Raw genomic sequence first — 115343 nt, 5'->3', positions numbered from 1 at the left:
CTTCTTGTTGAACTCAGCGACCTCGAAATCGACCTGATCCTCCAGGCCAAAGAGGTCGATCTGCCCGGTCCTCGGGTCGATGATGTTGACCTCTTCGCCGGGCGTGAAAGTGATGCCGGTCTTGCTCAACGCCGTCGTGATCCGGCGCGGCGGGCGATGATCAATCAGCCAACCGTCGATCACGGCCTGGCGGTAGCCATAGTGGAACACGGGCCCGCCGAAGATTTGCCTGGTGTGCAAAGCAGGGGTCGCGGTCAACGCCACCTTGGTTGCGTCGAAGTAGTCCAGCACCCGGCGATAGGCGGACAAGTAGTCATCCAGGTTGCGGAAGCCGAGGTCTTCCTCGCGCAGTTCGGCGTCGAGCGTGTAGCCCCGGTGCGCCTCGTCAACGATGATCAGGTCATACGTGCCCGGCGTAGGCCTGCCCGCATCATCATCGTCGAACACCCGCTTGACCAGCGCCTGCACCGTGGCGACCTGCACACGGTCGGACGCTTCCGGGAATTTCTTGGCCAGGTCTGCAACACCGAACACTTCATCGAACTTCAAGAAGCCGATGGTGTCGGTGGTACTCATGGCGTCGAGCGTCTGGCGGCCCAGGGCGGTGCGATCGACCAGGAACAGGATGCGCCGGAACCGCTTGGTCTTCAGCAGTTCGTACATCAGTGCAATGGCGAGGCGGGTCTTGCCGGTGCCTGTGGCCATGGCGAGCAGGATATGATCCTGCCCCCGCGCAACGGCTTCACGGACGGCCTGGACAGCAGCCTTCTGGTATGGGCGCAGGCCGGACACGCCGAGTTCTTGCTCGGCGATCTGGTCGACGGGTTGGCCGACTGCCTGCTGTAGCTTCTCGGTCAGGTCGCGGGGGCTAAACCATTCCGACAATGCGCGGGGCGGAGTGTCGGTGCGTGCATCCCAGAACCAGATGCCCGACTTGCTCGCCAACTGCTTCACATAGGGCCGGCCATTGGTGACGAACAGGAAGGGCACGACGAATTGGTCATCGCCGTTCGTCCAGGGGCTGCCTTCTACAACCTCGTCGGCAGCGAGCCTTATGCCGCGCGCGTATCGCTTGGACTGGCCCAGGCGACCGGGCACGTCCTTGAACTGCCGCTTGGCCTCGATCACGCCGACGCACTTGCCGTCGATGAACAAGGCATAGTCAACCGGACCGCTTGCGGTCGGCCATTCGGCTATGGCCATCGCCTTGCCAGCCTTTGGACGGACGCCGGCAGCGTGGCGCATAACCGTACTGTCAACTTCCCACCCAGCTCCGCGCAGGTGTTCGTCAATCAGAACCCGCGTGGTAGCTTCATCGACCTCCGCATCGTCGGTCATGCGCGCAGCGAGCTGGGCGAGCAGATCGAGCTGCTTGGGTTCGGCCTTCTCGGCCTCGGCCTGGGTAGCGGCCAGAGTCTTTTCGGCGGAGCGCAGCGCCTTCTCGGTTTCGGCGGCGTACTGTTCCCAGAACGCCCGCTGTTCAGCTTCTGCTGCCACTTGCTCGGCCAGGCGCGCGCGGTCTTCCTCGACCTGTTGAGCGGCAAGACGGGCCTTGGCCTCGGCGTCAGTGCTTGCCTGGACCGCCTGCCGCAGTTCGGCCAGTTCGGCTTTCAGGCCCTCGGTTGCATCAACGGGCGGGCTTGGTGGAACGAACGGGCCGGGTTTGAACTTCGGCTGCCCCTCATAGGTCTGGTGATACCAGATGCCGATGGCGCGGGCGATCTTGAGTGCATGCAGCGCATCGTGGCTGGTGCCGTGGTCCTCGTGGGCGGCGCGGTTGCCGACCTGGCGCAGGTGATGGAAATAGTCAGCGGCTTGCTGCGGCAACACCGACCGTGCCTTCAGTGACCGCAGGACATCATCGAAGCTCGCAGATGACGACGGCAACAACGCATGTTGCGCGGCGATCTCTTTCGCCGTGAACTCGGCAAACTGGCGCAGCTTGATTAGCGTACCGGGCGGGTCATTCAGGAAGTACCGTTCTGCCAGCGCGCCCAGCTTGGCCAGTTGGGGGCTGCGACTCGCCAGAAAACTGAAATTGCTTGGCTGTGCCCCCATCACATCATCGTAGCAGGCGAACCGATCCACTCAAGTCACTCTGCCCAGTGCAATTGATTGCACTTCGGCCGACATCCCGCACAACAGCGCAAGCGGCAGGCTGGCGTTGTCAGCCATCGACACCCATCAGTTCTGAATGCTGATCAACCGACACGCTGCGAATGTAGCCGAGGATACCTTCAATCTGTTCAAGGCTGCCGGTTTCCAGGGCGGCTGCGAACTGGGCAAGTCGTTCGGCAACCAAGGCCATTTTCCCTGACCCAAACTCGATATTGAAGCCGACAGTCTGGGCGGCTGGTGGCCGGGTCTTCTCCTCATTGAAGCAGAACCCGGAGGCGGCTGCGGCGCTCCGCAAGTTGTCCATCCCATCAGCCAAGTGGGCGAGCGACTCGCCCGAGAGGGTTATATCGTCCACGTATACTGTGACTTCGATGCCTCTCCCCCTGAGTGCCCCAATGGCCTTGCCCAGGCGCGACTGCGCGAAGACCAGCGACGCGATCAATGGGGATTGGACGAACCCAAACGGAATGCTGTACCTGTGCTGCGGCGGCGACTTATCTACTGTGCTGTCGCAAGCTGCTGCCCAAGCATCTGGTTGGGGCAAACCAAGCCGTTTCAGGGCACGGTGAACCTTGGAGCGCGTAACCTGGTCGAAGAAGCGTCGCAGATCGAGCGACGCCACATAGGGGGCATCACGATGTCTGCGCGCAGCGGCGACATGGCCTCCGTCAAGCAGATGATAGAAGTTGCCGGGGCATTTCCAGCGGCCTTCGATGGCAGTCTTGATCTCCTTGCCGCGCACCCGCCCAGCTTCGCTTGGCACATAGATCCATGTGTCCGCCTTGAGCCGAAACTTGGTCTGATAAAGGTCGCGCACAGTAGTTGGTGACCTCATCCCAGAGTTTCACGAGCCAGTATGCCGCTTTAGACACCTTAACTGCCAAACCTAGGACGAGGCCACAGTTACGAAAAAACTTGCGCTTTTTCATATCGTGGGTTCCTCACACTACCCCCGGCTGCCTTGCGCTACGCGCCAGTCACCAACCAAGAAAGCATCATAGTCACTGTCAGCCAGTCACCGTGACGCCACGCAACAGCATAAACGAACATGGACGAACCGTGTCGCATCGCTGCGGTGAAGAACCTCATGCCGAGGGACCCTCACGCTGGGGCATAGGCGGCGAGATTTCAAGCACGAACTGCATGCAACTACAGCGTCGCGCCTGCCGCATTGTCGATGAACAGCTCGCCGTCACGCACGTACCGGGCAAGCATGGCGTCGCTGGCGTGGCCGGTCATCTGACGCACCTTCCATGACGATGCTCCTGCTTGCACCGCACTGGTGGCGAACCCTGCGCGCAAGCTGTGGCCGGAATAGTGGGCAGGGTCGATCCCGATAGCGGCCAGCCGTTCCTTCACCACCAGCGATACAGCCTCGCCTGACAGGCGGCTGGGTGCGATCCGGCCATGACGATCAACCGGGTGGAACACGGGGCCTGCGGTGATGTCGGCCAGTGCAAGCCAATCGTCGAGACTGGCGACCGGGCAGTGACGGCCCCGTGCATATGGCACACCGATCTTGCGTCCGTTGGCGGTCTGGTCGGTTTTGGAGCGCCGGATGGTGAGCACCACGCCCTGCCGCACATGCTCGATGTCGGCGAAGTCCAGCGCGACAAGCTCCGAACGCCTGAACCCGCCCGCAAAACCGATCAACAGCAGCGCACGATCACGCGCCGCTTTCATGCCGCTGCCGATTGCGTCCAGTGCCAACATCAGGTCTTCGCGCAGCAGTGGCTTGGCCTGGTCTGGCGCAGAACCGTACCTGCGTCGGATGCCACGCAGGACCGAGCGCACCAGTTCGCTACATGTCGGGTCTTGGTGCCCGGACGCACGGTGAGCTTTGGCAAGGGACGCCAGCCACCGCGCCAGTGTCGCCGCTGCGTGCGTATCGGCATGTGCGGTGAGGTACGCCGCAATGACCATGTCTGTCGCCGGGATAGTTCCGCCCCAGGCGGCGAACCGCGCCAGGTCGGACGCATATGCGCGGCGCGAGTTGTCTGCCAGACTGTCGCGCACGAGATCGGCGACGGCAGTGGGCAGGAGCGCCTCCCCGTGGCCTGTGCAATTAATGTCACTCGCGGCTGGCGGCTCCTCTAGCGCCTTGGCAGCCTCGGTTTTGAGTCGTGATAAGAGAAGGTTATCGCGAGTTAGGCCCCCCATGTCACGCTTCCCCGCCGAACAGGTCAGGCTTGCGCGGCGGGGTTGGTCGGCGTTCAAGCAATCGGCAGCGGATGTCGTCGAGGTGATCCAATTCGTCGCGCACCACGGCGGCGATGCGTTCAACCCCATCGCGGGGGCAGCCTACTTTTTCCATGTCCGTATGCACCCCCATATCCTGGAGAGGGTAAGACTGGTGCCAGTCGAGCCGACGACGGATCGGCGCACCGTCCGCATAGAAGGCGGCAACTGCGGCGACATCAACAGCTCGGAAGTCGGGGACGAACTCAGCGATGGTGCTGCTGACCCTGTCGTTCTCAAGGACCAGGCGGCGGATAGCGGCCTTGCCCGTCGCCGTGAACCTGCAACAACAGTATGTGGGCACTGACCCGCTCAAGATGACCCGTGGCGGGGTGACCTCCACCACAGATGTCGTGAGGCCAAGCTGCCGCACTGCACTGGCCAGGATGGGCAGCATCAGAATGATCGGTTCCCGCACCAGCCGGGTGGCGACAAGCACGGCCTCGATCAGGCTCGATGGCAACCCAGCGTCACTGAAGGCGTCGAGCAACACCATCAGTGGTTCGCCAAGCGAAAAGGACTGACCGTGGCCCGTTGCCACAGCGCACCACGCTGCGGTGGCACGGCGCTCCAGGGGCACGTGTACGTCAGCGGCTATGGCAGCCAGGGCTTCGACGGATTGGCCACGGCACCAATCTCGAAACTCATCAACGTCGCGACCATCGTGCGCGGTGCAGATCAGATAGTCGGCGCTGCGGTCTTTCACCGCTGCGACCATGTCGGTGACGGTCGCGAAGATCACGTCCAGGTCGGAACCCAGCGACTGCCTGTATTCGCGATCGACTGCGAGTTGCGTCACACGCTGGACCAACCCCAGGTCTGCTATGCCGATGTCTTCGTATGCGATCAGGCAAAGCCGCCGCCAGATGCCTTTCCCGCGATGGCGGTGCAGCACCTCGGCTGCCATCAAGGCATGATCGTGTTCGCCCCGGCGGATCGCCTTGTTGATCAAACTGCTTGCCAGCCACGGGTCGCGGAGAGTGGGGGTAGTGACGTTCATATGACCTCCTGTCAGGGAGGTCGGAAATCTTGAAACCCACCATAAGCGTTAGCTCAGTGCCCGGTCATGGGAAGGGGAAAGGCGAGGTGCGAGCAAGTAAATCGGCGCGCTCAAGTGTGATCGTCCTCGCCCTCGTCAGTCCCTTCCGCCGTCGCATTTGCAGTTAATTGCACCGACAAACATCAGCTTCATTGTTGCTTGAACTCGTCTGCGATCTGCTGGTCGTCTTCCACACCACTGATGTTGCAGTTGTCGTCGATCTTTCCGTACAGGCGTTGCACCACCATTCCCCCGAAGCCGTTGCGGGCACGAAACGTCACGATGAAGGTATGGTTTGGTGTGAAGTGCGTGCCGCTGATCGCCTCGAAGCTGGCGGGGTCATTGATCTGGTCACCCAGCTTTCCCTTGAGTCCGAAAGGCACGCCGTTGTCCGGACGAAAACAGGCGTCAACGCCAGTGGGTTTCGGTGGCTCATTGTAGATGGACACTACGGAACCAATAATAGCTACAGGGACCAGCCATTTATAGAGTGGTGAGTTGATCGGGCTGAAAATGGCCATGTCGTTATATCAATCCTTTGTCCAATCAGGCACCTATTACTGGCAGAACCACCAGCGGTATGGCTGCCATCCAAATCAGCACCTTTGTGGAGAGCGGCAGAGTCGGCTTGGTCTGATCAGTCATGCCTTGGTTTCCTTCCTTTGGCTTTGATTATAGCCTGAAAAAGTTAACAATGGGATTAGTATGCCGTGGACGGATAGTCACCTCTCCCGCGATCTGCGGGTATGTCCGACCCGTTCCTCGACATCCTTGGCCAGCGCATACGCGCACGGCGGCGAGAGCTTGGCTTCTCGCAGGAAGGGCTGGCGCATGAGGCTGGACTGGATCGCAGCTACGTTGGCCGGATCGAGCGCGGCGAACACAACCTGACGTTCGTGGCGTTGATCAGACTCTGCCGGGCGATGCGCTGTGACGTGGCCGCGCTGACGGTGGGGTTGCCGACAGTACCTAGAAGTTGACTTGCATGGCCACGCGCTACGTTGTCGCCAACCACTCGCCGTGCAGTGGCCTGTGGTCAGTCTGCGCTGAAGTAGCTCTTGCCGCTGATGCCGGCGCGATCGAAGAACGCCTGGTTGCGGTCCCTTGCGTCACCGAGCAACGCATCCCAGCCCACGAGCTCAATCGACCCACGAAAGCCATCACGCGGTTGGTACACGCGGCCACGTCCATCAGCTGTCCGCTGCCATGAGTATGTCCAGTCATCCAGCTTACCGACGATGTCTGCAACTATGAAGCAGTGGAACACTGTCCGGTCATCCAACTTGATCGGGCGACCCTTTACATCGGTCATCGTCCCCGACTGTAGCTGGCGAACATAGCGTTCCACCTGAAGCTGTGGGTTCTCGTCGTCGGCGTAGCTCGTCCGCCCAGGCCGCTTGAACTCGACCAAAAGCACCTTCGACGGCTCTTCCACTTGCCGAAGCCCGTGGACGTAGTCGAAGATCAGAACATCCGGTCGGTCGCTGCTTTCTGCGGCGGCGGAGAGGGTGCTGAATTCCACGTCTGAACTGAAGTATTGCGCGAATGTGAGCCGCTCATCGACGATCCAGAGATCGTGCGAACTGGCGGACGCTACCTTCTTCGTCCCGTCGGCAAGCGTGTTTACCCGCAAGGGGCAGATGAAGGAGTGCAGCACGTCCTCGCGCTGGTATGAGCTGTCGCGTGTGTCGTCGCGGACCTTTGCCAACAGAATTTCGATGAAGTCGAGGACGACCTTTCGCCGAACGATGTACTCGGCCAGGCTGCGTTGCTCGGCCTCCTCAATAGCCTTACCGGCCTCGCTGACGGCAGTTGTGAAAGAATCCAACGTCACTGCGCCGTCCTTAAGCCGCGTGAGCACGGAGCGAATCTTTTCGGCCTGCCGTTGGTCGCGCCGGAACCGCTCGCGCGACAGGTGGCCATAGATCGCGTCGTTGTTGAGCTCACCAGAGGGTAACTTGGCCTGTAGCTCATCGGTGCTGCCGAACGCCACTGACGGATACGATTCAGTGATTTCCTGGATGATGTCCCGTTGCTCATCGCTCAGCTTGGCCAGCGGCTCCGCCAGAAAGCGTTCGATCTGGCCGGTGCAAACGTCGTTGATGATGCGGTCGAGAATCACGTCCTCGAACATGAACGCAGTGCGTTCCTGGTTGACGTTCTGGTCAAGGAACTCGCCGGTCAGGATGGCGTGGAATACGCGATCCTCGCCGGTCCCGAAATACTTAAGGCCCAACTTGCCGTCGATGCTCTGCGAACAGACGGTGCGGTCGTGTGCGATGAAGTGCACAAAGTGCGACCCCTTGAGGTCGGCACTGGCCACCTTGTCGCATTCCATCAGGGTAAGCAGGAGCGTCCCATACTCTTCGGTAACAAGCTCGATCCCAGGCTCTTTCCGGTGGACAATCTTGTCAATATCGCCGGGGTAGTGCCGGGTTTCGTCCCCGACGTACACGGTGACGGCGGGGCACTTGCCGCCAATGAACGTCGGCAGGAAGTGCGAGGTCAGGTGCTGGAAGACGAAGCTGTCGCGGCCAGGGAACCGTGCAAAGTAGCCATTGTCCCGCAACCCCTCGAAACGCACATGGAATGAAGTACCCGCAGCGTCGCTCGCCTCGCTGACGACGTGGTTGGCAATCTGATCGTCGTTGGCCAGCTTGAACTCGAACGACCGGCAGGCGAGGGTGTCGCCATCCTTGAATACGCTTCGGACTTCTACACGTTGGAAGCAGTCAAGCCATAGCAGACGCCCGACCCCCTTGCCGCCAATGCTCAACTTGTTGTCTGTGTCAGTGGTGGTGAACCCATCCCAGTTGCGGTCATCCAAGCCGAGACCGTTGTCTTCAACCGTGGCCCATACGCCTTCCTTCTTGCGATTCGTGTGCACAGTGACGAAGATTCTCCCCTCGGTCATGACGGCTTCGCCGAACTTGCTCTGCACCGAGTGTATCGCGTTGCTGATGGCCTCGAACAGGGGCTGCATCGCGGCAGCCACCGAAGTCGGTTTTGGAAGCCGGTCGATACGCTTTACAAGATTTGGACGAAGGGAGGTCATGTGGCGAGAGATCGTCCGTTCTGCCCAGGGAAGTCAAGTCGATCCGGTCGCGGCGGTCGCTAATACCGACCACGGCACACCCATCACCATGATGTCCACGGCTGAAGGCGCTGCCACAAGGGAGAAGCTATCCATGCAATTAATTGCAGAGCTTGTGCCCATGCAGTGCGATCCCCAGCAGTGTCCCGCACCGGCGCATGATTGCTTGCATTTCAGCGGATCGACCATTGCGCTGGTGCCGCCTGGCTCCCGGTCATTCTTTGCTCCCCGGCAACGGATGTCTTTCGGTCACCACCTGCAAATTCTGGAATAGGCATCCAAACTCGGCTCCCCCCTCCCTAGGGCACTTTCAAAGAACTGAGAACGGTCGGTGTTTTTCGAGTCCAACCAACACGATAGGCGACGACCTGCTCGCTGTCCTGAATGTCCACGAACTAGTCCTACCCAGGACGTTTGCCCTGGATTGTTGCACACTGGCGTCCGTGCGGACAAACGGCTTCCAGTTGCAGTTAATTGCACTGGGCCGTTGGCGACGTGGGACATAGGCCGGTCTTGTTGAGCGCCACAGGAGCAGTTGAACCGCATGCTGGTGGTGCGTTTACCGAGAGGCGTGAGGGACTCCTCTCCGGGCCTGACAGCGGCGAAATGACCATGGTGCCGATGAGGCGTGCCTACGTGGGCGGACAGGCTTGCAACCGATCCCCTTTTTGATCGCCCGCTCGATCTGAGCTTGGGATGGTTGGCGGTCATGTCGAGGCCTCTTCCGCTTCCTCGGCTTCCTGAATGGCTGCCAGAGCTTGCCCCAGCACATCCAGGAGCGCGGCGGACAATGTAGCTGGCTGCGGAAGATCGGCGTGGAACCCGCTGTCGAAACGCTTATCGACTGGGATTAGTGCGATGTGCTCGCTCTCCCCAGTCGGTGCGTACGACGCATACGCTGTAAGCTGGCTTTCCCCAAGACTGAACCACCATCCGGGCAGAACAGCTTTGAAGGCGGCAATGGTCGACTCCAGCTTGGTCGCCGGCGCGCACTTCCAATCCATCGTGTGCTGCTGCTGCGCATCGAAGGAGCGCATTTGTTTTGCAATTAATTTCACAGACCAGCTCCTCTTCTTCAGGCCCAAGCCGTGGTGTCTGCGAGCTTCAGGTCGCCAAGCATGTGCTGCCAGCTGTCCCACATGACCTCGACGTTCCACCATGCCACGATATGCTGGGTGAGGTGCTTGCGTGCGACCGTGCGGGCATCCTCGGGCAGCAAGGCAAGCGCGGCAGGAAGACCTATATGTTCTGCGGAGTTCAGGAGCAGCGTCCAGACATAGGGCTTGATGCCCCCCGCAGGCGGGCCAGGGACGCGCTTGACCATGCTGAAGTCATCATAGGGGCAGGGCAGCATGTCCAAGTGCTTGAGCAAGATGCTGGTCTTTGCGAGCCTGCGCTCGATGCGCACGCCGACCTTGTCAGGTGCCATTGTACCCTTGGCCTTCCGCTTGGCCGTGCGGTCATAGATGACGGTGTGATTGCCTTTGGTCTTGCCGTGCTGGAACGTCTCCAGCTGGCCATTGCTGCGCCACACCTTGGTCGTTGCCGCCTGCTTGGGCAACAGGTGCAAATTTTTCATCGTCAACGTCGGCAGATCGACAGAGATGTCGATCCTGGTGATGTGCCCGTTGCAGACGAAGTAATCCCAGCCGTTCGGGACGATCATCGACAAGATGCTGTGAAGCTCGAACAGCCCCTGTGCGCCGATGTCGTGGGGCACGAAGTCTATCCGCAGGCTGGACGCCATGTGGTCAACATAGGTGTATGACAGGTGTGGCCAGAATTTTGAGTTGGGCACCGACTTAAGGATGATCCTCCAAGCTCGCTTATATCCGCCCGGCTTTTTACCGACGGGGACAAAGCACTGGTCCTCGTAACCCCCGGTCTTGGTCAACTCCTTGGCACCACCCTTCGCAGTAGCCTGAGTCATGGTCCAGATGTTGCTATGGATGGCAACCGCATCCTGCACGTCCGAAACCTTCACGACAACGCAGAGACGGTCTATGAAGGGTGTAGGTGTACTGACATAATCATGGATGTCAGGAGGGCTCTGGGGCGGCTGTTTCGGGGCTTGGTATCCGGAGGTATTGCTCTTGTTAGACACAGGTACAGGTAGCTTGAGGATCATAGCCATCGTGGTGCTCCAGTGAATGAGCGGCGTCCTGGGCTTGCTGCTCCGCCAGTAACGCCTCATAATGTCGGTGTTCGCGTCGGCGGGCCGGCGTCAGGGGTTGGCACGCAGTTGGCACGCAGGGGTTGCTAAACCCCAGTGTTTCCGTGCTTGCGGGTGCTAGCCACAGCTAGCCTAGCCCCATGATTTCCTTGGTTTACCTGGCCGTTGCCAAGGTTGGGGTCGAGGGTTCGAATCCCTTCGCCCGCTCCAGTTGCCGTAATGTTCGGTCGTCGACCATAGGGTTCGACCGAACCTCTTGGAGCCCTCTAAGTCTTTTGTGTGCTGCGCAGCATGCCGCTTCGCTGGGTGGTTCGAATCCCTTCCCTGCTCCAGCGGTTTCAATGACTGAAAGGTCATTGTGGAGGTGATGGGAAATTCCACCCCACCGTAGCCCATTCAATTGGTTCTTGAAGGCGATTTGTTCTGCGCATGGCTTGTCATATCATGAATTTGCGCTTGTGGCCCGATCACCGAAGGCTGTCTGGGTGGGGTGCCCGCCGGGGGCGAGGGATAGTTTCCCCACATTCATTCTGGTTTCGCAATCTACCTCTTGCACGACATAAATAATTTCAAGAATTGGTAGTCCAGATCAGATCGCGAGGAGCTGCGACTGGAACGGGGCGGTTACGCGTGAGGTTGGGTGTGCAGTGCGGGTGTCTTGATGAACCGGTTGCTGGTGCGGACGGCAAGGTCGGTCGCCACGGCGCTGGCCATGGCGAACACGCTGCCGGTCTGTTCATAGGCGATCATGCCAAGCCAGAGCTCGTCGCTCGCCAATCGTCGAAACCGTGTTATCATCACGGGCGCTCCTTCAGGCTTTCGACAGCGCTGCGGCGCGCACTGCGGGCAGCATGTCGGAGGGTTCCGGGCGGCGGGTATAGTCGGGGTTCACTTCGGCATAACGGATCATGCCGTCCTGCCCGATCACGAACCGTGCGGGCATCGGCAAAGTCCAGCTTGGATCGCCGTTGAAGACGGGAAGGTCGTTTTTGAGCATGGTGTAAAGCTCGACCAGATAGTCGGGCAGGGTGAAGCGCAGGCCAAATGCCGCGGCGATCGTGTTGTGGGTATCCGACAGGATCGGAAAATCGAGCCCGTTGGCCGCCACCGACTTGCGGCTGTTGGCGCGGGTCTGTGGCGAGATTGCGACCAGATTGGCCCCCGCAGCGCGGAACGCGGGCAGCGCCTCTTGCAGGGCCTGCAGTTCCATGTTGCAATAAGGGCACCACACCCCCCGGTAAAAGCTGAGGATCAGCGGACCCCGGGCGAGCAGGTCGCGCGATGATACCGGCGTGCCGTCGTGGGCGGACAGCGTGAAGTCCGGTGCGAAATCGCCCGCCTGGAGCGCGCGTTCCGCCGCGCCGCTGGCAATCAGATCGCGGGTTGCGCGGTCCATCGTCGCGATTACCGCCGGTGGCACGTTGTAGGGTGGCTTGCCGGCGCGGAAATCCGCCTTGAAGGCGTCGAGTTTGTCCTGGAGGGTCATGGTCACGGTTCCTGGCTTGGGTGTGGTGCCTCGCTCCGCCACTTGCGTGGCGCTGATGCCCCAATAGGCGGAACAAGGTCCGGGCGGATCAGGGCTTGGGGCGATAATCGCTATTCCGGGTTGGAATGAATTGGGTTAGGCTTCGCCGATCATCCAAGGGAGACGCGCATGGATCGCCTGGGGGCAATGGCAACGCTGGTCCGGGTGATCGATACCGGATCGTTTTCGGCAGCGGCGCGGCAGCTCAACATCGGACAGCCCGCGATCTCAAAGACGATTGCGCAACTGGAAGATCGGCTTGGCGTGCGGCTGTTGACCCGGACGACGCGGGGCCTGACGCCGACCGAGGCGGGCATGCGCTTTTACGAGCGGGCACGCCGATCGATCGAAGAAGCGGATGAAGCCGAACTGGCCGCGCGCGGCGAAGGCGCGGGCCTGACCGGCACGCTGCGGATCTCGACTGCCGCGACATTTGCCAGGCTCCACGTGGTAAAGCTGTTGCCGGCGTTCCTGGCCGATCATCCCGGTCTGAATGTCGAGCTTGTGCTCGATGACCGTTATATCGATCTGGTCGAGGAAGGCATCGACGTATCGCTGCGCATCGGGGATCTGCGCGATTCGTCGGCCACTGCGCGGCGTCTGGGATCGAGCCAGCGATCGGTGCTGGCCACGCAGGCCTACCTCGATCGCCGTGGCGAGCCGAAAACGCCGTCCGAACTCGCCGAGCATGAAAGCATCATCTATGGGCAGGGCCGGACGGACACCTGGCGTTTTCGGCGGGACGGGACCGAAGTGTCGGTGGCAGTCGCCGGTCGGCTGCGGACCACCGGCGCAGAGGGCATTCGTGCGGCGGTGCTGGCCGACATGGGCCTGACGATCGCGTCGCACTGGATGTTCGCGCCCGAACTGGCATCGGGCGCGGTGTGCGCGGTGCTGCGCGAATGGACGCTCGATCCGATCGATCTGTGGGCGGTCTATCCGGGCGGTCGGCTGGTATCGGCCAAAGCGCGCGCGTTCACCGATATCGTCGCGGCGGCGATGCGCGCGCCGACCCCTTGATCGGCAAACCGGGCTGGCCGCCCCGCCAGGGGGCGGGACGGCCGGCATCGGACGGGGATCAGGCTGCGGGGTGCAAATGGCCGGGCGCGACCCATTCGGCGCCCTTCATGAACCCGTCGAGCGGGGTCTGCGCAAGGTGGTTGGTATAGTTCGAGATCAGCTTGGTTGCGGCCAGCACCAGCACGTCGAGCACGGCGGCGTTGGTAAACCCTGCGGCCTTGAACGCGGCCACGTCATCCTGGCTGACAACGCCGCGGTTGCGGGTGACCAGCGCTGCAAAAGTGCGCAGGGCTTCGAGCCGGGGATCGGCAATCGGCAGGCCATCGCGCACCGCGGTGATCACCGCATTGTCGACTTTGGCCATGCGCGACAGGTTGGTGTGACCGGCCATGCAATACGTGCATTCGTTCTCGTAGATGATCGCCAGATAGGCCACATTGCGTTCCTGCGGTGTGAAGCCGGTCTTTTCGGCAATGCCCCACAGTGTGGCATAGGCTTCGATCGCGGCGGGGCTTTCGGCCAGAATGCGATGGAGGTTGGGCACAAAGCCCCAACCGGCCTGGACCGATTTCAGGATCTCCGCCGAAGCGGCGGGGGCGGTGTTGGCGTCGTGCAACTGAAAGCCGTTGATGGTCATGATGCAATCTCCTGTTTGGCAAAGTGTCCGCCGCGTCTGGCGTGGCCCCTGATTGGCCCAAGTCGGCCGCGGGGAGCAGATAGGCCGAAGCGATAGGTTTCATTCCCGGCAGGAATGGGCACGCAGCGCGGTTGGCCGTCAGCCAAACCTGCGCGCCGACGCCCGCTCTGGGCACCAGCGGCATGCCCTTTGGCCAACCGCCGCGCGCACCCTTCGACAGGCCCAGGGTGAGCGAATCTTTCTGATATTATTGATTTAAATTGGTGCAGGCGCCCATGTGTGAATCCCGTAGAGTGCGGCGCGGTGGCACGCACGACGGGCAATGGTCGGGCGATCAGGCCTTGCTAGGCGTTGGCGCCCCGCACCGACGAACCGGCGTTCCCGGTGGGCGAACTGTTGCCGACGACCCGGTTGCGGCCATCGCGTTTGGCCTGATAGAGGTTGCGATCGGCGTGGTGGACGATCGTGGCGATGTCCCTGCCGTCTTCGGGAATCGTGGCCAGCCCGATGCTGACTGTCGGTGGGCTGGCGAGCGAGCCTGCAAACGCCGCGGGCACGGCCGCGCGCAACCGTTCGGCCAGGCCCAGCGCGGCCTGATGGCCCAGCCCTTCGCACAACACGACAAATTCTTCGCCGCCATAGCGAAAGATATTGTCGCCGCTGCGCACGGTCTGGCGCAGCGCCTCGGCCACTTTGCGCAACACGTCGTCGCCAGCGACGTGGCCGTACTGGTCGTTGATCTGCTTGAAATGGTCGATGTCGATGATTGCCAGGCTGAGCGGCTGACCCGATGACAGCGCGCGCGTCACACTCGATCGGCCCATCGCCTCGAACCGGCCGCGATTGAGCGCACCGGTCAGTTGATCGATGCTGCTGCTTTCAAGCAATTCCTCGTACCGGCGGCGATAGGTCAGGGTGTCAAACACCCCCAGGACCGGCACATCGAATGCATTGGGCTGTTCGCATTCGATCCACCGCAAATAGGCGGCGGTCAGCGTGGCATAGACGACAGCGGCGGCCATCTTGGCAATCCAGCCTCCGAACAGGGCCGTGGCCGGCGTCGCGGCCAGAAAGTGCAACCCCCCGAAAAACAGCACCTGGTCAAATGTCAGCACGACGGCCAGCGCGATAAGCGCCCGGGGAAAGATCCGGCTGCCGATCATTCCGCGCAGCCGTTCGTACAGCAGGATAATCCCGATTGAATCGAGATAGAGCAGTAGCGTTCCCCAGACCATCAGGGCGCCCATCTGGTCGAGCAGCTTGAGGTCCGGATCGTGGCCGCCAAGTATTTCAGGTGGTGGGCTCAGCCTGAGGATGGCAACCAGCACGACCATCAGGAAATTGCCGATCAGCAGGCCATAGATCGGCTGGCGCACGGTCTCGGCATCTTCTCTGATGTACAGCAGCAGGATCATCGCCAATTTGCCGGCGAACATCACCGTCGATCCGGGCGAGATCAGTCCGAACGGCAGGCGGATGAAGAACACCGCGGCCAGATAGGTTTCGACAAAGTGCATCACGCCAAGCGCGCAGACGAACACCCCGATCCCCAGCCGACGCCGCGCGCGAAAAAGCAGGCTCATCACGACGAAATAGACAATGGCCTGCATGAGCAGGACGATGGTTCCGGTCATACACCCCTGGTCGCGGTTCGGCATCCAACTTGGCGGCGAATGATCGGATCATTAACCATCCAAGACATATTTACAATGCAGGTCAGCCATCTAGGCGATGGCGTCGTCCGCATTGTTCCGGTTCGCGTCGAAATCAATCCGCTCGCTTTGCCAGATATCCGGCGAAATCCTTAAGCTGGAATGGATTTTCGAAACTGACTCCATAATTTGGGTGATTGCGCCAGCGAACTTTGGCGTAAATCAGCGGCAAATCGGATGTTTCGATTTTTACCATTTCATCGATCAGCAGCCATTTGTCGGTTTTGAAGGCGGCGCCAAACTGCGAGATATCGTAGAACGTTATCGGGGTGGCGGTTTCGCCCAGATGCAGCCTGCCTTGCAGGGCCAGGCGCAGGCGCAGATGCTGCCGCCGCCCGGTTTCCTTGGCGTCGCCCAGAAAACGTTCGAGGTCTATTGGCTGAAGAAATTGCACGCCCACGCTGTCTTCTTCTGTCCATACGCAGCGGCAGGGATATCTATCGCCATTGGCCACTTCGATGGCGAGTTCGTCATGCCGGGGCAGCGGGGCGAACAGTTTGATCTTGAGCCCGGTCGCCGAAGCATCGCGGATGATGCAAAACTGTTCGCGATCATCGACGATCAGTTTGGCCACGCGCAAGATCAGGAACAGCCGCGATGCACCGCGCCGCTCGTGTTGCTCGGGATGGACGCTTGGGCCAGGCATGATCGGGTCGGCCGGCAGGCTCTCTTGCGGGGAATTCGCGGCCGTCTCGCGATAGAATTGGGATAGCGTCATGCGCAGGCCCTTGACGCCGGACCGCTCGATCGCGCGCTGCCAACCGAGGAATTCTTCGAGGGTCAGGTTGTATCGCTGGCAGGCCCCGTCAACGGTAATCAGGCCGCTTTCAACCGCCGCCACCACTTGCGCCTTGCGACGCGGCACCCAGCGGGTGGTATCGGGAGGAGGCAACTCTTCCAGGCTGGCCGGCGCGGCGAGGGGCCGCTGCGCGCCGTTCGGGTCTGTCTTCCTCCGTTGGTTCATTGACCCGCTCCCGCATTGGCCTGCAATGATTCGAGCCAGGGCGCACATTGCGCCCTGGCCCACAGAAAGCCCTGGCCACGACGACAGCCGATCGCGTGCAGCGCTTCGGCCTGGGCCCTGGTTTCGATGCCTTCGGCGACAACTTCGGTGCCAAGCAGGTTGGCCAGCTTGACCACGCCTTCGCCGACCAGCCGACCGCGCGCGTCGGCATCGACTGCGGCCACGAACTTGCGGTCGAGTTTCAACATGTCGAACGGATAGGTCTGCAAACAGACAAGCGCCGAATAGCCCGTGCCGAAATCGTCGAGGGCCATCCGCACGCCCATGGCCTTGAGCTGGCGGATATGCGCAATCGCGCAGGCCTCATCGCCGATTGCGGTGGTTTCGGTGATTTCCAGCACCAGTCTGCGGGGGTCGAGGCCGCTCTGTTCCAGCGCCGCGCGGGTCATCGACACGACATTGCGGTTGGCGATCCATTGCGCGGAAATGTTGACCGAGAAGTAATAATCGCCCCGGCAGGCGGCCGCTTCGGCGCAGGCGCGAACCATAACCCAGGCATCGAGCCGCGCCGACAAGCCGCAGGCTTCGGCCAGGGGTACGAAACGGTCCGGCGCGAGTATGCCCAAGTCTGGATGGCGCCAGCGGACAAGCGCCTCATAGCCCGATATCGCCCCGGTCGCGATGTCCTGGCACGATTGCCATTCGAGAAAGAGTTCATCCCGATCGATCGCGTCCGACAGTGCGATTTCGGGGCGTGAACTGTTTGCATGGGGCGGCTGGAGATTGTCGTTTCCGGCAATGCCCAGTCGTCCGCAGCCGGCCCGTTTGGCCGAACGCATCGCGCCATAGGCTGCGTGCACAAGATCGCTCTGGGTGATGGCATCGCGCGGTGCCAGCGCGCCGCCGATGGTGATACCGACCTTGATGGCATGGCCGTGGATCGCAACCGGTGCACGGCAAGTGCCCAGCAGTCTTTGCGCGACAAGCTCCAAGGCGGTCGCATCGACCGGGTGTGCCAGCAGGATCACGAATTCATCCCCGCCAAAGCGCGAGACGAGATCGCCATGGCGCACGGCACCCAGCAGGCGCCGCGCCATTTCCTCCAGCAGGCGATCGCCGATGGCATGGCCGAAATTGTCGTTGACGACCTTGAAATGGTCGAGATCGAGATAGAGCAGGCCGCAGCCTTCGCCACTGAGCGTGGGGCTGATGACGCGATCGAGTGCGGTTTCCAGACCATGGCGGTTGAGCAGCCCGGTCAGCGGGTCAAGCGAAGCGACATCGCGCTGCAATTCCAGCCGCCGATGCAGTTCGAGCAGCGACAGGGCGCTTGCTGCGAACCGCGTCAGCATGGCCCTGTCGGCAGGGCTGAACGAGCGGGGGACGCGATCGATCACGCACACCGTGCCCAGCGCCGCACCGCTCTCGGTGACGATCGGGGCACCGGCATAGAAGCAGAAATCGGGATAGGCGTTGACCAGGGGATTGTCGCGAAATCGCGGATCGGTTCTGGCATCCTCGACCACCATGACTTCGTCTGGCCGCATGATCGCATGGGCACAGAACGAATGGCTGCGCGGGGTCTGGCGCATATCAAGCCCGGCCATCGCCTTGAACCATTGGCGATCGGCATCAACCAGCGAGACCAGCGCGATGGGTACGCCAAAGTGGGCGCTGGCCATCTCCACCAGATTGTCAAATCGGCTGTCAAAATCGGTGTCGACAATTTTGTAATCGACAAGATTTGCCAGGCGATCGATCTCATTTCCGATCAGGATATTTTTCAACTTAAGACCCTTTGTGTTGAAAACACCCAAATTCATGGAAAACACTGTCGACAACATTTAATAGTTCGGTGAGGTATTGTGTTAATATTTTCTGCAATCGGGTTGACATAATTTACAACTGGATGGGCCTGATTTCAGTGTCTGACCCGAAACTTGCGTTTCGCCGAGGTGGGCACCGGCTCGCTCCCCCCCCCGCCCACCCATAGGGTACTATGGGTGGGCAGTCGGGCGGGGGAGCGGGCCGGTGCCCACCTCGAAACGCGCTCGTTTGCGCGTTTCGAGTCAACCTCTTAGGCCTGACCTCTGTGCTCTTCTTTTTTGTGGTTATATTTCAATGGCAATATTTCCTTTGGTACATAATCACAGTTAACGTTCGGCAATGCAAATGATTTCAAATATCAAATAAAATTAATAAAATTCAGCCTTTTGCATAGCGCGGATGGGGCATTCAACCTTGGTAACCAAAGCGCGGTCGGGTGCCATTCGCGCCCGGAGCGGGGCGCGGATCGTCGGCATCACAGGCGGCGAAGCCGTTCGAGCGCTGGCTTTTCCGCCAGCAGTTCGCCCAGTCTTGCCGCCAGCGTCGCAAGCGCGGGTCCCGTGGAATGGGCATCGAGTGCGGCTTGATCGGCCCATGCCTCGATGAACACGATGGTGCCAGGCGCGCTCAGGCTTTCATGGGCAACATAGGCAATGCACCCCGGTTCGGCCTGAACGTCGGGCACGATTGCCGCAACCGCTTCGGCCAGGGCGGCTTCGCTGCCGGGCTTTGGCACAAGGCGGGCGATCAGGTGGATGGTTTGGTCTGGCATGGTCGGAACTCCTGCGTCGGTGGGGCTTGCGGCCTGCGTACAGCCGACGGGCCCGCGCTGGCGAGCCCATTCGTGCGATCGGCGCAGGGCCGGGATCGCAGTCCCGGCGTTCAGACGCCCCGTATCGGGCCTGACTGGCCTGTGCGGCGCTGTCCGATCTGAAACAGGATCGCGACGAGCGCTGCCGCGAAACCCGCTGCGGCACCCAGGCCCAGTGCCCAGCGCGGGCCGAGATGGTCGGCCACCCAACCCACGATCGGTGCTCCGATCGGGGTTCCGCCCAGCGCGATGCCGATGCGCAGCGCCATCACCCGCCCGCGCATCGCGGGCTCGGTCGATAGCTGCATCAGGCTGTTGGTCGTGTTGGTGAAGATCAGCGCGGCTACGCCGGTGATCACCAGGGCGGCCGCAAACAGCCAATAAGTGGGCGCGATCGCCGCCAGCGTGCAGCCGATCCCGAAAAATCCGGCGCCCGCCAGCAGGGTGGAAAATTTCGGCTGTGCACGGCCGGCGTTGATCAGCGCCCCGCTCAGCGTGCCCACCGCCATGAACGACGACAGCAGGCCATATCCAAGCGCGTTGGCGTGGAACACGCCGACCGCCATGGTGGAAATGAAGATCGGGAAATTCAGCCCGAACGTGCCGATCAGGAACAGCATCATCAGTACCGCCAGCAGATCGGGACGCGCCCAGACATAGCGGAACCCTTGCGTAAAGCTGCCACGAGTGTGTTGCGCCCGGGGATGCGCGTGCAGATCGGCAACGCGCAACAGCATCAACGAGGCCAGCACCGCGACAAACGACGCGCCGTTGAGCAGGAATGCCCAGCCGGTACCGACTGCCGCGATCAGCAGCCCCGACAGGGCCGGGCCGACCATCCGCGCACCGTTGAACGAACTGGAATTGAGCGCGACGGCGTTGGCGAGATGCGTATCGCCCACCAGTTGCGCGACAAACACCTGCCGCACCGGTGCATCAAAGGCCGCCGCGCTGCCGAACAGGAACGCAAACACATAGACATGCCAGAGCTGGACTATGCCGCTGACCGTAAGGACGCCCAGCACCAGCGCGAGCGCGCCCATCGTCGCCTGGGTGGCGATCAGCAGCTTGCGCTGGTCAAGATGATCGGCGGCATAGCCTGTCCACGGCAGCAGGAGCGCCTGTGGTGCGAACTGGAGCGCCATGACCAGTCCGACGGCCGAGGCGCTGTGGTGCGTCAGCACAGTCAGCACCAGCCAGTCCTGCGCGGTGCGCTGCACCCATGTACCGACATTGGAAACGAATGTGCCGGCGATCCACAGCCGATAGTTGACGCTATGGAGCGACCGGAACAGGCCCCGTTCCGGTGCGTTCACGGGTGCTGCGGCGCATTGCCGCCGTTGAACCGGCCGAAGTGCCTGGCCGCAAACAGGCCGAGCGCCAACATGCCCGCGCCCAGTGCCGCCGCGGCGCGGGTGTCGCGCAGATCAAAGTCGCCGACGCGGCACACCAGCACATAGAACGCGACGAGATTGGCGAAACCCCAAAGCAGATTCACCGTCGAGGAAGAAAAGCCCTCGCCGTGTGGTTTGGCGAACGGGCTCTGGAACGGTCGGCCCATCGTGCCGCTGACAACGTGCGGGATCGCATTGGCCAGAAAGGCGCCGCCGAAGAAATAGCACAGGAGATGGGGCCAGGGCATGTCAGTCGCGCCTTTCCAGCAAAGCGATGATGTCGTCGGTGGTGCCGGTCTCACCCAGCCTGGGAAACACATGGTGGATGCTGTAATCGTGCGCCTGCGGGCGGGGATCGGTCATCGCGTCGATCGCCAGCGTCACGTTGAAGCCCAGTTCATAGGCCTGGCGCGCCGTCGCCTCGACACCGGTTCCGGTCGCGATGCCGGTGATCACGACTTGCGTGACAGCCAGCGCGTTGAGCCGCGCGTGCAGATCGGTGCCGGCAAAGGCGCCCCAGGTCCGCTTGGTGACGACGATGTCACCGGGTTGCCGGCCCAGTTCGGGCACGAATTCGGCAAAGTCGGCGGGCAATGTGCCCAGATCGCGTCGCGGCTGTTCGGTGCGGCCCGGCGCGCCGCCCACCACGTTGACCAGCACGACCGGCAGGCCAAGGGCGCGAAACGCGTCCGCCAGCATACGGCTGCGCGCGATCACGTCCGCGACGGGCGCGAGGCCGACCAGTCCCTGCTGCAGATCGACCACGATAAGTGCAGTCTGCGGATCGAGCACCGTTAACGCCATGCGATTGTCCTTTGCACAGTCAGTCTTCGACCAGGCGGCGCAGCAGCACGACCGCCGCCGCCAGTTGCTCCTGCTCCGGCGCAGACAGCCGCGATTCGATGGTGCGCGCCAGCCAGTCCTGCCGTGCCGCGCGCCCTTCGGCGATCCGTCGGCGGCATGCCTCGGTCAGCGACAGCAGCGTCTGGCGCCCGTCGCCCGGATCGGGCGCGCCGTGCACGAGACCGGCACTTTCCAGTGCGGCGATGATCGCGCCCATCGATTGCGGTCTGATCCCTTCGGCGCGGGCCAGGCTGGATGTGGTCGCCTGACCGTCCTTTTCCAGACGCAGCAACACCGCCGTCTGCGAAGGTGTCAGATCGCCGACATCCGCCTGTTCGCGCAACCGGCGCTTCAGCCGGCCGGCCAGCCCGCGAATATCCTGCGCCAGGGTTGTCGCGCGGGTGTCATGCGTCGTGTCGGGGGTGGAAGTCATGCGCGGACTATAGATATGTGAAGTTTACCTGTAAAGATAAACTTCACATATTCGATCGGCGCGGTCGCCCGCTCAGCCCAGACGCATCGACACCTCGACATCTTCGGCAAACGGCACCGAGACATAGCCGCGATCGTGCGCGCGCACCCGGGCGAGGTATTCGGGGCAATAGTCGGCGTTGTCGGCCACGATCAGCGCGCCGGGGCGCAGATGCGGTTCGACCAGTGCCAGCACATCGCCATAGAGCGCCTTGGCCCCATCGAGCAGCAGCAGATCGACCGTGTGTGGCAGGTTGCCAGCCAGTGTTTCCAGCGCATCGCCCGCGCGAATTTCGACCAGATCGGCCAGTCCGGCCTCGGCCAGATGGGCGCTGGCCCGCGCGATCTTGCCGGGTTCGAACTCGCTGGTGACCAGGTGTCCGCCGCCGTTGTCGCGCAGCGCCGCCGCCAGATGCAGCGTCGACAGGCCGAACGAGGTGCCGAATTCGACAATCGCGCGCGCGCCGGTGGACCGCGCCAGCATGTAAAGCAGGCGACCGGTCTCGCGTGAGACCGGCAGCGGCACGTCCTTCAGTGCGCCGTACAGCCTTTGCCAGTCGGTCTTGCTGTGCATCAGGCGGTCGCGTTCTTCGGGCGAGGTCTGCGCAAAAATCGGCAGGGCTTCGGGGCGGGAGGCATCGGCCTCGGCAAACAGACGATCGAGCAGCGGCGCGCACGGAGCGGTGGTAAGCGTGGTCATCGTGTCTTTCCTTGCGAACGCCGGGGTGAATTGCGTTCCGAAGGAAAATATGAGCAATTGTTCACGTTTTCTAATCGCATTGGCCGAACGCTCGATGACCTCACCCGTAACCCCGCGTCTTTCCACGCGAAAACAGCCCCGACAGCAGCGTTCTGCAGGTGTGGTGCAGGCGATTCTCCAGGCGGCGGCTCAGGTTCTGGCGGCCGAGGGCGCCGCGCGTTTTACCACCGCGCGCGTGGCCGAACGGGCCGGGGTCAGCATCGGCTCGCTCTATCAGTATTTCCCCAACAAGGCGGCCATCCTGTTTCGCCTGCAAAGCGATGAATGGCGCGACACGCGCGCGATGCTGGCCGCTTTGCTGGCCGACACCAGCCTGTCACCACCCGCACGGCTGCGCGCGGCGGTGCATGCGTTCGTGGCGTCGGAATGCGAGGAAGCGGCGATGCGCCAGGCGCTGGAAGATGCCGCGCCGCTCTACCGCGACGCGCCCGAGGCCCGCGCCGTGCAGAGCGAGGGGTTCGCGGCGGTGCTGGCATTCCTGCGCGAGGCAGCGCCGCGCGCGAACGAAGCCACGCTGGCGATCGCCGCAGACGTGATGATCGGCACGTTCAAGGCGCAAGGCAAGGCCGTGTCGCAACGCGTGAGCACGCCCGAGGCCGTCATCGCCCACAGCGAGGCGATCGCCGATATGCTGTGCGCCTATCTGGCCACGCTTGATCGCGCCTGACTGAGTGCAGTCCCGGTCAGGACGGTGGCACTTTCGAAACAGCCTCTCAGAATCGTTCGACCCATGGGCGCAATTCGATTTCCCAGGTCCAGGCGTTACGCGGTTGCGCCAGCACCGACAGATAGGTCTGCGCGATCGCATCGGGGTCCAGCGTGCTGTCGGGGTGTTCGGCGGGATCGGGGCGGACGGCGCTGCGCACGCTGCCGTCGATCACGAAATGGGCGACATGGATGCCCTGGGGGGCCAGTTCGCGCGCGGCGCTCTGCGCCAATCCGCGCAGGCCGAACTTGCCGATGGCAAACGCCGACGATCCGGCAAAGCCCTTGACGCTGGCGGTCGCGCCAGTCAGCAGGATGGCGCCTTTGCCCAGCGGGATCAACCGCCGCGCCGCCTCGCGCGTGACCAGAAACCCGCCGAATGCGGAAACCTCGATCGCGCGGCGGACCTCTTCGGGATCAAGCTCTGCAATGGCGCCGCGCGCACGGCCGCTGGCGTTGTAGACTACCACTTCGGGCACGCCGATGCGCGCCTCCACCTGGGAAAACAGCGTTTCGACCGACGCCGGGTCGGTGGCATCGACCGCAAACAGCGCGGCGCCGGTCGCTTGCGCCAGCGGTGCCAGCTTGGCGGTGTTGCGCGCCGCCGCCGCCACCTGCAATCCGGCCGCGGTGAGTGCGTGCACCAGCGATGCACTGATCCCCGGCCCGGTGCCGACAACCAGCGCGGTGTGATAGGGCAGCGGACGGCGGTCATGGACATCGATCACGGCAAGCACTCCTGTCGGCGGTCAATAGGCTGCGGTGAAGCGGGCCTTGATGTGGCGGCCCTGTTCCAGTTCGTCGACCAGCGCGATGGCATAGTCGGCAAAGCTGATCTTGCTTTCGCCGTTTTCATCGGTGACCAGTTCGTCTTTGCCGAGCCGGAAATGGCCCAGCCGGGGCCCTTCGAAAATGAACGAGGCGGGCGAGAAAAAGGTCCAGTCGATATCGTCGACACCGCGCAGATCGTCGAGGAAATCGACCCCGCCCTGCGCGGCCGCCTTCCAGGCTGCGGGAAATTCGGGCGTGTCGATCAGCCTGACGCCGGGCGCGACTTCCAGGCTGCCCGCACCGCCCACCACCAGCAACCGCGTGACGCCGACCTGACGCAGTGCCGACAGCAGGGTCTGTGCGGGAATGTCGAAGTGCAGCGCGCTGATGACGGCCTGCGCCCCGGTGATCAGGCCCGCCAATGCCGCCGGGTCTGCCGCATCGCCCGGCAGTGCTGTCACGCCGGGCAGGGTCGCGATCGCCTCTGGCTTGCGCGCGATGCCCAGCACCGTGTTGCCGCGTGCGACCAGTTCGGCCACGATTTCCTTGCCGGCGCGGCCGCTGGCGCCCAATACGACGATGGTCATGGCTGTCTGTCCTGTTTGCGGGCAAGCCCCGTATGGCCCGACGATAGCGCAGTCGCACCCGTTGCGTGCCTGAGATTTGCTTGCCGACCCTACAGTTTTTCAAACGCGCCCGTCGGACAAGTGCAACACCCGGTCGGCCAGCAAGGCCTTTTCAAGGACTTCATGACCACAGATCATATGGTCGGGCGGTTCTGGTCTTCCATCTGGTGCGACAGGTGCTGCACGAACAGCGAGGCGGGGGCCGAAATGAACCGTCCGGCCGCGGTGATCACCGACAATGTCGACAGCTCCAGCCGTTCTTCGATCAGCGGCAGGAACACCAGCGACCCGTCGGCAATTTCATTGAGCGCATCGAACGCCGACAGCCAGCCGATGCCCACGCCGCTGAGCGTGAGCGCCTTCATCATCCGCGTGCTGTTGACTTCGGCCACTCCGCGCAAGCTGGTGCCCATCCGCCGGTTCCACGCTTTTTCGAGAATCCAGCGCAGCGACAGGTTTTCGGCAGGCACGATCAGCGATTCGCCGACGCAATCGAGTAGGCTGATCTGGCCTTTGCCCGCCAACGGATGATCGGGCGGCACCACCGCGCCCAGATCATAGATTACCGTGCGCTCGATCCGCACCGCCGCGTTGTCGGGCGGATTGACCGTGATGCCCAGTTCGAAATTGCCCTTGAGCACGTGCTCCACCACGCCTTGCGCGCCATCGACGGTCACATTGAAATGGATGCCGGGATAGGCCTCGCGGAATGTCCTGATGCCGCTGGCAACGAATTCGCTGGCCCCCTCGATCAGGCCAAGCATGACTTCGCCGCGCCGCAGGCCGACCAGATTGTCGATTTCGGCGGTGATGCGTTGCATGTCGCGCCGCCAGCGGCGCACGCCATCGAGCAACAGTTCGCCCGCCGCCGTCAGGCGCATCCCGGTCGCGGTGCGTTCGAACAGGCGGGTGCCGAATTCTTCTTCCAGTTGCAGGATCTGGCGATCGACCGCCGAAGGCGCAATGCGCAGCGAATCCGCCGCACGCCGCAGGGCGCCGCGCTTGGCGACTTCCTCGAAATAGATGGCGGCCCTGGCAAAGATCATCGTGACTGTCTCCACGTCGGCGCCGCATGCGCGGCCTGATCGGGTATTAGGCCGAATTTTGCGAATGGGCAGGCGGCATTTTTGCCAGGAATGCGCGCGCCCTGCCAGAAAATGCAACCGATCGCTGGCAAGTGTCCTCATTTTGAGAACAATCATTTCGATATTCGGCTATGGATTTCGATCGCGAACCCCGGCAATCCGACCTTTGGCGGGTGGGCCAAACCGGCGCGCAGTTTCGATGTCAGGGAATCGGCGGACATGATCACACAGCATGCGCGCCACGGCATGGTTACCGCGCCTCATGCGCTGGCCAGTGCCGCCGGGCGCGCCGTGTTGCAGGACGGGGGCACCGCGGTTGAGGCCTGCGTGGCGACGGCCGCGGCGCTGGCGGTGGTCTATCCGCACATGACCGGGATCGGCGGCGACGGCTTCTGGCTGATCCGCGAGGCCGACGGCCGGATTCACGGCGTGCATGGCTGCGGCGGCGCGGCGGCAAAGGCCGATCTGGCGCTCTATGCCGGGCTTAATGCGGTGCCGTGGCGCGGGCCGCTGGCGGCCAACACCGTGGCGGGCACGATTTCCGGCTGGCAGGCGGCGCTGGCCAGCGACGGAGGCAATCTGCCGCTCGAACGCCTGTTGCGCGATGCGATCGCCCATGCCGAAACGGGTGTGCCCGTAACCGGCGGCGGGGCGCAGATTGCGCAAGGCAAAGCCACTGAATTGCGCGCCCAGCCGGGGGCCTATGCGGCGATTTTTGAGCCGCAGGGCGTACCCTTGCGCGAAGGGGACAGCTTGCGCCAGCCGGCGCTGGCGCAGACTTTGCGCCGACTGGTCGCGGATGGGCTGGACTCGTTCTATCGCGGATCGCTGGCGGCGGAGATTGCTGCCGATCTGGAACGCTTGGGCAGCCCGGTCGCATACGAGGATCTGGCCGCGCATCACGCCACGCGACCGGACCCGTTGCACGTGCCAACCGCGCAGGGCACGCTCTACAATTCGGCGCCACCGACGCAAGGCGTGGCCTCGTTGCTGATCCTGGCGCTGTTTGACCGGCTGACAGCGGACCGGGCCGACGGCTTTGACCACGTTCATGGCCTGATCGAGGCGACCAAGCAGGCGTTTGTGTGGCGCGATGTGCATTGCGGCGATCCCGCGCTGATGGAGGTCGATGCGCAAAGCCTGCTGGGCGATCCGGCGGCGCTCGATGCGATGGCGGCGGCGATCGATCCCCGTCACGCGCTGCCATGGCCGCAACCGAGCCAATGGGGCGATACCTGCTGGTTCGGCGCGGCGGATGCGCGCGGGCAGGTCGTCTCGTGCATCCAGAGCACGTATTTCGAATTCGGATCGGGGCTGGTGCTGCCCGCCACCGGGATCACCTGGCAAAACCGGGGCGCCTCGTTCCGGCTGGCCGCCAGTGGCTGGAACGCGCTGCGGCCCGGGCGCAAGCCGTTTCACACGCTCAACCCCGCGCTGGCGGTGCTGCGCGACGGGCGCGTGATGGCCTATGGCACGATGGGCGGCGAGGGGCAGCCGCAGACGCAGGCCGCGCTGTTCACCCGCTATGCCCGCTATGGCGATGATCTTCAGGCCGCGATCAGCGCGCCGCGCTGGTTGCTGGGGCGCACCTGGGGCGAGACATCGACTTCGCTCAAGATCGAGGATGGCTTTGCGCCAGACCTTTATGCGGCGCTGGCGGGTGCGGGGCACGCCGTCGAGCGGGTCGGCGGGCCGACCGCGATAATGGGGCATGCGGGCGCGCTGGTGCGCCATGCCGACGGACGCATCGAGGGCGCCAGTGATCCGCGCAGCGATGGCGAGGCGGCGGGATGGTGATCGCCAGCCCCGGCGGCGCGCGCGCGGTGGCCCGCTGCGACGCGCTGGGCCGCTTGCCTTTTTCCGACATCGCCGACGGGCTCTATCGCGGCTATCTGACCCCCGCGCACCGCGCCGCGATCGATCAGGTGGCGGCATGGATGCGCGAGGCGGGGATGGATACGCGCCTCGATCCGGCGGTGAACCTGATCGGGCGGTACGAGGGCACTGCGCCGGGCCCGCCGCTGATCATCGGCAGCCATCTCGACAGTGTGCGCGACGCGGGGTGCTATGACGGGCCGTTGGGCGTGATGCTGGGTATCGAATGCGTGGCGGCGCTCCATGCCGCCGGACGCCGCCTGCCCTTCGCGATCGAGGTGATCGCGTTTGGCGATGAGGAAGGCAGCCGCTTTCCCGCCGCCATGCTGACCAGCCGGGCGCTCGCCGGAACGCTGGACGATGTGCCTGATCTGGTCGATGCCGACGGCATCACCCTGCGCACCGCGCTGGCCGGGTTTGGCAGCGCGCCCGATCGGCTGGCTCTGGCCCGCCATCCCGGCGCGATCGCCTATCTGGAGGCGCATATCGAACAAGGCCCGGTGCTCGAAGCCGAGGGGCTGGCGCTGGGCGTTGTCACCGGGATCGCCGCGCAAGTGCGCTATGCCACGACGGTCAGGGGCACGGCGGGGCATGCCGGAACATGCGCGATGCCGCTGCGCCGCGATGCGCTGGCGGGAGCGGCGGAGATGGTCTGCGCGATCGAGGCACAGGCGCTGGCGCGGGGCGGCGATCTGGTCGCCACGGTCGGGCGGATGGAGGTGCGACCCGGCGCGGCCAACGTGATCCCCGGCGACGTGCGGTTCACCATTGATGTGCGCGCGGGCGAAGATGCGCGGCGCGATGCGGCGGCTGAAGACATCATTGATGCCATTCAAGCGATTGCCGACCGCCGCGATCTCGATTTTGATGTGCAGCGCATTCACGTCCTGCCCGCCTCGCCGTGCGATCCGTACCTGATGGATGGGCTGGAGGAGGCGCTGGTCGAGGCCGGGCATCCCGCGCGCCGGCTGGTCTCGGGCGCCGGGCACGATGCCATGGTGATGGCGGCGCTGGCGCCGACCGCGATGCTGTTCATCCGCTGTCGCGACGGGATCAGCCACAACCCCGCCGAGCACGTCGAGATCGCCGATGTCGCGGCGGCGCTGACAGTGATGCAGCGCTTTGTCGAAAAACTGGGAGAATGCCGTGCTTGACCCCTTGCTGTTTGGCGAGATCGATCCGCCCCAGCGGCTGTTGATGGGGCCGGGGCCAGTCAATGCCCACCCGCGCGTGCTGCGCGCGATGAGCGCCGATCTGCTCGGCCAGTTCGATCCCGAAATGACCGGCTATATGAACCAGGTCATGGCGCTCTATCGCCCGGTGTTCGGCACGACCAATCGATGGACGATGCTGATCGACGGCACCGCGCGCGCCGCGATCGAGGCTGGTCTGGTCAGCCTGTTGCAGCCCGGCGATACGGCGCTGGTGGTCAATTTCGGCCGCTTTGGCCTGTTGCTGCAAGAGATTCTCACCCGGATCGGCGTCAGCTATGAAACCGTCGATGCGCCCTGGGGCGAAGTCGTGCCGATCGAGGCGATCCGCGCGGCGGCCTTGCGCACCGCGCCGCGCGTGATCGCCACGGTCCATGGCGATACGTCGACCACGATGGCCCAGCCGCTCGACGGGATCGGGGCGATCGCGCGCGAAGTGGGCGCGCTGGTCTATGTCGATGCCACCGCGACGCTGGGCGGGATGGATATCGCCACCGACCGGTGGGGGGTGGATGTGGTGACCGGCGGATTGCAGAAATGCCTGGGCGGCCCTTCGGGCGTCGGCCCGATCACCGTGTCCGACCGCGCGGCAGACCATATCTTCAGCCGCCGTCATGACGAACGCGGCATCCGCGCGGCCGGCGCGGTCGACGGGCCGGGCGCGCGCATCGCATCGAACTATTTCGATCTGGCGATGATCATGGATTACTGGAGCGAAAAGCGGCTCAACCACCATACCGAGGCGACCTCGATGCTCTATGGCGCGCGCGAATGTGCGCGCATTGCCCTGGGTGAAGGGTTGCCCGCGCGCTATGCCCGCCATCGTGCGGCAGGCGCAGCGATGAGCGCGGGGCTGCGCGCGATGGGCCTGACGTTGTTTGGCGACGATGCCCATCGCATGACCAATGTCACCGGCGTCTATATCCCCGCCGGGATCGATGGCGAAAGCGTGCGCACGATGATGCGCGAGGCGTTCGAGATCGAGATCGGCACCGCGTTCGGGCCGCTGGTCGGCAAAGTCTGGCGGCTGGGCGCGATGGGCTACAACGCGATGAAGCACAAAGTGCTGCTGACTTTGGCCGCGCTCGAAGCCACGCTGAAGGCACATGGTCATGTCGTGCCGCTGGGCGAGGCGGTGCCCGCCGCGCTGGCCGCGTGGGAGGCCGCATCATGAGCCGCGATCTGGTCGGCTATGGCGGCAGCCCGCCACGCGCCGCCTGGCCGGGCAGCGCGCGCGTGGCGGTGCAATTCGTGATCAATTACGAAGAGGGCGCGGAAAACTGCGTGCTCAACGGCGATGACCTGTCCGAAGGGTTCCTGTCGGAAATGGTCGGGGCGGCGCGCCACCCGGCGCGGGCGATGGCGATGGAAAGCCTTTATGAATATGGCAGTCGCGCCGGGTTCTGGCGCCTGCACCGGCTGTTTGCCGACCGGCAGGTGCCGGTTACCGTGTTTGGCGTGGCCAGTGCACTGGCGATCAACCCGGCGGCGGTGGAGGCCATGCTGGGTGCGGACTGGGAAATCGCCAGCCACGGCCTGCGCTGGATCGATTACCAGACCGTGCCCGAAGCAGTCGAGCGCGACCATATCGCACAGGCCATCGCCTCGCACACCCGCGTGACCGGCAGTCGCCCGCTGGGCTGGTATCAGGGTCGCACCAGCCCCAACACCGCGCGGCTGGTGGTCGAAGAGGGCGGGTTCATCTACGATGCCGACAGCTATGCCGACGACGTGCCCTATTGGGACCGGCGCCATGGCAAGGCGCAGTTGATCGTGCCCTACAGCCTCGATGCCAACGACATGAAATTCGTCGCGCTCAACGGGTTTACCGAGGGCGAACAGTTCTTTGCCTATCTGCGCGACACGTTCGACCAGTTGCGCGAGGAAGGCGGGCGGATGATGTCGATCGGCCTGCACGGGCGCGTCGCCGGGCGTCCGGCGCGGGCGCGCGCGGTGGCGCGGTTTGTCGATCATGTGCTGGCCAGCGGCGATGCGTGGATCGCGCGCCGCATCGACATTGCCCGCCATTGGATGGAGATCCACCCCGCATGACCATCGATGATCCCGCGCTGCTGGCCGAAGTGACCAGGGCCTTTTACGAATATGAGCGCGCGCTGATGGCCGATGACATTCCGGCGATGGATGCGCTGTTTCACGACGCGCCCACCACCAACCGCTATGGCGTGGGCGAAGTGCTCTATGGCATCGAGGCGATCCGCGCATTCCGCAAGGGGCGGGGCGGATCGCCGCAGCGGCGGCTGGGGCGCGTGGCGATCACCGTCTATGGCGACAGCTTTGCCACCGCCGATGCCGAGTTTTTTCGCGAAGGGTCAGACCGGCGCGGGCGCCAGACGCAGGCATGGGTGCGCTTTGCCGATGGCTGGAAAGTGGTTTCCGCGCATGTCAGTCTGGAAGGGGCCACGTCTTGAGCGCCCGGCATCCGCAAGCCCTGTTCGAACACAGCCCGTGGGTCGAGGCGCGCGCCGATGCCGCGCCCTCGTCGGGCGACCGCCATGCCGACCTGATGGCGGTGGTCCATGGCGCCAGCCGCGATGAACAGCTCGCGCTGATCCGCGCGCACCCTGAACTCGCGGGCAAGGCGGCGATCGACGGCTCCCTGACCGAGGCGAGCGCCGCCGAACAGGCGAGCGCCGGGCTCGACCGGCTGACCCGGGCGGAGTTCGATCGCTTTCACACGCTCAACGCCGCCTATCGCGAACGCTTTGATTTTCCGTTCATCATCTGCGTGCGCCTGACCGACAAGGCGGGGATTCTGGCGGCCATGGAGGCGCGTCTGGCCAATCCGCCCGAGGCAGAGATTGCCGCCGCGCTTGCCGAAATCGGCAAGATCGTGAAGCTCCGGCTGGAGGATCAGGCGTGAATTTTGATCTGGCAGAATGGCTCAATCTGGCGATCCGGTGGCTGCACCTGACGGCGGGCATCGCCTGGATCGGCTCGTCGTTCTATTTCGTCTGGCTCGACAACCATCTCACGCCGCCTGCCTCGGGCGATGCGTCGGGCGAAGTGTGGTCGGTGCATGGCGGCGGGTTCTATCATGCGCAAAAGTACCCGGTTGCCCCCAAACATATGCCCGACGACCTGCACTGGTTCAAATGGGAGGCCTATTTCACCTGGCTGAGCGGGTTTTCGCTGCTGGTGCTGGTCTATTACTGGAACGCGGCGACATTCCTGATCGATCCGGCCAAGGCGGCGCTGGCGCCGTGGCAGGCAGTGGCGATCGGTCTGTCGGCGCTCGTGCTGGGCTGGCTGTTCTATGATCTGGCGTGCAAATCGCCGCTGGGGCGCAACAATCGCCTGCTGGGTGCGGTGTGGTTTGCGTTCCTGCTGGGCGCGGCCTTTGCGCTCAACGCGGTGTTCCAGGCGCGCGGGGCCTATCTGCACATCGGCGCGATGCTGGGCACGGTGATGGCGGCCAACGTGTTCTTCGTGATCATCCCCAACCAGCGCAAGGTGGTGGCCGACCTGATCTCCGGGCGCACCCCCGATCCGGCGCTGGGCAAGGCGGGCAAGCAGCGATCGCTGCACAACAATTACATGACCTTGCCGGTGCTGTTCATCATGATCAGCCCGCACTATCCGATGACCTATGGTGCCGAGCGTCCCTGGCTGGTGCTGGCGCTGCTGGGGCTGACCGGGGTGGCGGTGCGCCATGTGTTCAACTTGCGCCACCGCGCGCAACCGACCGGCGCCGCGATGGCGCTGGCCGCTGTGCTGGCGCTGATCAGCGTTACTTATGTGTCGCTGGAAAAGGCCGCGCCTGCCAAGGCAGCCACGGCCGGTCCGGTCACTTATGCCGAAGTGCAGCCGATCTTTGCGCGGCACTGCATGGCCTGCCACAGCAAACACCCGACCAATCCCGCGTTCGCCACGCCGCCGCTGGGGGTCGAACTCGACAGCTATGCCCATGCCAGCGCGGTGGCGCAGCGTATCAAGGCGGTCGCGGTCGACGCGCAGATCATGCCGCTTGGCAACACCACCGGCATCACGCTGGATGAACGCCGCAAGCTGGGCGCGTGGATCGCCGCAGGAGCGCCGCAATGATCACACTGTCCACCCATGTGCTCGACACCGCGCACGGCACACCCGCCGCCGGGATCGCGCTGGCGCTCGAAAATGCCGAGGGGGTTGTGCTGTTCAGCGCCGTGACCAACGCCGATGGCCGGTGCGCCGATCTGCCGCGCCTCGTCGCGGGGCGCTATCGGCTGGTGTTCGGCGTGGCGGCCTATTTCCGTGCGGCGGGGGTTGTGCTGGCCGATCCGCCGTTTCTCGACCGCGTGGCGATCGATTTCGGGGTGGCGGGCGATGCCGGGCATTACCATGTGCCGCTGCTGGTTTCGCCTTATGCCTATTCGACCTATCGCGGCAGTTGAGCGATGACCCAGACCCCCGCACAGCCAGTGCCCGCAGGCCTGTTTGAGCAGGCCCACGATCTTGATGATGCCGCGCTGGTCGCCGCGCTCGGCTGGCCGGTGCCGCTGCCATGCGTGCCGGGGGTGGCGTCCAATCTGCGCCTGCTGGCCGATCATATCGCCATCATGCGCGGCGCGCGGCGATGACCGCAACGGGCCTCGATGCGCTGGCGATTGCCGCTGCGGTGCGCGCCGGTCGTCTGAAGGCAGTCGATGTCGCGCGCCAGGCGATCGGCCGTATCGATGCCGCTGGCGATCTGCTGGCGATCACGCAGCGCCTCGACGATCGGGCGCTGGCCGAAGCGCGGCGGGTCGATGCCCTGGTGGCGCAAGGGCGCGATCCGGGGCCGCTCGCCGGTGTGCCTTATGCGGTCAAGGATCTGTTCGATGTGGCGGGCCTGCCCACCACGGCGGGATCGGCCAGCCTTGAACACACGGACCCGGCACCGGGCGATGCCGCCGCGATCGTGCGGTTGCAGCAGGCGGGCGCGGTGCTGGTCGGCACCTGCAACATGGACGAATTCGCCTATGGCTTCGTCACCGACAACGCGCGCTGGGGGATCACGCGCAATCCGCACGATCATGCCCGGTTTGCGGGCGGATCGTCGGGCGGATCGGCGGCGGCGGTGGCGGCGGGGCTGGTCAGCTTTGCGCTGGGGTCGGACACCAATGGGTCGATCCGCATTCCGGCGAGCTTTTGCGGGGTCTACGGGATCAAGCCGACGCACGGCTCGCTGCCGATGGAGGGGGTCTATCCGTTTGCGCATACGCTCGACGATATCGGCGTGTTTGCGCGCAGCGCGGGCGATCTGGCGCTGGTCGATGCGGTGTTGCGCGGGTCTTCGCAGGCGGCGGGGGCACCGCACCCTGCGCTGCTGGGCGGCTGGTTCGCGCGCAATCTGACGCCCGCGATGCAGGTGGCGCTGGATGACTTCAGCGCCGCGATCGGCCCTTTGCCCATCGTCGAACTGGTCGAGGTGGAGCGCGCGCGCTCCGCCGCCTTTGTGATAACCGCCTGCGAAGGGGGGCGGTTGCATGCCGCCGCGCTGCGACAGGTTGCCATGGCCTATGATCCCGCGACGCGCGACAGGCTGATCGCCGGAGGCGCACTGCCCGACGCCATTTATGCCGAGGCGCTGGCCTTGCGCGCGGTGTTCATCGAACGCGCGCGCGCCTTGTTCGATCGGCACCGCGTGCTGATCGCGCCGGTGACGATGGGGCCCGCGCCGCTGATCGCCGATCCGACGGTGCTGATCGATGGCACGGCAAAACCGGCGCGCGCCAATCTGGGCCTGTTTACCCAACCGATCAGCTATCTGGGGGTGCCGGTGGTCGCGGTGCCGCTGGCGGTGCCCGGTCTGCCGCTGGGGCTGCAACTGATCGGCGCATGGGGGGATGATGCCGCCGTCATCGCCTTTGCCGCCGATCTGGAACGCCGGGGCCTGATCGGCGCACGCCTGCTGGCCTGATTTTTCACCATCGGTGATGGGAACAACACGTCGGCCGGGCTGGTCCGGCGCGACGCCGCCTGTCTGGTCATGGCGTGGCCTGGTGCTCTAATTTTGAGAGCACACAATTGCTGATTTTGCATATATGCAGAACATAGGTGATCTGCGACTTTTACGCCCGGTCGTTTCGCGCAACACCGTGCCGGTTCCCCGTGAAATCTCCCCAAAAGCAAAAAGAACGGTCGAGAGGGCACATTTCAGGGGGTCAAGGACATGAAACATATCACCAAATTTCCGTTATTCGTCGCAGCGTCCACGTTGGCCATGCTCGCGCCGGTCGCGGCACATGCCGCCGATGCGCCGGCAGCGCCGGATTCCGCTGCGCTTGAAACCATCACCGTGACCGCGCAAAAAGTGACCACCGGCCTGCAAAAGACGCCGATCGCGATCACCGCGCTGTCGGGGGACCAGTTGGGCAAGGCGGACATCCGCGCGGTGATCGATCTCGACAAGCAAGTGCCGGGGATGACCGTGTCGGATACGGGGGCGTTTCCGACCAACATCACCATTCGCGGGGTGGGCTATGACGGGTTGCAGAACCTGTCGGCGCAACCCGGCGTCGCCTTTGTCGAAAACGGCGTCTACATCGCCAGCCCGGTGGCCGTGGTCGCCAGCTATCTGGACATCGGCCAGCTTGAAGTGCTGCGCGGGCCGCAAGGCACGGTCAACGGGCAGAACGCCGATGGCGGCGCGATCAACATCAACACCACCCTGCCCAAACTCGACGCCATGCATGAAAGCGCCGAAGTCAGCTATGGCAGCTACAACTACAACCGCGAACAGGCGATGGTGAACGTGCCGTTGACCCCGACGCTGGCGGTGCGGCTGACCGCGCAGCACGAAGGGCATGATGGCTGGTACTATGCGCCGAATTACCCCGGCACCGATCATATCGGCAATGAAGATGCCTGGAGCGCGCGGGCGACGGTGCTGTGGACGCCGACTGACCGGCTGACGATCACCGCCTGGGGTGAATTGTTCAGCAACGACATCAACGGTGTCGGCGCGAAAAACCTGATCGATCCGATCGCCGGCACGCGCACCACCAGCGACGATTACGCCACCCCCAACCAGACGCGCAGCCGCATCGCCGCAACCACGATCGCCTATGACCTGGGCGGGGCGACGCTCAAATCGATCAGCAGCTATCAATATGCCTATATCAACAACCGCAATTCGGCCGATGATCTGTCGACTGCGGAATCGATCGCCTATTACGGCGTCAAGGACAGCATTCCGGTCCATTCGTGGGAGTTGAACACCGTCAACGAGGAAGTGAACCTCGCCTCGAAACCGGGGGGCAAGATCGACTGGATTGTCGGTGCGTTTGTCCAGCACACCGCGGGCAACGAATATGTGTTTGAAGTGCAGCAGGGGGCCAGCCTGATCGGCACGCCCTATACCGTGGGCTATGCGGCGGCGGGCAATCCGGCGGTCTATGACGCGCAATCGGCGGCCTATGGTCTGGCCTTTGCCAGTGTCTCGTTTGCGCACCGCACCTCGGCGGCGGGCTATGGCCAGGCCACCTGGCACGTGACCGACGCACTGCGCCTGACCGGGGGGCTGCGCTACAGCTATGACGACTACAAGGCCTATGTCGCGGCCAATTTCAACACCGCCAACCTGATCAGCGAGTTCAAGAAAGTCACCGGCAAGGCGGTCGTCGAATATGACGTGGTGCCCGCCTCCACGCTTTATGCCAGCTTTTCGACCGGGGTGAAGCCGGGCGGCGCCAACCTCAACACCGATGCGGTGGAAATTCCCGGAACCTTTTCGCATGAATTCGTCCGCGCCTATGAAGTCGGCCTGAAGAACGAATTGTTCGATCACAAACTGCGCCTGAACCTGTCGGCATTCTACAACGATTACCGCAATCTCCAGGCGGATTCGGAAGACCCGATCCCGTTTGGCGGCGGCTTGACCAACATCCCCAAAAGCGAAGTCTATGGTCTGGAAGGCGAACTGACCTGGGTCTTGCCGGATGGCTGGCGCGTGCAGGCCAATGCCACCGGCATGGGCAGCAAAGTGCTCAGCCACGTTCACTTGCTCGATGCCTGGGTGGCACAGGGGATCAACCGCGCCGATGGCGGACCGTTCGTGGGCAATGACATCAACGACCGGTTCACCGCCTATTACGCGTCGGACGTCTATGGCAACCAGTTGGGCCGCGTGCCCAATTTCTCGACCGCCGCGACGATCAGCAAGGCGACCGAGGTTGCCGGGGGCAAGCTCGATACCGCGCTGTCGGCCAATTACCGCTCGCCCTACTGGGAACGCGTCTACAACAACCCGGTCACCGATCTGGTCGGCAGCCAGTTCCTGATTAACGCCAACATCCATTATCAGCCCGCCCAGCACCCCTGGTACATCGAATTGCAGGTGACCAACCTGACCGGCAGCAACGATATCGCCACCCGCTATGCCGAAAACTTCGGCGTGGGCGGCGTGTTCGACGTCTATGTGCCGCCACGCCAGGTGATCGGCCGGTTCGGGCTGAAGTTCTGATGGCAACGAAGGTGCTCGCCACGGGGTCCGACATGGTATCAGGCGGCATGACCAGCCAGAACGATGCCGCCGCGCCCGACAGCGGCGTTGATCATATCCCCGACGGCGGGCACCTGCTGCTGTTTGCCTTGCAGCATGTGCTGGTGATGTATGCAGGCGCGGTGACCGTGCCGCTGGTGATGGGCCGCGCGCTGCATTTGTCGCCACAGGCGCTGACCCTGCTGGTCTGCGCCGATCTGATCGCGGCGGGGGTGGCCACGCTGATCCAGACGCTGGGCATCCCGCGCTTCGGGATCATGCCGGGCGTGGGCATCCGCCTGCCGATCATGATGGGGGTGACGTTTGTTTCGGTCAGCCCGATGCTGGCGCTGGTCGGCACCGCGCCCGACACGATGGCTGCACGCGTGATGATGCTGCCCACGATCTATGGTGCGGTGATCGTCGGCGGGATTTTCGGGCTGCTGGTTGCACCCTTTGTCGGCCGGATGCAGCGATTGTTTCCGCCGACGGTGACCGGCACGGTGATCCTGGTGATCGGCCTGTCGCTGATGCGCATCGCGATCGACTGGTCGGCTGGGGGGCAGCCCGACGACGCGGTCTATGGCGATCCCACCAACCTGGCGATCGCGCTGATCACGCTGTTGACGATTTTTGTGCTGATCAAGTTCAGCCGGGGCCCCTTGCGTTATGGCGCGATCCTGTTCGGGGTAATCATCGGCACGGTGCTGGCGGCGTTGGCCGGGCATGCGGATTTTTCCGAAGTGGCGCGCGCGCCGTGGTTTGCGCTGATCCGCCCGTTCCAGTTCGGCCTGCCCCGGTTTGAAGCGCCGATCGCGCTGGCGATGTGCTTTGTCATGCTGGTTTCGATGGTCGAATCGTTCGGCATGTTCCTCAGCGTGGGGGTGATTGTCGGGCGCCCGGTCAGCGCCGACGATCTGACCCGGGGCTTGCGCGGCGATGCATTGGGCACGCTGATCGGCGGGATCTTCAACACGTTTCCCTATACCTCGTATGCGCAGAACATCGGGTTGATCAGCATGACCGGGGTGCGTTCGCGCTATGTCTGCGCGGCGGGCGGGGGCATCCTGATCGCACTCGGCCTGTGCCCCAAACTGGCCGCCGTGGTGGCCGCGGTGCCCTTGCCGGTGCTGGGCGGGGCAGGGCTGATCATGTTCGGGATGATTGCCGCCACGGGCGTTCGCATCCTGTCCGAAGTCGAACTGACCTATGAACGGCTGGCGGTGATCGCGGCGGCGGTGGCGATGGGGCTGATCCCGGTGCTGTCGCAGAAATTCTTTCAGCACATGCCGGTGGTGCTCGGCCCGATCCTGCATTCGGGGATCGTGCTGGCCTCGGTCACGGCGATATTGCTCAACTTGTTTCTGGAGCCGCGCGGTGCCCCGGCCAGTCACCCGGCGCCGTGATCGATGACCGATGGTATCGATATTCCGGTGCTGGACGGGGATCGGCTGTTTGCCGGTGACGCCGATGCGATTGCCACTTTGCGCGCAGCGGCGCGGCGGCACGGCTTTTTCTACCTGACCGGCCACGGCATCGATGCCGGGCTGATCGACGCGGTGTTCGCGCAAAGCGCGCGGTTTTTCGCGCTGGACGATGCGGCCAAGCAGGCGGTCCATTTGCGCCGCGTTCACCACGCACTGGGCTATGAACCGCTCAAGGCCCAGACGCTGGAGGCTGGGTCGCCGCCCGATCTGAAAGAGGGGTTCTATATCGGGCCCGATATCGCGCCCGACGATCCGGCGGTGCTGGCCGGGCGGTTCGGGGTCGGGCCGAACCAGTGGCCCGAGGGCCTGCCCGAATTTCGCGCGACGATGGCGGCCTATTTCGCAGCGGCGCGCGGGCTGGCGGTACAGGTGATGCGCGCGCTTGCGCTGGCGCTCGATCTGCCCGCCGATCATTTCGCCGGGTTCACCCGCGATCCCGCGTGCCGCCTGCGGCTGTTGCACTATCCGACCCAGCCCGCGCAGGGCGAACCGGGCGAAAAGGGCTGTGGCGCGCATACCGATTTCGGTTCGGTCACGCTGTTGCTGCAGGACGATGCGGGCGGGTTGCAAGTGCAGGACGTGGCGAGTGGCGCGTGGTTCGATGCGCCGCCGATCGCGGGGGCCTATGTGGTCAATCTGGGCGACCTGATCGCGCGGTGGACCAACCACCGGTTCCAGTCAAACCCGCATCGGGTGATCAACAGGTCGGGCCGCGAACGCTATTCGGTGCCGTTCTTCTTCACCGGCAACCGCGACTATGTGGTCGAATGCCTGCCCACGTGCCTCGATCCGGGCGAAGTGCCGCGATACCCGCCGATCACCACCGAGGCGCATCTGACCGAACGCTATGCCGCGACCTATGGCTGAGGCCGCGGCATGATCGGCACCATCGTGCTGATCCATGGCGCATGGCAGGGCAGTTGGGCGTTCGAGGCGTGGCGGCCCTTGCTGGCCGCGCGCGGCTGGCGCAGCGTGGCGGTGGATTTGCCCGGCAACGGCTGGAACCCGCAACCGCTGACCGGCAACGGGCTGGATTGCCAGGCCGCGCATGTGGCGCGGGTGCTGGCCGATCAGCCCGGCCCTTGCGTGGTGCTGGGCCACAGCGGCGGCGGGCTGGCCGCCAGCCAGGTGGCCGAACGGGTGCCCGACCGGGTTGCCGCGCTGGTCTATCTGGTCGGCATGATGCTGCCATCGGGCATGCGCTTTGCCGATCTGATCGCGGCGCAACCAGCGGGCGATTTCGGCGGGATCGGGCCCTATCTCGAATGGAGCCACGGCGGCGCGATGAGCGCGGTGCCCCCACAGGCCGCGCTCGACATATTTCTGCACGATTGCCCGCCCGACGCGGCGCGCCAGGCCGCCGCCCATCTGCGCCCGCAACCAGAGGCCGGGCGCGCGGTCGCCCCCCGGCTCAGTGCCGAACGCTATGGCCGCATCCCTCGTATCTATGTCGAGGCCTTGCAGGACCGCTCGATCGATATCCGGCTGCAACGCGCGATGCAGGCCTTGTCTCCGGGCGCCGCGCGCATCACGCTCGATTGCGGCCATGTCCCGCAACTGGCGATGCCCGATGTGCTGACCGACCGGCTGTGCGGTGCGCTCGACCGGTTGTTTCAGGCGAACAGTTGACGCGCCAGCGCGTGGTGCCGGGCGCGTAGCGCGGCGGTGTCGGTGGTGATCACTTCGCCGTCTTCGACCACCCAGCGCCCGGCCACCATCACCCGGTCGGCGCGCGAGGCGCCGCACAGCACCAGCGTCGCCAGCGGGTCGTGCCCGCCCGAAAAGCGCAAGTCGCGGTCGAGCCGGAACAGCGCCAGATCGGCCTGTGCGCCCACTGCCAGGCGGCCGATATCGGCACGCCCCAGGCACGCCGCCGACCCTTGCGTGCCCCAGCGCAAGGCGTCGAGATGGGTCACTTTGTCGGCGCCATAAGTCAGGCGGCCCAGCAACAGGGCATGGCGCACTTCTTCCATCATGTTGCTGGCATCGTTGGAGGCCGATCCATCGACCGCCAGCCCGACCGGGCTGCCCGCCGCCTCCAGATCGAGCGTGCGGCACTGGCCCGAACCGAGCGTCATGTTCGATGTCGGGCAATGCGCCACACCCACCCCCGCCGCGCCCAGCCGTACGATTTCCGCCGGATCGAAATGAATGCCGTGCGCCAGCCAGGTCTGCGGCCCCATCCAGCCGAGCGCTTCGAGATGGTCGAGCGGGCGGCGGCCAAAGCTGGCCAGGCAGAATGCGGTTTCGTCATGGGTTTCGGCCAGATGGGTGTGCAACCGGCAGTGATGCGCCGCCGCCATCGCGGCGGTATCGCGCATCAATTCCGGCGTGACCGAAAACGGCGAACAGGGCGCCAGCGCGATCTGCACCATCGCGCCGGGTGCGGCATCGTGATGGTGCGCCAGCAGGCGCTCGCTGTCGGCCAGGATCGCGTCATGGCTTTGCACCACTTCGCGCGGCGGCAGCCCGCCGTCATCTTGCGACAGGCTCATCGATCCGCGCGTCAGCACCACGCGCAGGCCCAGCTTGCGCGCGACATCGACCTGGGTATCGATCACCTGTTCCAGCCCTGCCGGAAAGACATAGTGATGATCGGCGGCGCATGTCACGCCCGACAACAGCAATTCGGCCATCGCCAGCTCGCTCGACAGCGCGATCGCGTCGGGCGTCAGGCGTTGCCAGATCGGATAGAGCGCCCCCAGCCAGTCGAACAACCCGCGATTGATCGCGGCGGGATGCGCGCGGGTCAGCGTCTGATAGAAATGATGGTGCGTGTTGATCAGCCCGGGCAGCACGACATGCGCCCCGGCATCGATCGTCTGATCGACCGGCGCCGACGGGCTGCGTCCCGCTGCGATCAGTTCGGCGATCACCCCGCCATCGATAACCACCCCGCCGGCGGCCTGTTCGGCCAGGATTGCCGCCGGATTGCGCAACCATATCCGCATGGATATTCGGCCCTTTCGCATGATTTGCCGCAATCTGCGAAAGACGGGCGGGCATCATGTGTCAAGCAATCCTGCATGACGGGCCGACGCTACAGCGGCAAGGCGGTCTTATAGACCACGGGGCGCAGCGCAAAACTGGTGGTGACCTGGCCCACGCCTTCGATGCGGGTGAGTTTCTGGCGCAGGAAATCCTCGAACGCGCCCAGCGAATCGACCAGAATACGCAACTGGTAATCGGCATCGCCGGTCATCAGATAGCATTCCATCACTTCGGGAAATTCGGCCACGGCGGCTTCGAACAGGGCCAGATGGCGGTCGTCCTGCTGATCGAGCCGGACGCGGATGAACGCGGTGACCGGCAGGCCGACGGTGATCGGATCGACCAGCGCGACATAGCGGAAAATTACCCCGTCGGCCTCCAGCGCGCGCAGCCGCCGCAGGCAGGGCGATGGCGACAGGCCGACTTTCTCCGACAGCTCCTGGTTGGTCATCCGCCCGTCGTGTTGCAGTTCGTCAAGAATGCTGCGGTCGATCGAATCGATGCGACGATCTGGCATGATATCTCCCATTGGCGGCAGTGATGTTCAAAATGTGCCAGAAATTGGCAGATCATGCCAGTTAAGTTCAATTTGCCAGCCGATTTCGCAAGGACATGCCCCGCCCGTCGGCGCTAATCCGGGCACATCTGACGCGATGCACCGCGCAGCGCACAAAGGGCATTGGCCGATGACGACGACGCTTTCCACCGACCGGCAGGACCTGATCGCGACGCTCGACGCGCTGGAACAGCGGCTGCTGTGGCTGTCGTCGTGGACGATCCACAATGCCAACCATCTGCGGCCAAAGCGCGATGGTTTGAAAGTGGGCGGGCATCAGGCCAGTTGCGCATCGATGACCGCGATCATGGCGGCGCTCTATTTTCACGCGCTGGGGCCGAACGACAAAGTTGCGGTCAAACCGCACGCCGGGCCGGTGCTGCATGCGATCCATTACCTGTTGGGCAACCAGACGCGCGACAAGTTGCAGGCTTTTCGCGGGCTGGGCGGGGCACAAAGCTATCCCAGCCGCACCAAGGACACCATTCCGGTCGATTTTTCGACCGGGTCGGTCGGGCTGGGCGTGGCGATCACTGCCTTTTCCAGCCTCGTGCAGGATTATCTGATCGCGCACGGGCAATTGCGGCAGGCCGATGCCGGGCGGATGATCGCGCTGATGGGCGATGCCGAGCTTGATGAAGGCAATATCTACGAATGCCTGATCGAGGGCTACAAGCACGATTTGCGCAATTGCTGGTGGGTGGTCGATTACAACCGCCAGTCGCTCGATGCCACCACCGCCGACCGCATGTTCCGCCGGTTCGATGATATTTTCGAAACCTGCGGTTGGCGAGTGATCACGCTGAAACACGGCCGGCTCCAGCGCGAGGCGTTTGCCCGCCCCGGCGGCAAGGCGCTGGAAGAGTGGATCGACAGTTGCCCCAATGCCGAATTCGCCGCGCTGACCTATCAGGGCGGGGCGGCCTGGCGCGAGCGGTTGATGACCGATCTGGGGGGACGGCGCCATGTCCGTGGCCTGCTCGACAGCTTTGATGATGCGGCGCTGGCCCGGTTGATGGGCAATCTGGGCGGCCATTGCGTTGAAACGCTGATCGATGCGTTTGACGCGGCCAATGACGAACGCCCGACGCTGTTCATTGCCTATACCGTCAAGGGCCACGGGCTGCCGCTGGCCGGGCACAAGGACAACCATTCGGGCATGATGAGCCCGACGCAGATGGACCAGTTCCGCGCGCAACTGGGCATCACGCCGGGGCACGAATGGGACAAGTGGTGCGGGTTGGGCGACAATGCCGCGCGCGCCCTGCAGACGTTTGTCGATGCCAGCCCGATCGCCCACCACCGTGCCGAGGCCGCCGCGCCGGCGATTCCGGTGCCCGCGATCCCCTTTCCCGAAGGCGATACGCAATCGACCCAGGCCGCGTTTGGCCGCGTGATGATGGATCTGGCCAAATCGGGCGCGCCGCTGGCCGACCGGCTGGTGACCACCGCGCCCGACGTGACGCAGACCACCAATCTGGGCGCGTTCGTCAACCAGCGCGGGCTGTTCCGGCGCCAGGAACTGGGTGACGTGTTCCTGCAGGCCAAAATCCCCTCGACGCAGAAATGGCTCCAGCATGCGGCGGGCCAGCATGTCGAACTGGGCATTGCCGAAAACAACTTCTTTCTGGCGCTGGCCGCGTTCGGGCTGGCCGGGCCGCATTTCGGCACGCGGTTGCTGCCGGTCGGCACGGTCTATGATCCGTTTGTCGCGCGCGGGCTCGATGCGCTGAACTATGGCTGTTACATGGACAGCCGCTTTCTGCTGGTCGGCACCCCGGCGGGGCTGACGCTGGCGGCCGAAGGCGGCGCGCACCAGTCGATCAACACCCCGCTGATCGGCATGGGCCAGCCCGGCCTTACCGCCTATGAGCCTGCCTTTGCCGACGAAGTGGCGGTGATGATGGCGCATGCCTTTGACCTGATGCAGCGCCCTGATGGCGGATCGGTCTATCTGCGCCTGTCGACCCGCGCGATCGCGCAGGAAGTGCGCGGCGACGATGCGTGGCAGGCCAATGCGCTGGCCGGTGGCTATTGGCTGCGTCGCCCCGCCGAGGGGGCAGAGGCGGCGATCGTGTTTTCCGGCGTGGTCGCGCCCGAGGCGCTGGCGGCGTGGGAACAACTGGCCGACGACATTCCGGGCCTTGGCCTGCTCAATGTCACATCGCCCGATCTGCTGCACCGGGGCTGGTCCGCGCGGCGCGCGGCGCGCTGGCAGGGCAGAGCTCCGGTTTCGTGCCACGCCGAAGCGCTGCTGGCGCCGCTGGCGCCGGGCGCCGGGCTGATCACCGTGCTCGACGGGTCGCCGGCGGCGCTGTCATGGCTGGGAGGCGTGCGCGGCCACCGCGTCAGCCCGCTGGGCACCGACCGCTTTGGCCAGACCGGCGATCTGCCCGACCTCTATCGCGCCTATCGCCTGGATAGCGAGGCGATCATCGATGCTGCGGCAGAGCTGTTTCTGCGGTGAAGGCGAACGAGGCAAAGCGCTGATCAAGTCCGTTTCCCGAAAAACGCTGCGACGACCCCGACAGCCAAACCTGATAGTATTCGATCCTCCCCAAAATGGGGAGGGGGACCAGCGAAGCAGGTGGAGGGGCTTCACGTCTTGGTAAAATATTGAAAATACGCGAATCATGCTCGAGGGCTTGGTTCATCTTCGCAGCATTGCGCAATCCGGTGGGCGCCCCTCCACCACCCTGCGCCAAAGACGCAGGTTACTCTGAGCGGCTGCGCAAGCAGCAGCCGAAGTAGGGCGGTCCCCCTCCCCGGTCCAGAGAAGATTTTGGTTGGGTCGTTTCAGAACTTGAACAGAGCGTCCTTAAATATTTCCGCGTGCCTGAACGACCTATTTTGGAGGTTATCGGACATTCCCTCAAGGCGAGAATTTCTCAACTCGCCACCAATAAGCGGTGCGCAATTCGGCGGTATGGTGCCTTGTCTCAGCTTCCATGCATGCGAGAAATGCAGGGCCCTGCCCTGTTCCTCCACCATAAAGGCTTCGCTCGGCGGAGCATGAGGCGTCGCGGTAGCGTAGCCAAAGTCTTTGGGCAGTCAAAAGGGCTGGGCGTTCTTCGACTGTCAGAACCTTAGCGATGGTTTGATACGTCTTATTCAAATCGTCGTCTGCCGATCGTTCCGCTTGATCAAGGCACTGGGTCAGGTCGGCCGTGACTACGCTATTGCGGCACGGCGCGTCCGTTGCGTTCATGTGCTGCGCAAGCCCATACTCGGGCAACCCGAAAAGCAGGCAGCAACAAACGGTGAAATGCTTGGCTAAGACATTCATACAGCGCCGATAGCTGATCAGAGAAGCGGCTGCAAATGGGCGTTTCCAGTCATTCAGCCTGACACCGGCCCGTGGTCAGGAATTGCCGACGCAACTCAATGCGCGGTCTGCCCGCCGTCAATCACGATCGTGGCGCCGTTGATGAAACTGGCTGCATCGCTGCACAGATGAAGCACGGTCGGGGCGATTTCTTCGGGCTGGGCGGCGCGGCCGGAAATGTTCTGGGCAAAGAACATGTCGGTAAAGGCGTTGCTCTGCGCCCAGTGCTGCGTCATCGGGGTGACCACAAAGCCGGGTGCGATGCAATTGGTGCGGATATTGGCGCGGGCATATTCGACCGCGGCGGCCTTGGTCAGCCCGGCGACGGCGTGCTTCATCGCGCAATAGGCGCTCATGTTGGGGTCGGCGATCAGCGCGCCGACGCTGGCGGTGTTGACGATCGCTCCGCCGCCGACTTGCAGGAAATGGCGGATTTCGGCCTGCATCGCGAAAAACACCCCCTTGAAATCGACATCGATGGCCAGGTCTAGTTCGTCGGGGGTCACCTCGTGGATCGGGCGCTGCGGGGGCAGCACCCCGGCGTTGTTGAACGCGCAATCCATCCGGCCATACGTATCGAGGCAGGCCGCCACCAGCGCGTCGAGCGCGGGCGCCTGTCGCACGTCGGTCGGGCGGAACGCCGCGCTGCCGCCCGCTGCAACAATCGCGCGCACGGTGTCTTCGGCGCGCGGATCGATATCCCCGATCATCACGGCGGCCCCGGCCTGGGCAAAGGCGATGGCCGTGGCGCGGCCAATGCCGGTGGCCGCGCCGGTGATCAGGGCCACTTTTCCGTCAAACCGCATCGGTGCTACTCCTGCCAGGCGGGTTGTTCGCCCTTGGCCACCCGCGCCGAATTGCCGAGCAGGAAATCGCCCAGAATATCGATGGCGTCGGGGAAGGCGGCGACGACTTTGGCGCGCAATTCGGTGCTGGAATGCGATGCGGCGACCAGACCGGGCCAGGCGGCGATATAGCGACGGCTGAAATCGAGCCCGCTGATGTCGTTGGGCAGGCCGGGCCGGGCATGACCGGCCACCACAACCAGCGGGTGCAACGCGGCCAATGTGTCGAGCGACCGGCCCCAGGCGGCAATATCGGCCGGCGTGTGTTCGCCCATCCAGAGGAACATCTGGTTGTGCACCAGATCGCCCGCAATCAGCGCGCGCAGTGATGGCACCCACAGCGCGGTGGCATGCACATGGTCGCCCGCCATCGGACCCAGCACTTTCAGATCCTGGCCTTCCAGACTGATGGTGTCGCCGGTCAAGGGTTGCGGGGCAGAGGGATGGCGCGGGCCATTGGCGCCCAGCAGCGGCCCCCAGCGTTTGACTTTGAAGGGCAGCGATCGCCAGATATCGGCCACCACGGTCGGGTGCGCCACGATCCGCGCGTCGGGAAAGGCATCGGCGATCACCTCCATCGCGAAATAGTGATCGGGGTGATCGTGGGTGACAAACACCGTGGTCAGGTGCTTGCCGCTGTCGAGCACCATGGCCACCACGCGATGCGCGTCGGCCAGCGTGAACGGCGCGTCGACCAGCACGGCGTCGTGTTCGCCCTCGATCAGCGTCATATTGGCATAGAGCGAACCGGCGCTGGTCCGCAGCACCTCGATCTTCAGCGGCGGGGCGTCGGCGGCATGGGCCGGAATTGTCCACAAGGTCAGCGCCAGCAGCGCGATCATCAGCCGCGCGCGCATCACGCGATCCCCGATTTGCCGGGGGCAAGGATATGGTTGGGGTCGAGCGCGTGCTTGATCGCGGCGTTTACCGTGCGATTGGTTTCGCCATATTGCTGCGCCACCAGATCCATCGCATGGACACCGGTGCGATAGCTGGCCCAGCCATGCTCGCCAAACCCGGTGACCAGATCGCGATAACAGGCATCGGCGCGACGTTCTTCATCCGGGTCGCTCTTGTCATAGAGCAGTGCGATGATGTGGTGCAGTTCGCGGCTGCCGATCGCAAAGGCCGAGGTGTAATCGAACCCGTGGCGGCCCAAAATCTGCTTGGCGAGCGCAATCTGCCCGATCGTTTCGCTGCCTTTGGCGGGCGCCACCGGGGCAAACCAGGCGAGGCCGCCGCCCGCGCCCTTCCACCGCGCCAGCCCCACTTCCTCCAGGCTGAGCCCGCCGCGCATCAGCGTGGCGTGGTGGTGGAACCACGGGTTGCCCTGCATCTGGTCGGCGGTCATCACTTCGCCATCGATCGCGGCAAAGGCGCCGCGGATGATGCGTTCGCTTTCGGCCACCATCGCCTCGGTGCCATAGAGCGCGATATAGGTGTTCCACATGCCCAGATCGTGCGCGGCGGCAAACCGCGCAAATGCCTCGTCGGGCACCGGCCCCGTGCCGCTGTAGACTTCGCCGCGCCGGTGGAACATCGCCACCTGGTATCCGGCCGACATCATCAACACGACATTGGGCACGATATTGGCGATCCGCAGCGGGCGCATGGCATCGACGATGCGCGACACGTCCTCGACCTGTTTGTGGCGGATCACCAGCGGTTTGTAGACCGGCGGCGCGGGCATCAGCCACAGCCCCATCTTGGTCACCACACCGAAATTCGACTGCGTGAAAATGCCGTCGAGATAAGGGCCATAGCCCCATTTGAACGCCTGCCAGGCCGACGGGTTGCTGGTGCTGCCCATCCCGGTCCTGAGAATGTCGCCATTGGCCAGCACCACTTCCATCCCGCACTGGACCATGAAGTGTTCGCCATAGGGCGTATAGCCGACACCGCGATCGAGCGTGTTGCCCACCGGGCCCACGATCGGGCCGACAGTGGGCACATCGATCCACAGCGGAATGTGGTGCTCGTCGAGATAATCGCGCAATTGCTGATAGGTCACGCCCGGTTCGACGAGCGCGGTGCACAGTTCGGCATCGACCGACAGGATACGGTTCATCCGTTTCAGATCGAGCACCACCTGGCCCGGCGCGGCGGTGGTGGTGCTGCCATAGCCCATGTTCTTGCCGGTGCTGACCGGCCACAGCGGTTGGCGGTACTGGTTGGCGATTTTCAGGATCGCCTGCACCTCTTCGACACTGGCGGGGCACACCGCGCCGACCGGCGCATGGCGCCCGCCCGGATCGGGCACATAGCTTTTGGTCCAGGGAACTACCGCCTCGGCATCGCCGGCCACCCATTCGGCGCCGACCACACCGCGAAACCCTGCCAGCGCGGCGGCCAGATCGGCCTTGCCCACGCCCGGTGCCAGCACTGCGCCCTGGCCCAGCGCGCTGTCGGCAATCCCCAGCGTGGCGGCGGCGGCGACGCCCGCACCCAGCAGGCCGCGCCGGTCGATGGTCGGTCCGCTCATTGGCCGTGCTCCGCCGGGTTGCGGGGTGATGCGCTGATCCAGGCGGCCAGCGCGGCAAGTTCGGCAGGGGTCACTTCGCTGGGGCGGAACGCGGGCATGCCGCCGCGTCCGGTGCGCGCCATCTTGGCGACATAGTCGGCGGGCAAATGGCGGCCCAGCAGGATCGGCCCGACATTGGTGCCATGGCAATAGCCGCACGTGGCGGCATAGACCCGCGCCGGGCCGCGTTGCGGCAAAGGCGTGCCCAGTTCCTGCACGGTCGGGGGCATTTGTGCCAGCGCGGGCGAAATTGGCGCAGGCAAGGCCAGCGCAAGCAGGCACAGCACGGCGTTCCTCATCGGGCGATCCTTCGCATCCTGGTCCCGCAATCCCGGCGTCGACCCCGCCCATTGTCAGGCAGGAACCGCGCCGATTCTGATATTTCATAACAATTGATATCGTTTTCCGATCCCCTGTCAAAGCAAACCTGCGCCCGCCCGCGCGCCCGCATGCAAGTCATTGGGCCGTTTCGGTGTTTCTTGCGCTTTACCGGGTGCGGCGTTGATCCAAGGCTGGGCGCATCCGCTGTTCGCAAGGTGTCAAACGCTGTGCCCCAAACCGTCGCGATGCTTGCCAGTGCCTTTCTCGCCTCGCTGGGGGTGGGGGCGCCGATCCATTACACCGATGGCAAATACGCCGATGTGGCCAGCGTGCTGGCCGATCTCGACTATATTGGCATCAACACCATCCGCACCGGCGCGTGGTGGCATGGCATGACCGGCGAATGGTCCTACCACCTGGCGGCAAAGGCCGGGGTGCGGTTCGACATGGTGCTCAATGCCACCGACCGGCTCGATGCCGCCGTGGCGCAGATGGCGCGCTTTGCCGCCGACCATCCGGGCAGTGTGGCGGTGATCGAGGGGCCCAACGAGATCAACAATTTCGGCGCACATTATCGCGGGCTGGCAGGCGCGGCGGCGGCGGTGGCGTTTCAGGACGATCTCTATGCGCGCGTCGCCGCCGATGCGGTGCTGCGCGGCACGCGGGTCTACAGCTACACCATGAATGCCGGGGCGACGTCGGTCACCGGCTATGACTTTGCCGCGATCCATCCTTACGCGGTCGACGGGCGCCCGCCGCGCTGGTTTCTCGACAACAACATCGCCAAAGTGCCGCCGGGCAAACGCTTTGTGGTAACCGAAACCGGCTATCCCACGCTGATCGGCGGCAAGGACGGGGTGGCCAAGGACGGGGTCGATGCCCGGGCGCAGGCGATCTACAACCTCGACATGATCTTCGATGCCACCAGCGCGGGCGCGGCGGCGGTCTATCTCTATGAATTGCGCGATGCCTATGCCGATCCGGGCGGGATCGCGGCGGGCAAGCATTTCGGCCTGTTCGACTATGCCAACCAGCCCAAGCCGATTGCGGTCGCACTGCACACCATGGCCCGGATCCTGACAGCCAACGCCGTGCATGGCGCGCCCGGCGCGCTCGATTTCACCGCGCCCGACGCTGCACGCACGCTGTTGCTGCAAAAGGCCCCTGGGGTGTTCGATCTGGTGGTGTGGGACGAGGCACCGTTGTGGGACCATCAGGCCAACCATGCGATTGCTCGCGCCGAGCGCGCGCGCACCATCCGCTTCGCCAGGGCGCCTGCCACCATCACGGTCTATGACCCCTTGCGCGGCACCGCGCCCGTGGCGGCGTGGCACCGTGTCGGCGCGGCCACACTGTCGCTGGGCAGCGATCCGCTGGTGGTCGAAGTGACCATGTGAAGCGCTGTACTTGCAAAGCCCCTCCCCTTCAGGGGGAGATTTTAAGTAATTTTTCGTAGGCGAAGAGCTATATAACGTTCATAATTTATTTTTTTACTGTCAATCGTACTTGATATAAAATGACATTTACCAGTCATATAGAATTATTAAAAACTGTTGTGACCGATCATGGCGGTCATGACCAGGACCACCGCCACCACCGTCGCCATCAGCACCAAAAGCTTTGTCGCCTCGATCGGGGTCAATGCCGCGATCGATTACACCGACGGCAAATATGCCAATATGCAGACCGTGCTGGCGGATCTGAGCTATATCGGCGTCAGTCTGATCCGCACGGCCAGCTATTTCAGCACGATGTCGGGGCGGGCCGCCTATAATCTGGCCGCCAGCGACGGCATCCGGTTCGACATGCTGCTCTACACCTCGAACGCGTTGCCCGCGACGATGACGCAGCTTTCCACGTTTGAATCTGCGCACCCCGGTTCGATCGTCGCGATCGAGGGGCCGAACGAAATCAACAATTTCGGCGCAAGCTACGATGGCCTGACCGGGGCGCCGGCGGCGATCGCCTATCAGAATGCGCTCTATGCCGATGTTGCCGCCAACCCGGTGCTCGCGGGCACGACGATCTACAGCTACACCATGAATGCCGGGGCAGTGTCGTCCACCGGCTATGACTATGCCTCGATCCATCCCTATGCGATCAACGGCAATCCACCCCTGTGGTATCTCGACAACAACATCGCCTCGTTTCCTGTGGGCAAGCCGTTCGTGGTGACCGAGACGGGCTATTCGACGCTCGGCAGCCAGTCGGGCGGGGTCGATGCCCATGTCCAGGCGATCTATGATCTCGACATGGTGTTCGACGCCAAGTCGGCGGGTGCGGCGACGGTGTTTCTCTATGAATTGCTCGATGCCTATCCCGATCCTTCGAACGATCTGGTGGGCAATCACTATGGCCTGTTCGACTATACCAACACGGCCAAGCCGATCGCGGTCGCGCTGCACGATCTGACGCAGATCCTGGGCGGTGGACCCGCCAGTTTCAGCCCCGGCACCCTGGCCTATTCGATCGCAGGGGCGGACAGCACGACCCATTCGATCCTGCTGCAAAAGGCCACCAGCACCTTTGACCTGATCATCTGGGACGAACAGACGGTCTGGAACAACACCACCCACAGCGAAATCGCGCCGACCGTGCACACCGACACGATCGACTTTACGCGGATGTTGGCCACTGTCGATGTCTATGATCCGATGCTCGGAACCGCGCCGATCGCGGTCTATCACGATGTCACCTCGGTCACGCTGGCGGTGGGCGACGATCCGCTGGTGGTGCAGGAAACGGCCGTTCCGGTCGGGACGGTGGTGCTCGATTGTGCGCGCAAGTCGGGTTCGACCATCGCCGCGACGGCGTCGGACGCGCTGGTGATCGGTGCAGCGGGCGACACCATCAATGTCACCGGCACGGGCGACACCTTCGTGTTTCACAAAGGGTTCGGCAACGAAACGATCAACGGCTATTCCCCGGGAGCCGCCGCGCATGAAGTGATCCAGTTCGACACCGGCCTGTTCGCCAATTTTGCCGCGCTTGAAGGCGCGATGCACCAGTCGGGCAACAACGTGGTGATCACCTATGACACGCACGATCAACTGGTGCTCGACAATGTCAGCGTGGGGCAGCTCACCTCGGCCAATTTCCTGTTCGTGTAGACAGGCGCCACATCGTTCCATAGCCTGCGCTGATCAGCGTCTGGCCCAACACTGCCGTGTCGGGAAGTCGGCACCGGCCCGCTCCCCCACCCGACCACCCATAGGATACCTATGGTAGGGTGGTCGGGTGGGGGAGCGGGCCGGTACCGACTTCGAAACGCGCCCTTTCGCGCGTTTCGACCCAGACTTTTACGCAGGGGGACGGGTGTGGCAGGAGTTGTGGAACCGCTCGGCGGCGAAGAAGCCGATGCGGACGTGCCGGCGGTGCCGTTGCGCTGGCTGGCGCTGGCGGTGGCTGCGCTGGCCATCATGGCGACCTATTACGAAACCGACGTGATTGGCGAAATCGCCGATCTGCTGATCCGCCAGCGTGGTTTTGCGCAAAGCCAGATCGGCAGCCTGAACGCCGCGATCTATTGGCCCAGTGTGGTGCTGGCGCTGATCGGCGGGGTGCTGATCGATCGCTATGGCGCGGCGCGCATGGCGCTGTGGACGGCGGCGATCGGCCTGGTCGGCGCGTGCCTGACCGCGCTCGGCACGCCATACTGGGTGATGTGGCTGGGGCGACTGATCTTTGGCGTGGCCGAAGGGGCGATCTTCATGGCGCTGATCGCGGGACTGGCGCTGTGGTTCCCCCGGCGCGGCGTGGCGCTGGCGACCGCGCTGTGGCTATCGATGGCGCGGGTCGGTTCTGCCTTGTGCAACAGTTCGTCGACCTGGGCCAGGCCGCTCTATGATACCGGGTGGCAGGCGCCGCTGTGGCTGGGGGCGGGGATCACCGCGCTGGGCCTGGTCGCGGCCGCGGTGTTCTGGATGCTCGATTCGCGCCGACCGCAAGGCCCGGCGGCGCGTGATCGGGCCGGGCCGCATCGGGCGCCGCATGGCTGGGGCCGGTTGCGCTTTGATGCTGCCTATTGGTACATTCTGGCGCTGCACGTGCTCTATGCCTCGGTGTTCTTTCCCTTTCGCCAGACATATGCGGTGGAATACCTGCAACACGCCAAGCACATGACCCTGCAGGCGGCCTCGCTCAGCAATTCGGGGGTGTTCATGGCGGCGATCTTTGCCACGCCGGTGTTCGGGGTGATTGCCGACCAGTTCGGGCACCGCGCGCTGATGCTGGTGTTCGGCACGGTGCTGTTGCCGGTCACGCTGGCGATGCTGGGCCTGACCCATTGGTCGCCGTGGCTGTCGACGGTGCTGATGGGGATAAGCTGGTCGCTGGTGCCGGCGGTGATCTGGCCCGCGACGACCATGATCGTGCCGCGCGATCAACTGGGCACCGGGTTGGGGCTGATCACGTTGATCCAGGCGCTGGGTATCGGCGCGTCGAACCTGGGCGCGGGGTTCTTTGCCGATCGCGCGGGCGCCGGACCGACCAACCCGGCGGGCTATGACGCAGTGCTGCTGTTCTTTGGCGCGGTCAGCCTGTGCGCCCTGGCCTCGGTCGTGCTGCTGTGGCGCCACGAAACCGGGCCGCACGGGCATGGTCTGGAAAGCGCGGGCCAGGGTGCCTGACGGCGCGACCGCGCGCGGCGCCATGTGTGGGTTCGGCAAGGGATTGCGTCCGTATTAACCCTCGAAACGCGCCGTAGCCGACAGGTTTACAGCTTTTTAATGCTCCACCGGTAGTACTCTTGACCAGTGCTTTGTGTGGGTGGACCAATGGCCTTGTCGTCGAAAAACCAGTTGCGGTGTGCCGGGCGCGGCTTTGCCGCGCTGGTGCGCGATCGCGATGGCACGGCGGTGATCGAGATGGCCATCGTCACCCCGGCTCTGGTTGCGCTGATCGTGGCAATCCTGCAAACCGCGCTGGCCTTTTTGGCGCAAGAGGGGCTTGAAACCGCCGCAGAAAGTGCGGCGCGTTTGCTGTTGACGGGCCAGGCGCAAACCTTTCAGACGAGCACCAGCGCAAGCGGTACGTCGGGCATGAGCGGTGCGCAGTTTCAGCAGGCGATTTGCGGCCAGTTGAGCTATATACCGTCGGGCGGAACGACGGCTGTCACTTACGGCAATGGCAGTCTGTTGCCGCCCTTCCTGAATTGCAGCCAGCTTAGCGTCGTGGTGACCGATGTGGGCAGCGCCACCAGTGCGACGGCGGCCACCACCAGCAGTGATGCCAACACGGCGCCGACTTTTACGTTCAACAGCAGCGGGGCGCTGACCAACAATGGCAGCGGCACGGCCAGCGGCACCGTCTACAACACGGGCAGCACCGGCGGGCAGGGCCAGATTCTGGTGGTGCAGTTGGTCTATCTGTGGCCCACGCTGTCCAGTCTGCTGGGTTTCAGCCTGAGCAGCAATATCGCCAACGATCAGACCAACAGCCGCGAACTTGTCGCCACACAAGTGGTCGTAACCGAATCCTATTCGTGCCCAACCACCCCAGCTGTGGTTACGACATGTTGAGGCGGCTGGGGCGTGATCAAAGCGGCTCTGCGTTGGTCGAATTTGCCATCTGCGTGCCGTTCCTGGGGATGCTGTATCTGGGCAGCTTTGTCGTCTCGGACATGATTTCGTGCAATCGCAGGGTGACATTGGCGACGCGCGCGCTGACCGACATGGCGACGCGCGCCTATTCGCCGACATCGATTGCGGGGGCTCCGACCACGTTTTCGGCAACGTCGATTCTCAGTTCGAGCGCTGTGGTGTTGACCCCTTACAATGTCGGCAATGCCACTGAACAGATTTCCCTGCTCAGGATCTGCGATCAGACAAATGCCTATGTTGTGTGGACACAGGCGCAAACCCAGACCGTCGCGCAGATGGCTGCCGGCACGGCCACTTCGGCCACCTCCACCCTGACGGCGGGCACTTTGCCCAGCACCACCGCGGTCCAATCGTCTGCGAGTGTTGTGCCGATCCCGTCCACCATGGTCCCGGCGGGTTCGCCGCTGATCCCGACTTCGCCCGATGGTTCGGATGTCTGCAGCAATCTGTCCCCCGGCGTTGCCAACAAGACCCAGGTTGGCACGGCTGGTGGCTATCTGTTCGTCGGGCAGATCACCTACACCTACACCCCGGCAATCAGCTTTACATCTGCCACCACGATACCGATGTCGGATATCATCTACATGAGCCCCCGGCTCAACTAGGTCTTGCGATCATGCCCATGACATTTCCAGCAGCCCCAGTGCGACGGATCGTGATACGGATCGGCCGTATCGCCAGCCGTTTGCGCGCCGACACGCGCGCCAATGTTCTGCTGATCGTGGCGGCGTCCTTTATCCCGATGTTGGCCGCAGCCGGCTTTGGCGTCGATTATGCCAATGCCGAGATGATCCAGACCCAGCTCAATGCTGCAGCAGATGCTGCCGTGCTGGCCGGGGTGGACCCAAGCATGCTGTGCGAACCCAGCGCGATCGCAAGCTCTGCCGTCAGTGCGATGTTTCAGTCCGAAGTGACCAGCTTTTCCTCGTCGGTGACGTTTCCCAACGGCTATCCCACGCCCACCGTGACGCCCCAGACCACGTCGACGGTGGCGCAGTGCACCGGCTATTTGCGCACGGTTACCTTGACGTACACCGCTGCGGTACCGACGATGTTCAGCTCGCTGATCGGTCTGACCACGCTGCCCATCACCGGCTCGTCCACGGCCAACGCCTCGCAACCGCCGAATATCAATTTCTACATTGCCGTCGACACCTCGCCGTCGATGCTGATTCCTTCGACCACGACAGGCATCTCGCTGTTGCAAGGCGCGACCGGCGGGTGTGCGTTTGCTTGTCACGTGCAAACCCCTCCGTCTTCGAACGTCGTAAACATACCGACAGTGAAGGTGAACGGCACAACGTATTATATCTATGTGCCCAGTGCGACGTATAGCACGTCTGCCGGAAGCAATCAGACCTATATGCTTTGTACCGCAGTCGCGAGCAACGACACGAGTTGCAGCGGTAATTATTATGATACAGCCGGGAAAAAAACAACTGCACCTTCATCGGGGTATTTTGCCGATGGGTACTGGATCACGCAAAACTATGGTCTGGTCTATGGCGGATCGACGTCAACGATCGACCTGCGTATCAATGATGCCTCGCAGGCCCTGCAAGACCTGATCCCCTATGCCTATAACATGTCGCAGCAATTCCAGACGACCTATGGGTTCCAGATGTACCAGTTCGCCAACGCGACTTCTGGCAATGGCAGCGGCACGTCGGGTACTTCGGCAACGGCAATCACCGGCTTCAGCACGATGCAGACGTTGACGTCGACCAACTATAAGACGCTGACCGTCCCCAATCTGGGTAGCACGACCAATGTCGATTACTGGGTTGCCAATGACAAACCCAACTCGTCTGTGACATTAACCTATGACTGGGCCTCAGATTTCACGCGCATGTTCAATTCCATGTACAATCTGATGCCGTCTGCCGGGTCAGGCGCGAGCACCTCGACGCCACAAGAAGTGCTGTTGCTGATCACCGACGGGATGGTGGATGAATACAACTCCGCCAGCAGCGCCGAAGGGATCTCGGGCCTGGCACGCGGACCGTTGACCGCCACCGACATTGCGATGTGCAACCAGATCAAGACCAAGCTCAACGTGCAGATCGCAGTCCTTTATACCCAGTATCTGCCCAGTGCCATCTCTTCGGGTTATTCCTATGAATACAACGAAATCAATCCGACCGACACGCTGGTCCCGGCCTTGCAAAGCTGTGCTTCGAAAAATGCCCTTGGCCAGCCGCTGTTCTACCAGGTGAGCACCGACCAGAGCATCAGCGCGGCCTTGCAGGCGCTGTTTACCATGACGATCCAGAACGCGCGGCTCGTGCAATAGGCGTGGCTTCGATTGTGGCCACGCTGCCCTGGCATCGCCGGTGCGCGGTGTCATCGCGGGCAAATCACCCCTTGCGCGCGGCGTCGACGGCCTCTTGCAGCTTGTCCTTGCCGACCGCGCCCGAAATGATCTGGCCGCCGATGGCAAAGGCGGGGGTGCCGTTGATGCCCAGATTGCGGGCATAGGCCAGGTTGTGTTCGATTTCCGTCTGCACTTCGGCGCGCTTGGCAAAGGCCTGCGCGGTGGCCAGATCCAGCCCGGCCCTGGTGGCGGCGGCGGCGATGCTGGCCGTGTCGGGGCGCGGCCCGGCGAACATTGCGGCGTGATAGGCGGCGAATTTGCCTTGCGCGGCGGCGGCCAGCGCCATGCGTGCGGCAGGCTCGCTTTCAGGCGCGATGATCGGCAATTCGCGCAGCACCACTTTCAGATCGGGATTGGCGGCGATCAGCGCCTGGATATCGGCGACGCTGCCCCGGCAGAACGTGCAGGCAAAGTCGGTGAATTCGACCAGCGTCACTTTACCCGCCGGATTGCCCAGCACCGCGCCGGGAAACGGGGTTTCCAGCGCGGCGCGCACCGGTTTCAGCCGGTCGGCGGTTTCGCGTGCCTGCAACCGGTCCATCGCTTCGGGCAGCACTTCGGGGTGATCGAGGATATAGGCACGCACCAGGCTTTCGAACGCGGCACGCTGGCCCGGATCGATCCCCGCGCGCGCCAGTTGCGCCGACACATCGTCGCTGCCCGCTGCGGTACGGCTGGCGCGGTACCACCCCAGCGAGGCGATGGTGATGCCGGCCAGCGCGACAAGCAGGACCAGCAGGCGAAGACGGGGAGACAGTTGCATGGGCCGATCCCTACTTGTTCTTGCGCGTGCGCTCAATCATCGCGCGTGAACTCATCGCGATATCCTGCGCGCGCAGCCAGTCGGGCGATCCCTGCGGCAATGTCGCCTCGGCAGCCTGGGCATTGCGCAGCGATTCGGCAAAGTGGCCTTCCATCTGCAACTGTTCGGCGCTGGCCAGGCGGGCGCGGGGATTATCGCCTTCGGATTCATAGACTACGCCCAGTTCGTACCAGGCAAACGGATTGTCGTGATCCTTGGCCACCGCGGCCTTGAGCACGCGTTCGGCCTCGGAAAAATTGGCCGGGTCTTCGGTTGCCAGCAGGGCATGGCCAAACGTCGTGGCGATCAGCGGCTGGTTGCGGGTCAGATCGACCGCGCGACGCAGCGGCGGGATTGCCTCGGCGGCATGGCCGGATTCGAGCAGCACCTGGCCCTTCAGTTCCAGCGCATAGGGATCATCGGGTTCCTGCGCCAGGATGGCATCGGTTTCGGCCAGGGCTTTGTCCATGAACGCCTGTTTGTGATAGGCATAGGCACGGGCATAGTGCGCGGGCACATCGGTCATATAGTCGGGATAGGCGATCAGCACTTGCTGCGGATCGGCCAGATAGCCGTAGAGCTTGGCCTTGATGCGCAGGAACCGGCGCTGCAGATCGGGGTTTTCCGGTTTCGTCCAGGCCGGGTCATGCTCGAACGCATCCTGCAAGGTCGTCAGGCGGTCATCGGTCATCGGGTGGGTGCTGGAAAATTCGGAATCTTCGGTGCGGTGAAACCCGGCGCGATATTCCAGGTTCTGCAGCTTCTTGAAAAAGTTGACCGATCCGCGCCCGGAAATCCCCGCGCCCGACAGGAATTTGACGCTGGCCGCATCGGCGGTGGCTTCCTGCGCGCGGCTGAACGCCAGATATTTGCCCATCGCGGCGGTTTCACCCGCCGCAAAAATGCCCAGCCCCGCCTCTGGTGCACCGGCCGCGGCGGCGGCCGCGCCCAGCAACAGCGACAGGATGGTGATATTCATTGCCGGGCGCGTGCCTTCATCGCTGCGGATGACATGGCCACCGACGATATGCCCCAGTTCGTGGGCAAACACGCCTTGCACTTCCTCGGCGTGATCGGCCTGCGCCAGCAGGCCCGAATTGATATAGACGGTTTGCCCCCCGGCGACGAAGGCGTTGACCTCGCCATCGTTGAGCAGGACCACATCGACATTGTGCGGGTCGAGCCCCGCCGCCGCGATGATCGGCGCCGACACGTCGCGAAAAAAGCTTTCGGTTTCGGCATCGCGCAAGACTTCCTGCGCGCGTGCGGCGGTGCTGGCGCACAGGGCGCCGATCAGGGCGCACGCGGTCGCGGCGGAAAGTGCGATTTTCCTTTTCACGGTGGTTCCTAGGCGTCGATTGACTGAACCTGCGCTGAAGCATGGGTTGGTGCAACCCGTGCCAGAAAATCAAGCACATGCGCAAGCGGACGGCGATCATGCACAAACGGGCGGGCAAACCGCATGATCAGCCCTTCGTGGCCGATGCCGTCGATCACGTGCGTTTCGCTGCTACCGCCGCATCCGGCCATCGCGCGGGCCAATGACAGGCTGTGGCGCGGGTACACACGCTGATCATCGGCGCCATGGATCAGCAACAGCGGCGGGGCGTCGCCGCGCACATGGTTGATCGGCTGGGTCTGCGCCGGTTCGTCGGCATGGCCGAACGTGGCAATCGTGCTGAGATGATCGAGCGGCAGGAAATCATAGGGACCGGCCAGCCCGATCACCCCCCGCACGGCGTGCGCGGGCAATCCGCCCATTTCGCACCAGCGGCGTTCGAGCCCGAGCATGACCGCGTTGTAGGCCCCGGCGGAATGCCCCATCAGCACGATCTGCGTGGTGTCGCCGCCCAGCGCCGGGGCCTGCGTGGCGATCCAGCGCAACACGGAGGCCCCGTCTTCCAGCATCGCCGGATAGCGGCCCTGCTGTTCCAGACGATACCCGGCGAGCACCACCGCGTAGCCGGCAGGTGCCAGCATGCGCGCGATAAAGCGATAATCGTGGGGGTCGCCACTGTACCAGCCGCCGCCATGGATAAATATCACCACCGGCAGGGCGCGGCCGGTGATTGCCGGGTCATGCGCCGGATCGGTGGGCACAAACATCTGCAGGCGCTGGGCCCGATCGGTGCCATAGCGTGCCGCCATCGCCAGTCGGATGGCGCCATCGCCACCTGCCAGCAGCCGATCGGCGGTATCGAGCGCAGCGACGCCGCCCCTGGCGGTGGCCGCGCGGACACCCGCCAGCCCCAGCCCGCCCAGCAGGACCAGCCCGAGCCCGGTCCAGACGTGCCTGGTCAGCACGTGGTGCGCGATCGGTGCAGGGGAGAGAAAAAGGTCATGGCCATGACCCCGGTCGCTAGCACTGGCCAACGGCGGGGCGAAAGCCGGTTTTTGGGGCGTTTCGCCGTTCTTGCGCCGGATTGTGGCACCGGTCGGTCAAACCGGAGCGCAACAGGGTGGCTCAATCGACGAAATGGCGCGCGGCACGCGCCAGCAATGCTGCATCTTCGGCAATTTCGCCGAGCATCTCCGGTTCGGCACCGGGCACCCGGCGCACCATCACCAGCGCAAATTCGGCGCCTTCGTGCGGCAAGGCGCTGAGCGGACGGGTGGGCAAGGCGCGCGCGGCGCGTTGCCATTGCTTGTGCGCGGCGGCGGCGCGATCGGCGCCGCGTCGGGCGGCGCGTTCGCGGGCGATGATCGCCTTGATCCCGCCCGGCGCTGCGCCCAGCAGATCGGCCAGTTCGCCTTTGCCGATGCCCATACGGCGCGCATGGCCCAGCACCGTGGCATATTCGGTCAGACGTGTTTTGTCATAGTCGGCGCCGAACACCAGCTTGACCAGCGGGATCAGCGGCGCGCGATCCTGCAGCACCAGCCCGGCTTCGGCCACCAGCCGCGCAAAGTCGGCAGGCGCGGCTTCTGCCGCCAGCGCAAAGTCCCAGGCACGACCGATCGCGGCATAGAGCGACTGGCGCGTGCGATCCTCGCTCGCCAGCGCGCGCAAGGCCGAGGCGCGTGCCTTTTCCAGCCATTCGGTCAATGTATGCGGTTCGGCCTGGGTCGGGCGCACAGCCGCCGGATCGGCGCGCGCATCGATGAACGGCGACAAGTCGAGCGCGGGCGCGGGATCATCGGACCACGGCGAGGGATCGCCCCCCGCAATCGGCCCGTCGGCCCAGATGCCCGACATCGTCGACGCATCCTCGTCATCCTTGCCATCGTCGGGCAGGGCGGTCTGCGCACGGGCTTTGCCCCGCCGCGCCTTGGCCGAGCCGTCGAGCGCCTGGCCGATTTCGAGCATCAGTTCGTCGGTGGTGCGCTGGTCGGCCAGTTCCTTCCAGTTGATCACGCCATAGATGTAGTCGATCCTGGCATCGTCGGATGAAAATGGCAGCAGGATACCGCGATAGAGAATGGTGGCGCCGCGCGCGTTGACGAATTCGGCCTCGAACCCGATCGGCGCTTCGTTGGCGATGATCTGCAGATAGTGGTCGGTGATCCGCGACAGCACCGAACGCCCGGGCACCTGGCTGAGCCGCCCGATCTGCTGATCTTCGCCACATTCGGCGGCCAGCGCATGGCCCAGCGCCAGAATGCGCGGGTCTTCGATCCCGTCGGCAAAATGCAGCAGCACCGAATTGGGCGCGAATTCGGGCATATCGCCCGCGATCAGGCGTTCGGCCGAGGGAAACCGCCGCTTGCCCAGCAAACCGGCCCAATAGTTGTAGGCGCGCACTTGCATGCGGCGTTCGTCCTGGCCGATCACCGGCGGCAGCGGCTGAATTTCGTCATCGAAATCGGCCCCGTGGTCATCCGGGCCAAAATCGCCTCCGCGCAAAACGTCCATATCGCAATCGCACCCCTTCCCGCTGCGCAATCTCCTGGCCCGGTTGTGGCGCAACATGGTAAAGAATTGGCTAAGTTGCGCGGATGATTACCGCGTCACATTGGCCATCGGCGGGAACACGCCGCTCATCGCGATAAAGCCGGGCGCAAAGCGCACCCGGTCGATCCAGCGGCGCAGCGCGGGGCGGTCGCGCAACGACAGACCGGCATCTTCGCACAAGGCGATGAACACGAACACGGCCACATCGGCGATCGTGGGATGGGCCTGCGGCATCACCCAGACCTTTCCTGCGCGTTCGCCAAACCAGCGCCGTCGCTCGATCTCGTCGAGCAGCACATCGGCATGCGCACGCGCCGCAGCGGCATCGCCCGGCGCGCCAAACGTGTCGATCAGCCGCGCCAGGCCAAGGCTGGCGGCCAGATCGCGCGCCATGCCCAGCCAGCCGATCAACGCCGGATCATGCGCGGGAAACCATGCTGCATCGTGGCGCAGCGCCAGCGCCGCCAGCATTTCCTGCCAGTCGGTCCACACCGTGTCGCCATCGACCAGCACCGGCAGCGTGCCGAGCGGATTGCGCGCCAGAAAATCGTCGCTGCGGTGTTCATGCCCCGGATAGACATCGACCGGCACCAGCGTCAGCGGGGCACCGACCAGCGCGGCGAACAGGCGCACCGCATAACATTCGGGCAGATGATGCGCGTCGTAGAGGATCATACGGCGCTTTCCAGCCGTCGCCGCAGCGCGACCAGCACGCGATCGGCGCGCGGCACATCGCCATCGGTGGCAATCGCGCGCACCATGGTCGTTCCCGCATCGAGCGGCTGAACGACCGGCGCCAGCCCCTCCAGTGCGACAAGCGCTGCGGCCACTTCGGCGGCGGGGCGGGCGATCGGGATGGCGCGCGCCACCGTGCCCGGCGGCAGGTCGGGCACAGGGCCGGCCGGATCGATCCCGGTCCACACCAGCCCGCCCGACTGCGCCACCGGCCATGTGCGCGCGCGGATCGTGCCGGGCACTTTCATCTGCGGCTGCGCGGGGATGAAGGTGCACGCGCCGGTCGGGCCAAAGCGCCAGGCGTGGTATTGGCAGCGCAAGTCATCGCCGACCACTTCGCCCAGCGAAAACCGCACACCGCGATGCGGGCAACGATCGTCCCACACTTGCACGGTGCCGCTCTGCGCGCGCCAGACCGCCAGTTCGTGCCCGCCCAGCACGGTGCGATAGACATGGCCATCGACCAGATCGTGGTCGGCGGCGATGGCATACCACACGCCCGTTGCCAGATTGGTCATGCCGCGCGGGCAGCTTTGGCGGGCGCGGGGATCACCCCCCAGGTCAGCCCGATCGCCGACAGCCAGCGGCGATAGGCCACCGATGACTTGTCCGCCGCGATCGGCGTGTCGGCGCCATCGGCCAGCGGCAGGCGCGCGGGGCGCTGGTTTTCGAGGATCGGCTTGTCCTGCAAAAAGATCGTCTGCTGAAACGCGCGCAGGCCCTGCGGCGTGGTGCCGTCGGGCAGGCACAGCAACAGTGGGTGGGCCACGCTGGTGGTTTCGGTCACCGGCTGGACAAACAGATAGATCACGTCGAACCGGTCGCGATGGAGCGGGTTCGACTTGTAAAGGCAGGTGATCAGCGCGCGTTCGACTTTATAGACATATTCAACGTCAAAGCCTTCGGTCGCGGCGGGCGAGGCCTGCGGCTGGTACATCCGGCACCCGGTGGCGATGATCCCGCCCTGCGGCAGCGCGGCGACGCTATAGGGCAGCACGCGGGTATGCGGATCATCGCCCAGATAGCCGGCGTGGACATAGCCGAGATGGCCCAGGTCGAGAAAATTCTCGATCACCCGGGGCCCCGCCGCGCGCACCGCCACCGCGCCGACCACCACGGCGGGCCGGTCGGGCTCATCGGCTTCGGCAATCACCAGCACCGGTCGATCGGGCGTGCCAAGGCACACCCACACCAGCCCATAGCGTTCATCCTGGTGCAGCGCCCCGCCATCGTCGCGGCGCGCGGTGATCGTGCCTGCACCATCGATCGCGATGGTCAGCGGCTGGTTCAGCAGCACAGTGGTATGCGCGCGCGCGGGATCGAGCGTGCAGCGCGCCGCCACCGGGTGCCAGTCGTTCCACACAATAGGGTCGATTGCGGTCATCGCCGCCGTGGCTAATCCGCCGCGCCGCAAAGTCCAGCGCGTTTTTGCGGCGGCGCGATTGCGCTTTTTGGGGCAGCCGGGCGTGTGCGCAATTGTGCGCGCAAACCGTGCCACAAATGCACCTGTCCGTTTTTTTCGTTTCGCAAACGCGAAAAATGGCGTTGGCACGATGCATGGGTGAACGCTAGGGTCCGATCACGAGGGAAAGCACGCAGGTACGGCCGAGGGGGCCACGAGTTTGTGCGCGGGGGCACACGGGCAGGTCGGGCCCGGATGGCATAACAGGGAGAAATCATGACAATTTCGGATCGCAACGGCCGGACGCCGTTTTTCCGGCCGCAGACATCGGTGCTGGCCGTGATGCTGGGGCTGGCGGCAGGGCCCGCGCTCGCCGCCGAAGCGCCGGCCACGCCTGTCGAAACGACTGCCGCGCCGATCACTGATATCGTGGTGACCGCGCAAAAGCGCGAATCCAACGTGCAGCGCACGCCGCTGTCGATCACTGCGCTGCCGGCCGATTTGCTCAAGGCCAATGCGGTCGCCGATGCGGTCGATCTCAACGGGTTGGTGCCCGGCCTCGTGGTGTCGACGTCCGAAGGCTATGAACGCAATCTGGCCATTCGCGGCATCGGCTTCAACGTGCCGCAGAACGACAGCGCGCAACCGTCGATCTCGTACCATGTCGATGGCATCTACATTGCCAATCCGGTCGCGCTGAACACCAATTTCCTCGATGTCGATCACATCGAAGTGGTGCGCGGGCCGCAAGGCACGGTGTTTGGCCAGAATTCGACCGGCGGCACGGTCAATCTGGTGACCGTGCAGCCCAAGCTGGGGCAGACCACCGGCTATATCCACGCCGATGCCGGCATGTTTGCGCTGGCCAGTTTCGAAGGCGCGATCAACCTGCCGGTGGGTGACACGCTGGCCATCCGCATCGCCGCGCAGGGCACCCATCACGACGGCTATGCCAAGGCGACCGAGGTGCCCGGCACCAGCGGCGATTACCAGTTGTCGAATGAAAACAGCCTGCATGGCCGGATTACCGTGCTGTTTCAGCCCGATGACAAGTTCAGCCTGGAACTGCGCGCCGAATATGCCCGCGCGCGCAACAACGAGACTGAAGGCAAGAACATCTTCGATCCCAACCCCAATCCGTGGCAAGAAACTTCGGACTGGCCGGGCAAGCTGCAATACGACAACGATCTGGTCAGCGCGACGGGCAATTATGACTTCGGCTTTGCCAAGCTGAAAGTGCTGACCAGTTGGCAGATGGTGCGCCAGAACGGGTCGGTCAACGAAGACGGGCTTGACCTGCCCACCTCGATCGCGGTCTATGGCTATACCGATCCGTCGAACCCGGCGAACAGCTATAACACCGTTCACGATCTGCAGTATTTCTATCACCGCTCGGCGGCCAAGACGGCGGAAGTCGATCTTGCCTCGCCCGGCGGGCAGACGGTCGACTGGATCCTGGGGGCGTTCTACCTGGCGTCGAACTATCGCGTCGGCTATGATCAGTATGCTACCAACATGTACCCCACGCCCGGTGATCCGACGTCGCTGCTCAACCAGCTCAACCCGCAAGTCACCAATCCCAACGATCTGGGTTTTGTCGGTGGCGACGGCAATTTCTATTACCCCTATTTCTATTCGATCTCGTACCTGACGCGCCATTCGTGGTCGGGCTATGGCCAGGCCACGCTGCACCTGACATCGCGCCTGCGGCTGACCGGCGGGGCGCGTTATACCCACGATTCCAACACCACCGATATTGTCGACTATGCCGGATCGCCGGTGTTCGTGGCGCAGACCAACACCGCATGGACCGGCAAAGTCGGGGTGGAATACGATCTGGCCGCGCGCACGATGGCCTATGGCAGTTGGTCGACGGGGTTCAAGCCGGGCGGCGGCAACATCTCGGCCAATCCGGTAGTGCTGGGCTATACCTACCAGCCAGAGCGGATCAAGGCGTGGGAACTGGGGGTCAAGACCACGCAGTTGGACGGCAAGCTGCGGCTCAATCTGGCCGGGTTCTACTATTTCTACGATTCGTTGCAATTCGAAGGCGAAGACGCGCTGGCGTTCCAGGGCGGGGTGGCCAATATCCCCGCGCTGCATGTCTATGGCCTGGAAGCCGAAGCCAATGCGATCCTGCCGGCCGGGTTCCGTTTCGACGGCAATGCGACGGTCGAAGGCAGCAAGATGACCGCGCACTATTCGCTGCTCGACAACATCACCGGCTACAACATCGACAAGCAGATCTTTGCCAGCAACCCCGCCGGGCTGAACTGCGCGTTGCCTGGTCTCAGCACCACGCCGTGCATCGCCCAGGACGTCGCGGCGCGCGAATCCGCCTATTACGATGTTTATGGCAACCCGGCGCCCAACTTGCCGTCGGTCACCGCGACCGGCACGCTTAGCCAGACATTGTCGCTGGGCGGGCGATCGGCGCTGACCACGGCGGTGCAGGGCGAATATCGCCACAGCTATGTCAACGCCGCCTATGGCGACAAAGTGATCGACGGCGTGCACGTCTATCTGACGCCGGGCTATGTGCTGTGGAACCTGTCGCTGCGGTACAAGCCCGAAGATCCCAACCTGACGTTCTCTGCCTCGTTGAAAAACGTCTTCAACAATGGCGCAGTGCTGGGCCAGTTTACCAACCAGTTCGGGGGCGAAGTGACGCGGCAATACGAACCGCCCCGGCGCCTGATCGTTTCGGCCGAATACCGTTTCTAACGGTCCAACCCGCGTCACGCCCGCTTGCGCGGGCGTGACGCGGTGAGTGGGTGCCCGCTCTTTGCCAAATCCCGCTCACCCTATAAAGTTGATCCCGATGTCCACGCTTGCCGCCCCCGTCGCCACCCCCGGCTGGCTTGACCGCCGCTTTGCCTTTCGTGCGCGCGGCAGCGATGTGCGCACCGAAGTGCTGGCCGGGTTCACCACCTTTTTCACCATGGCCTATGTCGTGGTGGTCAATCCGGCGATCCTGGGGCTGGCGGGCATGCCGATCGCCGGGGTAGCGACGGCCACTTGCATCGGTTCGCTGCTGGCATGCCTGTTGATGGGGTTTCTGGCCGATGCACCGGTGGCGATGGCGCCGGGCATGGGGCTCAACGCCTATTTCAGCTTTACCGTGGTGCAGCAGATGCATCTGCCGTGGCAGGTGGGTCTGGTCTGCGTGTTTCTGTCGGGGCTGTTCTTTCTGATCCTGACCCGGCTGGGCGTGCGGCAGATGGTGATGTCGGTGATCCCGCACCACCTGCTGGCGGCGGTGGCGGCCGGCATTGGCCTGTTCATCGCGCTGATCGGGTTCAAGAACGCGGGGATCGTGGTCGCCAATCCCGACACCATCGTCGCGCTGGGCAAGATGACCGCGCCCGGACCGCTTCTCAGCTTTGTCGGGCTGGCGGCGATCATGGCGTTGACGCTGCTGGGGGTGCGCGGTGCGATCCTGATTTCGATCCTGATCACCACGGTGATCGGCATTGCCGTCGGCATGGCCCCGGTCGCGCCGATGCACCAGGGCTGGGCCGATATGGGATCGACCTTCCTCGCGCTCGATCCGGCCTGGGCCTGGCGCCTGTTCGGCCACGGCTGGGGCGTGCTCGAAGTGGTGTTCGTGTTCCTGTTTGTCGACTTGTTCGAAAACATCGGCACGCTGGTCGCGGTCACCCGCAAGGCGGGGCTGGTGCGCCCCGATGGAGAAATTCCTGGGCTCAACCGCATGCTCTATGCGGATTCGATCGCCTCGATGATCGGCGCGCTGTTGGGCACCACCACGGTCACCAGCTATGTCGAAAGCGCGACCGGGGTCGAAGTCGGCGGGCGCAGCGGACTGACCGCGGTGGTGACCGGGCTGCTGTTCCTCGTCGCCTTGCCGTTCGCGCCTTATGCGCAGCTCGTTCCGCTGGCCGCCACCGCGCCCGCGCTGATCGTGGTCGGCGCGCTGATGATGGCGCCGCTGGTCGAAATCGACTGGAACAGCGCGGAAGAAGCGATCCCCGCGTTCCTGGCGCTGGTGATGATCCCGCTGACGTTTTCGATCGCCAACGGGCTGGCCTTCGGCATCACCGCCCACGCGCTGATCAAGGCGCTGCGCCGCGAATTCACCCGCGAAAACGCGTTGCTGTTCGTGCTCGCCGCGTTGTTCGTGTTCCGCTTTGCCTATATCGCCGGGGTTTGATCGGTAGCGCCCTGATTTTCGCGTGCCGCGATCGCCTCGGCCCTGGCGAGCAGATTTGCGGCGATATCGCGGTGGAGCAGTTCGGCCATCTTTCCGCCGACTTTCAGCGCGCCCTTGCCGACGTTGGCCGGGTCGGCAAATGCAGCGACGATGGCGCGGGCTTCGTCGATCTGGGCCGTATCGGGGGCAAACACGCGATTGGCGATATCGATCTGCGCGGGGTGGATCAGCGTCTTGCCATCAAACCCCAGGTCGCGCGCCTGTGTGCATTCGCCCTCGATCCGCGCCGGATCGTCGATCGCGTTGCACACCCCGTCGAGCAGGATCAGGCCATGGGCGCGTGCCGCCAGCACGACCTGCACCAGCACCGGCAGAAACACCGCACGGCCCGGCGCCTGCACCATGCCGGTATCCTTGGCCAGATCGTTGAGCCCCAGCACAAACCCGCCCAGCCGGGTGGTCGCGGCCGTGGCGGCAATGCGTTCGATTGCCAGCACCGCGCGCGGGGTTTCGATCATCACCCACAACGGCACAGGCGCGGGATAGCCCGCCGCATCCATCGCCTCGGACAGCGCGATCACGTCACATTCGCTGTCAATCTTGGGCACCAGCAGCGCATCGATCGGCGCACCGGCCAGCGCGGCCAGATCCTCGCCGCCCCATGGGGTGGACAGCGCGTTGATCCGCGCGATCAGGCGGCGGTGGCCGAACCCGCCGGCACAGGCTTCCTCGATCAGCGCGGCCCGCGCGCCGGCCTTGGCCTCGGGCGCGACGGCATCTTCCAGATCGAGTGCCACCGCATCGCACGGCAGCGTGCGCGCCTTGGCCATCGCGCGCGCGTTCGAGGCCGGCATATACAGCACCGAGCGGAGCGGGGCAGGGGTGTCAGACAGGTTCATGCAGGGGTTTCCTCCAGATCGATGCGCCCTTCATCGCGCGTGGGCATCGGCGCAAACAATCGCATCAACAGCGTCAGCGTCAGCCACACTGCGGCCAGGCGCACCGACACAACCAGCCCGAACCGGTCGGCCAGCGATCCCCACAGCCACGCGCCCAGCGCCATGCCGCCAAAGGCCACCGCCTGATACAGCGACAGGCACCGCGCCAGAATGGCCTCGGGCGCGCGCATCTGGATCGCCACGTTCAGGCTGGTCATCAGCGCGACCCAGCCGGCCCCGGCAAACAGCGCGGCGATCATCGCCGGACCGGGCGTGTGCGACACCGACAACAGCACCAGAGCGCCGATATAGGCCAGCGTGCTGACCCCGACCACGGCTTCGCTGCCGTGGCGGCGGCGCAATCGGCTGACCACCAGCGCGCACAGCACCGATCCGATCCCGAACGCGCCGACTTCCAGGCCATAGCCGATCTGGTCGCCATGAAGCTGTTCGCGCACCACCACCGGCAACAGCGCCTGAAGCCCCGCCGCGCCGACGCCGAACAGCGCACCGCGCCACAACACGCGCGCGATCGGGCCCGATTGGACGCAGAACCGGATGCCGGTCAGAATGGCCGATCCGATCGGCATGCGTTCGGGCGGCACAACATCGGGGCGCCAGCGGGCCAGAACCACGATCATCGCCAGATAGCTGATCGCGTTGAGCGCAAAGGCGGCATTCACGCTCCAGATCGAGATCACCAGTCCGCCCAATGCTGGCCCCAGGCTGCGCGCCAGATTGTTGGCAATGGCGTTGAGCGAAACCGCCTGCGGCAAATCCTGCCGATCAACCTGCAGGCGCACGCTGGCCTGCCACGCCGGGGCATTGAGCGCGGTGCCCATGCCCACCATCAGCGTCAGCAGCAACAGGCTGACTGGGGTAATCGCGCCCAGAAAGCCCAGCGCCGACAGCACCGCCGACACCACCAGCATCAGGCCTTGCGCCCACAGCATGACCAGGCGCCGGTCATAACTGTCGGCAATCGCGCCCGCCACCACGCCCAGCAGCAGGATCGGGATCGTGGCCGAGGCCTGCACCAGCGCGACCAGCAGATGGCGCGTGGTCAATTCGGTCATCAGCCAGGCCGCCGCCACCGATTGCATGATCGAGCCCACGCTCGACAGCAGGTTGGCGGTCCAGATCGCGCGGAACACCGGATAGCGGAAGGGTGCCAGTGCACCGCCCGGTCCGGGGATATCGCGCGTGAACGAGGCTGTCACAGGATGTAGCGCACCGTGATTTTCAGGGTCATGTCGGCGGTGCCCACCGCCACTTGCGCCGTGCTGAAACTGGGTGGGCCCCAGCGGATCGGGGCGTCGCGCGAAAAGCCATAGCCTTCGTTGGGAATGCCCATCGTCTTGTCGAGGCGGCCATTGGCATTTTCATCGTGGAACAGCGACACCGCATAAGTGCCGGGCGGAACGTGGCGGAACACCAGTACCGGTCCGTCTTGCGCAGGCACCGTCATGCGCAGCGATTGCGGGTCCTTGTCGCATTCGGGGAACGTCGCGGCCCTGGTCGTCAGGCACGCGCGGATCAGGCCCCGGGTGTTGCGCAAGGCGGCAATATCGACCGTCACGGTCGACCCGCCCAGCGGATCGACGGTGGGGCTGGCCAGCAGTGTCTGGGGCGCCAGGATCAGCCCGGCCACAAGCATCCGCCGCACGATCATGGTGTCGAAATCCCGCGATCGGTGCGGCACACATGGTCCCACACCCGAAAATAGAGCCCGTAATTGCACTTGTACTGTTCGTGATGGCGTGAATGGTGGCTGGCGGTGATCAGCCATTGACCGGCGCGCGAATGCACCAGCGCGCGCGGGAACATTTCCCAGCCCATGTGGTTGGTCACCCCCATCACCGTCATGATCACCAGCACGGTTGCCAGTACCCCGGCCTGGATCGGCACAACGAACACCAGCGCGGGGATGAACAGGCCGACAATCGCCGCCTCGACAGGATGAAAATTCATCGCCGCCCAGGCCGTCGGCGGGCGGCTGGCATGGTGTACGGCGTGGATGCGGCGAAACACCGCCGGGCGATGCATCCAGCGGTGCGTCCAATAGAACCACGTGTCATGCAGCGCCAGATAAACCACCAGCGAAACCGGCATCCACCATAGCGGCCACGCCTTGGGATCGCTGTAGATCAAGGTCCAGCCATGGGCCTGCCAGCCCCACGCGATCACGCCCGCCGGCACGCCATAGATCGCGCATGATACCAGGCTCCAGCCCAGTTCCATGCGGATCTGGCGGCCCAGCCCGGCATAATGACCGGGCCGTACCCGCCCGGTCAGCCAGGCAAACAGTCCGCTGACCATGACATAGCGCACAGCGACAATCAGCGTCATCGCCAGCGCGGAATACAGCAGAACCATCATGCGGGGCCTTATGCCAAGCCAGTGCCGCGCTGCACAGGTGCCGGACGGGCAGATCGTCGGTTAAGAGACCCGGCTGACCTTGTTGCGGTGCTGGCCGACGCCCGGACCGCCGCGCGGGATGAACCGGCGCTTGGGCTGGCCGTCGGCGGCACGATCGCCGCCGCCGCCGTTGCGCTGGCCTTGCGGCTGGCCACGTCCGCCGCCACGCCCGTTGCGGGCATGGCCACCGCGATGATCTTCGTCATCGTTGGGCTTGTGCGCGGGCTTGGGCAGTTTCGAGGCTTCGGCCTGGAAATCGGCGGGCAGCGGGATCGGCATCAGCTTGACCCCGGTCAGCTTTTCGATGTCGCGCAGATAGGCTTTTTCGTCGGGCGCACACAGGCTGATCGCGGCGCCATCGGCCCCGGCGCGCGCGGTGCGGCCGATGCGATGGACATATTGTTCGGCCACGTTGGGCAGTTCGAAATTGAACACGTGGCTGACGCCCGCGACATCAATGCCGCGCGCGGCGATGTCGGTGGCCACCAGCACCGGGCAGGCGCCCTGGCGGAACGCTTCGAGCGCGGCGGTGCGCTGGGCCTGGCTCTTGTTGCCGTGGATCGCGCGCGCCGGGATGCCGGCGGCTTCGAGATGGCGGGCAACCCGGTCGGCGCCATGCTTGGTGCGGGTGAACACCAGGCTGCGGTCGAGCGACTTGTCGGCGATCAGCGCGCGGATGCGCAACGACAGCAGCGCCTGCTTTTCAGCCTGGTTGATGAACGTGACATATTGTTCGACGCGTTCGGCGGTGCTGGCCTGCGGCGCGACTTCGACTTTGACCGGGTTCTGGATGAACTGGCGGCCAAGGTCTTCGATCGATTTGGGCATCGTTGCCGAAAAGAACAGGCTCTGGCGCTTGGCCGGCAGCATCGCGGCAACGCGCTTGAGCGCGTGGATAAAGCCCAGGTCCATCATCTGGTCGGCTTCATCGAGCACGAAGATTTCGACGTGGCGCAAGGTCAGCGCGCGGTTGTCGATCAGATCGAGCAGACGGCCGGGGGTGGCCACCAGTACATCGGTGCCGCCGACCAGGCGCCGCGCCTGCTTGGCGATCGGCACGCCGCCGAACACGCAATCGACGAACAGATTGAGGTTCTTGGCATAGCCCTTCATGTTGTCGGCAATCTGTGCCGCCAGTTCGCGCGTGGGCGACAGCACCAGCATGCGGCACGCGGCGGGTTTGCGCGGGGTGGCCTCGGCGGCCAGGCGGTGCAGCGAGGGCAGCGCGAACGCGGCGGTCTTGCCGGTGCCGGTCTGGGCAATCCCCAGCAGATCGCGCCCTTCCATCAGCGCAGGGATAGCCTGGCGCTGGATCGGGGTGGGATCGGTATAGCCCTTGGTGGCCAGTGCACGCAGAATAGGCTCGGCCAGGCCGAGATCGGAAAAATACGACATGATGAAATGAAACCTTCGCAAGAAAGCGCCGGTAGCGTGCCATCAGGGGGGCCGCCACCGACATAAGGGGTCGATAGGGCGACCCATGCGTGAAAGGGAAGCAGCAGCACGAACGCTCAGCCGGGGCGGATCATGACCATTGTGCTGGCGCCATATTTGTCGGCACCATGTCAGTTCGGCGGATCTCACGCTGCCCGGGCTTGCGACAAAATGCTCTGTCGCCGTCCTTGCGAGGCGGCCCCTAGCGCGCAATCGCCTTTATTGCAAGGAAATTGTGCGAAGCAGCAATTGGGCGCCGGTCAGCGTCGCCCAGCCAGTCACAAATCCCCGCGCGGGGCGCAGGCCGGGTCGGCGGCGACGACCTGTCGGCGCAGTGCGGCGCGGGCCAGTCGCTCCACTTCGACTTTGCGCCGTGCCGCGGCCAGCGGCAGCAGTGGCGCCGGGCGCAGGATTTCTGCATCATAGCCGTCGGCGACGATAATCCCGCACGTGTCGGGCCGGAACGGCACGGTTTCCATCACCGCGCGGTCGAGATGCGGGGCCAGGCCCCAGAAAAACCGGTCGCAATGGTCAAGATAATCGGGCCATTTGGCATCGCCCAGCAGATCGGCGCGACTGACCTTGATTTCGACAATGATCACCTGGCCCTTGGCATCGATTCCCATCAGATCGGCCCGCCGCCCGCCTTTCAACGGCATTTCCGGCAGGCACCAGATGTCGTTGCGCGCAAACAGCCGCGCAATCCCGCGCGCCACCGCCAGCGCCTCGCGCGTGTCGGCGGGGGTTTCAAGGGCAGATGGCGCGGCGCAGGACGACTCGAACATGCTGCACCATAGGAACAAATCAGAAACAAGCCAAGCACCTCAAAGCGATCCGCGCGCCCATCGGTGCGGCATGCAGGGGGCAGGGCAAAAGGGCTGGCACGGTGCGATATTTGCTGCTAACTGCCGCCCCCTGACGCGCACCCGTAGCTCAGCTGGATAGAGTACTGCCCTCCGAAGGCAGGGGTCACAGGTTCGAATCCTGTCGGGTGCACCATTTTTCCAGGTTCAGGAACCGGCATGAACTGTGCCGGTAATGCGCGGGCAGGATGCCTGCGACCAGGCGGCTTTTGAGCCTTTGGTTTCGGCGATTTTCTTGCCCATGTCTGGAGCGCGAAGCTGCGCTTGATGTGGGCCGGCACGCAGTTGTCCGTTCCATAGAGCGCATGCCGCAGCAGCGGCAACGCCGCCGAAGTCTGCATCCGCATCGAAATGGAGTGCCCGCCCAGGGTCGTTGCCGGGCAAAGGGCGCAGGTGACTCAATGTGCCTCTGCGATCCTGACGGCAATCGGGTTGATCGCAAGGAAGCGATGCATGGGTTGATGCCCGTAACCCCTCGAGGCTCCGAATTCTTAATATGCGTCGATTTGCATCAATGCATAATTGCAAATTGCAGGGTGTATTGCATGCATGCAAATTCGGGCATATGGGGCGGTCGGAATCAAGGATCCTGCCTGCGATTGAGTCGGCAAATCCGGTTGGAGCGTCACGATGCAAGCCTGGAGCCCTGTCCCACGACATCGAGGCCCGGGGCCCTCCATCATTTGCCAGCTCTGGCAAGCCCTCAGGCACCTTGAAAGGTGACCGGGTATGTCGCGTGAATTGATCCATCGCGAATGATGGCGCTATGCAAAATTCGGTAAGAATATTTATTTTCAATAAGATAGCGATATTTATTTTGAAGGTTCGGTCATGGAATGGGTTCCGATAGTATTCATTGTATTTAAATCGATCGTGCTGTTCACGGGTATGTTCTTTGCCATCAAGTGGCACTACGATCAGGACAGGAAGGGCAAATATAACGGCCGAGGAACGCAATCGGCCACTGAAATGCGCCTTTTTATAACAATGATCATTGCGCTCGCCCTGTCCCTGATCGGGATTGTTTATGCGGGTTGCTGGGGGAATGCGGCATATGGGGGCCGCGGAGGCGCGTTGGGATGCGCTTTTACCTTTTTAATGTGCATCATGTCCAAGCCGAATGCTGAGGCGGTCTTGGCTGACTGCAGCGGGCATGCCGGCTTCGCGCGGGGCAACGGTCTTGCCGAGCCGGATCCCGCCACGCTGAGCGAAGGTCTCGACCAGTTGGCGAGGCTCAAGATTCAGACCGAGCAATTGCGTGCCGCTGCTTTTATCGGGCTGGAGTCAGCGAGGCGCGAGAAGGTCTATGTCGGCATTGCAGGCGTTGTAAGCGCGCTCGCTTGGAAATTTGGCGACATCGCCGCCAATTGGCTGAATTTCAGGCAATAGGCGCGTTCATGTCCTGGCCCGTCAACCCGCGTGTCGGCGATATGGCTGCGGGGCTGGACCAAAGTGTTGCACCGTCAAGGTTTGCCGGGACCGGATTGCGCCCCACATTGCGCGAAGCTTGAGAATAGTCGGCAGGCAGAGCAAGATAGACCGCGCGGTCGGCGTCGGAAAAGGACGCCGGCAAGCGTCGGCTTTCGCGTTGGGTGATATGGTGCAGCACATGAGGGATGACGATGTGAGCAAGTCGTGCCATGGCCGCGGAGCCTGTTGCAAATACGCGATATCGGCAATTGGATATGCCTTGCCGTGATGCCTCCGAAAAAAATCAAAATGGGCAGATGTAGGTTTTAAATAAGTGTGATTTAATAAATATTGGTGATTTTCTGGCGGGCGTATTTTTATCATGGTGGCAATTGTTTCGAGCATAATTTATGTTGTTATTATTGCATATATAGCTATAATTGATTGTGTTTACATGATTGAATTGGTGTTTGGATTATTTAAATATAAAAATTCTGAATATTTGGCAGGGGCTAACCTGTCTATTGCCATATTGATGCCGGCGCACAATGAGCAGGACACGCTTTCTCGATCAGAAAATCTTCTCAAATCTCTTCAAGAAAATTCTGTGAGAATTGTTGTGGTCGCAGACAATTGCACCGACGCGACCGCCGAGGTCGCGGCGAGCGCTGGATGCGAAGTGGTGACGCGCCGCGACAGCGCGCTACGGGGCAAGGGATTTGCCCTTGCAGCCGGGGTTGATCATTTGAAAGATTCGCCCCCCGATGTTGTGATTATATTGGATGCGGACTGTGAAATTGATATGGTCTCGCTGTTACTGATCGCATATCGGGCGGTTGATTTAAATCGGGTTGTTCAGGCGGCATATTTATTTAGGCCGGACATGAAGGGACCGACATTAATTCAAATATCAAATTTCGCATTTTTTGTTAAAAACCTTGTCCGCCAACGCGGTGGAGCCAGAATTGGCGCTGCCGCTATCCTGACAGGCTCTGGTGTTGCGTTCCCCTGGCGGTTGATCAGCACGCTGGATCTGGGGACGCCCAATATAGTCGAAGATCTTGCGCTGGGTGTCGAACTTGTACAGCGTGAAGAGTATCCCTATTTTGAGGAAGGCGCGACGGTCTGGTCAGAGGCGAGCACGCTTGCCGGGACGCAAGTGCAAAGATCGAGATGGGAATCGGGCTTCATCAAGACAGCGGCGCTCCTGGCTGTGCCGATGGTCATGGACGGGTTTCGAAGACGAAATTTCAAAATCTTCTGGATGGGGATGCACCTCGCCGTCCCGCCACTTTCGATTTTACTCGCATTAAACTATTTATATATAATATTCTCACTGGCGCGATTTTATTATGATCACAAAGCAATTTTGCTGGCAATTTGCTTAATACTGAATGTCGGTATTTTTATTTCTACGTTCCTGGCGTGGGCCATTGACGGTAGGTCATATATGTCCGGATCTGCGCTTCTTGCCCTGCCGCATTATTTTTTGAGCAAAATGTCGCTCTATGCGCAACTTGTCTTTCGGCGCCGATCAGTTGGATGGGTAAGAACCGAGCGGTCGCGGAAAGATTGAATGTTGGGAAGTCCGGGATCGCCGCACCCTGGCACTACCCTTCGTCCAGATCACCCAGCGCGATGATCTGTGCATAGCTGTCGGCATCGAGCAGGGTTGGCGGCCGCCAATTCGGGTCTGGCGCCGGATCGGGGCGAGCCGCCTTCACCGCAGCGATGAGCGTGTCGCAGGCGAGGTGCTTCAGCCGGGCCATTTCGTTTGCCCATGGCTTTTCATGTCCGGCAAAGATGGTCAGCCCTTCGATGCTGCTGGTGATGTACAACGCCAGCGTTTCGAGCGTGCGGGTGTCGAGATCGGGATTGATGGCCTGAATGAACCGCTTCGAAATCAGGCGAGAGCGGATGTAGATGGCATCGACCATCCGCGCGACATTGTCGTCGCGCCCGGCCAGGGCCCAGACTTCGGGAAACAGGCGCGTGGTCTTGAGCGTCAGGATGTCGTCGATCAGCGCGCCGATGAATGCGCGCAGGCGAGCCTCGGGCGGTTCGTCGGAAGGGGCGCGAAATCCGGCGAAGAACTGTTCATACGAATTGAGCACGCCCGACAGCATGTCGAGCAGCAGCGCCTCGCGCGTGGGGTAATAATGATAGATCGCGCCGCCCCGGATGCCCATGCGCCTGGCGATTTCGCGCAAGGTGACTGCGCCGATGCCTTCGTGGATCAGGATCTCGACAGCAGTTTCCAGGATCTGGACCACCCGTTCCTGCCCCGTGGCATAGACGCCGCTGTTCGCCTTGATCTTCAGCGTCGGGACTTCGAACATCGTATCTTCCGATCAGTGGGCAGGGCACGGCCCGATAATTCCGGCTTATGCCGGTGGCCAACCCGGGTGTCACGCCGGGTCTTGATCTGGATCAACAAAAATTGATCACCACGCCATCTTTGATAGCATGGTCAACATTGAGCACTTGACCAAGATTTTGCCACATGCCTATGATTTGCGCAGTTGATGACCAATCGACGCAGGGGCGCCGCGCAAAAATGCGCTGCACGGGACAAAAACACGCGGGCGCAGGCAAACGATGCCAGCCTGATCATGAGGGAAATTCAGCACATGACGACACGCAGCATGCTGACAGGTGGCACGGCCCGGTTGGCTCTTGCCATGGCGCTCGGCGTTGGCCTGGCCAATTGTGCCCCCGCGCTGGCAGACGATGCGCCCGCCCCAGCCGCAAAGGCCGATGCGCTGGGCGAAATCGTGGTGACCGCGCAAAAGCGTTCGACCAGCGCCGACAAGACGCCGATCAGCATTTCGGCCGTTTCTGGTGCCGATCTGGCCGCGCGCGGCATTTCCAGCTTTGCCGATCTGGCGGCGGGTACGCCGGGCGTGTCGATCAAGTCGATGGGGCCGGGCCAGACCGAATTCGAAATGCGCGGGATGACCTCGTCGGGCGGCAATTCGCCGACCGTCGGGTTCTATCTCGACGATATCCCGCTCACCTCGCCCGCCTCTGCCCAGAACGGCAAAGTGGTGATCGACCCCACGCTCTATGATCTCAACCAGGTCGAAGTGCTGCGCGGGCCGCAGGGCACGCTCTATGGTTCGTCATCGATGGGCGGCACGATTAAGCTGATCACCAACAAGCCCAAACTCGGCACCTGGGAAGCCAGCGCCGAAGTGACCGGATCGGGCACCGAAGGCGGCGGTTTCAACCACGCCGAAAACGCCATGATCAACGTGCCGCTGTCGAGCACGCTGGCGCTGCGCGCGGTGGTCAGCCAGTCGAACACGTCGGGCTTTATCGACCGCATCGTTGTGGCTGATGGCGATTTCCCGGTGGCGACCAATGGCGGCGTGACGCGCGGCAACGTTGCCGCGGCGCCGGTGGCCGAGGATTACAAGCGGTCGAACGCGCAGAACGTGATCGGCACGCGTGTGGCGCTGTTGTGGAAACCCGATGCCGACCTGACCGTCACGCCGACGTTCTTTTATCAGCGCACCCATGCCGACGGGCCGAGCGATTATGACAGCGATCCGGGCACGCTGGCGCATTATCAGCCGTTCGACGTGGCAGAGCCCTATACCGATGAAATCGCGATCGGCGCGGTGACCATCAACTATCGCTTTCCCACCTTCGAAGTGACCTCGGCCACATCGTACTGGCATCGTAAATCGACGATGATCCAGGACAATTCGGAAAACCTGCCTTCGGTCGGCGGCGGCTTTGGTGTGACCACCGACAGCGCATCGTATTATGGTGCCAATGGCACCGGCTCGATCTATGCGCTCGAAACCGATCCGTCGCACCAGTTCTCGCAGGAATTGCGCTTTACCTCGACCGGCAACGGCCCGATCAAATGGCTGTTCGGCGGCTATTTCGCCAGTTTCCAGTCGACCTGGAACCTGGAAACCGACGTGCCCAACGCGGCCGCGTTCGGATCGCCGACGCCGATCATCTTCAGCCTGTCGGAACCGACCAGCATCAAGCAATATGCCGGGTTTGGTGAAGTGAACTATGCGCCGACCGACAAGCTGCACGTGACGGTGGGCTTGCGCGCCTATCACTATGACACCACGCTCGACATGGTGACTGGCGGCTATGGTTCGCCGACGGCCGATGGCAGCTATATCACCCAGCACGTCGTGCAGAAAAGTTCGGGCGTCAATCCGAAGTTCGACTTGTCGTATCAGGCGACGCCCGATGCGATGGTCTATGCCACGGTTGCGCGCGGGTTCCGCCCGGGTGGCGGCAACCAGCCGCTGCCGTCGTCGAATGCGCCCACCGCCACCGGTTTTCAGCAGGCGATGTACAGCACATTGGTCGGGTTCGGCTATGCCAACGGGGTCGCCCCGGCATCGTATGGTCCCGATCATCTGTGGAGCTATGAACTGGGTGAAAAGCTGAAGCTGTTCGATCGCCATCTGCGGATCAATTCCAGCATCTATTACGAAGACTGGCAGAACATCCAGACCGAGCTGCTGCCCGAAGGCTACCCACTGTTCGACAACGTGGCCGATGCGCACATTTATGGCGGCGAAGTCGAAGCGCAGGCGGTGCTGACCGACCATCTCAGCGTGGGTGGCCAGATCGGCTATACCCATGCCACGCTCGATCAGGCGGGCCATGGCCTGTCGGCCGGGCAATTGCTGCCCGACGTGCCCAAATATTCGGGCGGCGCCAATGTAACCTACGACCGGCCGATCGACGATGCCCGCAGCTTTACGTTCCGTGTTGACGAGACTTATGTCGGCGCGCGCGTCGGGCTCGCCAGCTATCAGGGTGAGGTCAACAACGCCAACACGCCGTTGCCAGGCTATAACCTTGTCAACTTGCGCACCGGGATCAAGGACAAGGCTGGCTGGACCGCCGCGCTGTTCATCACCAACCTGACGAACAAACGCGCCACGCTCGAAAACGCGGCACAGTTGGGCCTGCCCAATGCGTCATACAACCGCGTGGTGACCAACCAGCCGCGCACGTTCGGCGTCGATCTGACCTGGCATATGTAAGCGGTCGCGCGGCACCGGTTCCTGCTCCTGGAAAAGGACAGGGACCGGCGCTTTGCAACAGGGGCGGCCCCGGCGGGATCAGCCGGGGTTTTTGGCCCCGGCGTCGGCTTGGGCGGTGCGGTTCCACCAGCCGCCGCCCAGCGCGAGATAGAGCGCGGCGGCATCGCCAAACCGGTTGGTCCGGGCCTGCACCAGATTGGCGACGGATTGTTGCCAGGTGGCTTCGGCGGCGAGCAGCGTCTGGTAATTGACGTAGCCGGCCTTGTACTGGTCGCTGGTCACATCGCGGGCCTTGCGCGCGGCCCTTTCGGCATAGTCGGCGGCGACCAGCCCGTCAGAATCGGCGTGGATTGCCTGCAAGGTGTCGGCCACGTTCTGGAACGCGTTGATCACCGTTGCCTTGTATTGCGCGCGCGCCTGGATCAGCAACTGGTCGGCGGCATGCTTGCGGTGAAGCAGCGTGCCGCCATCAAAGATGGTCTGCGTCACATCGCCGATGATATTCCAGAACGGGCCGCCGGTGGAGAACAGTTGCCCCACTTCGCTCGCCGCGCCGCCATAGGCCGCGGTGATGGTGAACTGCGGCAGGCGCGCGGCAGTGGCGACGCCTACCTGGGCGCTGGCCGAATGCAATTGTTCCTCGGCGGCGCGCACGTCGGGCCGCTGGTCGAGCAGTTTGGCGGGCAGGCTCAACGGCAGATCGTGCGGCAGGCGAAAGCTGTCGAGATCGAAATGCACGTCGATCGGATCGTCTGGCAGGGTGCCTGCCAGCGCGCGGATCAGGTCGTGGGTCTGTTCCAGTTGTTTGCGCAATGGGGGCAGGGTGGCCTGGGCGGCGGCGAGCGCAGATTCCTGCTGCGCCACGTCGAGAGCCATGACCAGGCCCTGGCGCTGTTGTTCCTGCAGGATATCGAGCGCGCGGCGGTTGGCGGCGACATAGGCTTCGCTCGCCTTGATCTGCGCGCCGAGTGAAGCTTCCTGCAAGGCGGCGGCGACCACATTGGTGGTCAGCGCGATATAGGCCGCCTCCATCTGGTAGCGCGTGGCCTGTTCCTGCGCCTTGAGCGATTCGACCGAGCGGCGGTTGGCGCCGAACACGTCGGGGGTATAGCTCAGGCCGAGTTGCGCGGTGTAGAAGGTGTAGGTCAGGCTTTGCGGCGGGGTCGCCGTCAGCACGTTGCCATTGCCCTGCAGCCCCGGATCGTTGGAGCCGAGGTTGCCCGCGACCTGCTGACGGCTGGGGGTGAATTCGGCGCCGACGGTGGGGTAGAAGAACCCGCGTTGCGCGGCGGTCTGTTCATGCGCGGCCTTCAGCGCGGCATTGGCTGCGGTCAGATTGGGGTTGTTGGCCAGCGCCTTGTCGACCAGCGCATCGAGCTTGGCCGATCCGAATTCCTTCCACCAGGCAAAGGCGATGTCGCGGCCGAGCACGAAATGTTCGGGATCGCCGCCGGTCAGCCCGGCCACGCCAGTGGTGGTGTCGGTCAGCGGGGCGGGGGCAAAATCCTTTGCCACCGGGGTGTCGGCAGGCCGGTGATAGTTCGGGCCAACCGCGCAACCGGCCATCGCCAGCACTGCACCGGCCATCAGGGTGCCGCGAATCGTGCTGCGGTGCAAAAGGGTGATTCTGGCGGAATGCATGCGTGGCACCACGGGCATGAGTCTCATCAATCTGGCAGGATAGTCGCGGGTTTGTGCGCAAACTATCCCGGCTTTGCTAGGAATACCGGTACAAGCTTCAGGAAAATTCCCCGAACCGTCTCATAGGGGCGCTACGGGACGCTGCCTACTGTTACAAGTCACGGTGTCCGACATATGGCATGTGCGAACAAAGTTGCGGCAATGTGAATTGTCACAGTAGACGCCATGGCCCGCGGCTGGCAGCGGGTATGACGATCAGAATTGAGGCTGTTTCATGCGCATTGCCAAAAGGCCGTTTGCACCTGTTGTTGTCAATCTTGCCATGGTGGGCGTGCTGTCCATGGGGCTCGGCGCCTGTGGCGGCAGCCCGGACGCCGACAAAGTTCCGGTGGTGGTGGCCTCTGCCACGTCCGGGCCGCCGACGGTCGAACTGACCAGCGAGCAATTGAAGATGATTTCGGTCGGCACGGTCGAGGAACGCGACTTCGCGCCGACCACGTCGGCGCCTGGTTATATCGATTTCGATCAGAACAGCACGGTGGCGGTGTTCAGCCCCTATCAGGGCAAGATCGCGCAGGCCTTTGTCCAATTGGGCGATAGTGTCGCCAAGGGGCAGCCGCTGTTCACGGTCGAAAGTCCTGACCTGATGACTGCCAGTTCCGCGTTGCTGTCGGCCGAAGCGACCGAGACCGCCAACCGCAAAGCGCTCGATCGCGCCAACAAGCTGCACGGCACGCAAGGCATTTCCGACCAGAATGTCGAAGTGGCCGTCTCTGCCGAAGCGCAGTCGAACGCCGCGTTGCAGGCCGCGCGCGAGGCATTGGTGGTGTTCGGCAAATCGCCCGAGGCCGTGCTGTCTTCGCACAAGGTCGATCCCCTGCTGGTGGTACGCAGCCCGATCGCCGGACGGATCACCGCGCGCAACGCGCAGCCGGGCCTGCTGGTGCAGCCGGGAACCGTCCCGGCGCCGTTCACCGTGTCGGAAAACAGCCATTTGTGGATGGTCGCCACCGCTGCCGAAACCGACAGCGCCAAGTTCCATGTGGGCCAGGCCGTCGATGTGACAGTGCCCGCGCTGCCGGGGGTTACGCTGACCGGGCGGATCGAAACGATCGGCGCGCAAGTCGATCCGGCCACGCATACCGTACAATTGCGCTCGACCGTCAACGATCCGCAGCATCTGTTGCGCGCCAACATGCTGGCGACGTTTGCGGTGCACACCGGCGCGTCGGTGCGCGCGCTGGCGCTGCCCGCCGATGGCGTGGTGCGCGAAGGCGACGGATCGATGACCACCTGGGTCACCACCGATGGCAAGCATTTTACCCAGCGGGTGATCCATATCGGTCTGATGCGCGATGGCTATGACCAGATCATCGATGGCCTGCGCGCGGGTGAACGCACGGTGACCAAGGGGGCGGTGTTCATCGACAACATGCTGGCCGCCGATCCCGATGCGGACTGACACCGTGGCGATCAGCCCAGCCATTTCGTTTTCCTGCCGGCATTCAGTTCGCTGAGAAAGGCCCGCCGTGCTCAAGTCGATCCTCGCCTTTGTCCTCACGCGCCGTACGATGGTCCTGCTGGGGCTGTTCGTGTTCCTGGCCAGCGGCGTCGCTGCGTTCCGGTCGCTCAATATCGAAGCCTATCCCAACCCCGCACCGGTGATTCTGGAAATCACCGCGCAGCAGGGCGGCCTTTCGGCCGAGGAAATGGAGAAGTATTACACCACCCCGATGGAAGTCGCGCTTTATGCGACGCCGGGGATCGACAACATCCGCTCCACCTCGTTCTATGGCCTGACCTTCATCCGCGTCACGTTCAAATACGGGATCGAATACAACTGGGCCTTTGCGCAGACCTCGCTGGCGTTGCAGCAGGGCGTGTCGCTGCCCGGTGGACAGATTCCGTCGATCAACCAGTCGAGCGCCACCGGCGAAGTGATGCGTTATCAGGTGGTTGGCCCGCCGCATTTCGGGCTGACCAATCTGCGCACGGTGCAGGATTGGGTGATCCTGCGTCGCCTGTCGACGATCCAGGGCGTGGTGCAGGTCAACAGTTGGGGCGGCACCACCAAGCAGTTTGACGTGACCACCGATCTGCACAAGCTGCAGAGCTATGGCCTGACCATTCCGCAAGTGCTGAGCGCGCTGGGCAATGCCAATATCAACGTCGGCGGGCGCGAAGTCGCGATCGGCCAGCAATCGGTCAACATTCGCGGCGTCGGTCTGATCGACAGCGGCGGCAATGATGATCTGACCAAGGGCTATCACACACAAGACATCGAGAATGTCGTGCTGGCGCAAGTCAACGGGACGCCGGTGCGGATTAAGGACGTCGCCAAAGTCACCGTCGGCTATGTGCCACGGCTGGGCATTCTGGGTGTCGACAAGAGCGATGACGCGGTCGGCGCGATCATCGTGATCGGCCGCGATCATCACACCAATCTGATGCTGCCCAAAATCAAGGCGATGATCACGGCGATGAACACCGACGGCAGCCTGCCGCCCGGGGTGCAGATCAAGCCGTACTACGATCGCGGCGCGCTGGTGGCGATCACCACCCACACCGTGATCGAAAACCTGCTGGTCGGCTGTACGCTGGTTTTCATCATCCAGTTGATCTTTCTGGGCGATTTGCGCAGCGCGATCATCGTCTCGCTCAACATCCCGATCGCCTTGCTGTTCAGCATCATGATCCTGGTGATGATGGGGCAGGATGCCAACCTGTTGTCGATCGGGGCGGTCGATTTCGGCATCATCGTCGATTCGGCGGTGATCCTGGTCGAAAACATGTTCCGGATATTCGAGGCGCCCCGCGATCAGCAGGACATCTGGCTTGAACAATTGTCGGAAGGTCGCTGGGGCCGTGATCCGACCTCTGAACGGGGCGTTGGCACGGTGGGCGCGATGCAGCGCAAATGGAGCCGCCGTCTCCGCATGATTTTCATGAGCGCGATCCAGATCGACAATTCGATCATGTTTTCGACGCTGATCACGGTGGCGGCGTTCATTCCGCTGTTCACGATGACCGGGGTCGAAGGCCAGATTTTCGGACCGATGGCGCGCACATATGCCTTTGCGCTGGCCGGGGCGTTGCTGGCGACGTTTACCGTGACGCCGGTGATTGCCTCGTTCCTGCTGCCAAAGCATGTCGAGGAAGTTGAAACCTTCCTCGTGCGCTGGCTGCGCAGGACTTATACCCCGATGCTCGATTTCGCGCTCGAACGGCGCAAGCTGACGGTCGGCATCGGCGTGGTGTTCCTCTTGATTACCGGATTTCTGTTCACGCGGTTGGGGGGCGAATTCCTGCCCGCGCTGGAGGAAGGCAATTTCTGGATCCGCGCCTCGCTGCCGCCGACAATGACGCTGAAGGACGGCACCGAAGCCACGCGCAAGATCCGTGGCATCCTGATGCGCTATCCCGAAGTGGTGACGGTGGTGTCGCAGCATGGTCGTCCCGACAACGGCACCGACGCCTCGCCGTTTTCCAACATCGAACTGTTCGTGCCGTTGAAACCGCATGACCAGTGGCCCGCCGGCGTGACCAAGGAAAGCCTGACCAGCGAAGTCAACAAGGCGTTCAAGCGCGAACTGCCGGGCGTCAACTTCAACTTCTCGCAATATATCCAGGACAATATCCAGGAAGCGATCTCGGGGGTGAAGGGCGCCAATTCGGTCAAGATCGTCGGGCCCAATCTGAATGTCGATGAAGACCTGGCGCAGCAGATCCAGACGCAGATGAGCAAAGTGCGCGGGGTTGCCGACCTTGGCATCTTTCACGTGGTCGGCCAGCCCAATCTGAACATCAGGATCGATCGTGAAAAGACCGCGCGCTATGGCCTCAACACCGGCGATGTGAACACGGTGATCCAGGCGGCGATGGGCGGCGCGGTGGCGACCACCGTGCTCGAAGCCGACCGTCAGTGGAACGTGACGGTGCGCGCGCAAGAGGACCAGCGCGACAGCATCGAAAAGATCGGCGATATCAAGGTCGGCTATCAGACCCCGGCCGGCACGACGGCCTATATCCCGTTGCGTGAACTCGCCACGATCTCGGTCGATACCGGCGCGTCGTATATCTATCACGAAACCACCAAACGGTACCTGCCGGTCAAGTTCAGCGTGCGTGGCCGCGATCTGGCCGGGGCGGTGGCCGAAGCGCAGGACCGGATTGCCAGGAATGTGCACTTGCCCAATGGCTATCGTCTGATCTGGGCGGGCGAATTCCAGGACATGAAGGAAGCGCAGGCGCGGCTTGCGGTGGTGGTGCCGGTCAGTCTGCTGCTGATTGTGATCCTGCTCTACAGCCTGTTCAATTCGGTCGGCGATGCCTTTCTGGCGCTGTCGGGCATTCCGTTTGCGGTGGGTGGCGGCATTCTGGCGCTCTATATCGCGGGCCTGCCGCTCAGCGTGTCGGGCGAGATCGGGTTTATCTCGCTGTTCGGGGTGTCGGTGATGAACGGCATCCTGCTGATCACGTATTACAACCAGACGCGGGCCGGTGGGCTGGACCCCTATGAAGCGATGAAGCACGCCGCCGAACAGCGCATGCGCCCGCTGATGATGACCGCACTGTCGGCTTGCATCGGGTTGTTGCCGGCCGCGCTGTCGAGCGGTATCGGCAGCCAGGTGCAGAAACCGCTGGCCGTGGTCGTGGTGGGGGGCATGTTGCTGTCACCCGTGCTGCTGCTGGTGGTTGTACCGGCGTTCCGCCTGCTGGTGGCTGGCGCGGAAGGCAAAAAGGAACCGTCGCTGGCCGATGTCGATGATGACGATCCGGCGCTGGAGATCTGATCGATGAACGCGCGCCTGATCCTGATCGCGGTGCTTGGTCCGGTGGTGTTCGGGGGGACAGCCCTCGCCAGGCCCGCGCATCGCGCAGTCAGTGGGCATCAGGACCCGCATCAGACGGTGATCCAGGCGGTGCACAGCCCCGCACACAGCGCGGGCATCGTCGGCGTGGTCCCGGTCCGGGCGGCGCAGCCGATGATCAGTCGCACCGGGGCCAACCGGACCAGCGCGACAGTGGCGCGCAGCAACGGGATCGCGGGTACCGATTTCATCCAGCCAGTCACGCGCAACGCGGCCGGTGGTGCCACCGCCCGCAGCGGAGTCATCGAGGGTGGGACGTTTTACCGCCGCCATTGACACCAGGCCGCGCCGCGCGCCGCCTGTGATGCGAAAAACCGGTTCACGGTTTGGGGCGCCATGCTCTACCGTTTTGCCGGTATGGCACAGCACGGTACGATCCGGAACCCAGGCATGACCGACCAGGCACATGTGTCGGTCCGTACGCGTTTCTACAGCGTGTTCCTGGTGGTGATTGCCGCGGTGATCGTGGTCGGCTCGTTCGGCATCTGGCGCCTGTCGGATTATCGCACGTATTCCGACGATTTGCGCGACGTGTTCTTTCGCAGCACCGAATATCTTGGCGATCTCAACAACTACACCAGCGATTTCCGCTCTGACGAAGGTGCCCTGTTGCTGGCCGACCGCCAGGGCGACACGCGGGCGATCGGGCGCGAAATGATCATGCTCGATGCGCAGATTGATCGTGCCTATCGCAACTACGGTGCGATCGTCCACGATCCGCGCGAAACGGCGGCGGTGGCGCTGTTCTGGCGCCACTGGGCCGCCTATCGCGCCGGGGTCAATCGCGTGCTGACGGCAGTCAACGCCGGCCATCTGGCAGAAGCAAAGGCATTTTACCTGGGACCGTCACACCGGGCCTACGACACGGCCAGCGATACGCTGGGCCAGTTGACCGACCTCAATGTCGAAAGCGCCGCGATTACCGCGCGGCGCGCCGACACGGTGTTCTATCAGACACGCGCGCTGAATCTGGCGGCGATGATCTTTGCCGGATTGATGGTCATCGCCGCGCTGGTGATGATCCGTCGATCGATTGCCGAACCGCTGATAGACCTGGCGCAAGTCATGCGCGGGCTGGCCGACAAGGATATGGACGTCGAAATCAACGGGCGTGACCGGCGCGACGAAATCGGCGCGATGGCGCGCGCGGTCGATGTGTTTCGGCTCAACGCCATCGACCTGGCGCTCAGCCAGCGGGCGCTGGCTGATCATGCCTCGATGCTGACCGACGAATTGGCCAAGGAACAGCGGCTGACGCAGATGCAGCGCAATTTCCTGTCGATGGCGAGCCATGAATTTCGCACCCCGCTGGCCAAGATCGATGGTCAGGCGCAGCGTCTGCTGAGCAAGGCTAGCGAACAGAGCCCCGACGACGTGCGTGAGCGCGCACGCGCGATCCGGCTGGGGGTGCGCCAGATCACCAGCACGATCGACCACCTGATCGATCACGCCCGGCTGGCCGATGCCGGGCCGCACAATGTCTATGATCCCGCACCGCTCGATCTGGTCGCGGTGCTGCGCGCTGTCTGTGCGCTGCACCGCGAGCTGGTGCCCACTGCGTTCGTGCACGAACAGTTTGACCATGCTCCGTTGCGGATGACCGGCGATCGCAAGCTGTTGCACCATTTGTTCAGCAACCTGGTCGGCAATGCGATCAAATATTCACGTGAGCGCGTGCTGGTTTCGGTCGAGGTGCACCACAGTGACGATGACGTGACCGTGGTGGTGTCCGACCATGGCATCGGCATCCCCGCGGCGGAGCTGGACCAGGTGTTCGATCGCTATTTTCGCGGCGGCAATGTCGGTGGCACGGTTGGCACTGGCATCGGCCTGTTTCTGGTAAAGGCGGTGGTCGACCTGCACGGGGGGAGGATCACGCTGTCCAGTCGCGAAGGCGAGGGTGCACGGTTTACCGTGTGGCTGCCGCGCGATGCGGGGATCGCCGGTGCGATATGATGCCTGATACCAGGTCGCGCAAAGCGCTGTTCATACCGGACACGCACCCGACACACGAAAAACCCGCCGGGCATTGCTGCGCGGCGGGTCTATCGAAATCCTGAGCTCGATCAGGACCGCGGCATTGCCCGGTCCCCGTCAATTGGTCAGGCGTTCACGGCGATTTCGAGGCATCGACGATCGCGGCAATGCTCAGCGCCAGCGCACCGAGGCCCACGATCCATGCGAGCGTGCCGAAGCCTGCTGCACCGGCGAAACCGCCACCGTCACCTTCAAGCATCCCGGCATCCGGCGCGGGGGCGGCGAGCACGGGTGCGCTCAGGGTCAAACTCGAGGCAATCAACATGCCCGTAACGATTTTCCGAAGCTGCATTTTTCCGTACTCGCTTAGTATCCGATTTAAGCAATATTACATAGTTGTACTCACTTCGCAAGTGCGAATTGGTCCGCAGCCCAGGCGCATCGTATTAGGGTGGAGGTGCGCCCATCACGCCGGATGATGCCCTCATTTATTTCAAAAAATGCATGAAAACAATATTTTGCATGGTCCTGGCGGCATGTGCGCGATGTCTTTGCAACCGCTGCGTTACGGCACGTTGGGCACTGGCAGAGCCGTGGGCGGGACAAGGGTGGCCCGGGCCTGGCCTCGCATGGGGCTCGATCGACCCCGTGTCGGGCGGTGGCGGCGGATGGCGCCAGGCCGGGTGGCAACCGATTCGGTGGTTACCGCCAGCGATCGTCGGCCACGCCGCGTTCGGCAATCCCGAACACCCGTGCGGCCAGGGCCGCCGGTCAGGTCCCGAAATAGTCGCGGTACCAGGCGACAAACGCACGCACGCCCTCGTCAAAATGTGTTGAAGGGGCATAGCCTGTCAATTCCTGCAACTGCGTGGCATCGGCCCAGGTCGCGGGCACATCGCCCTTTTGCATGTCGAGATAGCGACGGATTGCCTTGCGACCGCAGGCCTGTTCGATCGAATCGATGAAGTCGGTCAGTTTGACTTTGTCGGAATTGCCGATGTTGACCACCCGGAACGGCGCCACCGGGCTGAGCGTGTCCCACGCCGGGATGGTTGCCGGATCGTCCACGCGTTGCGGCACGGCATCGATCAACAGTCTGATTCCGCGGACGAGATCGGTCACATACGTGAAGTCGCGAAACATTTCGCCATGGTTGTAGACGTCGATCGGGGTCTGTTCGAGGATGCCCTTGACGAATTTGAACAGAGCCATGTCGGGCCGACCCCAGGGGCCATAGACCGTGAAGAACCGGAACATGGTGGTGGGCAACGACCACAAGTGGGCATAGCTGTGCGCCATGACTTCGGTCGATTTTTTCGTCGCGGCATAGAATGTCAGCGGGTGGTCGGTCTGATGCTTTTCGGCATAGGGCATTTCGGTGTTGGCGCCATAGACCGATGATGTCGATGCCATCAGCAAGTGCCCGACGGCAAATTCGCGCGCACATTCCAGCACGTTGAACGTGCCGATCAGATTGCTTTCCAGATAGGATCGCGGATTTTCCAGGCTGTAGCGCACACCGGCCTGCGCGGCGAGGTGCACCACCACATCGGGCCGTTCGCGCGCAAACAGTTCGGTCAGCGCGGCGTTGTCTTCCAGGCGCGCTTCAACCGCTTGAAACCGTTGCGATTGCAGCAGCATCGCGTGCCGCCGCCGCTTCAGGTTGACGTCGTAGTAATCGGTCATCGCGTCAAAGCCGACGACGTCGAACCCTTCATCGAGCAACAGGCGGGCAAGATGAAAGCCGATGAACCCGGCCGATCCGGTAATAAGCACTTTGGGCAAGATGTGGTCTTTCGCGTTACCGTCGGTCTGGCCCGTTATCAGAAAGCCTTGTGATGCACCACGACCCGGATGGTGCCGAGAATGATCCGGAAATCGCGCATGATCGTCCACCCGTCGAGGTATTCCAGATCCGCCTGCAGGCGCTGGCGCAAGTCCGCCTCGGTATCGGTTGCCCCGCGCAGGCCGCGCATTTGCGCCAGTCCGGTCAGTCCCGGCTTGAGCGAATGGCGCAGCAGATAGCGCGGATCGACTTCCCAGAAGCGCTTGGTCCCGGCCAGCGAACCGATCGCGTGCGGACGCGGGCCGACGATGCTCATGTCTCCGCGCAACACGTTGAGCAACTGGGGCAGTTCATCGATGCTGGTGCGCCGGATGAAGCGTCCGATCGTGGTCGTGCGGTCGTCGTCGCGTGTGGCCGAACGCGCGCCGGTGGCATCGAGCTGCAGCGGGCGCATCGAACGGAATTTGTAGATCCAGAACAGCCGGTTGTTGCGGCCCTGGCGTTGCTGGCGAAAGAACACCTGGCCGCCGTCTTCAAGCCGGATCAGCAGTGCCACGGTCATCAACAGCGGGAACAGGAATACGACCGCCGATACGGCCACCGCCAGATCCATCGCACGCTTGATGGCACGGGCCTGCAGGCTGAGCGGCCCGACCGACACCACCAGTGTGCCAAACGCGCTGGCACGGCGGGCACCCACCACGCCCAGCGTCAACACATCGGGATCAACGATTTCGCCCGAAATGTTCGAACCCTTGAACACCATCGCCCAGGCCCTGCGCCGATCGGCCGGGCAGGTCACCAGCACGCGGTCCATATTGGTCATGAACAGGCCCAGTCGATCCAGCATGTGCGGGTCGCAGTAATCGGGCTTCAGATTGTGATCGCGCGTCTGGATCGTCCAGGCGCCCGGGATCTGGACCGTCCCGCCGCCGTCATCGATGATCAGCACGTTTTCCGCCGTCAGCCCGCACCGGCGGATGATAAAGCCGCGCATGGCCGAGCGTACGCTGGCCAGCACCACCACCGATGCCATCACGTCGAGTTCGAGCGCCAGACGCCCGACCTGCACCGGGCTATGCGCCATGTAGAACATGAAGATCAGCGCGGTGACCGTCACCGCCAGCGCATAAGTCACGCGCAACTGGGCGTGGCGCGTCGAAATCAGCGATCGGACGGTGTAGACCCGCATGTTGAACGCAACCGTCCAGTACAGCGGAATAAACAGCGCCAGCAGATCGGCCATCGTGGTCATCGCATTGTGCCAGGTCAGCGCCAGGCCGACCGCCAGAAATGCCATCACGATACCCAGGGTATCGCACACGATCAGCGCGAGATAGACCTCGAGCCGGCGTCGTTCGAGCGATGGCGCCAGCGGCAGCACGAATTGCTGATGAAACTGAGCAGTCGGGTCGCGGTCGCGCGCAAGCACTGCGATAGGATCCGTGTGTGCGGTCATATCTGCCCCTGACCCATGCGATAAAACGCGACGATTACGCCAGCAGCACCCACCTGGAGCCGCGCGTTTCTGCAACATCGCGAAAAAACAACTACGTAATAATCCGATTCGGAGCAACCGCTTTGTTCGCAAGTGCCACACGGCTCACCGTGCCTGCTACTCAATTCATCATGCACGACCTGAACCCCATCATACTGCCCGCCACTTATCTTTTTCATTGTTGGACAGCATTCGCTCGCCCGCGTTCCCGACTAGCAGCCAAACATGCGCGCTTGTCCATCCCTCGCACCGCCCCGACTCGATAGTGTTCCGAAATATGGCACTTGTTTACGGCGTGACTTAACGCGCTGGATTGGCGAAATTCGGCACTTGCCATGCTTAACCTGGCCTTACCCGTTGACCCGGGCGATGGCCAAAGCGTTCAGGACGGATCGGAAAGCCCCCCATGTGGGCAGTTTGGCGCGGGCTGACGCGGGCCTTTCAGCGCGCCGCGACGCGGGCAATTTCGACAATCGCCTGGCTCATCCGCAAGGCGGCGCCGGTGTTGTCGTGCATCAAGGCACGGTGCAGCGCGGCCAGCCGGCTGACCAGTCGTTCGATCCGCGCGCCACGCCATTTGTGCAATTGCAACATGAGATCGGGCTTGTCGCGGAAGAACACGCGCCGGGCCTGGATCTCGGAATCGAGAAAGCCATTGAGATTGCCGCCTGGTCCGGCCCTGGCGGCCAGCCCGGCCAGTTGTACCGCGCGCCGTTCGAACGCCAGCAGCAGACCCACCGCGTTGATGTCGCCCGAGGTCAGCCGGGGCAATTCGTGCCCCAGCCGGTCGACCATGCCGCCCAGCGCGGCATTGACCAGCGTGCTCATGTTGTCGTCGGTCGTCTCGGTGCCGATCGCCGCCAGATCGGCCGCGCTGGCACTGCGCGGGCTTTCGGGGCTGGCATCGAGATAGAGCGCCAGCTTGTCGATCTCGCTGCGCACGATCCGCGTGTCGAGCCCCGCCGCCTGCGCGATCGTTTCGGCCATCGCCCCGCCCAGCCGCAGCCCCGCCGCATCCGCCAGGGTGCGCACCATGTCGGTCACCGCGCGCTGGTCGGGCGGATAGAACACCGTGACCAGCCCATCGTCGCGGTCGGCCAGCAGCTTGGCCACGCGCGATTTGTCGGTTGCGCCGGTGGCCAGCACCACCACCGGCCATCCGGGCACAGCATCGCCGATCAGCGTGGCGATGGCATCGTGCGCTTCGTCCCCCGACATGGTGACGAACAGCACGCGGCGGTCACCGAACAGCGATGTCGAGCGGGCTTCGTCGGCCAGTCTGACCGCATCGCGCTTCAACTCCGCGCCCGTGAAATCGACCCGTTCAGCCGGGCCCAGCCGCCGCAGCACCAGCGCGGCGGCATCGCCCGCGCCCGCTTCGTCGGCGCCGCAAAAATAGAACACCCGGACCTGGGGCAATGCCCGTTCGAGCATTCCGGGCAAAGTCTTGGCGGTTGCCTTCACGGGCGATGGCCAGCCGCTTCCAACTGTCGCAAGCGCGTGGCGACGCGGATGACGATCTGGTTGGCGACATCTTTCGCCAGATTTTCCTGCGCAGTCTGCTCGGCGGCGATCACCGCATATTCGCTCGATACCACGTCGATCCCGGCATCGGCATCGGCGGTGGTGTCGAGCAGGATCGCCCCCGACGACAGATCGACAAGCTGATAGCGCGCGCGCATGACGCTGCGTTCGCGGCTGACCGAATTGTCGGGCTGAACGATCATCCCGGTCAGCTTTTCATCCAGCCGCACGTCCAGCCGCCAGCGCGCCGTGCTCTGGCCGGCTGCGCCGAGCCGGTCGATCACCGCGTTGCGCACCAGATAGCCGGCCTTGCCGCCAATCGGCGATACCGCCACCGCACCGATATCGCGCGCGACCACGCCCGATCCACCACCGGCATAGAGCGGCTGCAGCCCGCACCCTGCCAGCGGCATGGCAGCGAGCGCGACCACGGCGCTCCACGCGCGTGCCTTACGCAACAAGATTCACCAGCCGGTCGGGCACCACGATCACCTTTTTGACATCCGCGCCTTCCAGCGCACGCTGCACTTTGTCCGACGCCAGGGCCAGGCGTTCAAGGTCTTCGCGCGGGGTGCCCTTGGCCACTACCAGCGTGTCGCGCAGCTTGCCCTTGACCTGCACGGCAATAGTCACTTCATCATCGATCAGCAGCGCCGGATCGACCGTCGGCCAGGCGGCATCGGCAATCAGGTGTTCGCCAATGCTGGTCCAGGCCTCTTCGGCCAGATGCGGCATCATCGGCGCGACCAGCAGCAGGATGGTGCGGATGGCCTGGCTGCGATCGGCGGACGGGGCGGCCTTTTCGGTGGCGCCGGTCAGTTCGTAGATCCGCGCGACCGCTTTGTTGAAGCTGAGCGCCTCGATATCCCCGGCCACGGCATGGACCGTCTGGTGCGTCTTGCGCGCCAGGGCGCGATCTTCGCCGCTGGCGCCCGCATCATATTGGGCGAACAGGCGCCACAGCCGCTGGACAAACCGCGCGCAGCCCTCGATCCCTGCTTCGGACCACGGCAGGTCGCGTTCGGGCGGACTGTCCGACAGCATAAACCAGCGGATCGCATCGGCGCCGTGACGCGCGACGATCTCGTCGGGATCGACCACATTCTTTTTCGATTTCGACATCTTGATGACCCGACCGATCTGCACCGGGGCACCATCGGCGCGCAAGCGCGCGCCATCGCCGCCGCGTTCGACTTCGGCCGGGCTGAAATAGACCGGTTGCCCGTTGTCGGGATTGCGGCGTTCATAAGTCTCGTGCGTCACCATGCCCTGGGTAAACAGGCTGGCAAACGGCTCGGTCAGCTCGATCAGGCCGATATGCGCCAGTGCGCGGGTCCAGAACCGGGCATAGAGCAGATGCAGGATCGCGTGTTCGATCCCGCCGATATACTGTTCGACCGGCAGCCATTGCGCGATCATCGCCGGATCGAACGGGCGATCGGCCGGCTGGCTGGCAAAACGCAGGAAATACCACGAACTGTCGACAAACGTGTCGAGCGTGTCGGTTTCGCGCCGCGCGGCATGGCCGCATTGCGGGCAAGCGACATGTTTCCACGTCGGATGGCGTTCGAGCGGGTTGCCCGGCACCGAAAAATCGACATCGTCGGGCAGCACGACCGGCAAGTGCTTTTTGGGCACCGGTACCACGCCGCACACTTCGCAATGCACGAACGGGATCGGCGTGCCCCAATAACGCTGGCGCGACACGCCCCAGTCGCGCAGGCGCCACACCGTCTTGCCCTGGCCCCAGCCTTCGCCCTCGGCACGGCCGATCACCGCCGCCTTGGCCGCGGCCACGGTCAGGCCATCGAGGAAGCCCGAATGGACGATCACCCCGTCGCCCGCCTCGGCCTCGTCGCCGAACGGCGCATCGGCGCGATCGGCATCGGGGGCGACCACGCGCGTGATCGGCAGGCCGTACTTGCGCGCAAAATCGAAATCGCGCTGGTCGTGGCCGGGCACCGCCATGATCGCGCCGGTTCCGTAATCCATCAGCACGAAATTGGCGATATAGACCGGCAGTGCCGCGCCGGTGAACGGGTGGCGCGCGCTCAGCCCGGTGTCAAAACCCAGCTTTTCGGCAGTTTCCAGTTCGGCGGCGGTGGTCCCGCCCTGACGGCACAGCGCAATGAAATCCTGCGCGGCCGGGTTGCCGGCGGCAATGCCCTGCGCCACCGGATGTTCGGCCGCCACCGCGACAAAGCTGGCGCCAAAGATCGTGTCGGGGCGTGTGGTATAGACATCGAGCCGGTCGCCGTTCGACAGATCGAACCCGAATTGCAGGCCCTGGCTTTTGCCGATCCAGTTTTCCTGCATCAGGCGCACTTTTTCGGGCCATTTGTCGAGCGTATCGAGCCCGGCCAGCAAATCATCGGCAAACTGCGTGATCTTGAGGAACCACTGGTTCAGCTTGCGCTTTTCGACCAGCGCCCCCGAACGCCAGCCGCGCCCGTCGATCACTTGTTCGTTGGCCAGCACGGTCTGGTCGACCGGGTCCCAGTTGACCGCCGATTCGCGGCGATAGACCAGGCCCGCCGCATAGAGATCGAGAAACAGCGCCTGTTCCTGGCCATAATAGTCGGGATCGCACGTGGCGAGTTCACGGCTCCAGTCGAGCGCAAAGCCCAGCCGTTTCAACTGCGCCTTCATGTTGGCAATATTGTCGCGGGTCCATCCGCCGGGGTGGACACCCTTTTCCATCGCGGCGTTTTCCGCCGGCATGCCGAACGCATCCCACCCCATCGGGTGCAGCACTTCGTGCCCGATCATCCGCTTGTAGCGGGCCAGTACGTCGCCCATGGTGTAATTGCGCACATGGCCGATGTGGATGCGCCCCGAAGGATAGGGAAACATTTCCAGCACATAGCTGCGCGGTTTGGCCGAACTATCATCGGCGCGGAATGTCTGGGCGTTGTCCCACGCCTGTTGCCAGCGGATATCGGCGCTGGCGGGATCGAAACGGTCTGCGGTCATGACAGCCCTCTACGCGAGAGGCATGTCATGACGCAACCGTAGAAGGCGGGCGTAGAAGGCGAGCGTCGAAGGCGGCGCCGATGCCGCCTTCGAAATGCGCTGTGCCGCGAAAATCCTTATCCGCGAATGGTCTTGCGGCGCAGGTCGCGCGCGCGGGTCAGGATCACGTCTTCCAGTCTCTGCACGGTGGCCGCTTCGACCGGGGCGTCGATCCACACGCTGCCCTGCAGAACCTGGCGGCTGGCGGCAACGCGCACCGCATCGGCGCGCAGATCCTGATCGAGGATCGACACCGTCACCTTGACGCGTTCGCCGGGGTTCTTGGGGTTGGCATACCAGTCGGTGACGATCACACCGCCGTTGCTGTCGGTCTGCAACAGCGGCATGAATGACAATGTATCGAGTGTTGCGCGCCACAGATAGGAATTGACGCCGATCTGGGTCACTTTGCTGGGCGCCATCTGGGCTTCTTCGGCCAGCTTTTTCTTCTGGGGGCGGTGATGCACGCAGGCGCCCAGCGAAACGACCACTGCTGCGATGGCAAAGGCGCGCGTGGCGGTGGCTGCATAGTGGCCGATAGTCTTGGGGCTGGCGCTCAACGTCACTGTCAATCCTGTCCTTCGCTGGTGCGGGCCGCTGGCACATCGGGTGCAGGGCCGGGCACAAACCGAAACGGACAAGCCACCGCCCGCCCTTTGCGCGATACACCTTGCATAGTGCACGCATTCGCCGGGCAGGGGCGGCCAGCACCGTCCCGGGCACGGCCTCTAACACCCAGTCGCCATCGGCGGCAAGCGCATTGCGCGCCGGGCTCGTATGTGGACTGGCTGCAACACTCGCCAAGGAACCGTCATCGCGGGCGGCAATATCTGGATGGATCGACGCATTGCCACTATACGGCGGCATAACAAAGGCGCACGAGCGATCCGGCAAGGCGCTTTCGGGGATTCGGGTGTTGTGAAACACGTGATTGTTCGAAGCGCGGTTGAGGGCGCGTTGTCCTTGAAATGTTCGGTTTGGTCATCACATTGGTGGTCATCCGGTTGGCGATAGAGCGAAAGAGCAGGTAGACGATCATGCGTGCGGGTACGGGCAAAGGCAGAAAGAACGGCGGTTTTCGTCGGTTTCTGCGCGCGCCGGTGATTTGCGCCGGATTGGTCCTTGCCTCGGTGTTCGCCGCGCCGACGATGGTCAATGCCTTTTCCAGCAACACCGAATCGCTGCCGGTCAGTCTGGCGGCGCGTGGGGCACTGGGGTCGTTCACCCCGGCTTCGGTCGATCCCCGGCTGGTGACGCAAGGGGCGATTCGCGCGCTGACCCATGGCCGGCTGTTTCGTTTCACCCCCGCCGGGATGGACAACCGACCCGATCGCGCGGTGACAGTGGCCGTGCGCGTGACCGGTGAACACACGCAGTTCCTTGCCAGTCATTCAGCGCAGGCCGACGCGGGCGCCGGCTTTGCCGCCGTGCGGATCACGCCGGTGGCTTATAATCTGGGCATGGCGCGCGGGTATCAAAGCTTTGCACTGCCTTCGTCCAACGTGATCCACGATCTGCCGCACGACAACAGCGAATTGCGCACGTTCTCGCTGGCGGCAACGACGGCCGAACCGTCGGCCGGTTCGTTCTCGTCGACGCCCCGCCTGTCGGCGGATGTGGCTGCGGATGAAAATGCTGCGCCCGGTCGTTCGCCGCGCACATTGGGCACGCAGGGCGACTATCAGGTCAAGATGGGCGGCAGCTATCGCCTGATCGGCAACCTCGATGTCACCGCCGGTCTGCGGTACACCACCGAGCGCGACCAGTTGCGCGCGATGACAGATCATCGCCAGGACAGCCAGGCGATCTACGTCGGAACCAAGTTCCGCTTCTGATCCGGCGGCCGTGTCACGGCCATCGCTTCCACCTTTTACTTTGTTCCAATCGCGCTGCCGCATCATCGCGGCGGTTCGCCGCGTTTTGCCACGCTGATACGTATTCTTCGACTGGGGTCCAATTGCAGGCCGTCGCCGGGCATCGCACAGTCTCATCCATGCCTTGTCGCAGCATCGTCGCGGTCGTAGCGTAGCGGTGATGCCGAACGGGGCATTCATGCCGAAGAGGATCTGAAATGGCGCGAGTGGCGATTGTAACGGGTGGGACACGGGGAATCGGCGAAGCGATCAGTATCGCGCTGAAGGCCCAGGGACGGACAGTTGTGGCCAACTATACCGGCAACGAGGCGAGGGCGCGCGCCTTTACCGAAGTGACCGGCATTCCGACCGCGCGCTGGGATGTGGGCGATCACGAGGCGACACTGGCGGCCGTGGCGGCAATTGCCGAAGAGCATGGGCCGGTCGACATCGTCGTCAACAACGCCGGGATTACCCGCGACGGCGTGTTGCACCGGATGAATTTCGACGACTGGAACGAAGTCATGCGCGTCAATCTGGGTGGGTGCTTCAACCTGGCCAAGGCGACCTTTTCGGGCATGCGCGAACGCGGGTGGGGGCGCATCGTCAACATCGGTTCGATCAACGGGCAGGCCGGGCAATATGGCCAGGTCAACTATGCCGCCGCAAAATCGGGCATTCACGGCTTTACCAAGGCGCTGGCACAGGAAGGCGCCAAATATGGCGTAACCGTCAATGCCATCGCGCCGGGCTATATCGACACCGATATGGTTGCCGCGGTGCCTGCGCCGGTGCTGGAAAAGATCGTCGCCAAGATTCCGGTGGGCCGCCTGGGCCAGGCCGAGGAAATCGCGCGCGGTGTCGCCTTTCTCACCTCGGACGAAGGCGGCTTTGTGACCGGATCGACGATGTCGATCAACGGCGGGCAACACATGTATTGAACCGGCCAGGCGGCAGGGCACGCCCTGCCGCCGGTTTGTCCCGCATGGCCGAAATCTTTCACCCCCCGGTCAAACGCTCGGTCGAAATCGCCGGGCACAAGACCTCGATCAGCCTGGAACCGCTGTTCTGGGACTGGCTGCGCCGCGTCGCCGCCGAGCAAGGCGTGCCGGTCAACGCACTGGTCGCACAAATCGATGCCGAACGCATCGTTGCCGACACCCCGCCGGGTCTGGCCGGTGCGATCCGCCTGTGGCTGGCGGCGCGGGTGCTGGCGGGGGAGTGAAGGTTTCGCTGCGGGCAGAGCTTTGGCTGCCGATCCGGGCAAATGGCGGTATGGGGGTATGGTGAGCTTTGGAGGGAAGCGGGCTTAGCCGCGCGGGTTAAACCCGGCGATGTTGATCGCCAAAAACAGGATAGCGGAGCTTACCCAAATAACCGCCCAAGCTGTGAGACTAAGGCGGAATGATTTGGGATATCCGGGTTTTTGTATAAACCAAACAAAGATATAGGGGAACCAAACGGTCAGCAGGCCCATCGCTATTAGCCGACGAGTCGATACCCTAAATGATTCATCGTTGGGTGGCGTCAAAGCCATGCTAGCTTGCTTCTACGAAAGTGCCCATGTCCGCAAGTGGGGCGAGCGCGGCACATTCCCTACCTACGCTCGTCATTCCCGCGAAGGCGGGAATCCAGTTCCGGCGTGGAGATTCTCTCCGATCATTTGTCCTCGATGCGAGGCAGTAACTGGATTCCCGCCGTCGCGGGAATGACGATGAAATGGCTGTTTTCGGGCGTAAATTGCCGCCGCGCAGCAACGATACCAGCAGGTTAGCCGTCCGGGCGGGGCGCGAGTATCTTCCCGCGCTCAGTCGCTGCCGACGCGTTCCACGTCGGCGCCGATCAGCGCGAGCTTTTCTTCCAGCCGTTCATAGCCGCGATCGAGGTGATAGACGCGGTGCACGCGGGTTTCGCCTGCGGCGGCCAGCCCGGCGATGATCAGGCTCATCGAGGCGCGCAAGTCGGTGGCCATCACGTCGGCGCCGGTCAACTGGTCGACACCGTGGACGATTGCGGTGCGGCCCTTGGCGTCGATATGCGCGCCCATGCGGTTCAGTTCGGGCACGTGCATATACCGGTTTTCAAAGATCGTTTCGGTCAGCACCGATGATCCCTTGGCCATGCACAGCATCGCCATCAACTGCGCCTGCATGTCGGTGGCAAAGCCGGGGAAGGGGGCAGTGGACAAAGTGATCGGGCGGATCGCGCCGTTGGCGGCAACATGCAGCCCGGCGCGGGTCTGTTCGACGTGCACCCCGGCATCGGTCAGCGCCTGCACCGTAGCGGCCATATCCTCGATCCGGGCCCCGGCGAGCGTCACTTCGCCACCGGTGATCGCCGCCGCACAGGCATAGGAACCCGCCTCGATGCGATCGGGCATCACCATATATGTCGCGCCATGCAGGCGCTTGACGCCGTGGATGGTCAGATCGGAACCGCCGATCCCCTCGATTTCGGCGCCCATCGCCACCAGCAGGTTGCACAAGTCGACGATTTCGGGTTCGCGCGCGGCGTTGTGCAGCGTCGATGTGCCATTGGCCAGCACCGCCGCCATCAGCGCGTTTTCAGTCGCCCCGACCGAGACGACCGGGAACGTGTAGGACCCGCCGGGCAGGCCGCCATCGGGCGCATGCGCGCGCACATAGCCAGAGGCAAGCTCGATCACCGCGCCGAACGCTTCGAGCACTTTGAGGTGCAGGTCGATCGGGCGGTTGCCGATGGCGCATCCGCCGGGCAGCGAGACGGTCGCTTCGCCCGCGCGCGCCAGCATCGGGCCGAGCACCAGGATCGAGGCGCGCATCTTGCGCACCAGGTCATAGGGCGCGACGGTCGAGGTCAGCCGGGTGGCCTGCAGCGTCATCACGCGGCCGAAATCTTCGGGCCGGGCGCCGGCGATCGCGGTGGACACGCCGAACTGGTTGAGCAGGTGCTGAAAGCTGTCGATATCGGCCAGACGCGGCAGATTGCGCAGCGTCAGCGGCTCGTCGGTCAACAGCGCACAGGGCAGCAGGGTCAGCGCCGCATTCTTTGCCCCGGATACCGGCACGACGCCCGACAGGCGGTTGCCACCGCGAATGATGATCTTGTCCATCGCCGCGATTTACCGGGATTTGCGGCGGGTGCAATGCCTGGATTGCACGCGTTGCAAAGGGGGTGACAGGCCGATCCGAATTTGCAGGCCAGACATTGAATTCGCGTGAATAAAAAACATCAGTTGCGTCGCGGCAAGGGCATTGCATAACGATGTCGCAACACTTTCTGGGGTATTAACAGGGCCATGACCGAAACGCGTAATCGCAAACCAATTCGCAAGGCCGTTTTCCCGGTTGCGGGCCTCGGCACACGGTTTCTGCCCGCGACCAAGGCCATCCCCAAGGAAATGTTGCCGATCATCGACCGGCCACTGATTCAGTACGCCGTCGACGAGGCGCGCGAGGCGGGCATCGAACAACTTATTTTCGTGACCGGGCGCGGCAAAGTGTCGATCGTTGAACATTTCGACACCGCCTATGAACTTGAATCGACGATGGCGGGCCGCGGCAAGGCGCTCGATGTGCTCGATGCGACTCGCATTCAGCCGGGCAATCTGGTGACCGTGCGTCAGCAGGTACCGCTGGGGCTGGGCCATGCAATCTGGTGCGCGCGGGCAATTGTCGGCGATGAACCGTTCGCGATCTTCTTGCCCGACGAACTGATGATCGGCACGCCCGGGTGCATGAAGCAGATGGTCGAAGCCTATAACGAGGTGGGCGGCAATCTGATTTCGGTGCTCGAAGTGCCGCACGAAGATGTGTCGAGCTATGGCGTGATCAGGCCGGGCAAACAGATTTCGCCGCACCTGACCGAGGTGCTGGGGCTGGTCGAAAAGCCCAGGGCCGAAGACGCGCCGTCAAACCTGATCATTTCGGGCCGCTATATCCTGCAACCCGAAGTGATGCGCACGCTGGAGAGCCAGGGCAAGGGTGCGGGCGGCGAAATCCAGTTGACCGATGCGATGGCGCGCATGATCGGCAACCAGGCGTTTCACGCGGTCACGTTCGCGGGCCGTCGCTATGATTGCGGCAGCAAGGCGGGGTTTGTCGAGGCGACGCTGGAACTCGCGCTGGCGCGCGAAGACATGGCCGCCGATGTGGGTGCGATGATCAAGCGGCTGGCGGCGCAGCTCGCCTGAGTGTTTGCGTGTCTGACCCTAAACGCGCCCTTTCGCGCGTTTAGGGTCAGACTCTGAAGGTCGGTCGATTGCGGGTCAGGCGGCCTTCCATCTTAGCGGCAGACGTTTGAGCCCGCCGACAAAGGTCGATTTGGCGCGCGCCGGTTCGCCCGCCAGTTCGACACTGTCGAGCCGGTCGAGCAGCACTTCGAACAGGATGCGCATTTCCAGCCGTGCCAGATGCAGCCCCAGGCACTGGTGCGCGCCCGCGCCGAACGCCAGGTGGCGATTGGCCTCGCGCGTGGCATCGAACCGGCGCGGATCGGGAAATTGCGCGGGATCGTGGTTGGCCGCGACATAGTTGATCATCAGCCAGTCGCCCGCCGCGATCTGCTGCCCGCCCAGTTCGGTATCGGCGGCGGCGGTGCGCATGAAATGCTGCACCGGGGTGGTCCAGCGGATCGCTTCTTCGACAATGCCTGGCAACAGCGCGCGGTTGGCCTTGACCAGCGCGAACTGGTCCGGGTCCTTCGCCAGCGCGAGCATGGCCCCGGCGGTCGAGGCCGAGGTGGTGTCGTGCCCGGCGCTGGCGGTGATGATGTAATAGCCTGCGGTGTCGCGGTCGCCGATCGGGGCGCCGTCGACCATGCCGTTGGCGATCACGGTGGCGACATCGTCGGCGGGGGCCTTGCGCCGTTCGGCCGCAAGCGCTGCGAAATAGCCTTCGAAATCCTTGACCGCCCCGGCGACAATCTGGGTGATCATTTCAGGGGGCAGGTTCTTGATGCCCGACTGGTTCAGCTCTTCATCCTGCCCGCCGAACATCTGCTGGGTCAGTACCAGCATGCGCTGTTCGTCGGATTCAGGAACGCCGAGGATTTGCATCACCACATGCAAGGGGTAGGGACTGGAAACCAGTTTGGTGAAATCGCCTTCGCCTCCGGCATCGAGCAGGCGCGCCACGGTCGCCTCGGCAATCGTGCGGATGCGCGCTTCGATCGTGCGCAGGTTCTTGGGCATGAACCATTCCTGCGTCAGGCGGCGCAATTTGGGATGTTTGGGCGCATCCATCTGCACCAGCGATTCGACCAGATGCGGGCTGCCCCCGGTGATCGCCTTGGCCAGCGCCTCGGTGCTGCGCAGCGTGAAGACGGCGCTTTTGGGATTGTTGAGGAACGTCTGGTTGTCCTTGCTGACTTTCATCACTTCATCGTACCCGGCGATATGCCAGAACGGTTCGTGAATGTCGTCGGGCGCGACCACTTTGCCGACCGTCAGGCCGTTTTCGCGCAGCCAGTCGAACTGATCGAGCAACGGGGTCCATGCCGCATAGGCATTGGGATCGATCACCGCCGTGCCGATATGCGGGGGGATCAGGGCGTCGGTTGCAGTGGCCATAGCGGGTGATCCTCAATCGGTCAGGCGGTTGCGTCGGTCTTGTATTCGTCGCGCAACAGGCGTTTGAACAGTTTTCCGGTCGGCTCGCGCGGCAAATCGGCTCGGAAATCGATCTGACGCGGCATTTTCACCCGGCTCAGTTGCGGGGCCAGCCATTGCGCCAGTTCTTCTGCCAGTGCGGGGCCTGCCGTGCTGAAATCGGCGGGTTGCACCACCGCCACCACGCGCTCGCCCATATCGGCGTCGGGCGCGCCGATCACCGCGACATCGGCCACTTTGGGATGGGTGACCAGCAGGTTCTCGATCTCCTGCGGATAGATGTTCACCCCGCCCGAAATGATCATGAAGCTCTTGCGGTCGGTCAGGAACAGATAGCCGTCGTCATCCTGCCAGCCGACATCGCCCAGGCTGGTCCAGCCATGCTTGTTGGTGGCATCGCGCGTCTTGTCGGGATCATTGTGATAGCTGAAGGTGCTGGCGCCTTCGAAAAACACTTGGCCCTCGGTGCCGCGCGGCACTTCATCGCCCGCCTCGTCGCAGATGCGGATCACGCCGAGCAGCGCACGCCCGACCGAGCCGGGCCGTTGCAGCCATTCCTCGCTGGAAATATAGGTGAACCCGTTGCCCTCGGTCCCGGCGTAATATTCGCGCAGGATCGGCCCCCACCATTCGATCATCGCGCGCTTGACCGGCACCGGGCAGGGCGCGGCGGCATGGACCGCGCAGCGCAGCGATGACAGGTCATAACGCTGCCGCGCCGCCTCATCGAGTTTGAGCATGCGCACGAAATGGGTGGGCACCCATTGGCTGTCGGTCACGCGGTGGCGCTCGATCAACTGCAGGGCCAGTTCGGGATCGAATTTTTCCATGCACACCACCGTGCCGCCCAGACGGTGCACGGTCATGCACCAGCGCAGCGGCGCGGCGTGATAGAGCGGGGCGGGCGACAGATAGACCGATCCTTGCGAAAACCCGAACGCGCCGCGCGCGATGTCCATCAGGCCGTTGCCCGCGCCGATCGCGGGATCTTCGGGCAGGGGCACGCGCACCCCCTTTGGCTTGCCGGTGGTGCCCGACGAATAGAGCATGTCGACCCCGGCGCGTTCGTCGGCGACCGGTTCGACCGGCATCGCCGCCATTGCCGCGATCAGGTCGTGATCGCCTGCACCATCCAGCCGCAATTGCGGCAGCCATGGCTCGGCAGTCGCCACGCCATCGAGCAGCGCGGCGAAGGCCTGGTTGCTGACCAGCAACTGCGCGCCGCTGTCTTTGGCGATATAGGCGACTTCGGGCGCGGTCAGCCGCGAGGATATCGCCACATAGACCACGCCTGCGCGCTGCGCGCCCCAGCACAGCGCAAAGAACACCGGATTGTTGTCAAAGCACAGCGCGATCGTGTCGCCGATCTGCACTCCGCGCGCGCGCAGCACATGGGCAAAACGGTTGCTGGCCGCATCGAGCGCACCATAGGTCACCACTTCGCCGCTCGAACCCATGATCAACGCAGGTTTGTCGGGGTTTTGCCGGGCGTGAACGCTGGGATGGTAAAGCATGGGTGTCCTCTTCCGTCCCTCTGCCAGCGCGGGCGGGGATGTTCTTGCCGGTATTTTTAACTGATCGATTAAGGAATGCAATGGGAATGGTGTGTCGAAAATCTTTGACATCGCATCGCGCCGTTGTTAGGTATGTAAAAGATTTTTAACACAGGAGGCGTGATATGGCGTTTCGTGAAAAGACGGCCTGGGCGATGGCGGTGGTCATGCTGCTGACCGGGCTGTTCTATGCCTGGCAAGTCACCCGGGCCCATGCGCTGTTGCCGGCCCTGGTCGGCTACACGATCGTGGCGATCGTGCTGTCGATTGTGGTGCACACCGCGCTCGCATTGGGCAATCCCGCCGATGCGCGCGCCCCGCGTGATGAGCATGAGCGGCTGGCAATCGCGCTGGCAGGGTATCGATCGGGCGTGGCGCTGGCGGCGATGGTCGCCACGTCGGCATGCGTGTTCGTGTTGGTCGGCGATGGCCGGCTGTTGTTCCATCTGGTTATCGGCAGTCTGATCGTGGCGCAGATCGGCACATATGGACAAGAGGCGTGGCTGTTGCGGCGGGGCATCTGATCGTGCCCGCCCGCCCGCCCATCACCAACCGAGTCAAGGCCTTGCGCGAAGCGCATGGCCAGATGAGCCAGGCCGAGCTTGGCCTGGCGGTCGGCGTCACCCGTCAGACGATCATCGCCATAGAACAGGGGCGCTATTCACCCAGCCTGGAAACCAGTTTTCGCATCGCGCGCCGGTTTGGCGTGGGTCTGGAAGAGGTGTTTGCCTGGGAGGGGGATTGAACCATTCCGTCGCCCGATTGTGACGGCGATACGCCCGTCGCGCAAATCCTGTTGTAGGTCTGTCGATGGCATTGCAGTCTGGGTCTGCCGGTTCGGGCAAGTCGCCGCGAGCATGGGGTGAGGGGGCGCGGACTATGGCATACCGGACAGACTTGACGCGGGCGCTCTTGGCGACAGCACTGGCAATCACGGCATGCGGCGCGCAGGCCCAGGATATGCCAGGCGCTGCGCCAAACGCCCCCGTCGCTGCGATTGCCGATGCGCCTCCCGCCGGCGCGTCGCAGATCGACCCGGCGCGGCTGGCAGCGGCGCGAATCACCGTCGATCACGTCTTTCCGGTGGGCACATATGCCCGCCTGCTGGGCGGACCGCTGGGCAAGCTGATGGATGGTATGATGGGGGGTGTCGGACGCCTTCCGCTGGGTGATCTGGCCGCAATCTGCGGGGCCAAGCCTGAAGACGTCGCCAAGATGCCCAAGGCGACCCTCGACGACATCATGGCGATCTACGACCCGGCTTATCACCAGCGTATGACCGTGGCGATGCATGCGATGATGGGGGAAATGGGCGGGCTGTTCGAACAGATCGAACCGGGCATCCGCGATGGTCTGGTCCGGGCTTATGCCATCCGGTTCAGCCTGGACCAGCTTGACGACATCAACCGGTTTTTCGACACGCCGAGCGGCGCAGCCTATGCGGCGAATGCGGCGCAGATCGGGATGGACCCGGCGGTGATGGCAAAGATGCAGGGAGTCGTGCCGCTGTTGATGAAGCGCATGCCTGATATCATGAAAAAAATCCAAGCGGATACTGCGGCCCTGCCCAAACCCCGCAAGTGGTCGGACATGACAGCCGATGAGCATCACAAGCTGGCGCTGTTGTTCGGAGAGAGCGAGGAGCAACTGGCCAGGCAGGCCGCGCGCAAGGAAAAGGCGGCTGGCAAATAGCCTGAATCAAAAAAGGGCGCCGTTGCCGGCGCCCTTTTTCGAACTGTCGCATCCTCTCCCAAATGCGACCCGGCCGATTTACGGCCTGGATGGAATGGCGTTTATTCGTCCGGGGTCAGCGTGGCGGCGTTGCTGGCCAGCGTGACACCGGTGTTGATGCCCGACTGGGCCTCGGCGATTTGCAGATAGGGCACCGGGTTGACCGCTTCGCCACCGATACGCACTTCATAATGCAGGTGCGGGCCAGTCGAACGGCCGGTCGAGCCGACATAGCCGATCACGTCGCCCTTGTGCACGTGCTGCCCTTCGGCAACGGCAATACGCGACATGTGGCCGTAGCGGGTTTCCAGATTGGCGCCATGTTCGATTTCGACGCACAGGCCATAGCCGCCAAACCAGTCGGCGCGGCCGATCACACCGTCGGCCGTGGCATGGATCGGGGTGCCGGTCGATGCGGGCAGATCAACGCCCTTGTGCATGCGATAACCACCCAGCACGGGGTGCATGCGCATGCCGAAATTGCTGCTCATCGCGCGGTTGCTGGTGACCGGCACCAGCATCGGGATCGAGGCCGATCCGGTGTCGGCGATATTGCTCGACGTGGTGCGCGAATAAGGCCGGCCGTTGTCGAGCGCGCGCCAGTTGGCAAACAACTGACGAAATTCGCTGTCACCGGGGGCGAAAGTGGTGCCGTTGCGGGCGGCTTCGGCGGAGCGCAGCGGCGACGTGATGTCGGCGGATGCGGCGCTATTTGCCAGAGCCGGTTGAGCGATCAGGCCTGCGGCCACACTCAGCGCGAAAAGATGGAATCTGTTTCCCAGCATTATGACCCGTGCGTACCCTTTTGTCCCACCCCGCTGCCGCGATTGCGGCTTGGCCAGGGCCCCGCTGGTTGGCGCCGGTCCAAGACCGACCGCCCGACTTGTGAGTGAATACCCCTAGTCCCAGATGCAGGCTGATGGGTACGGGCAAGTGTTGCGTTCAGGCAACCCCTTCCATGAATTCGTACGACAGACCGGCTGAACGACGCGCCGAGTCGTTGAACGGAGGCTTAATGGACCCCCTGAAATGGCGCGTAACAAGCGTTTGCCATGTTTTCGGCGGCGAATCTCCCCGTTCGGCGCAGACTTGGCCAAAATGGCTTGTGCCCAGGCCGACATGGCGCACTTCATCGTCAAGGATTCGTTGCAGGATGCGCGCGGTGCGGTGATCCCCCACGCCGGTGAACCGTTCGATGGTCATCGGCGTGACATCGAGCCCGCGCGCTTCAAGCACCATCGGCACCACCGCCAGCCGCGCGGCGACATCGTGCGCGGTTTCGCGCGCGGCGTCCCACAGCCCGTCGTGCGCGGGCATCGCGCCATAATGGCTGCCCAACGTGACCAGCCGCCGCGCCAGCAGCGAAAAATGCATCGCCTCGTCCGCCGCCACGCCCAGCCAGTCGGTCACAAAGCCGGGCCCGCGTTCTTGGCCAAACCGCCCGGCGGCATCGAGCGCCAGATCGATCGCGACGAATTCGATATGCGCCAGCGCGTGGATCAGCGCGATCCGCCCGCGTTCCGACCCGCCGCGCCCGCGCTTTGGCATGCGGTTGGGCGGCAGCAGTTCGGGCCGGGGCGGGCGCGCGGGCGCATCGGGCATGATCACATCATAGACCGGCGCCAGCCGCCCCGCCGCCCAGTCACGCGCCAGCGCGCGCGTTGCCATCACTTTGGCGCGCGGATCGGCGGTCAGCATGACCGCGCAGATGGCCTGCGCGATGCCGGGCATTACAGTGCTTCGGCGGCGGCCAGCACTTCGGCGGCGTGGCCCTTGACTTTGACCTTGGTCCAGATGCGCGCGATCCGGCCATGCGCGTCGATCAGCAGGGTGGTGCGCTCCATGCCCATATAGCTGCGCCCGTACATCGACTTTTCGGTCCAGATGCCCAGCGCGTCGGACAGGCCATCCTCGGTGGCATCGGTGGCCAGCGGCGCGGCCAGGCCGTGCTTGTCGATGAACCGCTGGTGCTTTTGCGGGCTGTCCTTGCTGACCCCCAATAGCGCGGTGCCGGCGGCGGCGAACCGCGCGGCCAATGTCGAAAAATCCTTGTTTTCAGTGGTGCAGCCGGGGGTGTCGTCCTTGGGATAGAAGAACAGGACCAGCTTCTTTCCGGCAAAGTCGGCCACCCGCACGGCTTCGCCGGCCGGGCTGGTCAGCGCGATGTCGGGCAGCGTTTCGCCCACGGTCAGGGGTGCGGTCATGGCTCAGATCTCCAGTGGTTCGTCAAAAACGGTCTGCCACGTGGCGGCAATCAGCCGCCGCGCGGCGGCAATCGCGGCGATCAGGCTGTCCCAATCGGCGATGCCGCATGCGGCGGCAACAATGGCACGGCTGGCGGGCGGAGGATAGGCGCCATCGGGGGCAACCAGCCGTACCACGACCAGCAACCGCGCCAGCAAGTCGTGGCTGTCGCGCAAGCCGTGCGGCACCAGGCCCAGATCGGCGAGCGCCGAGATCGCCAGCCCCAGATCGGGATCGAACGCGCGCCCTTCGCGCAGTTGCAGATAGTGCACGATGAATTCGGCATCGACCAGCCCGCCGCGCGCCAGTTTGACGTCGAGCGGACCCTTGGCCGGTTTGTGCCGCGCCATTTCGGCGCGCATCTTGAGCACGTCTGCGCGCAGCACGTGCGGGTCGCGCGGGGTTTTCAGCACGCTGGCAATGATCGCATCGAGCGCGGCGCGGTCGGACGGGCTGCCATAGACGGTGCGCGCGCGGCACAGCGCCATGTGTTCCCAGGTCCACGCCTCGTGCGCCTGATAGCGGGCAAAGCTGTCGAGGCTGACCGCGATCGGCCCTTGCGTGCCCGACGGGCGCAGCCGCGTGTCGATATCATAGAGCGCGCCGGCCGCGGTTGGCGCCGACAGCGCGACCGACACGCGCTGGCTCAACCGCGCAAAATAGAGCGTGGCCCCAAGCGGGCGCGTGCCATCGGATTCGCCCGCGAAATCGCCGCTGAACAGAAACACCAGATCGAGGTCAGAGGCATGCGTCAGCGCGCCGCCGCCCAGCCGCCCGAGCCCCAGGATCACCAGCCGCGCGTCGGGCACGGTGCCGTGCACGGCGGCAAATTCGGCCTCGGTTGCCGCGGTCAGCACGGCAATCGTCGCTTCGGCCACGCGCGACAGCGCGGCGGCGATGTCGAGCGCGCCATTGGCCTGTTCGATCAGTTGCACCCCCAGCGCAAAGCGCATTTCGCCGACCTTGCGCCGCACCGCATCGAGCAGGCATTGGTAATCATCGCCCTTTTCGGTGCGCGCCAGCCGCGCCGCGATCGCATCGACCCCGCCCGGCAGATCGAACGCGGTCATGTCGATCAGCGCGTCGAGCAAATCGGCACGGCGGGCCAGATCGTCGGCCAGTCGGGGGGCATGCGCCAGCACGCGCATCACCATGTCGAACAGTGCCGGGCGCGCTTCGAGCAGGCGGAACACGTTGATCGCCGAAGGCAAATGCTCGATCAACTGTTCCCAGCGCAACAGCGCCCGATCGCGGTCGGGCGCGGCGGCCAGTGCGCGCAACAAGGGACTGCGGATGCGGGCAAACGCCTCGCGCGCGGCCTCGCTGCGCAAGGCGCGGAACTTGCCGTTGTTCCAGCTCTCGATTCGCACTGCCAGCGCCTCGGGTTCGGCGAACCCCAACTCGGTCAGATCGAGCGCAAGCGGGCGATCGCCCACCGCCAGTGTGCCGCGCGGGGCCCAGGCAGCGATCAGCGCGTCGAACCGGCTGCCCACCCGTTCGGATATCTGCGCCAGTTCGGCGACCAGCGCGGGGCCATCGGCCAGCCCGTCGAGCCGGGCCACATTGTCGAGCGCGGCGGGATCGGCGGGCAGGCTGTGGGTCTGTTGATCGGCGACCATCTGCAACCGGTGTTCAAGTGTGCGCAGCCGATCATAGGACCGGCCGAGCATGGCGGCATCGTCGGGTGCGATGATCCCGGCGGTGGCCAGTGCATCGAGCGTGGCGCGCGTGCCGCGCAACCGCAGCGCCGGATTGCGCCCGCCGTGGATCAACTGGTGCGTCTGGGCAAAAAATTCGACTTCGCGAATGCCGCCGCGTCCGCGTTTCAGGTCATAGCCGGGCCCGACCATCTGCCCGCCGATATAGTGGTCGCGGATGCGCGTGGTCAGCCGCCCGATTTCGGCGATCGCCCCGAAATCGAGGCTGCGGCGCCACACAAAAGGCCGGATCGTGTCCAGAAACGCCTGACCCTGCGCCAGATCGCCGCTGGCGGCGCGCGCGCGGATGAAGGCGGCGCGTTCCCACGCCAGCGCGCTCGATTCGTAATGGGTGATCGCGGCGGCGAACGACAGCGCCAGCGGGGTCACTTCGGCCTGCGGGCGCAGCCGCAGATCGATGCGGAACACATAGCCTTCGGCGGTGATCGTCGACAGCAATTCGACCACCCGGCGCGCCACCATCTGTGCCGCCTCGGCAGGATCGTCGCGGTCTCGCCGGGGCAGGGTGTCGGGATCGAACAGCAGGATCGGATCGATGTCGGACGAATAGTTCAATTCCTGCGCGCCATGTTTGCCCAACGCGATCCCGGAAAACCCCGCATTGGGCGCATCGGGCACGCGGCGGCGGATCGCCGCGCCGATCGCGCCATCGAGCGCGCGGTCGGCAAACGCGCTCAACGTGCCGGTCACCTGGGCCAGATCCCAGGCCCCGGCCAGATCGGCAATCGCCACCACCAGGCTCAGCGCCAGCCGTTCGCGACGCAGCGCCACGCCGACATCGTCGACCCCCGCGCCACTGGTCAGCGCCAGCGCCAGCGCGTCATCGATTTCGCCCCGCGCCAGCAATTCGGCCAGATCGGACCGCCGTTCGAGGGCGCGCGCCAGAAACGGTGCATGCGCACGGGCGCGGCGGAGGGCATCGGCCCAGTCGGGCGACGGCGTGACATCGGGCGTGATCATATCGTAAGGAGATGGCCGCAGCCGTCGCGGCAAGCAAGCAGGGACATTGACCGATGACCAGCCAGACGTCGCTCTTGCGCACCGGGCAGCCCAGCGTCACCGCGCTGGCAGTGGCCACCTTGCGCGCGGCGCACCAGTTGCTCGATGATCCGCTGGTGCTCGACGATCCCTTCGCGCTGCGCATTCTCGGCCCCGCGCGCGAAGCCGCGCTGCGCGCGGATCCCTATGTGCACAACGAACCGCATGCGCGCAGTTTGCGCGGTGCGATGGTGGTGCGCAGCCGCTTTGCCGAAGACGAACTGGCGCGGTCGGTGGCCGCCGGCACGCGCCAATATGTCGTGCTGGGCGCAGGGCTGGATACATTTGCCTGCCGCAATCCGTTTGCCGCGCTGGGCCTGCGCGTGTTCGAGGTTGATCATCCCGCGACCCAGGCGTGGAAGCGCGAATCGCTGGCCGATGCGGGCATTGGCCTACCCGATGGGCTGACGTTCGTGCCGGTCGATTTCGAACGGCAAGTCCTGGCAGAGGCCTTGGCCGAGGCCGGGTTCGATGCCGCGCGCCCGGCCACGTTCGCCTGGCTGGGGGTGACGATGTATCTGACCGAGGCGGCGGTGATGGAAGTGCTCGGGCTGGTCGCAGGTCTGCCACCGGGCACCGCGATCGTGTGCGATTTTCGCATTCCGCGCGCGATGCAGGGCCCAGTCGAACAAGTGGTGGGCGATATCATGGCCGCACGCGTGGCCGCACGCGGCGAGCCGTGGATTTCGGCCTTTGCCCCGGCGGATTTGCGTGACAAGGCGCGCGCGCTGGGCTTTGGCGAGGTGGAAACCTATGAACCGGACGAACTCAACCGCCGCTATTTGGCCCGCCGCAAAGACGGCTTGCGCACCGGCGGCCGGCTGTTTCGTGCACGTGTATAAGGACGTTTGATGAACACGACGACCGGGCGCATGCCCGCCGAATGGCACGCGCAAGACCTGTTGTGGATCGGTTTCCCGCATCTGGCCGAAGAATGGTCGGGCGTGATCGATCGCGCACAGGAACAGATTGCCGCCTTTGCCAACGCGGTGGCCGAAACCGGGCAGGCGGTGCGCCTGATCGTGCGCGATCCGGCCAATGCCGCGCGCGCGGCGGCGCTGGTCAGTGGCAAAGTGGGTCTGGAACAGCGCGTCTATGGCGATGTCTGGCTGCGCGATACCGGGCCGCTGGTCGTGGGGCAGGGCGCACACCGCGCGGCGCGACTGTTCGGATTTAACGGATGGGGCGGCAAATACCTGATGCCGGGTGATCAGGACATAGGCGCGGACCTGGCCGCCAGCGTGGGCCTGCCTGCCACGCGCGCCGACTGGGTGCTGGAAGGCGGCGCGCTCGACGGCGACGGCACGGGTCTGGTCGCCACCACCGAACAATGCCTGCTCAATCCCAACCGCAACCCGCATCTGTCGCGCGCCGATCTCGAGATGCGGCTGGCGCGTGATCTGGGCTTTGACAGGGTGCTGTGGCTGGGCGACGGGCTGATCAACGATCATACCGACGGCCATGTCGACAATCTGGCGCGGTTTGTGGCGCCCGGTCGCCTCGCCCTGCCGCGCGCTACGGGCGCGGACGATCCCAACGTGGCAATCTATGCCGACGCCGCCGCCCGCGCGCACGCGTTCGGGGTGGAGGTGGTCGAAGTGCCTTCGCCGGGGCGGATCGAATGGGACGGCATGGTGCAGCCCGCCAGCTATATGAACTTTGTGATCACCACCCATGCGGTAATCGTGCCGGTGTTCGGATCACCCTACGATGACGATGGCGTGGCCGCGATCGCGGCGCTGTTTCCGGGGCGCGAAACGATGGGCCTGATGGCCGACGCGGTGCTGGCGGGCGGGGGTGGGTTCCACTGTTCCAGCCAGCAGGTCCCGGTGTGAGGGCTGGCCGCCCTCACTCTGGCGGCGGCGATGGCAACGCGCCGGCGCCGAGCCCCTGGTCGGCCAGCCAGTCGACAAACGTGCCAACCATCCCGGCATTGTCAGCACGGCGCGCCACCAGCGCGACATAGCCGGTTCGCCGCACCTGGATATGCGGCAGGGGCGTGATCAGCCTCCCCGCCGCGATATCTATCCCCAGCATCGGCAGCGGGCCGATGCCGATGCCCAGACCATCTTCGACCGCCTGCCGGGTGACAAAGAAATGATCGAACACCTGGCGCGGTTTGCCCGCCAGGTGGGGGATACCGGCGGCCTCCAGCCAGTCGACCCAGTCGCCCGGCCGGGTTTCGCTGGCCAGCAAGGGAAACTGTCCGACATCGGCGGGTGAACGGATCGGGTTCTGCGCAAACAGCGCCGGGCTCATGATCAGCGTGTCGATATCGTCGAGCACCGGCAGGGCATGGTGCTGTGGCCAGGCATGGGGCGAGGCGACGCCGCGCCGGATCGCCACATCGAACCCGCCGCGCAGTTCTTCATGCACCGTCGACACCGTGGTCACCACCACCTCGACATTGGCATTGGCGCGGTGAAAGCGGTCGAGCCGCGGGATCAGCCAGCGCATGGCAAAGCTGGTCGGCGCGCTGACCCGCAGGATGCGGCGGGCACCCGGTCGGCCACAAGCCTCGGCCGCGCTGGACAGGCGATTGAACGCATGGCCGACTTCTGCGGCAAACGCGCTGGCGATCGGTGTCGCCACCATGCGCCGCCCGTCTTTCATGAACAGCTTTTGCCCCAGCCAGCCTTCGAGCGTGGTGATATGGCGGCTGACCGCGCCATGGGTCAGGCCAAGTTCCTGCGCCGCCCTGGCATAGCTGCCGGTGCGGGCGACAACCTCGAATACGCGCAAGGCATTGAGCGGTGGCAGATGGCGCATGGAACCCGTGATAAAAACTGACGGATATCGTGATAAAGCCATAGCTATTCGTAAAAATATCACGTGTCT

103 protein-coding genes, 1 tRNA gene and 2 pseudogenes (1 of these 106 running past the window's edge) are annotated in these 115343 nt (G+C 63.8%); 44 read left to right on the top strand and 62 right to left on the bottom strand.

Going from position 1 to position 115343, the window contains the following annotated elements; all coding sequences use genetic code 11:
* The 5 genes from hsdR to AQZ49_RS22365 all read right to left on the bottom strand — a co-directional run.
* Nucleotides 1-2088, bottom strand: partial view of a type I restriction-modification system endonuclease gene (gene hsdR / locus AQZ49_RS14415; protein WP_197411053.1) — the 5' portion only. Its footprint begins 1329 nt before the window's first position; only the first 2088 of its 3417 coding nucleotides appear in the window; the start codon lies at nt 2086-2088; its stop codon lies off the left edge, out of view.
* Nucleotides 2089-2167: 79 nt separating this feature from the next.
* Nucleotides 2168-2935 (bottom strand): reverse transcriptase domain-containing protein, encoded by a 768-nt coding sequence (locus AQZ49_RS14410; RefSeq protein WP_067616843.1) that lies wholly within the window; start codon nt 2933-2935, stop codon nt 2168-2170.
* Between the two features lie 332 nt (nt 2936-3267).
* Complete coding sequence (locus AQZ49_RS14405) at nt 3268-4134, bottom strand: site-specific integrase (protein WP_231739244.1); 867 nt, start codon at nt 4132-4134, stop codon at nt 3268-3270.
* Nucleotides 4135-4279: 145 nt separating this feature from the next.
* Nucleotides 4280-5356 (bottom strand): hypothetical protein, encoded by a 1077-nt coding sequence (locus AQZ49_RS14400; RefSeq protein WP_067616841.1) that lies wholly within the window; start codon nt 5354-5356, stop codon nt 4280-4282.
* A 188-nt stretch (nt 5357-5544) separates the two neighbouring features.
* Nucleotides 5545-5916, bottom strand: coding sequence for a hypothetical protein (locus AQZ49_RS22365; RefSeq protein WP_156428316.1), 372 nt, complete (start codon nt 5914-5916; stop codon nt 5545-5547).
* Nucleotides 5917-6141: 225 nt separating this feature from the next.
* Between AQZ49_RS22365 and AQZ49_RS14390 the strand changes: the two genes are divergently transcribed.
* Nucleotides 6142-6375: a helix-turn-helix domain-containing protein gene (locus AQZ49_RS14390; RefSeq protein ID WP_067616839.1), complete on the top strand. Its 234-nt coding sequence runs from the start codon at nt 6142-6144 to the stop codon at nt 6373-6375.
* Between the two features lie 56 nt (nt 6376-6431).
* Here the strand turns inward: AQZ49_RS14390 and AQZ49_RS14385 are convergent, their stop codons facing one another.
* The gene (locus AQZ49_RS14385; RefSeq protein ID WP_197411052.1) at nt 6432-8450 is read right to left on the bottom strand and encodes an ATP-binding protein; all 2019 of its coding nucleotides are present in this window, start codon (nt 8448-8450) and stop codon (nt 6432-6434) included.
* Here AQZ49_RS14385 and AQZ49_RS22360 point away from each other — a divergent pair.
* Entirely contained in the window at nt 8449-8763 is a 315-nt protein-coding gene (locus AQZ49_RS22360) for a hypothetical protein (protein ID WP_156428315.1), read from the top strand. The genes AQZ49_RS14385 and AQZ49_RS22360 overlap by 2 nt on opposite strands.
* 433 nt (nt 8764-9196) lie before the next feature.
* On the opposite strand, the gene AQZ49_RS14380 is transcribed toward AQZ49_RS22360, so the two are convergent.
* From AQZ49_RS14380 to AQZ49_RS14370, 4 genes are all read right to left on the bottom strand, one after another.
* Nucleotides 9197-9547, bottom strand: coding sequence for a hypothetical protein (locus AQZ49_RS14380; RefSeq protein WP_156428314.1), 351 nt, complete (start codon nt 9545-9547; stop codon nt 9197-9199).
* A gap of 17 nt (nt 9548-9564) precedes the next feature.
* Nucleotides 9565-10623, bottom strand: a complete 1059-nt coding sequence (locus AQZ49_RS14375) for a hypothetical protein (RefSeq protein ID WP_156428313.1) — start codon at nt 10621-10623, stop codon at nt 9565-9567.
* Between the two features lie 663 nt (nt 10624-11286).
* Entirely contained in the window at nt 11287-11460 is a 174-nt protein-coding gene (locus AQZ49_RS22355) for a hypothetical protein (RefSeq protein WP_156428312.1), read from the bottom strand.
* Between the two features lie 13 nt (nt 11461-11473).
* Nucleotides 11474-12148, bottom strand: a complete 675-nt coding sequence (locus tag AQZ49_RS14370) for a peroxiredoxin-like family protein (protein ID WP_067616835.1) — start codon at nt 12146-12148, stop codon at nt 11474-11476.
* A gap of 168 nt (nt 12149-12316) precedes the next feature.
* Between AQZ49_RS14370 and AQZ49_RS14365 the strand changes: the two genes are divergently transcribed.
* Nucleotides 12317-13207, top strand: coding sequence for a LysR family transcriptional regulator (locus AQZ49_RS14365; RefSeq protein WP_067616834.1), 891 nt, complete (start codon nt 12317-12319; stop codon nt 13205-13207).
* Between the two features lie 58 nt (nt 13208-13265).
* On the opposite strand, the gene AQZ49_RS14360 is transcribed toward AQZ49_RS14365, so the two are convergent.
* From AQZ49_RS14360 to AQZ49_RS14315, 12 genes and pseudogenes are all read right to left on the bottom strand, one after another.
* The gene (locus tag AQZ49_RS14360) at nt 13266-13844 is read right to left on the bottom strand and encodes a carboxymuconolactone decarboxylase family protein (RefSeq protein ID WP_067616833.1); all 579 of its coding nucleotides are present in this window, start codon (nt 13842-13844) and stop codon (nt 13266-13268) included.
* A gap of 344 nt (nt 13845-14188) precedes the next feature.
* On the bottom strand, nt 14189-15478 hold the full coding sequence (locus AQZ49_RS14355) for a GGDEF domain-containing protein (RefSeq protein WP_067616830.1): 1290 nt from the start codon (nt 15476-15478) through the stop codon (nt 14189-14191).
* Between the two features lie 133 nt (nt 15479-15611).
* Nucleotides 15612-15950 carry a PilZ domain-containing protein gene (locus AQZ49_RS23020; protein ID WP_369819139.1) on the bottom strand — a complete coding sequence of 113 codons (339 nt, stop codon included), beginning with the start codon at nt 15948-15950 and terminating at the stop codon, nt 15612-15614.
* Nucleotides 15936-16157, bottom strand: a pseudogene (locus AQZ49_RS23015) (PilZ domain-containing protein); the annotation flags it as partial. The pseudogene AQZ49_RS23015 and the gene AQZ49_RS23020, both read right to left, overlap by 15 nt.
* A 90-nt stretch (nt 16158-16247) precedes the next feature.
* Nucleotides 16248-16520: pseudogene (locus AQZ49_RS22850) on the bottom strand (DUF1153 domain-containing protein); the annotation flags it as partial.
* Nucleotides 16517-18307, bottom strand: coding sequence for a sensor domain-containing phosphodiesterase (locus tag AQZ49_RS14345; protein WP_231739243.1), 1791 nt, complete (start codon nt 18305-18307; stop codon nt 16517-16519). The pseudogene AQZ49_RS22850 and the gene AQZ49_RS14345, both read right to left, overlap by 4 nt.
* 515 nt (nt 18308-18822) lie before the next feature.
* Entirely contained in the window at nt 18823-19119 is a 297-nt protein-coding gene (locus AQZ49_RS14340; RefSeq protein WP_067616827.1) for a putative quinol monooxygenase, read from the bottom strand.
* A 110-nt stretch (nt 19120-19229) separates the two neighbouring features.
* Nucleotides 19230-20474 carry an MFS transporter gene (locus AQZ49_RS14335; protein ID WP_067616826.1) on the bottom strand — a complete coding sequence of 415 codons (1245 nt, stop codon included), beginning with the start codon at nt 20472-20474 and terminating at the stop codon, nt 19230-19232.
* Nucleotides 20471-20800 (bottom strand): hypothetical protein, encoded by a 330-nt coding sequence (locus AQZ49_RS14330; protein ID WP_067616825.1) that lies wholly within the window; start codon nt 20798-20800, stop codon nt 20471-20473. Before AQZ49_RS14330 ends, AQZ49_RS14335 begins: the two co-directional genes overlap by 4 nt.
* A 1-nt stretch (nt 20801) precedes the next feature.
* The gene (locus AQZ49_RS14325; protein WP_067616824.1) at nt 20802-21356 is read right to left on the bottom strand and encodes an isochorismatase family protein; all 555 of its coding nucleotides are present in this window, start codon (nt 21354-21356) and stop codon (nt 20802-20804) included.
* Between the two features lie 19 nt (nt 21357-21375).
* Nucleotides 21376-21828 (bottom strand): MarR family winged helix-turn-helix transcriptional regulator, encoded by a 453-nt coding sequence (locus tag AQZ49_RS14320; RefSeq protein ID WP_067616822.1) that lies wholly within the window; start codon nt 21826-21828, stop codon nt 21376-21378.
* Nucleotides 21829-21900: 72 nt separating this feature from the next.
* The gene (locus AQZ49_RS14315; protein WP_067616820.1) at nt 21901-22566 is read right to left on the bottom strand and encodes an O-methyltransferase; all 666 of its coding nucleotides are present in this window, start codon (nt 22564-22566) and stop codon (nt 21901-21903) included.
* 163 nt (nt 22567-22729) lie between these two features.
* Here AQZ49_RS14315 and AQZ49_RS14310 point away from each other — a divergent pair, with 163 nt between their 5' ends.
* A complete protein-coding gene (locus AQZ49_RS14310; protein ID WP_231739242.1) occupies nt 22730-23293 on the top strand; it encodes a TetR/AcrR family transcriptional regulator in 564 nt (187 codons plus the stop codon).
* A gap of 46 nt (nt 23294-23339) precedes the next feature.
* Here the strand turns inward: AQZ49_RS14310 and AQZ49_RS14305 are convergent, their stop codons facing one another.
* The 3 genes from AQZ49_RS14305 to AQZ49_RS14295 all read right to left on the bottom strand — a co-directional run bounded on the left by AQZ49_RS14305 (nt 23340) and on the right by AQZ49_RS14295 (nt 25774).
* A complete protein-coding gene (locus AQZ49_RS14305; protein ID WP_231739241.1) occupies nt 23340-24059 on the bottom strand; it encodes an SDR family NAD(P)-dependent oxidoreductase in 720 nt (239 codons plus the stop codon).
* Between the two features lie 21 nt (nt 24060-24080).
* A complete protein-coding gene (locus AQZ49_RS14300; RefSeq protein ID WP_067616819.1) occupies nt 24081-24689 on the bottom strand; it encodes an NAD(P)-dependent oxidoreductase in 609 nt (202 codons plus the stop codon).
* Nucleotides 24690-24862: 173 nt separating this feature from the next.
* Nucleotides 24863-25774: a LysR family transcriptional regulator gene (locus AQZ49_RS14295; RefSeq protein WP_067616818.1), complete on the bottom strand. Its 912-nt coding sequence runs from the start codon at nt 25772-25774 to the stop codon at nt 24863-24865.
* Nucleotides 25775-26032: 258 nt separating this feature from the next.
* Between AQZ49_RS14295 and AQZ49_RS14290 the strand changes: the two genes are divergently transcribed.
* The 14 genes from AQZ49_RS14290 to AQZ49_RS14225 all read left to right on the top strand — a co-directional run bounded on the left by AQZ49_RS14290 (nt 26033) and on the right by AQZ49_RS14225 (nt 40476).
* A complete protein-coding gene (locus tag AQZ49_RS14290) occupies nt 26033-27610 on the top strand; it encodes a gamma-glutamyltransferase family protein (protein WP_067617156.1) in 1578 nt (525 codons plus the stop codon).
* Nucleotides 27604-28842: an allantoate amidohydrolase gene (locus tag AQZ49_RS14285; RefSeq protein WP_067616817.1), complete on the top strand. Its 1239-nt coding sequence runs from the start codon at nt 27604-27606 to the stop codon at nt 28840-28842. Before AQZ49_RS14290 ends, AQZ49_RS14285 begins: the two co-directional genes overlap by 7 nt.
* A gap of 43 nt (nt 28843-28885) precedes the next feature.
* Nucleotides 28886-30073 carry a pyridoxal-phosphate-dependent aminotransferase family protein gene (locus AQZ49_RS14280; RefSeq protein WP_082701811.1) on the top strand — a complete coding sequence of 396 codons (1188 nt, stop codon included), beginning with the start codon at nt 28886-28888 and terminating at the stop codon, nt 30071-30073.
* Nucleotides 30070-30951: an allantoinase PuuE gene (gene puuE, locus AQZ49_RS14275; RefSeq protein ID WP_067616810.1), complete on the top strand. Its 882-nt coding sequence runs from the start codon at nt 30070-30072 to the stop codon at nt 30949-30951. The genes AQZ49_RS14280 and puuE overlap by 4 nt, the downstream gene beginning before the upstream one ends.
* Nucleotides 30948-31328 (top strand): oxalurate catabolism protein HpxZ, encoded by a 381-nt coding sequence (hpxZ, locus tag AQZ49_RS14270; RefSeq protein WP_067616809.1) that lies wholly within the window; start codon nt 30948-30950, stop codon nt 31326-31328. The genes puuE and hpxZ overlap by 4 nt, the downstream gene beginning before the upstream one ends.
* The gene (gene uraD, locus AQZ49_RS14265) at nt 31325-31780 is read left to right on the top strand and encodes a 2-oxo-4-hydroxy-4-carboxy-5-ureidoimidazoline decarboxylase (protein ID WP_067616807.1); all 456 of its coding nucleotides are present in this window, start codon (nt 31325-31327) and stop codon (nt 31778-31780) included. The genes hpxZ and uraD overlap by 4 nt, the downstream gene beginning before the upstream one ends.
* Nucleotides 31777-32961 (top strand): urate hydroxylase PuuD, encoded by a 1185-nt coding sequence (locus AQZ49_RS14260; RefSeq protein WP_067616806.1) that lies wholly within the window; start codon nt 31777-31779, stop codon nt 32959-32961. Before uraD ends, AQZ49_RS14260 begins: the two co-directional genes overlap by 4 nt.
* Nucleotides 32958-33290 carry a hydroxyisourate hydrolase gene (gene uraH, locus AQZ49_RS14255; RefSeq protein ID WP_067616805.1) on the top strand — a complete coding sequence of 111 codons (333 nt, stop codon included), beginning with the start codon at nt 32958-32960 and terminating at the stop codon, nt 33288-33290. The genes AQZ49_RS14260 and uraH overlap by 4 nt, the downstream gene beginning before the upstream one ends.
* A 3-nt stretch (nt 33291-33293) precedes the next feature.
* A complete protein-coding gene (locus AQZ49_RS14250) occupies nt 33294-33476 on the top strand; it encodes a hypothetical protein (RefSeq protein ID WP_067616804.1) in 183 nt (60 codons plus the stop codon).
* A complete protein-coding gene (locus AQZ49_RS14245) occupies nt 33473-34798 on the top strand; it encodes an AtzE family amidohydrolase (RefSeq protein ID WP_067616803.1) in 1326 nt (441 codons plus the stop codon). The genes AQZ49_RS14250 and AQZ49_RS14245 overlap by 4 nt, the downstream gene beginning before the upstream one ends.
* Before the next feature lie 252 nt (nt 34799-35050).
* Nucleotides 35051-37342: a TonB-dependent receptor gene (locus tag AQZ49_RS14240; protein ID WP_067616802.1), complete on the top strand. Its 2292-nt coding sequence runs from the start codon at nt 35051-35053 to the stop codon at nt 37340-37342.
* Nucleotides 37342-38766 carry a nucleobase:cation symporter-2 family protein gene (locus tag AQZ49_RS14235; protein ID WP_067616801.1) on the top strand — a complete coding sequence of 475 codons (1425 nt, stop codon included), beginning with the start codon at nt 37342-37344 and terminating at the stop codon, nt 38764-38766. Before AQZ49_RS14240 ends, AQZ49_RS14235 begins: the two co-directional genes overlap by 1 nt.
* Nucleotides 38767-38769: 3 nt before the next feature.
* Nucleotides 38770-39714 carry an isopenicillin N synthase family dioxygenase gene (locus tag AQZ49_RS14230; RefSeq protein WP_067616800.1) on the top strand — a complete coding sequence of 315 codons (945 nt, stop codon included), beginning with the start codon at nt 38770-38772 and terminating at the stop codon, nt 39712-39714.
* Nucleotides 39715-39723: 9 nt separating this feature from the next.
* The gene (locus AQZ49_RS14225) at nt 39724-40476 is read left to right on the top strand and encodes an alpha/beta fold hydrolase (RefSeq protein ID WP_067616799.1); all 753 of its coding nucleotides are present in this window, start codon (nt 39724-39726) and stop codon (nt 40474-40476) included.
* On the opposite strand, the gene AQZ49_RS14220 is transcribed toward AQZ49_RS14225, so the two are convergent.
* Nucleotides 40461-41798 (bottom strand): 8-oxoguanine deaminase, encoded by a 1338-nt coding sequence (locus AQZ49_RS14220; RefSeq protein ID WP_156428310.1) that lies wholly within the window; start codon nt 41796-41798, stop codon nt 40461-40463. The two genes, AQZ49_RS14225 and AQZ49_RS14220, sit on opposite strands and share 16 nt — an antisense overlap.
* 89 nt (nt 41799-41887) lie before the next feature.
* Complete coding sequence (locus AQZ49_RS14215; RefSeq protein ID WP_067617153.1) at nt 41888-42355, bottom strand: Lrp/AsnC family transcriptional regulator; 468 nt, start codon at nt 42353-42355, stop codon at nt 41888-41890.
* A gap of 169 nt (nt 42356-42524) precedes the next feature.
* Here AQZ49_RS14215 and AQZ49_RS14210 point away from each other — a divergent pair, with 169 nt between their 5' ends.
* Nucleotides 42525-44861: a transketolase gene (locus AQZ49_RS14210; protein WP_067616796.1), complete on the top strand. Its 2337-nt coding sequence runs from the start codon at nt 42525-42527 to the stop codon at nt 44859-44861.
* A gap of 405 nt (nt 44862-45266) precedes the next feature.
* Here the strand turns inward: AQZ49_RS14210 and AQZ49_RS23010 are convergent, their stop codons facing one another.
* The 5 genes from AQZ49_RS23010 to AQZ49_RS14190 form a co-directional block, all read right to left on the bottom strand.
* A complete protein-coding gene (locus AQZ49_RS23010; protein WP_369819134.1) occupies nt 45267-45602 on the bottom strand; it encodes a lysozyme inhibitor LprI family protein in 336 nt (111 codons plus the stop codon).
* 173 nt (nt 45603-45775) lie between these two features.
* Complete coding sequence (locus AQZ49_RS14205; protein WP_067616794.1) at nt 45776-46525, bottom strand: SDR family NAD(P)-dependent oxidoreductase; 750 nt, start codon at nt 46523-46525, stop codon at nt 45776-45778.
* 5 nt (nt 46526-46530) lie between these two features.
* A complete protein-coding gene (locus tag AQZ49_RS14200; protein ID WP_067616793.1) occupies nt 46531-47421 on the bottom strand; it encodes an MBL fold metallo-hydrolase in 891 nt (296 codons plus the stop codon).
* Nucleotides 47421-49046: an FAD-binding oxidoreductase gene (locus AQZ49_RS14195; protein ID WP_082701795.1), complete on the bottom strand. Its 1626-nt coding sequence runs from the start codon at nt 49044-49046 to the stop codon at nt 47421-47423. Before AQZ49_RS14195 ends, AQZ49_RS14200 begins: the two co-directional genes overlap by 1 nt.
* On the bottom strand, nt 49043-49384 hold the full coding sequence (locus AQZ49_RS14190; protein WP_067616791.1) for a c-type cytochrome: 342 nt from the start codon (nt 49382-49384) through the stop codon (nt 49043-49045). Before AQZ49_RS14190 ends, AQZ49_RS14195 begins: the two co-directional genes overlap by 4 nt.
* Before the next feature lie 249 nt (nt 49385-49633).
* Here AQZ49_RS14190 and AQZ49_RS14185 point away from each other — a divergent pair, with 249 nt between their 5' ends.
* The 6 genes from AQZ49_RS14185 to AQZ49_RS14160 all read left to right on the top strand — a co-directional run bounded on the left by AQZ49_RS14185 (nt 49634) and on the right by AQZ49_RS14160 (nt 57299).
* A complete protein-coding gene (locus AQZ49_RS14185; protein WP_156428308.1) occupies nt 49634-50803 on the top strand; it encodes a calcium-binding protein in 1170 nt (389 codons plus the stop codon).
* Nucleotides 50804-50980: 177 nt separating this feature from the next.
* Nucleotides 50981-52516, top strand: a complete 1536-nt coding sequence (locus AQZ49_RS14180) for a calcium-binding protein (protein WP_067617146.1) — start codon at nt 50981-50983, stop codon at nt 52514-52516.
* 207 nt (nt 52517-52723) lie between these two features.
* A complete protein-coding gene (locus AQZ49_RS14175; protein WP_067616787.1) occupies nt 52724-54034 on the top strand; it encodes an MFS transporter in 1311 nt (436 codons plus the stop codon).
* A 147-nt stretch (nt 54035-54181) separates the two neighbouring features.
* Complete coding sequence (locus tag AQZ49_RS14170) at nt 54182-54925, top strand: TadE/TadG family type IV pilus assembly protein (protein ID WP_067616785.1); 744 nt, start codon at nt 54182-54184, stop codon at nt 54923-54925.
* A 32-nt stretch (nt 54926-54957) separates the two neighbouring features.
* Nucleotides 54958-55611, top strand: a complete 654-nt coding sequence (locus tag AQZ49_RS14165) for a hypothetical protein (RefSeq protein WP_197411049.1) — start codon at nt 54958-54960, stop codon at nt 55609-55611.
* 80 nt (nt 55612-55691) lie between these two features.
* Entirely contained in the window at nt 55692-57299 is a 1608-nt protein-coding gene (locus AQZ49_RS14160) for a pilus assembly protein TadG-related protein (RefSeq protein ID WP_197411048.1), read from the top strand.
* Between the two features lie 64 nt (nt 57300-57363).
* On the opposite strand, the gene AQZ49_RS14155 is transcribed toward AQZ49_RS14160, so the two are convergent.
* The 7 genes from AQZ49_RS14155 to AQZ49_RS14125 all read right to left on the bottom strand — a co-directional run bounded on the left by AQZ49_RS14155 (nt 57364) and on the right by AQZ49_RS14125 (nt 64193).
* Nucleotides 57364-58143: a DsbA family protein gene (locus tag AQZ49_RS14155; RefSeq protein WP_067616778.1), complete on the bottom strand. Its 780-nt coding sequence runs from the start codon at nt 58141-58143 to the stop codon at nt 57364-57366.
* A gap of 10 nt (nt 58144-58153) precedes the next feature.
* Nucleotides 58154-59509: a M48 family metalloprotease gene (locus AQZ49_RS14150; RefSeq protein ID WP_156428325.1), complete on the bottom strand. Its 1356-nt coding sequence runs from the start codon at nt 59507-59509 to the stop codon at nt 58154-58156.
* Nucleotides 59510-59529: 20 nt separating this feature from the next.
* Nucleotides 59530-60486 (bottom strand): alpha/beta hydrolase, encoded by a 957-nt coding sequence (locus AQZ49_RS14145; RefSeq protein ID WP_231739240.1) that lies wholly within the window; start codon nt 60484-60486, stop codon nt 59530-59532.
* Nucleotides 60487-60646: 160 nt separating this feature from the next.
* Complete coding sequence (locus tag AQZ49_RS14140) at nt 60647-62035, bottom strand: PAS domain-containing protein (protein ID WP_067616773.1); 1389 nt, start codon at nt 62033-62035, stop codon at nt 60647-60649.
* An 87-nt stretch (nt 62036-62122) separates the two neighbouring features.
* Nucleotides 62123-62749, bottom strand: coding sequence for a glutathione S-transferase family protein (locus AQZ49_RS14135; protein ID WP_067616771.1), 627 nt, complete (start codon nt 62747-62749; stop codon nt 62123-62125).
* Nucleotides 62746-63327 carry a Rieske (2Fe-2S) protein gene (locus tag AQZ49_RS14130; RefSeq protein WP_067616769.1) on the bottom strand — a complete coding sequence of 194 codons (582 nt, stop codon included), beginning with the start codon at nt 63325-63327 and terminating at the stop codon, nt 62746-62748. Before AQZ49_RS14130 ends, AQZ49_RS14135 begins: the two co-directional genes overlap by 4 nt.
* On the bottom strand, nt 63324-64193 hold the full coding sequence (locus AQZ49_RS14125) for an aromatic ring-hydroxylating oxygenase subunit alpha (RefSeq protein ID WP_067617139.1): 870 nt from the start codon (nt 64191-64193) through the stop codon (nt 63324-63326). The genes AQZ49_RS14130 and AQZ49_RS14125 overlap by 4 nt, the downstream gene beginning before the upstream one ends.
* A 294-nt stretch (nt 64194-64487) precedes the next feature.
* Between AQZ49_RS14125 and AQZ49_RS14120 the strand changes: the two genes are divergently transcribed.
* Nucleotides 64488-66935 carry a TonB-dependent receptor gene (locus tag AQZ49_RS14120; protein WP_067616766.1) on the top strand — a complete coding sequence of 816 codons (2448 nt, stop codon included), beginning with the start codon at nt 64488-64490 and terminating at the stop codon, nt 66933-66935.
* Nucleotides 66936-67032: 97 nt separating this feature from the next.
* Entirely contained in the window at nt 67033-68382 is a 1350-nt protein-coding gene (locus tag AQZ49_RS14115) for an NCS2 family permease (protein ID WP_067616764.1), read from the top strand.
* Here the strand turns inward: AQZ49_RS14115 and AQZ49_RS14110 are convergent.
* The 6 genes from AQZ49_RS14110 to AQZ49_RS14085 all read right to left on the bottom strand — a co-directional run bounded on the left by AQZ49_RS14110 (nt 68364) and on the right by AQZ49_RS14085 (nt 73957).
* Complete coding sequence (locus AQZ49_RS14110; protein ID WP_067616762.1) at nt 68364-69281, bottom strand: HpcH/HpaI aldolase/citrate lyase family protein; 918 nt, start codon at nt 69279-69281, stop codon at nt 68364-68366. The genes AQZ49_RS14115 and AQZ49_RS14110 overlap by 19 nt on opposite strands.
* Nucleotides 69278-70540: an MFS transporter gene (locus AQZ49_RS14105; protein WP_067616760.1), complete on the bottom strand. Its 1263-nt coding sequence runs from the start codon at nt 70538-70540 to the stop codon at nt 69278-69280. Before AQZ49_RS14105 ends, AQZ49_RS14110 begins: the two co-directional genes overlap by 4 nt.
* Nucleotides 70537-70992 (bottom strand): DUF2141 domain-containing protein, encoded by a 456-nt coding sequence (locus tag AQZ49_RS14100; RefSeq protein WP_231739239.1) that lies wholly within the window; start codon nt 70990-70992, stop codon nt 70537-70539. The genes AQZ49_RS14105 and AQZ49_RS14100 overlap by 4 nt, the downstream gene beginning before the upstream one ends.
* Nucleotides 70989-71699 carry a sterol desaturase family protein gene (locus AQZ49_RS14095; RefSeq protein ID WP_067616758.1) on the bottom strand — a complete coding sequence of 237 codons (711 nt, stop codon included), beginning with the start codon at nt 71697-71699 and terminating at the stop codon, nt 70989-70991. The genes AQZ49_RS14100 and AQZ49_RS14095 overlap by 4 nt, the downstream gene beginning before the upstream one ends.
* Before the next feature lie 60 nt (nt 71700-71759).
* Nucleotides 71760-73133, bottom strand: a complete 1374-nt coding sequence (locus tag AQZ49_RS14090) for a DEAD/DEAH box helicase (protein WP_067616756.1) — start codon at nt 73131-73133, stop codon at nt 71760-71762.
* Nucleotides 73134-73450: 317 nt separating this feature from the next.
* On the bottom strand, nt 73451-73957 hold the full coding sequence (locus tag AQZ49_RS14085) for an MmcB family DNA repair protein (RefSeq protein WP_067616754.1): 507 nt from the start codon (nt 73955-73957) through the stop codon (nt 73451-73453).
* 137 nt (nt 73958-74094) lie between these two features.
* Between AQZ49_RS14085 and AQZ49_RS14080 the strand changes: the two genes are divergently transcribed.
* From AQZ49_RS14080 to AQZ49_RS14070, 3 genes are all read left to right on the top strand, one after another.
* Nucleotides 74095-74171: transfer RNA gene (locus tag AQZ49_RS14080), tRNA-Arg, on the top strand.
* A gap of 695 nt (nt 74172-74866) precedes the next feature.
* Nucleotides 74867-75424 (top strand): hypothetical protein, encoded by a 558-nt coding sequence (locus tag AQZ49_RS14075; RefSeq protein WP_067616752.1) that lies wholly within the window; start codon nt 74867-74869, stop codon nt 75422-75424.
* 475 nt (nt 75425-75899) lie between these two features.
* Nucleotides 75900-77021, top strand: coding sequence for a glycosyltransferase family 2 protein (locus AQZ49_RS14070; protein WP_067616750.1), 1122 nt, complete (start codon nt 75900-75902; stop codon nt 77019-77021).
* 34 nt (nt 77022-77055) lie between these two features.
* Here the strand turns inward: AQZ49_RS14070 and AQZ49_RS14065 are convergent, their stop codons facing one another.
* Nucleotides 77056-77784 (bottom strand): TetR/AcrR family transcriptional regulator, encoded by a 729-nt coding sequence (locus AQZ49_RS14065; protein WP_067616748.1) that lies wholly within the window; start codon nt 77782-77784, stop codon nt 77056-77058.
* A gap of 291 nt (nt 77785-78075) precedes the next feature.
* Between AQZ49_RS14065 and AQZ49_RS14060 the strand changes: the two genes are divergently transcribed.
* Nucleotides 78076-80472: a TonB-dependent receptor gene (locus AQZ49_RS14060; protein WP_197411047.1), complete on the top strand. Its 2397-nt coding sequence runs from the start codon at nt 78076-78078 to the stop codon at nt 80470-80472.
* Between the two features lie 78 nt (nt 80473-80550).
* Here AQZ49_RS14060 and AQZ49_RS14055 read toward each other — a convergent pair whose 3' ends face one another.
* On the bottom strand, nt 80551-82113 hold the full coding sequence (locus tag AQZ49_RS14055; RefSeq protein WP_082701790.1) for an efflux transporter outer membrane subunit: 1563 nt from the start codon (nt 82111-82113) through the stop codon (nt 80551-80553).
* Nucleotides 82114-82387: 274 nt separating this feature from the next.
* Between AQZ49_RS14055 and AQZ49_RS14050 the strand changes: the two genes are divergently transcribed.
* From AQZ49_RS14050 to AQZ49_RS14035, 4 genes are all read left to right on the top strand, one after another.
* Complete coding sequence (locus tag AQZ49_RS14050) at nt 82388-83575, top strand: efflux RND transporter periplasmic adaptor subunit (protein ID WP_067616744.1); 1188 nt, start codon at nt 82388-82390, stop codon at nt 83573-83575.
* A 67-nt stretch (nt 83576-83642) separates the two neighbouring features.
* Nucleotides 83643-86906 (top strand): efflux RND transporter permease subunit, encoded by a 3264-nt coding sequence (locus AQZ49_RS14045; RefSeq protein ID WP_067616742.1) that lies wholly within the window; start codon nt 83643-83645, stop codon nt 86904-86906.
* 3 nt (nt 86907-86909) lie between these two features.
* Nucleotides 86910-87260, top strand: coding sequence for a hypothetical protein (locus tag AQZ49_RS14040; RefSeq protein ID WP_067616740.1), 351 nt, complete (start codon nt 86910-86912; stop codon nt 87258-87260).
* Between the two features lie 114 nt (nt 87261-87374).
* A complete protein-coding gene (locus AQZ49_RS14035; RefSeq protein WP_067616738.1) occupies nt 87375-88940 on the top strand; it encodes a HAMP domain-containing histidine kinase in 1566 nt (521 codons plus the stop codon).
* 154 nt (nt 88941-89094) lie between these two features.
* On the opposite strand, the gene AQZ49_RS14030 is transcribed toward AQZ49_RS14035, so the two are convergent.
* From AQZ49_RS14030 to AQZ49_RS14000, 7 genes are all read right to left on the bottom strand, one after another.
* Nucleotides 89095-89313: a hypothetical protein gene (locus tag AQZ49_RS14030; protein WP_197411046.1), complete on the bottom strand. Its 219-nt coding sequence runs from the start codon at nt 89311-89313 to the stop codon at nt 89095-89097.
* A 419-nt stretch (nt 89314-89732) separates the two neighbouring features.
* A complete protein-coding gene (locus AQZ49_RS14025; RefSeq protein ID WP_067616734.1) occupies nt 89733-90746 on the bottom strand; it encodes an NAD-dependent epimerase/dehydratase family protein in 1014 nt (337 codons plus the stop codon).
* Nucleotides 90747-90784: 38 nt separating this feature from the next.
* Nucleotides 90785-92206: a sugar transferase gene (locus AQZ49_RS22845; RefSeq protein WP_067616732.1), complete on the bottom strand. Its 1422-nt coding sequence runs from the start codon at nt 92204-92206 to the stop codon at nt 90785-90787.
* A gap of 480 nt (nt 92207-92686) precedes the next feature.
* Nucleotides 92687-93709: a DNA polymerase III subunit delta gene (locus AQZ49_RS14015; RefSeq protein ID WP_067616730.1), complete on the bottom strand. Its 1023-nt coding sequence runs from the start codon at nt 93707-93709 to the stop codon at nt 92687-92689.
* Entirely contained in the window at nt 93706-94182 is a 477-nt protein-coding gene (lptE, locus tag AQZ49_RS14010; RefSeq protein WP_067617130.1) for an LPS assembly lipoprotein LptE, read from the bottom strand. Before lptE ends, AQZ49_RS14015 begins: the two co-directional genes overlap by 4 nt.
* Nucleotides 94183-94219: 37 nt before the next feature.
* Nucleotides 94220-96742 (bottom strand): leucine--tRNA ligase, encoded by a 2523-nt coding sequence (gene leuS, locus AQZ49_RS14005; protein ID WP_067616728.1) that lies wholly within the window; start codon nt 96740-96742, stop codon nt 94220-94222.
* A gap of 116 nt (nt 96743-96858) precedes the next feature.
* Nucleotides 96859-97347: a DUF3576 domain-containing protein gene (locus tag AQZ49_RS14000; RefSeq protein WP_067616726.1), complete on the bottom strand. Its 489-nt coding sequence runs from the start codon at nt 97345-97347 to the stop codon at nt 96859-96861.
* A 471-nt stretch (nt 97348-97818) separates the two neighbouring features.
* Here AQZ49_RS14000 and AQZ49_RS13995 point away from each other — a divergent pair, with 471 nt between their 5' ends.
* The 3 genes from AQZ49_RS13995 to AQZ49_RS13985 all read left to right on the top strand — a co-directional run bounded on the left by AQZ49_RS13995 (nt 97819) and on the right by AQZ49_RS13985 (nt 99859).
* Complete coding sequence (locus AQZ49_RS13995; protein WP_067616724.1) at nt 97819-98616, top strand: hypothetical protein; 798 nt, start codon at nt 97819-97821, stop codon at nt 98614-98616.
* A gap of 236 nt (nt 98617-98852) precedes the next feature.
* Nucleotides 98853-99575 carry an acetoacetyl-CoA reductase gene (phbB, locus tag AQZ49_RS13990; protein WP_067616722.1) on the top strand — a complete coding sequence of 241 codons (723 nt, stop codon included), beginning with the start codon at nt 98853-98855 and terminating at the stop codon, nt 99573-99575.
* A 44-nt stretch (nt 99576-99619) separates the two neighbouring features.
* Nucleotides 99620-99859, top strand: coding sequence for a ribbon-helix-helix domain-containing protein (locus AQZ49_RS13985; RefSeq protein WP_197411045.1), 240 nt, complete (start codon nt 99620-99622; stop codon nt 99857-99859).
* Between the two features lie 582 nt (nt 99860-100441).
* Here AQZ49_RS13985 and murA read toward each other — a convergent pair.
* Nucleotides 100442-101725 (bottom strand): UDP-N-acetylglucosamine 1-carboxyvinyltransferase, encoded by a 1284-nt coding sequence (gene murA, locus AQZ49_RS13980; protein ID WP_067616718.1) that lies wholly within the window; start codon nt 101723-101725, stop codon nt 100442-100444.
* Between the two features lie 186 nt (nt 101726-101911).
* Here murA and galU point away from each other — a divergent pair, with 186 nt between their 5' ends.
* Entirely contained in the window at nt 101912-102805 is an 894-nt protein-coding gene (galU, locus tag AQZ49_RS13975) for a UTP--glucose-1-phosphate uridylyltransferase GalU (RefSeq protein ID WP_067616716.1), read from the top strand.
* 75 nt (nt 102806-102880) lie between these two features.
* Here the strand turns inward: galU and AQZ49_RS13970 are convergent, their stop codons facing one another.
* Entirely contained in the window at nt 102881-104182 is a 1302-nt protein-coding gene (locus AQZ49_RS13970; protein ID WP_067616714.1) for a cytochrome P450, read from the bottom strand.
* Between the two features lie 20 nt (nt 104183-104202).
* The gene (locus tag AQZ49_RS13965; RefSeq protein ID WP_067616712.1) at nt 104203-105735 is read right to left on the bottom strand and encodes an acyl-CoA synthetase; all 1533 of its coding nucleotides are present in this window, start codon (nt 105733-105735) and stop codon (nt 104203-104205) included.
* A gap of 164 nt (nt 105736-105899) precedes the next feature.
* Between AQZ49_RS13965 and AQZ49_RS22335 the strand changes: the two genes are divergently transcribed.
* The 3 genes from AQZ49_RS22335 (at nt 105900) to AQZ49_RS13950 (ending at nt 107466) form a co-directional block, all read left to right on the top strand.
* The gene (locus AQZ49_RS22335) at nt 105900-106298 is read left to right on the top strand and encodes a hypothetical protein (RefSeq protein ID WP_067616710.1); all 399 of its coding nucleotides are present in this window, start codon (nt 105900-105902) and stop codon (nt 106296-106298) included.
* Complete coding sequence (locus AQZ49_RS22330) at nt 106274-106519, top strand: helix-turn-helix transcriptional regulator (RefSeq protein ID WP_369819133.1); 246 nt, start codon at nt 106274-106276, stop codon at nt 106517-106519. Before AQZ49_RS22335 ends, AQZ49_RS22330 begins: the two co-directional genes overlap by 25 nt.
* Before the next feature lie 215 nt (nt 106520-106734).
* On the top strand, nt 106735-107466 hold the full coding sequence (locus tag AQZ49_RS13950) for a DUF2059 domain-containing protein (protein ID WP_067616708.1): 732 nt from the start codon (nt 106735-106737) through the stop codon (nt 107464-107466).
* A gap of 101 nt (nt 107467-107567) precedes the next feature.
* On the opposite strand, the gene AQZ49_RS13945 is transcribed toward AQZ49_RS13950, so the two are convergent.
* The 4 genes from AQZ49_RS13945 to AQZ49_RS13930 all read right to left on the bottom strand — a co-directional run bounded on the left by AQZ49_RS13945 (nt 107568) and on the right by AQZ49_RS13930 (nt 112427).
* A complete protein-coding gene (locus tag AQZ49_RS13945) occupies nt 107568-108287 on the bottom strand; it encodes a M23 family metallopeptidase (RefSeq protein WP_082701808.1) in 720 nt (239 codons plus the stop codon).
* Nucleotides 108288-108447: 160 nt separating this feature from the next.
* Complete coding sequence (locus AQZ49_RS13940) at nt 108448-109236, bottom strand: ferritin-like domain-containing protein (protein WP_067616706.1); 789 nt, start codon at nt 109234-109236, stop codon at nt 108448-108450.
* The gene (locus AQZ49_RS13935) at nt 109236-109709 is read right to left on the bottom strand and encodes a peroxiredoxin (protein WP_067616704.1); all 474 of its coding nucleotides are present in this window, start codon (nt 109707-109709) and stop codon (nt 109236-109238) included. The genes AQZ49_RS13940 and AQZ49_RS13935 overlap by 1 nt, the downstream gene beginning before the upstream one ends.
* A 3-nt stretch (nt 109710-109712) precedes the next feature.
* Nucleotides 109713-112427, bottom strand: coding sequence for a bifunctional [glutamine synthetase] adenylyltransferase/[glutamine synthetase]-adenylyl-L-tyrosine phosphorylase (locus AQZ49_RS13930; RefSeq protein ID WP_067616702.1), 2715 nt, complete (start codon nt 112425-112427; stop codon nt 109713-109715).
* A gap of 53 nt (nt 112428-112480) precedes the next feature.
* Here AQZ49_RS13930 and AQZ49_RS13925 point away from each other — a divergent pair, with 53 nt between their 5' ends.
* The gene (locus AQZ49_RS13925) at nt 112481-113347 is read left to right on the top strand and encodes a class I SAM-dependent methyltransferase (RefSeq protein WP_067616700.1); all 867 of its coding nucleotides are present in this window, start codon (nt 112481-112483) and stop codon (nt 113345-113347) included.
* 9 nt (nt 113348-113356) lie between these two features.
* On the top strand, nt 113357-114340 hold the full coding sequence (locus AQZ49_RS13920; RefSeq protein WP_082701787.1) for an agmatine deiminase family protein: 984 nt from the start codon (nt 113357-113359) through the stop codon (nt 114338-114340).
* A gap of 13 nt (nt 114341-114353) precedes the next feature.
* On the opposite strand, the gene AQZ49_RS13915 is transcribed toward AQZ49_RS13920, so the two are convergent.
* Nucleotides 114354-115274 carry a LysR substrate-binding domain-containing protein gene (locus AQZ49_RS13915; RefSeq protein ID WP_067616698.1) on the bottom strand — a complete coding sequence of 307 codons (921 nt, stop codon included), beginning with the start codon at nt 115272-115274 and terminating at the stop codon, nt 114354-114356.
* Nucleotides 115275-115343 lie beyond the last annotated feature (69 nt).

The sequence above is a fragment of the Novosphingobium sp. FSW06-99 genome, from assembly GCF_001519065.1.
Lineage (GTDB): Bacteria > Pseudomonadota > Alphaproteobacteria > Sphingomonadales > Sphingomonadaceae > Novosphingobium.
The sequence above is the reverse complement of the archived record's forward strand: the minus strand, read 5'-3'. Positions and strand labels throughout refer to the sequence as shown.

What these genes read in the sequence shown, in the direction of transcription:
- AQZ49_RS14295 (WP_067616818.1), bottom strand. Translation starts at nt 25,774, where the DNA reads ATGATCTTTGCCAGGGCCGCCATCTATTTCGAGGAAGTCGCCAAGCGC.
- AQZ49_RS14315 (WP_067616820.1), bottom strand. Translation starts at nt 22,566, where the DNA reads ATGACCACGCTTACCACCGCTCCGTGCGCGCCGCTGCTCGATCGTCTG.
- AQZ49_RS14055 (WP_082701790.1), bottom strand. Translation starts at nt 82,113, where the DNA reads ATGCATTCCGCCAGAATCACCCTTTTGCACCGCAGCACGATTCGCGGC.
- AQZ49_RS14365 (WP_067616834.1), top strand. Translation starts at nt 12,317, where the DNA reads ATGGATCGCCTGGGGGCAATGGCAACGCTGGTCCGGGTGATCGATACC.
- AQZ49_RS14100 (WP_231739239.1), bottom strand. Translation starts at nt 70,992, where the DNA reads ATGATCGTGCGGCGGATGCTTGTGGCCGGGCTGATCCTGGCGCCCCAG.
- AQZ49_RS14030 (WP_197411046.1), bottom strand. Translation starts at nt 89,313, where the DNA reads ATGCAGCTTCGGAAAATCGTTACGGGCATGTTGATTGCCTCGAGTTTG.
- AQZ49_RS14215 (WP_067617153.1), bottom strand. Translation starts at nt 42,355, where the DNA reads ATGCCAGATCGTCGCATCGATTCGATCGACCGCAGCATTCTTGACGAA.
- AQZ49_RS14285 (WP_067616817.1), top strand. Translation starts at nt 27,604, where the DNA reads ATGGTGATCGCCAGCCCCGGCGGCGCGCGCGCGGTGGCCCGCTGCGAC.
- AQZ49_RS13915 (WP_067616698.1), bottom strand. Translation starts at nt 115,274, where the DNA reads ATGCGCCATCTGCCACCGCTCAATGCCTTGCGCGTATTCGAGGTTGTC.
- galU (WP_067616716.1), top strand. Translation starts at nt 101,912, where the DNA reads ATGACCGAAACGCGTAATCGCAAACCAATTCGCAAGGCCGTTTTCCCG.
- AQZ49_RS14390 (WP_067616839.1), top strand. Translation starts at nt 6,142, where the DNA reads ATGTCCGACCCGTTCCTCGACATCCTTGGCCAGCGCATACGCGCACGG.
- AQZ49_RS14400 (WP_067616841.1), bottom strand. Translation starts at nt 5,356, where the DNA reads ATGAACGTCACTACCCCCACTCTCCGCGACCCGTGGCTGGCAAGCAGT.
- AQZ49_RS14115 (WP_067616764.1), top strand. Translation starts at nt 67,033, where the DNA reads ATGTCCACGCTTGCCGCCCCCGTCGCCACCCCCGGCTGGCTTGACCGC.
- lptE (WP_067617130.1), bottom strand. Translation starts at nt 94,182, where the DNA reads ATGCCGCTGGCAGGGTGCGGGCTGCAGCCGCTCTATGCCGGTGGTGGA.
- AQZ49_RS13935 (WP_067616704.1), bottom strand. Translation starts at nt 109,709, where the DNA reads ATGACCGCACCCCTGACCGTGGGCGAAACGCTGCCCGACATCGCGCTG.
- AQZ49_RS14225 (WP_067616799.1), top strand. Translation starts at nt 39,724, where the DNA reads ATGATCGGCACCATCGTGCTGATCCATGGCGCATGGCAGGGCAGTTGG.
- AQZ49_RS13940 (WP_067616706.1), bottom strand. Translation starts at nt 109,236, where the DNA reads ATGCCCGGCATCGCGCAGGCCATCTGCGCGGTCATGCTGACCGCCGAT.
- AQZ49_RS14210 (WP_067616796.1), top strand. Translation starts at nt 42,525, where the DNA reads ATGACGACGACGCTTTCCACCGACCGGCAGGACCTGATCGCGACGCTC.
- AQZ49_RS14140 (WP_067616773.1), bottom strand. Translation starts at nt 62,035, where the DNA reads ATGGACGTTTTGCGCGGAGGCGATTTTGGCCCGGATGACCACGGGGCC.
- AQZ49_RS13920 (WP_082701787.1), top strand. Translation starts at nt 113,357, where the DNA reads ATGAACACGACGACCGGGCGCATGCCCGCCGAATGGCACGCGCAAGAC.
- AQZ49_RS14050 (WP_067616744.1), top strand. Translation starts at nt 82,388, where the DNA reads ATGCGCATTGCCAAAAGGCCGTTTGCACCTGTTGTTGTCAATCTTGCC.
- puuE (WP_067616810.1), top strand. Translation starts at nt 30,070, where the DNA reads ATGAGCCGCGATCTGGTCGGCTATGGCGGCAGCCCGCCACGCGCCGCC.
- AQZ49_RS14370 (WP_067616835.1), bottom strand. Translation starts at nt 12,148, where the DNA reads ATGACCCTCCAGGACAAACTCGACGCCTTCAAGGCGGATTTCCGCGCC.
- AQZ49_RS14230 (WP_067616800.1), top strand. Translation starts at nt 38,770, where the DNA reads ATGACCGATGGTATCGATATTCCGGTGCTGGACGGGGATCGGCTGTTT.
- AQZ49_RS14035 (WP_067616738.1), top strand. Translation starts at nt 87,375, where the DNA reads ATGACCGACCAGGCACATGTGTCGGTCCGTACGCGTTTCTACAGCGTG.
- AQZ49_RS13995 (WP_067616724.1), top strand. Translation starts at nt 97,819, where the DNA reads ATGCGTGCGGGTACGGGCAAAGGCAGAAAGAACGGCGGTTTTCGTCGG.
- AQZ49_RS22360 (WP_156428315.1), top strand. Translation starts at nt 8,449, where the DNA reads ATGTGGCGAGAGATCGTCCGTTCTGCCCAGGGAAGTCAAGTCGATCCG.
- AQZ49_RS14220 (WP_156428310.1), bottom strand. Translation starts at nt 41,798, where the DNA reads ATGCGGATATGGTTGCGCAATCCGGCGGCAATCCTGGCCGAACAGGCC.
- uraH (WP_067616805.1), top strand. Translation starts at nt 32,958, where the DNA reads ATGATCACACTGTCCACCCATGTGCTCGACACCGCGCACGGCACACCC.
- AQZ49_RS14110 (WP_067616762.1), bottom strand. Translation starts at nt 69,281, where the DNA reads ATGAACCTGTCTGACACCCCTGCCCCGCTCCGCTCGGTGCTGTATATG.
- AQZ49_RS14195 (WP_082701795.1), bottom strand. Translation starts at nt 49,046, where the DNA reads ATGAGCGGACCGACCATCGACCGGCGCGGCCTGCTGGGTGCGGGCGTC.
- AQZ49_RS14245 (WP_067616803.1), top strand. Translation starts at nt 33,473, where the DNA reads ATGACCGCAACGGGCCTCGATGCGCTGGCGATTGCCGCTGCGGTGCGC.
- AQZ49_RS14190 (WP_067616791.1), bottom strand. Translation starts at nt 49,384, where the DNA reads ATGAGGAACGCCGTGCTGTGCCTGCTTGCGCTGGCCTTGCCTGCGCCA.
- AQZ49_RS14040 (WP_067616740.1), top strand. Translation starts at nt 86,910, where the DNA reads ATGAACGCGCGCCTGATCCTGATCGCGGTGCTTGGTCCGGTGGTGTTC.
- AQZ49_RS14280 (WP_082701811.1), top strand. Translation starts at nt 28,886, where the DNA reads ATGGGGCCGGGGCCAGTCAATGCCCACCCGCGCGTGCTGCGCGCGATG.
- AQZ49_RS14060 (WP_197411047.1), top strand. Translation starts at nt 78,076, where the DNA reads ATGACGACACGCAGCATGCTGACAGGTGGCACGGCCCGGTTGGCTCTT.
- AQZ49_RS14340 (WP_067616827.1), bottom strand. Translation starts at nt 19,119, where the DNA reads ATGCCAGACCAAACCATCCACCTGATCGCCCGCCTTGTGCCAAAGCCC.
- AQZ49_RS14330 (WP_067616825.1), bottom strand. Translation starts at nt 20,800, where the DNA reads ATGCCCTGGCCCCATCTCCTGTGCTATTTCTTCGGCGGCGCCTTTCTG.
- AQZ49_RS14130 (WP_067616769.1), bottom strand. Translation starts at nt 63,327, where the DNA reads ATGACCAATCTGGCAACGGGCGTGTGGTATGCCATCGCCGCCGACCAC.
- AQZ49_RS14250 (WP_067616804.1), top strand. Translation starts at nt 33,294, where the DNA reads ATGACCCAGACCCCCGCACAGCCAGTGCCCGCAGGCCTGTTTGAGCAG.
- AQZ49_RS22365 (WP_156428316.1), bottom strand. Translation starts at nt 5,916, where the DNA reads ATGGCCATTTTCAGCCCGATCAACTCACCACTCTATAAATGGCTGGTC.
- AQZ49_RS14300 (WP_067616819.1), bottom strand. Translation starts at nt 24,689, where the DNA reads ATGACCATCGTCGTATTGGGCGCCAGCGGCCGCGCCGGCAAGGAAATC.
- AQZ49_RS14325 (WP_067616824.1), bottom strand. Translation starts at nt 21,356, where the DNA reads ATGGCGTTAACGGTGCTCGATCCGCAGACTGCACTTATCGTGGTCGAT.
- AQZ49_RS22335 (WP_067616710.1), top strand. Translation starts at nt 105,900, where the DNA reads ATGGCGTTTCGTGAAAAGACGGCCTGGGCGATGGCGGTGGTCATGCTG.
- AQZ49_RS14355 (WP_067616830.1), bottom strand. Translation starts at nt 15,478, where the DNA reads ATGACCGGAACCATCGTCCTGCTCATGCAGGCCATTGTCTATTTCGTC.
- AQZ49_RS13925 (WP_067616700.1), top strand. Translation starts at nt 112,481, where the DNA reads ATGACCAGCCAGACGTCGCTCTTGCGCACCGGGCAGCCCAGCGTCACC.
- hpxZ (WP_067616809.1), top strand. Translation starts at nt 30,948, where the DNA reads ATGACCATCGATGATCCCGCGCTGCTGGCCGAAGTGACCAGGGCCTTT.
- AQZ49_RS14385 (WP_197411052.1), bottom strand. Translation starts at nt 8,450, where the DNA reads ATGACCTCCCTTCGTCCAAATCTTGTAAAGCGTATCGACCGGCTTCCA.
- AQZ49_RS14155 (WP_067616778.1), bottom strand. Translation starts at nt 58,143, where the DNA reads ATGCAACTGTCTCCCCGTCTTCGCCTGCTGGTCCTGCTTGTCGCGCTG.
- AQZ49_RS23010 (WP_369819134.1), bottom strand. Translation starts at nt 45,602, where the DNA reads ATGAACGCAACGGACGCGCCGTGCCGCAATAGCGTAGTCACGGCCGAC.
- AQZ49_RS14095 (WP_067616758.1), bottom strand. Translation starts at nt 71,699, where the DNA reads ATGATGGTTCTGCTGTATTCCGCGCTGGCGATGACGCTGATTGTCGCT.
- AQZ49_RS14090 (WP_067616756.1), bottom strand. Translation starts at nt 73,133, where the DNA reads ATGTCGTATTTTTCCGATCTCGGCCTGGCCGAGCCTATTCTGCGTGCA.
- AQZ49_RS22355 (WP_156428312.1), bottom strand. Translation starts at nt 11,460, where the DNA reads ATGATAACACGGTTTCGACGATTGGCGAGCGACGAGCTCTGGCTTGGC.
- AQZ49_RS14085 (WP_067616754.1), bottom strand. Translation starts at nt 73,957, where the DNA reads ATGTTCGAGTCGTCCTGCGCCGCGCCATCTGCCCTTGAAACCCCCGCC.
- AQZ49_RS22845 (WP_067616732.1), bottom strand. Translation starts at nt 92,206, where the DNA reads ATGACCGCACACACGGATCCTATCGCAGTGCTTGCGCGCGACCGCGAC.
- AQZ49_RS14075 (WP_067616752.1), top strand. Translation starts at nt 74,867, where the DNA reads ATGGAATGGGTTCCGATAGTATTCATTGTATTTAAATCGATCGTGCTG.
- AQZ49_RS14360 (WP_067616833.1), bottom strand. Translation starts at nt 13,844, where the DNA reads ATGACCATCAACGGCTTTCAGTTGCACGACGCCAACACCGCCCCCGCC.
- AQZ49_RS13985 (WP_197411045.1), top strand. Translation starts at nt 99,620, where the DNA reads ATGGCCGAAATCTTTCACCCCCCGGTCAAACGCTCGGTCGAAATCGCC.
- AQZ49_RS13965 (WP_067616712.1), bottom strand. Translation starts at nt 105,735, where the DNA reads ATGCTTTACCATCCCAGCGTTCACGCCCGGCAAAACCCCGACAAACCT.
- AQZ49_RS14290 (WP_067617156.1), top strand. Translation starts at nt 26,033, where the DNA reads ATGATCACACAGCATGCGCGCCACGGCATGGTTACCGCGCCTCATGCG.
- AQZ49_RS13950 (WP_067616708.1), top strand. Translation starts at nt 106,735, where the DNA reads ATGCCAGGCGCTGCGCCAAACGCCCCCGTCGCTGCGATTGCCGATGCG.
- AQZ49_RS14180 (WP_067617146.1), top strand. Translation starts at nt 50,981, where the DNA reads ATGACCAGGACCACCGCCACCACCGTCGCCATCAGCACCAAAAGCTTT.
- AQZ49_RS14375 (WP_156428313.1), bottom strand. Translation starts at nt 10,623, where the DNA reads ATGGCTATGATCCTCAAGCTACCTGTACCTGTGTCTAACAAGAGCAAT.
- murA (WP_067616718.1), bottom strand. Translation starts at nt 101,725, where the DNA reads ATGGACAAGATCATCATTCGCGGTGGCAACCGCCTGTCGGGCGTCGTG.
- AQZ49_RS14065 (WP_067616748.1), bottom strand. Translation starts at nt 77,784, where the DNA reads ATGTTCGAAGTCCCGACGCTGAAGATCAAGGCGAACAGCGGCGTCTAT.
- phbB (WP_067616722.1), top strand. Translation starts at nt 98,853, where the DNA reads ATGGCGCGAGTGGCGATTGTAACGGGTGGGACACGGGGAATCGGCGAA.
- AQZ49_RS14170 (WP_067616785.1), top strand. Translation starts at nt 54,182, where the DNA reads ATGGCCTTGTCGTCGAAAAACCAGTTGCGGTGTGCCGGGCGCGGCTTT.
- AQZ49_RS14125 (WP_067617139.1), bottom strand. Translation starts at nt 64,193, where the DNA reads ATGACCGCAATCGACCCTATTGTGTGGAACGACTGGCACCCGGTGGCG.
- AQZ49_RS14120 (WP_067616766.1), top strand. Translation starts at nt 64,488, where the DNA reads ATGACAATTTCGGATCGCAACGGCCGGACGCCGTTTTTCCGGCCGCAG.
- leuS (WP_067616728.1), bottom strand. Translation starts at nt 96,742, where the DNA reads ATGACCGCAGACCGTTTCGATCCCGCCAGCGCCGATATCCGCTGGCAA.
- AQZ49_RS14320 (WP_067616822.1), bottom strand. Translation starts at nt 21,828, where the DNA reads ATGACTTCCACCCCCGACACGACGCATGACACCCGCGCGACAACCCTG.
- AQZ49_RS14070 (WP_067616750.1), top strand. Translation starts at nt 75,900, where the DNA reads ATGATTGAATTGGTGTTTGGATTATTTAAATATAAAAATTCTGAATAT.
- AQZ49_RS14135 (WP_067616771.1), bottom strand. Translation starts at nt 62,749, where the DNA reads ATGATCCTCTACGACGCGCATCATCTGCCCGAATGTTATGCGGTGCGC.
- AQZ49_RS13930 (WP_067616702.1), bottom strand. Translation starts at nt 112,427, where the DNA reads ATGATCACGCCCGATGTCACGCCGTCGCCCGACTGGGCCGATGCCCTC.
- AQZ49_RS13970 (WP_067616714.1), bottom strand. Translation starts at nt 104,182, where the DNA reads ATGGCCACTGCAACCGACGCCCTGATCCCCCCGCATATCGGCACGGCG.
- AQZ49_RS14200 (WP_067616793.1), bottom strand. Translation starts at nt 47,421, where the DNA reads ATGCGCGCGCGGCTGATGATCGCGCTGCTGGCGCTGACCTTGTGGACA.
- AQZ49_RS14240 (WP_067616802.1), top strand. Translation starts at nt 35,051, where the DNA reads ATGAAACATATCACCAAATTTCCGTTATTCGTCGCAGCGTCCACGTTG.
- AQZ49_RS14235 (WP_067616801.1), top strand. Translation starts at nt 37,342, where the DNA reads ATGGCAACGAAGGTGCTCGCCACGGGGTCCGACATGGTATCAGGCGGC.
- AQZ49_RS14205 (WP_067616794.1), bottom strand. Translation starts at nt 46,525, where the DNA reads ATGCGGTTTGACGGAAAAGTGGCCCTGATCACCGGCGCGGCCACCGGC.